At 46.1% G+C, this 115,343-nt stretch carries 72 protein-coding genes, 3 tRNA genes, 1 pseudogene and 2 riboswitches (2 of these 78 running past the window's edge); of the genes and pseudogenes, 64 read left to right on the top strand and 12 right to left on the bottom strand.

Annotated features, from left to right (window positions below):
- Positions 1-2,343, bottom strand: partial view of a glutamate synthase large subunit gene (gene gltB / locus K0504_RS04325; RefSeq protein WP_220102933.1) — the 5' portion only. Its footprint begins 2,256 nt before the window's first position; the window shows 2,343 of its 4,599 coding nt (coding positions 1-2,343); it begins with the start codon at positions 2,341-2,343; its stop codon lies off the left edge, out of view.
- A gap of 479 nt (positions 2,344-2,822) precedes the next feature.
- Positions 2,823-4,124 (bottom strand): adenosylmethionine--8-amino-7-oxononanoate transaminase, encoded by a 1,302-nt coding sequence (gene bioA / locus K0504_RS04330; protein ID WP_220102934.1) that lies wholly within the window; start codon positions 4,122-4,124, stop codon positions 2,823-2,825.
- A 108-nt stretch (positions 4,125-4,232) separates the two neighbouring features.
- Here bioA and bioB point away from each other — a divergent pair, with 108 nt between their 5' ends.
- The 5 genes from bioB (at position 4,233) to K0504_RS04355 (ending at position 8,517) form a co-directional block, all read left to right on the top strand.
- Positions 4,233-5,291, top strand: coding sequence for a biotin synthase BioB (bioB, locus tag K0504_RS04335; protein WP_220102935.1), 1,059 nt, complete (start codon positions 4,233-4,235; stop codon positions 5,289-5,291).
- Between the two features lie 93 nt (positions 5,292-5,384).
- Positions 5,385-6,551, top strand: coding sequence for an aminotransferase class I/II-fold pyridoxal phosphate-dependent enzyme (locus K0504_RS04340; RefSeq protein WP_220102936.1), 1,167 nt, complete (start codon positions 5,385-5,387; stop codon positions 6,549-6,551).
- Positions 6,548-7,318, top strand: coding sequence for a malonyl-ACP O-methyltransferase BioC (gene bioC / locus K0504_RS04345; protein ID WP_220102937.1), 771 nt, complete (start codon positions 6,548-6,550; stop codon positions 7,316-7,318). The genes K0504_RS04340 and bioC overlap by 4 nt, the downstream gene beginning before the upstream one ends.
- The gene (gene bioD, locus K0504_RS04350) at positions 7,315-8,013 is read left to right on the top strand and encodes a dethiobiotin synthase (protein ID WP_220102938.1); all 699 of its coding nucleotides are present in this window, start codon (positions 7,315-7,317) and stop codon (positions 8,011-8,013) included. Before bioC ends, bioD begins: the two co-directional genes overlap by 4 nt.
- A 261-nt stretch (positions 8,014-8,274) precedes the next feature.
- Positions 8,275-8,517, top strand: a complete 243-nt coding sequence (locus tag K0504_RS04355) for a hypothetical protein (RefSeq protein ID WP_220102939.1) — start codon at positions 8,275-8,277, stop codon at positions 8,515-8,517.
- A gap of 60 nt (positions 8,518-8,577) precedes the next feature.
- Here the strand turns inward: K0504_RS04355 and pepE are convergent, their stop codons facing one another.
- Positions 8,578-9,297, bottom strand: a complete 720-nt coding sequence (gene pepE / locus K0504_RS04360; RefSeq protein WP_220102940.1) for a dipeptidase PepE — start codon at positions 9,295-9,297, stop codon at positions 8,578-8,580.
- 151 nt (positions 9,298-9,448) lie between these two features.
- Here pepE and htpX point away from each other — a divergent pair, with 151 nt between their 5' ends.
- The 5 genes from htpX (at position 9,449) to K0504_RS04385 (ending at position 14,832) form a co-directional block, all read left to right on the top strand.
- Positions 9,449-10,327: a protease HtpX gene (htpX, locus tag K0504_RS04365; protein ID WP_220102941.1), complete on the top strand. Its 879-nt coding sequence runs from the start codon at positions 9,449-9,451 to the stop codon at positions 10,325-10,327.
- A 73-nt stretch (positions 10,328-10,400) separates the two neighbouring features.
- On the top strand, positions 10,401-10,895 hold the full coding sequence (locus tag K0504_RS04370; RefSeq protein ID WP_220102942.1) for a low molecular weight protein-tyrosine-phosphatase: 495 nt from the start codon (positions 10,401-10,403) through the stop codon (positions 10,893-10,895).
- Between the two features lie 20 nt (positions 10,896-10,915).
- Positions 10,916-11,094: riboswitch (cobalamin riboswitch) on the top strand.
- Positions 11,095-11,226: 132 nt separating this feature from the next.
- Positions 11,227-12,141, top strand: a complete 915-nt coding sequence (locus K0504_RS04375; RefSeq protein ID WP_220102943.1) for a cobalamin-binding protein — start codon at positions 11,227-11,229, stop codon at positions 12,139-12,141.
- 14 nt (positions 12,142-12,155) lie between these two features.
- Positions 12,156-12,329: riboswitch (cobalamin riboswitch) on the top strand.
- Positions 12,330-12,360: 31 nt separating this feature from the next.
- Positions 12,361-14,205, top strand: a complete 1,845-nt coding sequence (locus K0504_RS04380; protein WP_220102944.1) for a TonB-dependent receptor domain-containing protein — start codon at positions 12,361-12,363, stop codon at positions 14,203-14,205.
- Between the two features lie 210 nt (positions 14,206-14,415).
- A complete protein-coding gene (locus K0504_RS04385) occupies positions 14,416-14,832 on the top strand; it encodes a hypothetical protein (RefSeq protein ID WP_220102945.1) in 417 nt (138 codons plus the stop codon).
- A gap of 610 nt (positions 14,833-15,442) precedes the next feature.
- Here K0504_RS04385 and rne read toward each other — a convergent pair.
- On the bottom strand, positions 15,443-18,523 hold the full coding sequence (gene rne / locus K0504_RS04390) for a ribonuclease E (protein WP_220102946.1): 3,081 nt from the start codon (positions 18,521-18,523) through the stop codon (positions 15,443-15,445).
- 469 nt (positions 18,524-18,992) lie between these two features.
- Between rne and rluC the strand changes: the two genes are divergently transcribed.
- The 13 genes from rluC (at position 18,993) to K0504_RS04455 (ending at position 40,233) form a co-directional block, all read left to right on the top strand.
- Entirely contained in the window at positions 18,993-19,940 is a 948-nt protein-coding gene (gene rluC, locus K0504_RS04395) for a 23S rRNA pseudouridine(955/2504/2580) synthase RluC (RefSeq protein ID WP_220102947.1), read from the top strand.
- Positions 19,941-20,055: 115 nt separating this feature from the next.
- A complete protein-coding gene (locus K0504_RS04400) occupies positions 20,056-20,541 on the top strand; it encodes a GAF domain-containing protein (RefSeq protein WP_220102948.1) in 486 nt (161 codons plus the stop codon).
- A gap of 18 nt (positions 20,542-20,559) precedes the next feature.
- Complete coding sequence (proQ, locus tag K0504_RS04405; RefSeq protein ID WP_220102949.1) at positions 20,560-21,213, top strand: RNA chaperone ProQ; 654 nt, start codon at positions 20,560-20,562, stop codon at positions 21,211-21,213.
- A gap of 66 nt (positions 21,214-21,279) precedes the next feature.
- Positions 21,280-23,337 (top strand): carboxy terminal-processing peptidase, encoded by a 2,058-nt coding sequence (prc, locus tag K0504_RS04410; RefSeq protein ID WP_220102950.1) that lies wholly within the window; start codon positions 21,280-21,282, stop codon positions 23,335-23,337.
- Positions 23,338-23,416: 79 nt separating this feature from the next.
- Positions 23,417-26,023, top strand: coding sequence for an aminopeptidase N (pepN, locus tag K0504_RS04415; RefSeq protein WP_220102951.1), 2,607 nt, complete (start codon positions 23,417-23,419; stop codon positions 26,021-26,023).
- Positions 26,013-26,240, top strand: coding sequence for a DUF2835 domain-containing protein (locus K0504_RS18620; protein ID WP_220102952.1), 228 nt, complete (start codon positions 26,013-26,015; stop codon positions 26,238-26,240). Before pepN ends, K0504_RS18620 begins: the two co-directional genes overlap by 11 nt.
- A 322-nt stretch (positions 26,241-26,562) precedes the next feature.
- A complete protein-coding gene (locus K0504_RS04425; protein WP_220102953.1) occupies positions 26,563-28,662 on the top strand; it encodes a DUF1302 domain-containing protein in 2,100 nt (699 codons plus the stop codon).
- Positions 28,663-28,679: 17 nt separating this feature from the next.
- On the top strand, positions 28,680-30,044 hold the full coding sequence (locus K0504_RS04430) for a DUF1329 domain-containing protein (protein WP_220102954.1): 1,365 nt from the start codon (positions 28,680-28,682) through the stop codon (positions 30,042-30,044).
- A gap of 61 nt (positions 30,045-30,105) precedes the next feature.
- The gene (locus K0504_RS04435; RefSeq protein ID WP_220102955.1) at positions 30,106-31,107 is read left to right on the top strand and encodes a WD40/YVTN/BNR-like repeat-containing protein; all 1,002 of its coding nucleotides are present in this window, start codon (positions 30,106-30,108) and stop codon (positions 31,105-31,107) included.
- A 15-nt stretch (positions 31,108-31,122) separates the two neighbouring features.
- Entirely contained in the window at positions 31,123-33,459 is a 2,337-nt protein-coding gene (locus tag K0504_RS04440) for an efflux RND transporter permease subunit (RefSeq protein ID WP_220103052.1), read from the top strand.
- Between the two features lie 198 nt (positions 33,460-33,657).
- Positions 33,658-38,526 (top strand): NAD-glutamate dehydrogenase, encoded by a 4,869-nt coding sequence (locus K0504_RS04445; protein ID WP_225917958.1) that lies wholly within the window; start codon positions 33,658-33,660, stop codon positions 38,524-38,526.
- Between the two features lie 65 nt (positions 38,527-38,591).
- Positions 38,592-39,608: a quinone-dependent dihydroorotate dehydrogenase gene (gene pyrD, locus K0504_RS04450; protein ID WP_220102956.1), complete on the top strand. Its 1,017-nt coding sequence runs from the start codon at positions 38,592-38,594 to the stop codon at positions 39,606-39,608.
- A 76-nt stretch (positions 39,609-39,684) separates the two neighbouring features.
- On the top strand, positions 39,685-40,233 hold the full coding sequence (locus K0504_RS04455; RefSeq protein ID WP_220102957.1) for a cell division protein ZapC domain-containing protein: 549 nt from the start codon (positions 39,685-39,687) through the stop codon (positions 40,231-40,233).
- 217 nt (positions 40,234-40,450) lie between these two features.
- Here the strand turns inward: K0504_RS04455 and K0504_RS04460 are convergent.
- Positions 40,451-40,527 (bottom strand) — tRNA-Met (locus tag K0504_RS04460).
- A gap of 529 nt (positions 40,528-41,056) precedes the next feature.
- Between K0504_RS04460 and K0504_RS04465 the strand changes: the two genes are divergently transcribed.
- The 4 genes from K0504_RS04465 (at position 41,057) to K0504_RS04480 (ending at position 48,686) form a co-directional block, all read left to right on the top strand.
- Positions 41,057-46,345, top strand: a complete 5,289-nt coding sequence (locus K0504_RS04465) for a site-specific integrase (protein WP_220102958.1) — start codon at positions 41,057-41,059, stop codon at positions 46,343-46,345.
- Positions 46,346-46,698: 353 nt separating this feature from the next.
- Positions 46,699-47,442: a hypothetical protein gene (locus K0504_RS04470; protein WP_220102959.1), complete on the top strand. Its 744-nt coding sequence runs from the start codon at positions 46,699-46,701 to the stop codon at positions 47,440-47,442.
- Between the two features lie 138 nt (positions 47,443-47,580).
- Positions 47,581-47,958 carry an MbcA/ParS/Xre antitoxin family protein gene (locus K0504_RS04475; protein ID WP_225917959.1) on the top strand — a complete coding sequence of 126 codons (378 nt, stop codon included), beginning with the start codon at positions 47,581-47,583 and terminating at the stop codon, positions 47,956-47,958.
- Positions 47,955-48,686 (top strand): RES family NAD+ phosphorylase, encoded by a 732-nt coding sequence (locus K0504_RS04480; protein WP_220102960.1) that lies wholly within the window; start codon positions 47,955-47,957, stop codon positions 48,684-48,686. The genes K0504_RS04475 and K0504_RS04480 overlap by 4 nt, the downstream gene beginning before the upstream one ends.
- A 618-nt stretch (positions 48,687-49,304) precedes the next feature.
- Here K0504_RS04480 and K0504_RS18310 read toward each other — a convergent pair.
- The 3 genes from K0504_RS18310 to K0504_RS04495 are packed head-to-tail and all read right to left on the bottom strand — an operon-like array spanning position 49,305 to position 51,592.
- Positions 49,305-50,204 (bottom strand): HD domain-containing protein, encoded by a 900-nt coding sequence (locus K0504_RS18310; protein WP_225917960.1) that lies wholly within the window; start codon positions 50,202-50,204, stop codon positions 49,305-49,307.
- Positions 50,197-51,369 carry a site-specific integrase gene (locus tag K0504_RS04490; RefSeq protein ID WP_220102961.1) on the bottom strand — a complete coding sequence of 391 codons (1,173 nt, stop codon included), beginning with the start codon at positions 51,367-51,369 and terminating at the stop codon, positions 50,197-50,199. The genes K0504_RS18310 and K0504_RS04490 overlap by 8 nt, the downstream gene beginning before the upstream one ends.
- Positions 51,362-51,592, bottom strand: a complete 231-nt coding sequence (locus K0504_RS04495; RefSeq protein WP_220102962.1) for a hypothetical protein — start codon at positions 51,590-51,592, stop codon at positions 51,362-51,364. The genes K0504_RS04490 and K0504_RS04495 overlap by 8 nt, the downstream gene beginning before the upstream one ends.
- A gap of 121 nt (positions 51,593-51,713) precedes the next feature.
- Between K0504_RS04495 and K0504_RS04500 the strand changes: the two genes are divergently transcribed.
- From K0504_RS04500 to K0504_RS04655, 32 genes and pseudogenes are all read left to right on the top strand, one after another.
- A complete protein-coding gene (locus K0504_RS04500; protein WP_220102963.1) occupies positions 51,714-51,917 on the top strand; it encodes a helix-turn-helix domain-containing protein in 204 nt (67 codons plus the stop codon).
- Positions 51,918-52,362: 445 nt separating this feature from the next.
- Entirely contained in the window at positions 52,363-53,862 is a 1,500-nt protein-coding gene (locus K0504_RS04505; RefSeq protein WP_220102964.1) for a sigma-54 interaction domain-containing protein, read from the top strand.
- Positions 53,863-53,909: 47 nt separating this feature from the next.
- On the top strand, positions 53,910-57,314 hold the full coding sequence (locus K0504_RS04510; protein ID WP_220102965.1) for a DEAD/DEAH box helicase family protein: 3,405 nt from the start codon (positions 53,910-53,912) through the stop codon (positions 57,312-57,314).
- Between the two features lie 66 nt (positions 57,315-57,380).
- Positions 57,381-58,946, top strand: coding sequence for a class I SAM-dependent DNA methyltransferase (locus K0504_RS04515; protein WP_220102966.1), 1,566 nt, complete (start codon positions 57,381-57,383; stop codon positions 58,944-58,946).
- Positions 58,943-60,118: a restriction endonuclease subunit S gene (locus tag K0504_RS04520; RefSeq protein ID WP_220102967.1), complete on the top strand. Its 1,176-nt coding sequence runs from the start codon at positions 58,943-58,945 to the stop codon at positions 60,116-60,118. Before K0504_RS04515 ends, K0504_RS04520 begins: the two co-directional genes overlap by 4 nt.
- A 22-nt stretch (positions 60,119-60,140) precedes the next feature.
- A complete protein-coding gene (locus tag K0504_RS04525; protein WP_220102968.1) occupies positions 60,141-61,136 on the top strand; it encodes a 5'-nucleotidase in 996 nt (331 codons plus the stop codon).
- Positions 61,133-63,052, top strand: a complete 1,920-nt coding sequence (locus K0504_RS04530; RefSeq protein WP_220102969.1) for an AAA family ATPase — start codon at positions 61,133-61,135, stop codon at positions 63,050-63,052. Before K0504_RS04525 ends, K0504_RS04530 begins: the two co-directional genes overlap by 4 nt.
- Entirely contained in the window at positions 63,052-63,975 is a 924-nt protein-coding gene (locus K0504_RS04535; protein ID WP_220102970.1) for a hypothetical protein, read from the top strand. The genes K0504_RS04530 and K0504_RS04535 overlap by 1 nt, the downstream gene beginning before the upstream one ends.
- Positions 63,976-64,026: 51 nt before the next feature.
- Complete coding sequence (locus K0504_RS04540; protein ID WP_220102971.1) at positions 64,027-64,290, top strand: hypothetical protein; 264 nt, start codon at positions 64,027-64,029, stop codon at positions 64,288-64,290.
- Between the two features lie 157 nt (positions 64,291-64,447).
- On the top strand, positions 64,448-65,386 hold the full coding sequence (locus K0504_RS04545) for a hypothetical protein (protein WP_220102972.1): 939 nt from the start codon (positions 64,448-64,450) through the stop codon (positions 65,384-65,386).
- Between the two features lie 305 nt (positions 65,387-65,691).
- Positions 65,692-66,330 (top strand): hypothetical protein, encoded by a 639-nt coding sequence (locus tag K0504_RS04550; RefSeq protein WP_220102973.1) that lies wholly within the window; start codon positions 65,692-65,694, stop codon positions 66,328-66,330.
- A 284-nt stretch (positions 66,331-66,614) separates the two neighbouring features.
- Complete coding sequence (locus K0504_RS04555; protein ID WP_220102974.1) at positions 66,615-66,923, top strand: hypothetical protein; 309 nt, start codon at positions 66,615-66,617, stop codon at positions 66,921-66,923.
- A gap of 900 nt (positions 66,924-67,823) precedes the next feature.
- The gene (locus tag K0504_RS04560) at positions 67,824-69,473 is read left to right on the top strand and encodes a MotA/TolQ/ExbB proton channel family protein (protein ID WP_225917971.1); all 1,650 of its coding nucleotides are present in this window, start codon (positions 67,824-67,826) and stop codon (positions 69,471-69,473) included.
- 2 nt (positions 69,474-69,475) lie between these two features.
- Complete coding sequence (locus tag K0504_RS04565; protein WP_220102976.1) at positions 69,476-70,186, top strand: OmpA family protein; 711 nt, start codon at positions 69,476-69,478, stop codon at positions 70,184-70,186.
- On the top strand, positions 70,183-71,268 hold the full coding sequence (locus tag K0504_RS04570; RefSeq protein ID WP_220102977.1) for an HNH endonuclease: 1,086 nt from the start codon (positions 70,183-70,185) through the stop codon (positions 71,266-71,268). Before K0504_RS04565 ends, K0504_RS04570 begins: the two co-directional genes overlap by 4 nt.
- Positions 71,265-71,612 carry a hypothetical protein gene (locus K0504_RS04575; protein ID WP_220102978.1) on the top strand — a complete coding sequence of 116 codons (348 nt, stop codon included), beginning with the start codon at positions 71,265-71,267 and terminating at the stop codon, positions 71,610-71,612. The genes K0504_RS04570 and K0504_RS04575 overlap by 4 nt, the downstream gene beginning before the upstream one ends.
- Positions 71,609-73,846: a hypothetical protein gene (locus K0504_RS04580; RefSeq protein ID WP_220102979.1), complete on the top strand. Its 2,238-nt coding sequence runs from the start codon at positions 71,609-71,611 to the stop codon at positions 73,844-73,846. Before K0504_RS04575 ends, K0504_RS04580 begins: the two co-directional genes overlap by 4 nt.
- On the top strand, positions 73,846-74,505 hold the full coding sequence (locus K0504_RS04585; RefSeq protein WP_220102980.1) for an OmpA/MotB family protein: 660 nt from the start codon (positions 73,846-73,848) through the stop codon (positions 74,503-74,505). Before K0504_RS04580 ends, K0504_RS04585 begins: the two co-directional genes overlap by 1 nt.
- Entirely contained in the window at positions 74,495-76,717 is a 2,223-nt protein-coding gene (locus K0504_RS04590) for an EH signature domain-containing protein (RefSeq protein ID WP_220102981.1), read from the top strand. The genes K0504_RS04585 and K0504_RS04590 overlap by 11 nt, the downstream gene beginning before the upstream one ends.
- A 142-nt stretch (positions 76,718-76,859) precedes the next feature.
- Complete coding sequence (gene csm6 / locus K0504_RS04595) at positions 76,860-78,026, top strand: CRISPR-associated ring nuclease Csm6 (RefSeq protein WP_220102982.1); 1,167 nt, start codon at positions 76,860-76,862, stop codon at positions 78,024-78,026.
- A 383-nt stretch (positions 78,027-78,409) separates the two neighbouring features.
- A complete protein-coding gene (locus K0504_RS04600; protein ID WP_318837932.1) occupies positions 78,410-81,703 on the top strand; it encodes an STY4851/ECs_5259 family protein in 3,294 nt (1,097 codons plus the stop codon).
- A 14-nt stretch (positions 81,704-81,717) separates the two neighbouring features.
- Positions 81,718-87,990: a DEAD/DEAH box helicase gene (locus K0504_RS04605; RefSeq protein WP_220102984.1), complete on the top strand. Its 6,273-nt coding sequence runs from the start codon at positions 81,718-81,720 to the stop codon at positions 87,988-87,990.
- A 144-nt stretch (positions 87,991-88,134) separates the two neighbouring features.
- Entirely contained in the window at positions 88,135-89,271 is a 1,137-nt protein-coding gene (locus K0504_RS04610) for a hypothetical protein (RefSeq protein ID WP_220102985.1), read from the top strand.
- A 173-nt stretch (positions 89,272-89,444) separates the two neighbouring features.
- Positions 89,445-92,555: a helicase-related protein gene (locus K0504_RS18540; RefSeq protein WP_220102986.1), complete on the top strand. Its 3,111-nt coding sequence runs from the start codon at positions 89,445-89,447 to the stop codon at positions 92,553-92,555.
- Positions 92,552-94,492, top strand: coding sequence for a DUF1998 domain-containing protein (gene drmB, locus K0504_RS04620; protein WP_220102987.1), 1,941 nt, complete (start codon positions 92,552-92,554; stop codon positions 94,490-94,492). The genes K0504_RS18540 and drmB overlap by 4 nt, the downstream gene beginning before the upstream one ends.
- A complete protein-coding gene (locus tag K0504_RS04625) occupies positions 94,485-95,648 on the top strand; it encodes an AAA family ATPase (RefSeq protein ID WP_220102988.1) in 1,164 nt (387 codons plus the stop codon). The genes drmB and K0504_RS04625 overlap by 8 nt, the downstream gene beginning before the upstream one ends.
- The gene (locus K0504_RS04630; protein WP_220102989.1) at positions 95,648-97,168 is read left to right on the top strand and encodes a hypothetical protein; all 1,521 of its coding nucleotides are present in this window, start codon (positions 95,648-95,650) and stop codon (positions 97,166-97,168) included. The genes K0504_RS04625 and K0504_RS04630 overlap by 1 nt, the downstream gene beginning before the upstream one ends.
- A gap of 50 nt (positions 97,169-97,218) precedes the next feature.
- Complete coding sequence (locus K0504_RS04635) at positions 97,219-99,015, top strand: NERD domain-containing protein/DEAD/DEAH box helicase (protein ID WP_220102990.1); 1,797 nt, start codon at positions 97,219-97,221, stop codon at positions 99,013-99,015.
- Between the two features lie 400 nt (positions 99,016-99,415).
- Positions 99,416-99,832, top strand: a pseudogene (gene ssb, locus K0504_RS04640) (single-stranded DNA-binding protein); the annotation flags it as partial.
- Positions 99,833-100,114: 282 nt separating this feature from the next.
- Positions 100,115-101,407 (top strand): exonuclease subunit SbcD, encoded by a 1,293-nt coding sequence (gene sbcD, locus K0504_RS04645; protein WP_220102991.1) that lies wholly within the window; start codon positions 100,115-100,117, stop codon positions 101,405-101,407.
- 1 nt (position 101,408) lies between these two features.
- On the top strand, positions 101,409-105,083 hold the full coding sequence (locus K0504_RS04650; RefSeq protein WP_220102992.1) for an SbcC/MukB-like Walker B domain-containing protein: 3,675 nt from the start codon (positions 101,409-101,411) through the stop codon (positions 105,081-105,083).
- A gap of 422 nt (positions 105,084-105,505) precedes the next feature.
- Positions 105,506-106,687, top strand: coding sequence for a PcfJ domain-containing protein (locus K0504_RS04655; RefSeq protein ID WP_220102993.1), 1,182 nt, complete (start codon positions 105,506-105,508; stop codon positions 106,685-106,687).
- A gap of 409 nt (positions 106,688-107,096) precedes the next feature.
- Here K0504_RS04655 and K0504_RS04660 read toward each other — a convergent pair.
- Both K0504_RS04660 and K0504_RS04665 read right to left on the bottom strand, forming a co-directional pair.
- Positions 107,097-107,173: transfer RNA gene (locus tag K0504_RS04660), tRNA-Met, on the bottom strand.
- 75 nt (positions 107,174-107,248) lie between these two features.
- A tRNA-Met gene (locus K0504_RS04665) sits at positions 107,249-107,325 on the bottom strand.
- Between the two features lie 114 nt (positions 107,326-107,439).
- On the opposite strand from K0504_RS04665, the gene rlmKL reads away from it, so the two are divergent.
- From rlmKL to rmf, 5 genes are all read left to right on the top strand, one after another.
- A complete protein-coding gene (gene rlmKL, locus K0504_RS04670) occupies positions 107,440-109,557 on the top strand; it encodes a bifunctional 23S rRNA (guanine(2069)-N(7))-methyltransferase RlmK/23S rRNA (guanine(2445)-N(2))-methyltransferase RlmL (protein ID WP_220102994.1) in 2,118 nt (705 codons plus the stop codon).
- Complete coding sequence (locus tag K0504_RS04675) at positions 109,557-109,814, top strand: glutaredoxin family protein (RefSeq protein ID WP_220102995.1); 258 nt, start codon at positions 109,557-109,559, stop codon at positions 109,812-109,814. Before rlmKL ends, K0504_RS04675 begins: the two co-directional genes overlap by 1 nt.
- Positions 109,811-111,715, top strand: coding sequence for an ATP-binding cassette ATPase Uup (gene uup, locus K0504_RS04680; protein WP_220102996.1), 1,905 nt, complete (start codon positions 109,811-109,813; stop codon positions 111,713-111,715). Before K0504_RS04675 ends, uup begins: the two co-directional genes overlap by 4 nt.
- A gap of 1 nt (position 111,716) precedes the next feature.
- Positions 111,717-113,468, top strand: coding sequence for a DUF3466 family protein (locus tag K0504_RS04685; protein ID WP_220102997.1), 1,752 nt, complete (start codon positions 111,717-111,719; stop codon positions 113,466-113,468).
- A gap of 175 nt (positions 113,469-113,643) precedes the next feature.
- Positions 113,644-113,817, top strand: coding sequence for a ribosome modulation factor (gene rmf / locus K0504_RS04690; protein ID WP_220102998.1), 174 nt, complete (start codon positions 113,644-113,646; stop codon positions 113,815-113,817).
- A 96-nt stretch (positions 113,818-113,913) separates the two neighbouring features.
- On the opposite strand, the gene fabA is transcribed toward rmf, so the two are convergent.
- Positions 113,914-114,423, bottom strand: coding sequence for a bifunctional 3-hydroxydecanoyl-ACP dehydratase/trans-2-decenoyl-ACP isomerase (gene fabA, locus K0504_RS04695; protein WP_220102999.1), 510 nt, complete (start codon positions 114,421-114,423; stop codon positions 113,914-113,916).
- Positions 114,424-114,578: 155 nt separating this feature from the next.
- Positions 114,579-115,343 carry the 3' portion of a Lon-insertion domain-containing protein gene (locus tag K0504_RS04700; protein WP_220103000.1) on the bottom strand. The gene runs 927 nt beyond the window's last position, so only the last 765 of its 1,692 coding nucleotides appear in the window; its start codon lies beyond the right edge, outside the window; the stop codon is at positions 114,579-114,581.

A 115,343-nucleotide genomic window follows, 5' to 3' on the forward strand; every position in this document is an offset into this window, starting at 1 on the left:
AGCGGCGATTTCATCGAGTCCAACACCTTGAATACGGGTAACGGTACCTGTGAAGTATTGCTTAATCACTTGTGCGTTAACGCCCAGCGCTTCAAAGATTTGTGCGCCTTGGTATGACTGCAAGGTTGAAATACCCATCTTCGAGAAGATTTTCAACAAGCCAGAGCCAACAGCTTTGATGTACTTGCTCAGCACTTGCGAATCGCTTAACTCAGGGTCAATGACACCTTCGTTACGCATTTCATTAAGGGTTTCAATCGCCAAGTATGGGTTTACAGCAGAAGCGCCGTAACCAATCAAGGTGGCAAAGTGGTGAGTTTCACGAGCGTCTGCAGCTTCAACAATGATGTCAGCTTTAGCGCGCAGGCCGTTTTTAATCAGGTAGTGGTGAACCGCCGCAGTTGCCAACAATGAAGGAATGGCTGCGTGATCGGTATTGGCATTGCGATCGCTTAAGATCAAAATGCTGTAGCCATCATTCACTGCGTCTTTGGCGTAACGGCAAAGCTTGTCGATGGCTTTTTCCATTTCACCGGCATCGCCGCTGGCGTTAAACAGCGCATCGAGCGATTTGGCTTGCATGTGGTTGTGATCAACCAACTTCAGCTTCATCAACTGCTCGTTTGATAAAACAGGCTGTTTGATTTCAATCTTGTGGCAGTGCTCTGGTGTTTCTGACAACAGGTTTTTGTTGGCACCAACATAAGTGCGCAACGACATCACCATTTCTTCCCGAATCGGATCGATTGGTGGGTTGGTCACCTGTGCGAACAACTGCTTAAAGTAGTTAGATAAATGTTGTGGACGGTCAGATAACACGGCTAGTGGGTTATCTGCACCCATGGCGCCGAGTGGCTCTTTGGCCGTGCTCACCATTTGCGCGAGGATCACGTTGAGATCTTCGTGGGTGTAGCCCGCGGCTTTCTGACGCATACGCAACGGCAGCAATGCTGGTTGCTGCTCAACGGTGCTTGGTGTTGGCAGATCATCAAGCACGATCTTGTTTTGCTCTAGCCATTCGCCGTAAGGCTGGCGAGAGCAGATATCGGCTTTCACTTCATCGTCCGCAATGATGCGGCCTTGTTTCAAGTCAGCAATGAAGATTTTACCCGGCTGCAAACGACCTTTTTTAACGACCGACGCAGGATCAACACATAAGGTGCCGGTTTCAGAGCCCATGACCACCATGTCATCTTTGGTCACGAGGTAACGAGAAGGACGCAGACCGTTACGGTCAAGGGTGGCACCAATCACTTCACCATCAGTGAAAGAGACTGACGCTGGACCATCCCATGGCTCCATGATGCAGGCGTAATATTCATAGAACGCGCGTTTAACGGCATCCATGTTTTCTTGTGTTTGCCATGCTTCTGGCACCAGCATCATCATGACTTGCGCCAGTGGACGACCGCTCATAACCAGCAGCTCAACCGTCATATCAAGGTTGGCAGAGTCTGAGTTGTCGCGGTTACACACCGGATACAGCATGGCCAACTCTTCTTTTGAGAAGGCTACTGAGTCAAACAGTGCTTCGCGGGCAGCCATCCAGTTGACGTTACCTTTTACGGTATTGATCTCACCGTTGTGAGACATGAAACGGAATGGCTGGGCACGACGCCAAGCTGGGAAAGTATTTGTCGAGAAACGAGAGTGGAACATGGCCAGTGCCGATGTCACTTTGTCGTTTTGCAAATCTAAGTAGTATTCACGCACCTGCGCGGTGGTGAATTGCCCTTTGTAAACCACAGTCTTGTTGGACAAAGAAGCAATATAGAACTCGTCTTTTTCACGCGAAATGGTCGAGTTAATTAAATGCGCAGCATATTTACGCAAGACAAATAGCTTACGTTGAAATTCTTTTTGGTTGAGCGAGTAGGGCTTAACAATAAAAGCCTGCTCAATACGCGGCTCAGTTTTTTTAGAAGCCTGACCCAGACCTGAATTGTCGCCAGGTACATGACGGTAACCTACAACTTCTAAGCCTAGTTTTTTGGCGCTATCTTCAAAGACGTTACGGCACTGTGTTGCCGTTTTTTCGTCTTGTGGGAAGAACATCATACCCACGCCGTAATTACCAAAGGCCGGTAGTTTAATACCCAATGGCTTCACTTCTTCAACGAGGAAGTCATGAGGAATTTGAATTAAAATACCAGCACCATCGCCCGAGCGAACGTCATAACCGGTACCGCCTCGGTGCTCCATGCAAGTCAGCATGGTCAGGGCGTTTTCGATAATGTCGTGGGACTTTTGGCCTTTTAAGTTGGCAACAAAGCCGATGCCACAGGCATCGTGTTCAAAATCCGGGCGATAAAGGCCGTCAGTTGAAACGTTATGTTGGGTCATAGTGGTTCCCGTCTGTTAATTGCTCCAAGTACTTCGAGCGGAGCAAGTTGCTTTCCAAAATTCATCATGCAGTGGCGGGCTAACCCTATTAAGCAAGCGGCCTGCAGCACGAATGAAAATTTACTAATTCCAATTTTATCTCAGCGGATTGTTATGGTTGATTATGTTGCCGCTGACGATCACGCGCACATTATGCACATTTTTCGACTAAAAGCTCGGCTTTGACCGAATGCATTGTGAATATTTATGCGCTTTTAAGTGAATGGCGTACAAGACCAGATTTTCACTCGTATCACAAGTAAAAAAACAACTTATGTTGAGCTAGATCTATCAGCTTGAGTGCATCTAGAAGCCCGAAAGTCCATTAAAAGGCTTAGCCATCAAGCTTCGCGAAGGCATTCAATTGGTTAACTCGATGTAAAAATTGAAAACACACAAATGAATAAGATTGCAGTTTAGTGTGCATTTTTTATGCGGGTTTAGCTTTTAGCCAGGGCGTTATGGATAGCGCCAGTGAGCTGGCTTAACTGCTCTGATGAGATGACATACGGCGGCATCACATAAGCTAATTTACCAAATGGCCGAATCCAAGCTCCGTTTGCTATGACGTTGGCCTGTAACGCTGCCACGTCAATGGGCTGATGCATTTCGATGACGCCAATTGCACCCATCACGCGAACATCTGCCACGCCTTCAAGATCGGCACAAGGCGCTAGTTGTGTTCGTAATTGTGACTCTATGGCTGCAACGCGTTGCTGCCATGGCGAACGAAGCAGCAAATCGATACTGGCATTGGCAACCGCACAAGCTAACGGGTTGCCCATAAAGGTAGGGCCGTGCATGAATACGCCAGCCGCCGACTGGCAGACGGTTTGTGCCACATCATGGCTGCACAAGGTCGCCGCTAAAGACAAGGTACCGCCAGTTAGCGCTTTGCCAATACACATGATATCTGGGGTGATGTTGGCGTGTTCAACGGCAAATAGTTTGCCGGTGCGGCCGAAGCCGGTGGCAATTTCGTCAGTGATCAGCAATACCTGATGTTCATCGCACAAACGGCGAATGTGCTGCAAATATTGTGGGTTGTAAAAGCGCATGCCGCCGGCGCCTTGCACCACGGGCTCAATAATAAATGCTGCCACGCTGTCGCTATGGCTTATAAAGGCTTGCTCAAGCTCAACTAGCCAGTCATCACTCAGTGCCGCATCAATTCCTTGTGGTGGCGCCGGTAGAAATAAGGCTTGTGGTAGAACGTCACTAAACAAACTGTGCATACCATTAACCGGATCGCAGACCGACATGGCGCCAAAAGTGTCGCCGTGGTAGCCGTTGCGAACTGTTATGAAGCGAGATTTTTGAGGCTGCCGCGCACCGTGCCAATATTGGAGCGCCATTTTCATGGCCACTTCGACGCTGACCGAGCCCGAGTCGGACAGAAACACGCGCTGCATTGGCTCTGGCGATAGCGCTACGAGCTTTTTACACAGTTCGATAGCGGGTTGGTGTGTCAGCCCACCAAACATCACGTGACTCATCTGACTAATTTGGTGTTCAATGGCGTGATTTATTTCAGCCACGTTATAACCATGGATTGCGCTCCACCAACTGGCCATACCATCAATCAATTTGGTTCCGTCGGCTAATTCAATCTGACAGCCAGAAGCGCTGCGCACCGGGTAGTTTTCGACTTGCGGATCAGCGGCAGAATAAGGATGCCAGACGTGTTGGCGGTCAAACTGCATGTCAGTATCGGACGTTGGTTGCTGTTTTGGTTTGGTCATAAATTGAACGCTAGTTAACGTGAGGGGCTAAATTGCCGTTGACTGCGGAGGGCGTGTCGCTAGACTAGCGATCAGACCTAGCTATTGCAACTCTTTAAGGAAGCTTCCATGGCCGCTCAAGCCTCGTTTGGTACCATTCGTAATGATTGGACGTTGGAGCAAGTCAACGCCTTGTTTCAAATGCCATTTAATGATCTGTTGTTTCAAGCTCAGACGGTGCATCGCCAGCATTTTAACCCTAATGAAGTACAAGTCAGCACGCTATTGTCGATTAAGACAGGTGCTTGCCCTGAAGATTGCAGCTATTGCCCACAGAGTGCACGTCACAATACCGATCTTGAGACTGAAAAGTTGATGGAAGTACAAGAAGTTTTGAACAAAGCGAATGAAGCCAAACAGTCTGGTAGTTCTCGCTTCTGTATGGGCGCCGCATGGCGTAACCCGCGTGACCGTGACATGCCGTACATCATCAAGATGATTGAAGGTGTAAAGGAAATGGGCCTAGAAACTTGCATGACGCTGGGCATGCTAACCAAAGATCAAGCACAAACCTTGGCTGATGCCGGTCTTGATTACTACAACCATAACTTAGATACCTCGCCGGAGTTTTACGGTGAAATCATCACCACGCGAACCTACCAAGATCGTTTGAACACCCTAGATAATGTGCGCGATGCGGGCATGAACGTTTGTTCTGGCGGGATTGTAGGGATGGGCGAAACGGCCAATGATCGCTCCGGTTTGTTGATGGCTTTGGCCAACCTTGATCAACAACCTGACAGTGTGCCGATTAACATGTTAGTCAAAGTTGACGGTACGCCGTTGGCAGAAAATGAAGCGGCTGAAATTGATCATTTTGAGTTTATTCGTACCATTGCAGTGGCGCGCATCATGATGCCTAAATCGTTTGTTCGATTAAGTGCTGGCCGAGAAGAAATGAATGAGCAAATGCAAGCGATGTGCTTTTTTGCCGGCGCTAATAGCATCTTCTATGGCTGTAAGTTGTTGACTACCGATAATCCCGATGAAGATTTCGACAAAGCGTTATTTAAACGACTCGGCATCAACTCTGAGATGACCAAGGGGTATAGCGATGAAGTTGAGCAATATGTGATTGAACAAGCCGTCAAAGACAAACAAACGGCCGGCATGTTCTACGAAGCATAACGCGGTTAATTATCTGCTTTTGTTGGCCGCTCAAATGCGGCCATTAAATTGAAGCTAGCGCTTCGTTTATCATTAATAACGACCTATCTATCGATGAGCTTACTCAGTCGCATTGAGCAACAACTGGCAACCCAACGCGGTGCTGGCCGCTGGCGCAGCGTTACGCCGCGCCAGCAAGGGCAGGGGCGCTATCTTGTGGCAGGAAATCAGCGTTGGCTTAATTTTGCTTCGAACGATTACCTCGGTTTAGCCAATCACCCCAAGGTTCGCCAAGCCGTGGCCGATGCTGCGCAGCAGTATGGGGTAGGGAGCGGCGGTTCGGCTTTAATCACCGGTTATCACACACTCCACCAAGCATTGGTTGATCGTTTGATTGAATTGACGGGTAAGCCGCGGGTGCTGTTGTTTGGCTCGGGGTTTTCAGCCAATCAAGGCGTATTAACGAGCCTGTTGCAGCAAGGTGATTTGATTGTCCAAGACAAACTTAATCATGCCTCATTGATTGACGCGGGGCTTCACAGCGCTGCAACTAGTGCGCGTTTCCGTCATAACGATGTCAACAGCGCAAAGCGCCAACTATCGCGCCAAGCGAGCGGCAAATTGCTGGTAACAGAGTCGGTGTTCTCGATGGATGGCGATAAAGCGCCGCTCAACCAACTAGCCTTAGCGAGCCAGCAACATGATGCGTTATTCATGGTTGATGACGCCCACGGCATTGGCGTGATTGGTGAGGAAGGCTTGGGCGCGACCAGTGTTGAGCCTTCGATTGATATATACATGGCGACGTTTGGCAAGGCGTTGGGCGTGGGCGGCGCAATGATTGCCTGCGATCAACACATTGCTGATTATTTAACGCAATTTTGTCGCCATTACATTTACACTACGTCGCTGCCGCCAGCGCTGGCTGCCGGCGTTAGTGCCGCGATTGATTGTATGGCAGCCGAGCCTGAACATCGCGAGCGACTGCTTGCACGCATTGAGCAATTCCGTCAGTTAGCTAAAGCCGCGCAGTTACCACTATTGGCTTCTCAAACGGCCATTCAACCTGTGTTGGTGGCTGGAGCTGAACGGGTGACGTCCGTTGCCGCACAACTTCAGCAAGCCGGTATCGCTTGCGGTGCGATACGTGCTCCCACGGTTAAAGCGGGCGATGAAAGGCTGCGCATTACTATTAGTGCAAGTCATACAGAACAAGATATTGAAACATGCGTTGCCGCCGTTGCACGCGCGCTAGAGACAACGCAGGAGCAAAACCAATGACAGTAGTTGAGGTGCAACCCTCAGTCGCCAAACGCTTTTCCAAAGCGTCAAAACGTTATCATGAAGCGGCCACGGTGCAGCAACAGGTTGGGCGTAATTTATTGGCCTACAACCCAGTTCGAAATGCCAAGGTTGCCGTCGATTTAGGCTGTGGGCCGGGTAGCTTTGTACCTGCCTTAATGCCGTTGACCGAACATTTATTTGCCGTTGATTTAAGTCCGGCGATGTTACGCCAATGCCGCTTGGTTGATGATCAGGTTGTTGCTGTGCAAGGCGATGCGCAACAACTGCCGTTTGCCGACAACAGCGTTGATTTGATCTTTAGCTCGCTAGCACTGCAATGGGTAAGTGATTTAGACAGCATGTTTGAGGAAGCTCAGCGAGTTCTTAAGCCTGGCGGTAGTTTGGTCTTTAGCTGTGTTACTGAAGGTTCATTGTGGCAATTGAAAAAAGCCTGGTTAAAGGTCGATGATTATGATCACGTGAATCGCTTTGCCAGTGTGGCCAACATTGATAAAGCGGCAAATCATGCGCGCCTGCAAAAAGCCATTGGTGTGGTTCGCCCACATACCTTTTGGTACCCAGATATTCGAGCGCTATTTGGCTCTATTCGAGACGTTGGCGCTAACACGGTGATCGGCAGTAAACGTCAAGGGTTAATCGGTCGTCAGCTGTGGCAAAAATTTCAGCAGGCCTACGATCGTTTTCGGACTGAGGAAGGGCTACCGCTCACCTATCAAATCTATTACGGAGTCGTCACAAAATGACGGTTGTGTTTGTAACCGCCACCGATACCGATGCTGGCAAGACGGCCATATCGCAAGCATGGCTTTATGGTGCTCGCGCCATGGGTAAACAAGTGCTGGGCTACAAGCCTATTGCTGCAGGTGCTGATTGGCACAATGGCCAATTAATTAATGAAGATGCGCAACGTTTAGCGGAGCAAAGCAGCGCCGATTTAACGGCTGGCGACATTAACCCTGTTTGTTTTGAACCGCCCATTGCGCCACATATTGCTGCCGCAGCAGACAACAAAGAAATTGAATTAGCTAAAATTGACCAGCACTTCCAACAATTGCGTCAGATTCACCCCGCCGATTTTTGTTTGGTTGAAGGCGCCGGAGGTTGGCGGTTGCCGCTGAACTTACAGGGCGATACGTTGGCAAAATGGCCAGCCCACAACAAATGGCCCGTGGTTATGGTAGTCGGGCTTAAGCTGGGTTGCTTAAACCACGCGCTGTTAACGGCTGAAGCCATTTATGGTGATGGTTGTGAGCTAGCCGGTTGGATTGGCAACGGCGTGGATCCGACGATGGCGAATCAGCAGGCTAATATTGATTCGCTTAACGCATTACTGCATGCGCCATGTTTAGGCATTGTTCCGCATTTAAAAGACCCTAACCCTACCGCGATTTGGTCACACCTAAACAACGGGTTAACGGCTTTGAGTCAGCGCCTTTAACAACCCTAATTGATCAGTTAGGCGTTTAAGCTGTATTGATGATTCGCAAATGTTGACTCGCGAATTGAACGGTAATGCGCTTTAATTTTATTTATGTTCGCAAAACATAATGTCGGCACCAAAACCACGGTTACCCTTTTTTGCCTTGGCGGCTTGGCCGGTGGGTTGGTGTTTGTGAGCTATTTTTTGGCTGAGTTTCCGTCTTTAAGCTCAGTCATCTTTTTAGGGCAAACTGCTATCAGTACTGCCCTGGCTTGGTTTGTGTTTAAAAAAAGTTATCGCGCCTTGTGGATAGGCGCATTTTGGTGCTGTGCACAAATTATTGAAGTGAGTGGTGACGGCTGGCGATTTGCGTTTGGTGCGCCGGTTAAGTTCCTTTTAAGTTGGCACTGGGCCGGCGTTGATGTGGCGATTAATCTATTTGCCGTCATTACCTTGTTTTGCATTGGCTACGGGCTACGAACGCTTCACCGACTTGTGCCTGCGTCCAAAGCTAGCCACTGAAGTGTGAACACAGTGGCCGTGAGTGCTTTGTTTGCCGGCGTTCGCTGCCGTTACATCAATTTAGGCTGATGGAGCGAGTTTAAACGCTTGATTGCTGTTAATTTCGGTTTTGATGCCACCTACCGTGATCCAATAACTAGTTGGTTCGCCAAGGATTTGGGCGGTATCACCAGTAATCTTCAAAGCATTGCCTTCTGGCATGGCTAAGATGCGCTCGGTAGGACTTAACGCAAGGTATTCGGTTAATCGCTGCAGGCGCGTTTCGCCATTATGATCATCCGGCTTCCATTCGGTGTAATGGGGATTAAGTTGAAACGGCGTAAAGCCAAGGGACTTCAAGCTTGGTGGCTCGATGATGGGCATGTCATTGGTCGTGCAAATGGTTGGCCCCGCAATATTGGAGCCGGCACTCCAGCCAACGTAAGGCATGCCTTCATTAACGCGGATCTTTAGCGGCTCTATAAGCTGTAATGCATATAAACGCTCGAGTAAGCGAAAGGTGTTACCGCCGCCAACGAACACGGCATCGGCATCAAAAATGGCCTGATCCGGTTTGTCGTAATCGTCGATGTTGTGGATCTCGATGCCCAATGGTGCTAAGGCTTTTTGCACCATGTGACTGTAGTCCTTATGGGTAATAGTAACGCCAGCATAAGGAATAAACACAATGCGCTGGATGCTGCTGTCGAGCAGCGGCTCAATGAGCGGCAGGGCATGGCTAAGGTAAGGCGTGTTACTCGCGCGCGAAGCACTGAGCAGTAGCAGTTGCTTGTTGTTCATAATAAATTCAGAAAACTTTGGCAGAATGCCAAGCGTACCATAAGGAGCGCTGCCTGCTCGATTCAAAACACGTGAAATCGCTCTTGAAACTTGCTGCAAGCTCCCCAATTAATAACTCAGATAACAATAATTGTGACTGGATGAGGAAACCATGAAGCGTATTGCTTTATTTGTTCTAACTAACATCGCCGTAATGGTGGTGTTTAGCATCGTACTAAATGTGCTGTTTGCAGTGTTCGGCATTCAAGATACTCGTGGCATCGCCGGCTTGGCAATGATGGCCGGTGTGTTTGGTTTTGGTGGCGCTTTTGTAAGCTTGTACATGAGCAAATGGCTGGCAAAACGGTCGACCGGAGCGCATGTCATCGAGCAACCGCGTAATGATGCAGAGCGCTGGTTATTAGAAACGGTGACGCGTCAGGCGAAAACCGCGGGCATCGCAACGCCAGAAGTTGCTATTTATGATTCGCCAGACATGAATGCCTTTGCGACCGGGCGTAGTAAAAATAACTCATTGGTGGCGGTCTCAACGGGGTTGCTTACGTCAATGGATAAAGACGAAGTCGAAGCCGTGCTCGGCCACGAGGTTAGCCACGTTGCCAATGGTGACATGGTGACCATGACGCTCATTCAAGGCGTGGTGAATACTTTTGTTATCTTCCTCGCTCGTTTGATTGCGCAAGCGATTAGCTCTGCGGTAGCGCGTAATAATGACGACGGTCAAGGCCTAGGCTGGCTTGCCTACACGGGTGTTGTGATTGTTCTCGAAATCGTCTTTGGCTTGCTGGCTAGCATCATTGTGATGTGGTTCTCACGCCGTCGCGAATACATTGCCGATGCCGGGGGCGCTTACCTGACCAGCAATCAAACAATGATTAATGCACTAAGACGTTTGAGCAATAGTCATGAACCGCAAATGGAAGGTCAGTTAGCTGCGTTTTGTATCAATGGCAAATCAAGCATGGCCGAGCTGTTTATGAGTCACCCGCCGATTGAAAAGCGTATTGCTGCGTTGCAATCGGCTAAATAGCCGCCGTTAGGGTTTCATTTTGTATTGCTATAAACTCCCACTCAGTGGGAGTTTTTTGTAAGGACGTTAACCAATGGACAAAACGGACCAGATTAAATCAGTGCTGATGGTTTGCATGGGCAACATTTGTCGCTCACCAACAGCCGAAGCTGTATTTCGACAACATGCCAAGCAAAAAGGCTTACGGCTTCATATTGATAGTGCCGGGACGATTGGCTACCACGTGGGCAACAAACCAGATCCGCGCAGCATGAAAGCGGCAGAGGCGCGAGGGTACAACTTTGCTGATATTCGGTCACGCCGTGTGGTGATTGAAGATTTCCATCAATTTGATTTAATTTTACCAATGGATCAGGCCAACTATGATGACTTGATTGCTATGTGTCCATCGCCTGAATTGGCGCACAAAGTTATCTTGATGCTCGACTTTTCGCAGCAAGAAAAAATCCGCGAAGTGCCGGATCCTTATTACGGTGGCCAACGCGGTTTTGAATTGGTGCTCGATCTGATTGAAGATGCCAGCCAATGCTTGGTTGAGCATATTTACCAGCGCCAAACCAAAGGCTAGACAAAGGCGTGTGGGCGGGGTATAAATCTCGCCAATATGGTACTCGCAAGAGTTTAAAAGGGAATACGGTGCAAGGCCGTAGCTGTTCCCGCAACTGTGACATGGGCTGACAATCGATACCACTGGCAAACGATGCCGGGAAGGGGATTGTTGGGTTACCCCATTTAGCCAGGAGACCTGCCATGGACAATTCTATTCGGTTTCACCAAGCGGGTAACTTGGCGTTTTACGGCATCTTTCGGTGATATAAGCTGCGGCTTTTACATGCTCACCATCTTTGCGCGTCTTGCAGTGAACCAATAGTCTTCAAATACCACAAGGGACTTGTTCATTGTCATTAGTTTTCGATTGGTTTGCATTAAGGCGTATTAAATACACCTTGCTATTGGTTTGCGTGCTCGTTACCGCCAATACCCAAGCCACACCTACTATGGATGTTGCGCCTGCAGCCGTTGCCTCCGCTACGCCTCCTTCGCGTGTCATTGCCCTTGCGCCCAACTTGGTTGAAATGATTTATGCCCTTGGTGCTGACCATTTAATGGTGGGCGCCATTGAACACTCGAATTATCCAAGCGAAGCCAAGCAGTTGCCTGTGATCGGGAACTACGCCCAGCTGAATATTGAACGAATCGTTGCGTTGCAACCGGATCTATTGATTGCTTGGCGTGGTGGTAGCCCGCCGGCCGATGTAGAGCGTTTGCAACAGCTTGGGCTCCGTGTGGTTTGGATTAATATACAAACGTTCAACGACGTCGCTGATGCCTTAACCTTGTTGGGCGAAGTACTGGGCCATCAACGAGACGCTCAGCCATTGGTGAGCCGATACCTAGCCCAATTGGATTCCATTCGCCGCCAATATCAGCATGCAGCGCCCATTACCGTATTTTACGAACTCTGGCCACAACCACTGACGACCGTTGGGCTAGGCAGCTGGCCGCAGCAAGCGTTAGCGCTGTGTGGTGCTGACAACCCTTTTGCAAAAGCGATGGGTGACTATCCTCAGGTCAGCCTTGAACATGTGATAGCAACGCAACCACAAGTCATTATTCAACCGCTCGATTCCGCGCGGGGTATCGCGCTAACCGATTGGCAACGTTGGCCAACGGTGCCTGCGGTTAGCCACCAAGCGATTGTAACGCCCGATTCTGACAAGCTTCACCGAATGACGCCGCGAGCGCTCGATGAAGCTGCAAAACTTTGTCGTCAACTTGATGAATACCGAAAGGTTTATCGGACGACGGATTAACCATCGCTGTGAAGCGATATTGACTAGTTTTAGGTGCCTTTTAAGGTGAAACGGGAAATTGGTGTAAAACCAATGCTGCCCCCGCAACGGTAACTGTCAACGCGTTGATATAAGCCACTGGCGATTTGCTGGGAAGGCGCAACGTTGTCATCAGGAGCCCGGAGACCGGCCTGAAACATTAATCACAAGGTGAGGTACGGCGGGTGCCTCAGGATAATAATGAAAAACTTTGCGATAAAACCGTGCGCAGCTGCGATAGCTGCTGCCATGTTAACCACACCCTTTGCTGCTGTTGCTGATGATGCCGGTTTGCCAGAACACATGGTGGTGACTGGCAGCCGAATGCCAACAGACGTGAATCAATTAATTGCCCAAGTTGAGGTGATAGAGCGCGCTGACATCGTTGCGATGCAAGCGAAATCCATTGCTGATGTGCTAGCACCTATTGCCGGTGTTGAAATTGCTCAACTCGGTGGTGATGGTCAAGTTACTAGCATCTATACCCGCGGTACCAATACCAACCATACCTTGATCTTGGTGGATGGCATTCGCGTGGGTTCAGCAACGCTTGGTTATAAAGGACTGTCATCGATTCCAGTGAACCAAATTGAGCGTATTGAGTTACTCAAAGGGCCTCGTGCTGCGCTGTGGGGATCGGATGCGCTCGGTGGCGTGATTCATATCTTCACCAGGCAATTGGATGCAGGCGAATATGATGCCACGGTTGAGTTTGGCTCTGATAACTACCACGCTGCCACGGCAGCCGTTGGCGTTGGTTATCAAGGTGGCAGCTCCACTCTTGCGGTCAGCTACCAAGAAAGCGACGGCTTTGATGTGCGCGATGACGGCGAGACCGATGATGATGGTTATGACCGTTGGTCGATTGCTTTGCGTGGTGACTATCAATTGAATAATGCCGTTGCGTTAGATTGGACGGCACAATTAGACGACGGTAGTGCCGATAGCGATAGCTTCAGCGAAAACAATTATCAAGATTACCGTAACCACTTATTGCGACTGCGTACCAAATACACTGCGGGTAAATTTGACTCCGAGCTGACGATTTCTCAAAGCCGCGATTTTAGTGAAGACTTTTATACTTATTACGACTGGCTTACTTTTGAACCTATTAGTGACAGTGCGCGTTTTGAAACACGACGAACTCAACTTAGCGGGCTGAGCCAATATCAAGCGACCGATTCGTTGACATTAACCGTTGGTGCCGATGCCTATCGAGATGAAGTTGATAGCAGCAATACCTACACGGTCGATGAGCGTGATACATGGGCAACTTATGGTTACCTCGTGTTTGATCAAAACAACTGGTTGTTTGAAGGCGCGCTGCGTTATGACGATGTTGAAGATATCGATTCAGAGGTTACTTACAACGCCAGTGCCGGTTATCGCGTTACGCCTAATTTGATGCTTGGCGCCAGTGCCGGCCATGCCTTTAAAGCACCAACCATCAACGATCTGTATTATCCCGATACTTTTGGCTCTGCTGGTAACCCAGATTTGGTATCGGAAACAAGCGACAGTTATGAATTGCTGGCGCAAGGTGTTTGGCCGGATATTTCGGTAAACGCCAGTATCTACCGAACCGAAATTGACGATTTAATTGAGTGGCAGTGCACCGCGGATTATTCCAGCTGCAGCCCGCAAAATATTAATAGCGTCACGATCGAAGGTGGCGAATTGATTGTTGCTGGTCATTGGCTGGGGCTTCATCACCAGATCGATTTGACGTACATCGATGCTACTGATGATGCAACGGGTCGTCAGCTAGACCGTCGCGCTCATAAAACTGCTAATTATCAAGCGCAATATAGCTGGCGCGATGTCAGCTTGGTGCTTAATGTGATGCACGTTGGTGATCGTAGAGAGCAGGGCACCGAACTGCAAGCATACGAAACTATTGATTTAGCAATGAGTTATAACCTTGCTAAACGATGGACATTGGCAGCGAAAGCCGACAACTTGCTGGATGAAGATTATCAAAATGGCCTCGGTTATTTTACGCCGGGTGCGCAGTACTTCATATCACTCGAATATAAGAATAATTAAACCAACTTAACTACGTTGTTAACTAAAAGCCGCTTAAAACAGCGGCTTTTTTCATTTCTACCGAGATCTACTTCACATTCATGACGCGAGTATAACAACTGGTTCTGGAACCATGATCCGTATCGCTGAAACCAAGGCTTTCGCACTATACATTGCACACGTGTTTCGTTAACGGCAATTGTTTGAGCCGAGTTTCCCAAGGACATTCAAGTGAAAACATTACGTGTTTTAGTTCTGAGTTTATTCACTACATTGGTCGCTATACCTAGTGCTTATGCCGATCATATTGATCCTGCAAAGCTTGTTGGCGTTTGGGGTAACTCAAGTGACGGCGGAAAAACATTCTGGGGTTACGATCAGTATTTCTCTGACGGCAGCACGCGTTCTTGGGGCACCGTTCCAGACACCACTATCAACTACGAAGTTGAAGCTTTTTATCAAGTAAAACAGAAGTTTGACATTACCAACTGCCTGACCATTGTTGGTACTACCCACCCTGAAGTGATGCCGGTTGGCAGCTCTTGGTGTGATGAGATTTTAGAAGTTAACGATAGCTACCTGACGTATAAAAGCACCGATGGCAGTGTTGTCACCCTTTACCGTCAAACCGAACTAGCAGCTCGCTAAACGTAAACGCTTCAGTTTGTTGATGAACGAAAGCCACCTAAGGGTGGCTTTTTGCATTTCTGAACTTGGAAATTTGTTGTTGCTGCGGGTTGTAACTCACACGGAACATGAGTAAGCAAACCTGCAGGAGTGAGATTTCAAAACTTCGGTTAGCCCTCTATCGAGGTAGTACACATTCTTCTTACATCTGTTTAATGACCGCTGTTTCTCAAAGCCGCATACCCTTCAATACAGAGAGAACACGCAACCGGCGCATTGCTAGCGCTGCCATATTGAGTACGCCTGCCTACCTGGGCTAGTGGCAACTCACTGATGTTGAATAAGCGTGTTGAACAGCTAAAACTGCAGCCGCCAGAGATTGGGTTTGAGCGTTGCTGAATCTGACAGTGGGAGATAGAAGTTTGCTGGGGTAAGCCATTGCTGGCAGGTTCATATCGTACGTTAGCTTTACCAGTATCGAATTCTCAAGGCATTCAACCAAACACCAATCCGGCAAAGATGTGTCCAACAGGGCGTGAGAAAGCAAAACTGTAATCGGAGGTTAATAGCGTGGAGGCAGCAAATAAAAAGCCACCCGAAGGTGGCTTTTTAGGATTTGAGTAATTCAGAGTTACTCGGCAGGGCGACCCATTGGTGCCGATGCCTGGTTCGTAGCATTGTGACTACCACGATTAGCAAGCTCAGAGGCAACTGGCTGACCGTGACGTTTAGCCAACACTGACGTATCAACTGGCGTTGCATCAGCGAATGAAGGCTTGGTCATTGGTGCACTAGTGGCTCGCACAAAATAGTGAACAACCTGAGACGTTGCATCAGCAGCTGGCGTAGCAACGGGCTCTTTTACCGCTGGAGCAGCTTTGGCAACTGGCTCGGCTTGGGCAACCGGAGCAGGTTCAGCATCAGCAGCTGGCGCTACTGGTGCCGGCTCGGCTTGCGATGGTTCAGCCTCAACTACTTCGGCAACTACAGGTTGACTGTCAGCAACTTTCTCACTTACTTCCTCAGCGGCTTTTTCTACCGCTGGGGTTGGCGCAATATCAAGTTCTTGTTGCACAGGTGATTCAGCTTGAACATCTGAGGTGACAGCTTGTTCCGCTTGAGCTTCTTGTGTTGGTGCCGCTTGTTCTTCGGCTTCCGCAACAGCTTCTTGTGCTGGCGCAGTAGGCTGCGTTTCGACAACATATTCAGAAGTAACTTCGTCACTTTGCTGAGTGCTATCTTCTAGCTGCTTGGCCTGTAACGCAGCTTCAATCGCTTTGCGCGTTGCATCTTTAGCGTCTGCGTCTGCTGGTTCAGCTGCAATTTCTTGGCTGACAGGGCTTGCGGCCGCTTGGCCATTGTCGTCATCTGTCGGGTAACGTGCGTCGATTTCTGTTTCAGCTGCAGTTTGCTGTTGTGCATTCTGTGGCTTACGGCGACGTTGGCGACGCGGACGGCTTGGCTTAGCTGCTTGCTCAGTTATTTCAGACTGGCTGGCTTCAGGTGCAATTTCTGCAATTTCTGCTGTTTCTGCAGTGGCCTCGACTGCTTCAACGGTTGCTGCCTGTGATTCAGCTTGCTGCAAACGAACTTTTTTCTGCAAATCACGACGTTTACGGCGCGTTTTCACCTGCTTTTGTTTCGGTGTTTCTACCGTCTCGACGGTTTCAGCCGTATCAGTTTGTACGCTCTGCTCTTCGGTAGTCGACTGCTGCGGCTTTTGATTGCTACCGTCTTTACGGCGGTTGCGATTGCGGCTACGACTACGTTTGCCGTCAGGCTTTTGCGTTTGCTTCTGATCGTCTTGCTCGGCGGTTTCAACGGCGCTGTCATTTTTGTTGTCGCGGTTGTCCTGTTTGTTTTTCTGAGGACGGCGGCGATCACGACGACGATTATCGCGGTTGCGGTCATTGCGATTGCGATCGTTGCGGCTGCGGCTTTGATTATTGCGTTGGCCTTCTTTCTTCGGCGAGCTTGGCTGTTCGTTGGCGCCGAACAGGCTTGCGAAGAACGCTGCTATACGAGCAAATAAACCGGCTTGTGCTGCTTGCTGCTGTTTAGCTGGTGCAGGTTTGGCTGGTTTAGATTTAAGTGGTGATGGCGCCGCTTCAACCGGGGCAACCATGCCAGACAAAGCTGGTTGTTCGCGCTTTTCGACGGTCGACTCACCGCGAAGTTGGCTAGTGCTCTCATCAAGCTCAGGCGCTTTTGCCAAGTTATATGAAGCATCGGTAATTTCTTCATTTTGGCGCAGGCGTTGAACGTCGTAATGCGGCGTGTCCATGTGTGGGTTTGGAATGATGACCACAGAGACTTTATTGCGTTTTTCGATTTGACGAATCGCAGGGCGCTTTTCATTCAATAAGAATGTACCAACGCTAACTGGGACTTGAGCCTGAATTTGCGACGAGTTGTCTTTGAGTGCTTCTTCTTCAATCAGACGCAACACCGACAAGGCCAACGACTCATCGCCACGAATGTGGCCACTACCAGTACAACGCGGGCAAACGTGGTGAGTTTGCTCGCCTAACGATGCACGTAGGCGCTGGCGTGACATTTCCATCAAACCAAAACGGCTGATACGACCGATTTGCACACGTGCACGGTCAGCTCGAACCGCTTCACGCAAACGGTTTTCAACTTCACGTTGATGGCGTGCTGGCGTCATGTCGATAAAGTCGATGACGATCAAGCCACCCACATCACGTAAGCGAAGTTGGCGGGCAATTTCGTCGGCAGCTTCTAGGTTTGTCTGGAAAGCTGTCTCTTCAATGTCTGTGCCTTTAGTTGCGCGAGCAGAGTTAATATCAATAGACGTTAACGCTTCGGTTGGATCAATGACGATTGAACCACCAGAAGGCAGGCTTACTTCGCGACGGAAGGCCGACTCAATTTGACTTTCAATTTGATAGTGCGAAAACAGTGGTACTTCGCCTTGATATTTCTTCACGCGATTAGCGAAATCAGGACGAACGGTCTTAACGTGCTCTAACGCTTTCGAGAAAAGGGTGTCCTTATCAATCAGGATCTCACCAATGTCGCGGCGTAAGTAGTCACGAATAGCACGAACAATCACGTCACTTTCTTGGTGAATCAACAGCGGCGAAGGACGCTCGTCAGCAACTTGCTTGATCTGGCCCCAATGGGTGATCAATGTTTGCAAATCGTAAGCGAGTTCTTCTGCTGACTTGCCAACCCCAGCAGTACGGACAATTAAGCCCATGCCTTTTGGCAGTTCAAGTTGGCTTAGTGCTTCTTTAAGCTCAGTACGCTCATCACCTTCGATGCGACGTGAAATTCCGCCGGCACGTGGGTTATTTGGCATTAAGACTAAGTAGCTACCGGCCAAGCTAACAAAGGTTGTTAACGCGGCACCTTTATTGCCTCGCTCTTCTTTATCAACTTGAATGATGAGTTCCTGGCCTTCTTTAATAACATCTTTGATGTTAGGACGACCTTGGAAGGTGTAACCGGCGGGGAAGTATTCGCGGGCAATTTCTTTCATCGGTAAGAAGCCATGGCGCTCAGCACCATAATCAACAAAAGCGGCTTCTAAACTTGGTTCGATGCGGGTGATTTTACCCTTATAGATGTTGGCTTTCTTTTGGTCTTGGCCTGCACCCTCGATATCGAGGTCATACAAGCGTTGGCCGTCAACCAGTGCAACTCGGATTTCTTCCTGTTGAGTTGCATTAATTAGCATACGTTTCATAAATGACTAAATCTCTGTTTTAGCCACAGCAAAACGTGCACGTAAGAAACGTGTTCAGGGCCTAGCCCCGAGTCCAATCTCGACAACCTCACGGTTGGAACGATGCTTGGGGGCGTACGAGAGGCAACCAAATTTTAATGTATCGCGATGTAGCCTCAGCTACATTTCAATCCGGCCACAACGCAGCCGATAAAAAATTTCTCAGAACTCGTCTATTACGCCATGTTCTGGTGGCGTTTATTTTTAATAACTCGTTAAATTGTCGGATTTTGCGATGTCGTTGAGACGCGTTAATAGAGTCCAGTGTGGCTCGGTCTCGTGTGTATAAAGTGCATCGCGCACCGACCAACTGCACGCTAGCAAAGCTTTGCAAGGGCAGTTTCAGCGAGCCATTGTCGGTGATAAACCTGTGGATAGCAACCTAAAATCGATTCAGCAGATCACCATTCGGTGCTAAACTTGCGCGCCTATGACTGAAATGACTACGACAAAAGTTGCCTTTGTCACAATTTCTGCCGATGAGGCAGGGCAACGCATCGACAACTTTCTAATCACCCGACTCAAAGGTGCGCCGAAAAGCCTTGTCTACCGAATCGTCCGCAAAGGCGAGGTGCGCGTTAATAAAAAGCGCTGCAAGCCAGATTATAAACTGCAGCCCGATGACATCGTGCGGGTGCCGCCGGTTCGCTTATCTGATCGCCCTGACCCAATTCCTTCGGCCAAGTTAAATAAGGTTAAGGATTTAGAGTCACACATTCTGTATGAAGACGATCACTTAATAGTGCTAAATAAACCGTCAGGTTTGGCTGTGCACGGTGGTAGCGGGTTGTCGTTTGGCGCTATTGAAGCGTTACGATCGCTACGCCCAGATGCGCGCTTTCTGGAATTAGTACATCGCCTTGACCGAGACACCTCGGGCTGTTTGCTCGTTGCCAAAAAGCGAAGTGCACTGCGCGAACTTCACCGGATGCTACGCGACAAAGAAGTCGAAAAATATTATTGGTGTTTAGTAAAAGGGCACTGGCCAGAGCGGCGTAATAAGGTAAATGCGCCGTTGCTGAAAAATACCCTTAAATCTGGTGAGCGCGTAGTACGCGTTGATGACCAAGGCAAAGCTGCCTTGACGCGTTATAAGGTGGAGCAACGTTTTGCTAAAGCCACGTTAATGGAAGCCTTTCCTGTGACTGGGCGAACACATCAAATTCGTGTTCATTGCCAAGCTGCAGGGCATCCGATTGCAGCTGACAGTAAATACGGTGATGCCGATTTCACCAAACAAATGGCCGAGGTAGGGCTTCAGCGTTTATTTTTGCACGCGATTCGGCTCAAATTTAAGCATCCGAATACCGGCAAAATGATGGAATTTAAAGCGCCGCCAGAGGCTAAACTCAAAAGCGTACTTAATGCGCTGGATTGATTGAATTTTGTTCGAACAGGGCGGGAAGGCACTCAGAAGGGCAGTTTGGGGATGCCATCGCCAAAGCGCTAAGGTATGATGCCCGCCATTGATAACCGTTAAGTAACAGAATTTAATGCCTGATCGTCAATCTCAACTTGACTGGCAGCAATGCATTGCCCAAGCTCAATCACTTATTAGTGGCGAGCCCAATTTAATTGCTAATCTTGCCAACATTAGTGCCCTTATTAATGATGCGCTGGATGATTTGAACTGGTGTGGTTTTTATTTAGTCGAGGGTGAAGAACTCGTACTAGGGCCATTCCAAGGCAAAACAGCTTGCATTCGAATTGCCAAAGGGAAGGGTGTTTGCGGTACCGCAATGGCTGAAGGGAAAACCCAGCGAGTGGCCGATGTGCACGCGTTTAGCGGCCATATAGCTTGCGACGCCGCCAGCGAATCAGAAATTGTGGTGCCTATCGTGGTGGCTGGACAAGTGCTGGCCGTGTTCGATATCGATAGCCCTAAAAAGAATAGATTTAGTGAAGTGGAGCAAAATGGCCTAGAGCAACTCGTTGCCGAGGTTTTGGTACCACTGTTTGAACGCGCTGCAGCGCAATAGTTAAGGTTTTACAAATTAATGGAACAACAGCCCAAACTGACCGAAAATCGTGAAATTATCGCTTTTTTGGCAGAACAATATCCGCAATGTTTTGTCCTTGAAGGCGATGCTAAACCGTTAAAGATTGGTATTTTTCAAGATTTGGTTGAGCAATTAGCTAGCGATGATCGCATCAGTAACACCCGCTTACGTCAGGCGATTCGCCACTATACTTCGAGCATGCGTTATTTAATGTCGGTTAAAGCCGAAGTGTTACGCGTTAATTTAGATGGTACTACCGGCGATGCTGTCACCGCTGATCATGAAGGTTATGCTCAAGAGCGTTTGACCGAGATCCGTCAGCGTATTGCAGAACGTAAGAAGCAAGCATTAGAAGCGCGCAAAGCAAAAGAAAAAGAACAGGGTAAAAAAGCTCGCCCTGCCAAAGCTAAACGCGCAAGTAAGCCTGCTGGTCAAAAGCCTCGGCAAGATAAAAAGCCAGCGCCAAAACCAGTGGTTAACACTAAACCTTTAGATGCGAATGAACTTGAAGTGGGTAAACCAGTCCAAATCTTGGTAGGTAGTAACCCTGTTCAAGCAACTATTGCAGAAGTATTGAAAGAAAGTGTTCGTGTTACCTTAGCGTCAGGAATGGCGATTGAAGTAGCAAATGACCGAGTTGTTGGTGCTTAGTCGCACTAGTTAGCCATCGATGACATGGCTAATAATTCAACTCTGACTTTATAAAGAGGCGATTGAATGAATTTTTGGCAACATGCTTGTGCCGCACTGGTATTGGCTCCTAGTATAGTTTTTGCATCAACTCAGGTTGAACCATTAACCTATACTGCTGATGATTTACCGCAGTTGAAACAAGAAAAGCAGCACAAAAATGCCGCCATTCGGATCACCGATGTGTTCACGCAGTCGCATTATCACCCGATTGAACTCGATGATGCCTTTTCTGAAAAAATCTTTGAGCGCTTCTTCGATACCTTAGATTACAATCGACAAGTTTTTATCCAGTCTGATATTGAGAAATTCTCAGCGTACCGTACTCAGTTTGACGATTACCTAAAACGTGGCCGCCTTGATGTGCCCTATGAGATATATCAACTTAATCTGCAGCGCCGCTTTGAACGCCTTAATTATGCATTGAGCTTGCTTGATAAAGATTTTGATTTCACCAAAGACGAATCAATTCTTTATGACCGCCATGACTTACCTTGGTCAAACACAACCGCTGAGCTTGATGAAATCTGGCGTTTGCAAGTTAAAGGCGATGCCTTGAACTTAGTGTTGTCAGGTAAAACGCAGCAAGAAGCGCGTGATTTGCTGAAAAAACGATACGGTTATGGCATCAAGCGACTCACTCAAAGCAATAGCGAAGATGTTTTTCAAATATTGATGAACTCATTTGCTCGTTCGATTGAACCTCACACAAGCTATTTGTCGCCGCGTAATGCTGAACGATTCAAACAAGACATCAACCTGAGTTTGGAAGGCATTGGTGCGGTTCTGCAATCTGATTTTGATTACACCGTTATTCGTCGGTTAGTGGCCGGTGGCCCTGCAAAAACGTCAGGTCAGCTTAAGCCCGACGACAAAATTACCGGTGTTGGCCAAGAAGGCGATGATATCGTCAATATCGTTGGATGGCGTTTAGACGAAGTCGTTGAACTGATCAAAGGCCCTAAGGGAACCAAAGTTATTCTGGAAGTGGTTCCGGTTAAAGGTGGCGTTGATGGCGAAACGAAGTTAGTCACACTGACGCGCGACAAAATTAGACTTGAAGATCAAGCTGCTAAAACCGAAATCAAGCGACCAGAAGAAGGGCCTTATGCGGGTCGTGCTGTCGCAGTCATCGATATACCGAGCTTTTATAACGGTTTAAGTGACGATGTGCGTAAACAATTGCAAGAGATTGCGCTGGAAAAAATTGAAGCCGTGGTTGTCGATTTGCGAGGCAATGGTGGCGGCTCTTTGCCAGAAGCGATCGCACTAACGGGGCTGTTCATCGACCGTGGTCCAGTTGTTCAACGCCGCAATATGATTGGTGAAGTAAAAGTCGATTCTGACCGCGATCCTCGCACCCAATATGCTGGGCCTATGGTGGTCATGGTCGATCGTTACAGTGCATCAGCATCAGAAATTTTCGCTGCAGCGCTGCAAGATTACGGACGTGCTTTGATTGTTGGTGAACAAACCTTTGGTAAGGGAACGGTGCAAAACCACCGTAGCCTGAATCGTCGCTTTGATCTGTTTCAAAACCCATTGGGCGACATTCAATTTACCACTGCTAAATTTTATCGAATCAACGGTGGGAGCACGCAGAATAAAGGTGTCATTCCCGATATTAAGTTCCCGCAAGAAGTGGATGCGAGTGAATATGGTGAAAGCCAAGAAGACAACGCATTACCATGGGATCAAATTGGTACCGCCAAGTATGTCCGTATCGATGAAGTGAAAGCGTGGATCAATGGTGTTAATAGCCGCCACCAGCAGCGCATCGAAACAAACCCCGAGTTTGACTACATTTTTGATGATATTGAGCGTTACCAAAGCGAGAAAGAAGACAAAACAGTTTCATTGAATCAAGCGACTCGCTTAGCTGATCGTGAAGCCCGTAAGACACGTATGCTGACGCGTGAAAATGAACGTCGCCAGCGTGAAGGTAAAGAGCTCGTCGCCAACATCGACGCATTTGACGAATTGGAAGAAGATGATTTCGCAGGCCCAGAAGATGTGGTGCTTGACGAAGCCATTGCCATTACCTTCGATTTGGTTGATGCGCCGCGACTCGCAAAAAACAAATAAGATCTAAAACGGGCTGCTTCCCCAGCAGCCCGTTAATTTTTATAAGCTTCCGAGTCCTTCGGCAGCGTTGGAAACGACCATGACAGCCAAAGCCAAATTATTATCTGATTATCGCACCCCAGAATACACCATCGATCAAATCGCTCTCACCATCGAATTGAAGCCCAATGCAACGAAAGTAACGAGCCGCATGCGTGTAGCACGGCAGGGCGAACATCAAAACTCGTTAATCCTTGATGGCGAACAGCTTAAGTTAATCGCGGTATCAATTGATGGCTGCTTGTTAACCAGTGACCAATACAGTGTGACCGATACGCATCTCGAAATTTCAGCGGTACCGGCGAACTTCGAATTAGTGACCGAGGTTGAAATTGACCCAGCTGGTAACACCTCGCTCGAAGGTTTGTATTTGTCCGACGGCGCTTTTTGTACGCAATGTGAGGCTGAAGGTTTCCGCAAGATCACCTATTACCTCGATCGACCAGATGTGTTGGCTCGCTTCACCACCACGATTATCGCTGATGCCAATGAATACCCACACATGCTCAGCAATGGTAACGAAATCGCTCGTGAAACACTGGCGGATTCACGTACGGCAGTAACCTGGCAAGACCCGTTTCCCAAGCCTTGTTATCTATTCGCTTTGGTGGCCGGTAATTTCGATGTGCTGGAAGATACATTTACGACCATGAGCGGGCGCTCAGTTGCGCTGCAACTGTTTGTTGATAAAGGCAACCTAGACCGCGCTGATTACGCCATGGTGTCATTGAAAAACTCAATGGCGTGGGATGAAAAGGTGTATGGCCTGGAATACGATCTCGATATTTATATGATTGTGGCTGTCGACTTTTTCAACATGGGGGCCATGGAAAACAAGGGCCTGAACGTTTTTAACAGCAAATATGTTTTGGCCAACCAAACGTCAGCCACCGATCAAGATTTCAATGGTATTGAATCGGTTATTGGCCACGAATACTTTCACAATTGGACTGGCAACCGCGTGACCTGTCGCGATTGGTTTCAATTGTCGCTTAAAGAAGGCCTGACCGTATTTCGCGATCAATGTTTTAGCGAAGATATGACGGGTTCATCGGTCAATCGAATTGATGATGTTGCCATTATTCGTAGTCATCAATTTAGCGAAGATGCCGGTCCAATGGCGCACCCCATTCGGCCTAAATCTGTGATCGAAATGAATAACTTTTACACAGTAACGGTATACAACAAAGGTGCTGAAGTTATTCGTATGATGCATACCTTGCTGGGTGCTGCAGGTTTCCGAAAGGGCATGGATTTATACTTTGCTCGCCATGATGGTCAAGCCGTGACGTGCGACGATTTTGTTCAGGCCATGGAAGATGCGAACGACTACGATTTGGGTTGTTTTCGCGTTTGGTACCAACAGGCTGGTACACCAACAGTAACCGTCAACGATCACTTCGACCCAAATACTGGCGAGTATGTACTCGAGCTAAGCCAGCAAACACCCGCTACAGCGGATGAAGCGAGCAAACAAGCGACCCACATTCCACTTCGAATTGGGCTCTATTCCGAATCTGGAGAAGCCCTCTCATTGGACACAGACGCTGAGCTGACAGACGGTAACGTTTATAGCTTAGTGAATGATCAGGCTACGCTGATATTCCGTGGCTTGTCGACAAAACCAACGCCGGTATTACTCAAAGGTTACTCGGCGCCAATCAAATTAGAATTTGATTATTCAAATGCGCAACTTATTACGTTGATGCAGCATTGCGAAGACGGCTTTAGCCGCTGGGATGCAGCACAAACACTATTTGCGCGGTATATCTGGCGCCTTGCAGACGGTGAAACAGAGACTTTGCCTGATGAGTTGATCGCTGCAGTTATTGCTGTTTCCAAAGATAAAAGTATTGAACCGGCGTTAAAGGCGAGATTGTTGCAATTACCAGCAGTTAGCAGCTTATTAAATCAGCGCGATAAAATCGCCATCATGCCTTTACTCGATGCGATTGAAACTGCCCATTGTCAGTTAGCTGATAGCTTGGCGGGGATTTGTACCGACCTATATGAAAGCTTACGGCAGGCAGATTATCAACTGAATGCACAAGCGGCGGCGAAGCGCGCGTTGTCAGCAACTTGCTTAGATTGGATCGCTCAAAGCAAACCACCCGTGGCTAGTGAGCTGAGCTTACAGCTATACAACAGCAGCAATAATATGACCGAGCAGCTCAATGCATTGAAAGTTGCCAACCGTCATGACTTGCCGATTCGCCAACAATTAATGGACGCCTTTGAGTCACGTTGGTCACATGATGGTTTGGTCATGGATAAGTGGTTAACACTACAAGGCTGCTGGAATTCGTCAGTTTGTACCGACAATTTGGCTGTGGTTGAACAGAGCCAAGTGTTTAGTTTGGAAAACCCAAATCGGGCGCGTTCACTGATCAGTGGCTTTGCCGCAATGAACCATCGTTATTTTCATGCTGAAGATGGTCGTGGCTATCAATGGCTTGCAGATAAAATTAAAAAACTAAACAGCATCAACCCTCAAATTGCTGCGCGCTTGATTAATCCATTAACCCAATGGCGTCGATTTGAGGCGCCCCAAGGTGAGTTGATGAAGCAATGCTTACAGGGCATTTATCAATTAGACAACTTATCTAAAGATTTACAGGAAATCATTGGAAAGAGTCTTGATCATTAATTATCAAGTTCACGTTAATGTGTCTTACCATGAGCTGCAGGCCCTATATAAAGGGGCCGTGCAGCGAATTATTGTGCTTGATAGGAGCGGCAAGACGGTCTCGCTTCCGGCGAGTCACTTTATGCCGTTTATCACTCATCGAGGAATTTACGGCTGGTTTAATTTACAAACGAGTGAATCAGGAAAATTTATTTCGTTACAACCGTGTGAAGATTAGAGTAAATACTTAAAACGTTTAGTTTAAACTGACGATTTGAACAAGCCCTTGCTAATTCAAACTAAAGCAGATTGAAAACATACAGTTACCAATCAAACGTTAGCGTTTGATAAATTAGAGTTAAAACTTAAAGCTCGTTAATCCCCTTCAATACTGTGCGCTAAATCCCAAAAAAAATAATATAAAACAGCATGTTGCGAGATCTCGGTCACTTGCGGATTAGTGATATTGCTGTAATTATTTAGCTCATTCGCAGCACAACATTCGCGGAACAGATCCGCTATTCCAATAAATCGCTGCAAGTAACTGGGGAGAGATAATAATGATGACGAAAAGTCGTCGGTTCCGCTTACGCCCGTTGGCGCTAGCGGTCGCTTCTGCAAGCTTGGTTTCACTGGCCACTCCTGTTCAAGCTATTTCGTTTAACTGGGGCGAGATTGAAGGTACGTTCGACTCCACTTGGTCTTATGGTCAAAGCTGGCGTGTTGAAGACCGCAATATGAATATCATCGGCAAATCTAACCAACCAGCATTCGACTGGAGTGGTTACAATCCCGCCCTCAACACAAAGTATTCATCGCAAGATATTTTCGCTTATCCCAAGGGTGGATACTCCACCAACGGTGATAACGGCAATTTGTCATATGACTCCGGCGAGACCTTTTCAAAAGTATTCAAAGGCCTGCATGAATTAGAGTTGCGCTACGAGAATATGGGTATCTTCGTACGCGGCATGTATTTCTACGATTTTGCATTAAATGACGACGATTCAGCGTGGACGAATCCGACCAGCGGCAATTTGCATGATCCTTGTGAAGACAGCAAAGCATCTGATTATTCGTGTAAAGACGTTCGTCTACTCGATTATTTTTTCTATGCTGATTTTGACTTGGCTGATGGCGATATTCCGGTGTCGTTCAAAATTGGTGACCAAGTTATCTCTTGGGGTGAAAGTACCTTTATTCCCCACGGTATTGGTGTCGTTAACCCCGTTGACGTTGCACGCTTGCAAACCCCTGGTGCTGAATTGAAAGAAGTGTTCATTCCTCAGGGAATGGCGTGGGTATCGGTGGGGCTTACTGAAAACTTGGCGTTAGAAGCGTTTTATCAGTATGAGTGGGAATCGTTGCGCTTGCCGACTCCTGGTACCTATTTCTCAACTAATGATTTCACGGGTAAAGGCGGCTACCTCAGCACGGTCCAGCTTGGTTTTACCGCAAACCCAGATCAGGATTTAGCGTTTTTAACTGAGCGTTTAAACAACATCAGTAGCGAATATGAGCAAGTTGTCGGCGCTGATTTGCCAACGCTGTTGGCAACGCTTGATCAACTTGAGCCAGGCTCCGCAGCGTGGACAGAGCTCTATACAGCCTTAATGGGCATATATGTTGCCTCGCCGGGTACTCAAGCGTTAGTTATGCCAGAAAACGAGCCTGATGATGGTGGCCAATATGGCTTGAAAGTCAGCTACTATTCTCCAGCGCTTGGCGATACAGAATTTGGCTTGTACTACATGAATTACCACAGCCGCCGTCCGTTGATTAGTGCTTACGCTTCAGATTTCACACCATCAGGTGTGTTAAGCGATCTCAATATGATTGCTAACACTGAGATTGATAAAAATAACGTCAACGAATTACAAGCGTTCACCAAAGGTTTTCTTGATTACCCAGAAGATCTGAAATTAATTGGGTTGTCATTCAATACGCCGGTTGGTGATACCACCATTAGTGGTGAGATTGCGTATCGTCCCGATGAGCCATTGCAGATTGATGATGTAGAAATCTTGTTCGCAACCATGCCTGAACAATTGGCCTATGCTGGCATTCGTCCAGAGTTAGCCGATATTTCCCAAGTCGGCCCACTCGAGCCGGGTGAATTTCTGCAAGGATATATCGAGCGCGATACCACTCAGATGCAATTTACCGCGGTTCATTTATTCGGCCCGCAACTCGGCTCTGATAACTTAACCGTACTAGGTGAAGTTGGCGGTATTTGGATTGATGATATGCCCGGCTTCAACGAGCTTCGCCTAAATGGACCAGGCACGTCACGTAGTGGTGGTATTGAAGGAAAAGAAGGGCTTGAAATCGCATTGCACAATGGCCCTGAATCGAATCCATTTCCGGATGATTTTTCATGGGGCTACCGTATGTTAGCCAAGCTCGATTATAACAACGCGTTTTGGGGCATGAATGTGTCACCGCGCATCGTATTCGCCCATGATGTACAAGGCATTACGCCTGATCCTATTGCGGTATTTGTAGAAGATCGCAAATCGTTAGGCGTAGGCGTTAGTTTTGATTATCTGCAGCGTTGGTCAGCCGGCTTTAATTACAATGCATATTGGGGCGGGCAGGGCACCACGAATTTGCTTGATGATCGCGACTTCGTCAGTTTTAACATCAAATATTCTATTTAAGCTGGGGCACTCTTACCATGAACAAGAAACAACTACTTTCAACTGTGGCCTTGTCCCTAGCTTTAACGGGCGTTAGTTATGCTGCCGTTAATCAAGAGCAAGCCGCCGAATTGGGTCAAAGCTTAACGCCACTTGGTGCTGAAATGGGTGCCAATGCCGATGGCTCTATTCCAGCATGGACAGGCGGCATTACCACGCCTCCGGCGGGTTATACAGTGGGCGATCATCACCCAGATCCTTATGCTGCCGATAAGGTGCTCTATACCGTCACCGCAGCAAACGCTAAAGACTATGATGCGTTGTTAACTGATGGTCAAAAAGCGCTGTTTGCAGCGTATCCCGATACGTTCAAAATGCAGGTTTACCCAACTCAGCGCTCAGCATCTGTGCCTCAGTACATATACGACGGTACTAAGGCCAATGCCACGCGTGCGGAATTGATTGATGGTGGTAACGGGATTGTTGGCGCTGGCGCCGGTATTCCGTTTCCTATTCCAAGCAATGGCTTGGAAGCGATTTGGAACCATATATTTCGCTTCCGTGGTGTTGATGTAACTCGTTTTGCCGGTCAAGCCGCGCCGATGCCTTCGGGCAATTACACCTACATTCGTTTTCGTGAAGCTATTAAGTTCATTTCATCCGGCGAAGACATTACGCCTGAAAAGCTAAGCGAAACAAACATGGTGTTCATGTTTAAGCAGGCCGTTACTCAGCCAGCTAGTTTAGCGGGCACTGCTTTGTTGGTGCACGAAACCATGGATCAAGTAAAACAGCCCCGTAACGCCTGGACATTTAATGCCAGTACAAGGCGCCCCCGAAGAGCACCAACGGTTGCCTATGATCACCCAGGTACCGCAGCCGATGGTTTGCGTACCACTGACGATTACGACATGTATAACGGCTCACCTAACCGTTACAACTGGTCTCTTGTCGGTAAACAAGAGCTGTTGATCCCTTACAACACCTACAAGCTGCATAGCGATGAATTGACCAACGATGACATTTTGAAGCCGGGTCACATCAATCCGGACGTCGTACGTTACGAAAAGCATCGGGTTTGGGTTGTCGAAGCGAACTTAAAAGATGGCATTAGTCATATTTATAAAAAGCGTCGCTATTACATTGATGAAGATTCATGGCAGATTGCTGTTGCTGATTTATACGATAGCCGCGAGCAGCTGTATCGCGTAGCAATGTCTCATGCGATTAATTACTACGAGGTTCCAGCCTTGTGGTCTACGCTAGAAGTGTTCCATGATCTTCAAGCCCGCCGCTACATCGCTATTGGTCTTGATAATCAGGAAAAGATGTACGATTTCAGCAAGCCGCTTAGTGAAAAAGATTTCACCTCGCGAGCCCTAGTAAAAGAAGCAAAGCGCTAATCTTACTTAACCGCAGAACAAGCCTCCCATGTTGGGAGGCTTGATGATTTTAAGAGTCTTCATGAAGCAAATTGTTGGTAGTGCTGCCGCTCTGGCGGCTTTGTTTGTATCATTTGCCGGTCTTTCCGAAACGCTCGATGCGAACGCTGCTAAGTCAGCGTTAGTTCTTGATCTTACCCAAACTCCTTCAGGTCAATTAGTTGCAGTTGGTGAGCGCGGCCATATCTTGGTGCAGCAGAAAAATCAGTGGCAGCTAGAGGCAAGTCCGGTCGAAACCCTGTTGACGCGTGTCGTTTTTAACGCCGGCTCACTATGGGCGGTAGGTCACGATGGCGTGATCCTCAACCGACAAACCGACGGTTGGCAATTGGTTCGGCAAGACATTGAAAGCGAGCAACCTTTAATGGACTTGCTGTTTGTTGCTGACAACGAAGCGATTGCTATTGGTGCTTACGGCGCGTTTTTACGCTCAGTTGACGGTGGAAAAAGTTGGCAACAGGAAGTACACGAAGGCTTGCTTTATCCGGAAGATCAGGAATACCTAGCTGAATTGAAACTTGAGGCTAGTGCCGACGATTACGCATATGAATTATCAACCATGCTGCCGCACTTAAATCGAATCATTGCGCTATCAAACGACAAGTTATTGATGGTTGGAGAGTTGGGTTTAGTTGCCTTGAGTGACAACCGTGGACGCGATTGGCAACGATTAGAAGTTGGTTATGAAGGATCGTTCTTCGCCGCTATTGCTATCGAGCATGAGAATGTTGAACGCCTGGTGATTGGTGGCCTAAGGGGAAACTTGTTCTATTCCGATGATACAGGTAGCCAGTGGCAACGTGCCAAAAACCAACTTAAAACCACGATCAATGGCTTTGTAGATGGCCACGTAAAAGGGCTTTATGCATTGGCAACAAATGGCGCTTACTTGTTGAGTCATGATGGTGGCGAGAGCTTTTCTGCAAATCCATTAGAGCAAGGTGAAACTGCCGTTGCTGGTGTGGTTGCGGGCGACAATATATATATTGCAGGCGATCATGGTCTTCGCCAACTGGCACAGTAGGGAGGTTTCGCAATGATGATTACGCCTGCAATCGATGTCGTTGAACGCATTGTTTTTCGAAATCGCTTACTTGTTATTAGTCTATTTGTATTGGCTACACTGGCGCTGCTCTACAGTGCGACAAACTTACGAATGGCGGCGGCATTTACCAAGAACATTCCGCTTGCACATGACTACATGCAAACCTATGTGAAGCATCAAAAAGACTTCGCTGGTGCCAACTCTGTCATGGTCACCGTCACGGCTCGTGATGGTGATATGTTCAACGAAGAATTTTTTACGGTGCTTCGACAAGTCCACGATCAACTCTATTTTATTCCTGGCGTTAGTCGATCGTCGGTTCAATCGCTTTATAGCCCCGGCACACGTTTTACTGAAGTGGTTGAAGACGGATTCTCTGGTGGGCCTGTCGTGCCTGCAGATTTTCAGCCTAATGAAAATGGCTTGGCGCGGGTTAAGTCAAACATAGGTAAAGCAAATATTGTCGGGCGTTTGGTCGCCAATAATTACAATTCGGCCATGGTGAAAGCTAGCCTTCAGGAGTTCAATCCTGATACCGGCGAAAAGCTCGATACGTTAGCCTTAGCCGGCCAGCTCGAACAAGAAATTCGCCAACAATTTGAAACAGACAATATATCCATTGAGATTATCGGTTTTTCTAAAATGATCGGTGATGTCGCTGAAGGTGCGAAATCGGTGGTGCTGTTTTTTGCCATTGCCTTAGTTATTACCGCCATCATGGTGTATTTCTTCAGCCATTCGCTATTACTGACATTGTTGCCGCTTTGCTGCTCTATCATGGCGGTGATCTGGCAGTTGGGCACATTACCATTATTAGGTTTTGGTATTGATCCAATGTCGGTGCTTGTGCCCTTTTTAGTGTTTGCGATTGGGGTGTCTCATGGCGTTCAAATGATTAATGCCATGGGGGCTTCAGTTGCCCAAGGAATTTCTAGTAAAGAAGCTGCTCAACTTAGTTTTCGACGTCTTTTATTACCAGGCGGCATTGCGCTGCTTTCAGATACCATCGGTTTTCTAACGATTTTGAGCATCGATATCGGCATCATTCGAGAGTTGGCGATTACCGCTAGTGTGGGTGTAGCTGTCATCATTTTAACCAACCTGCTGCTATTACCGGTATTACTTAGTTATGTGAAATTTTCACCGAAGACCATCAAAAAGCTATCTACCCCTTCACCAATAGCCCTCAAACTTTGGGATAAAATTGCCGTTTGCAGCAATTTAAAAAGCGGCGTACCCGTTGTCATCATTGGTTTGTCTGTGGTGTTGTTCGCCATTGGCTACTGGCAAGCAGGGCAGATGCGCATTGGCTCCTTTAAGCCCGGTGCTCCAGCACTTCATGCGGATTCGCGCTACAACCTAGACACTGCATTTATCACTGCAAATTACGCTATTACCACTGATGTGATGACGATTATCGTTGAAACTGACGATCAAGCCTGTGCGAATTACCAAGTGATGTCAGCCATCGATAATTTTCAATGGCAAGTGCAGCAAGTCGAGGGCGTGCAGTCAGCGATTTCGTTAGCGTCAGTTGCCAAGCTCTATAACGCAGCATTTAATGAAGGCAACCCAAAATGGCGGTTGTTGCCACGTAACGAAGCCGGTCTGGTTCAAGCCATTTCACAAATTTCGACCAGCTCAGGGTTACTAAATGCAGGCTGTAGCGTCATGCCGGTGTATTTGTTTTTGAGCGATCATACGGCTGAAACCATCGAGCGTGTCGTGGCGTCAGTTAAAGAGGCACAACAGCAATACGGCGCCGATAACATTGCGTTCAAATTGGCATCTGGCCCAGTCGGAGTTATGGCTGCAACGAATGAAGCGGTTGCAAGTGCCCAGTTGCCGATGATGCTCTATGTCTACGGAGCCGTTATTATTCTATGTTTGCTGAGCTTCCGTTCGGTGAGAGCAACAGCTGCTGTTGTGGTACCGCTGTTTTTGGTATCAACACTCGCACAGGGACTAATGACTCAACTTGGTATTGGCTTAACGGTCTCAACGCTTCCCGTTATTGCGTTAGGGGTTGGTATCGGCGTTGATTATGGCATTTATATTTTGTCCACCATGAGTGAAAAAATACGTCAAGGTGTAGCGATTCAAACTGCCTATCGTCATGCACTTGCTGAGCGTGGTAGTGCGGTCTTGTTTACGGGTATTACGTTGGCCGTTGGTGTTTCTACCTGGTTTGTTTCGCCATTGAAGTATCAAGTGGACATGGGGATTTTGCTGACCTTTATGTTCCTTGTAAACATGCTGGCAGCGGTCGTTGTTTTGCCGGCCTTGGCCGCCATTTTTTGGCGCAATAATGAGCAAACGAACCGCTTATAGCCGCATTATTAAAATTATTTGCTGGCAGCGTCACATAAGCTGTCAGCAAAAGCTGACAAAACGTCATTTTCGGCACTGAATTCAATCTGTTATTTATTATTGTTGTGACTCGCTAATTCGCTTTGAGATGAATACACTCAAGGCTGTTAGTGACCCCAGATAAGAGCGAACGATAACGCTCAAAATACAGGTTATTGAATGATGTCCACATCAAGCCCTGATTCTTGTTCAGAATCGCCGACCGTGTTGCTGCAGCGCGTTCACCAATTGATCCAATCCAATGTCCCTGAACATGCCGATACTGTATCTGCGCTTGCGCGTGTGATGTACAGCCATATTGGATTTTCAGATTTAATGAATCGAAGTGATTCAGATTTATATGGCGCAATTCTTAGTCTTTGGCGTTTTGCTGGCGAATACCAGCGGCCCGAAGCAAAAATTCATATTTACAACCCTAAACTGGAATTACATGGCTGGCACTCCAATCACACGGTGATTGAAATTGTGGTGCGCGATATGCCGTTTCTTGTTGACTCAGTTCGCATGGCATTTAGCCGACTCGGCATTACCTCCCATTTAACCTTGCATTCACCCGTTGCCGTGGCACGCGATGACAGTGGTCAATTGATTGGGTTTACCGCAGATTCCAGCGATGCCAACAAGTCACAACTCGAAACCTTGTTCCATATTGAAGTTGATCGCCAAGGATCCGAGCAGGCTAGAACGTTATTAGAGACAGAGCTGCGCGAATCGCTTAAGGAGGTTGCAGCAGCTGTCGATGACTGGCAATTGATGAAAGACAAACTGGCCGATGCTATTGCTGAAGTAGAACGCAGTGAGCATGGTGCGCTAGCAATGCCCAAGGAAGATGTGGTCGATTACCTAAAATGGGTGCACGCTAATAATTTCACCATGCTTGGCTACCACCAAACGAGCATCACGGCAGTTACCGGCGATCATGAAGTAGCGCGCATTATCGGCTCCGAACTTGGTATTTTTAAACTACACGACTTACCCGAGCGCTTGCACTTAAGTGAAATGATCAGAAGTGGCCAAGATGCCGCGCTTTCCAATGAAATTTTGGTACTCACTAAAGGTAACCAAAAGAGTAAGGTTCATCGCCCAGCATTTGCCGATTACATTGGCATCAAACGCTTTGATGAGCAAGGCAAGGTTGTTGGCGAACATCGCTTCGTGGGGCTGTATTCATCTTCGTTGTACAACAATAGTGCCCAGCACGTACCGCTGCTAAATCGTAAGCTTGAGCGCATTATGGCCCAATCAGGCTTGCTCGATGGCTCCCATGCTTACAAAGCATTGCTAAATTTGATTGAAACGTATCCGCGCGATGAATTAATCCAAGCCAGCGAACATGATTTGCTGACAGCCGCGATGGGCGTCTTGCAAATGCAAGAGCGCGATATGACCCGCGTGTTTGTACGCCGCGAAGTGTTTGGCCGTTATTATTCGTGCATGGTGTATGTCACCAAAGAGCGTTACAACACGCAGCTTCGCAAACAAACTCAATCGATTCTCAAACGATATTTCAACAGTGCTGAGCCGGTTGAATTTACCACCTTCTTTTCCGAGTCAGAGTTGGCCCGAACTCACTACATCGTGCGTGTCGATGATCACCAACAGGAAGTCGATGTGAATCAAATAGAACAGAATTTAGTTGAAGCTGCGCGATCGTGGGACGATCGATTTGGCGATGCCCTGACCAAACGTTTTGGTGACAACCAAGGCAGCCAGCTTGCCGCTCAATACGATCAAGCGTTCGATCCGAGCTACAAAGAACAAACGTTACCAAACGCAGCCATTGTTGATATCGACAAGATTGAGCAACTGACCAGTGACGAAGAACTGGGCATGTTGTTTTATCAACCCCAGGAAATTAGTGACGCCAATGCAGTGTGTCTGAAACTGTTTCATCGCAATCAGCCCATCCCGCTATCTGACGTGTTGCCAGTACTGGAAAATCTTGGCCTCAAAGTCATTGGGGAACGGCCTTACGAGGTCAAAGATGCCTCTGGCGCTCGAAGCTGGATCCTCGAATTTTTCATGACCTACTTAGGTGATGCTGAATTAGATATTGTTGCGAGCCAACAACGTTTTCAACAGGCACTTGCCGGCATTTGGCAAGGAGACTATGAAAATGACGGATTTAATCGACTTGTACTCAGCGCTGACTTGTCAGCGCGACAAGTTTCGATGCTACGCGCATACAGCAAGTACATGCGCCAAATTGGCAGTACCTTTTCACAACAGTACATTGAAAATGCGCTGACCAAATATGCTGGCGTTGCCAAACAACTAGTGCGCTTGTTTGAGACGCGTTTTACGCCCGATACATCTCTCGATGCTGGCAAGGATCGCGAAGCCGACTGCCAAGCACAGGCCGAAGCCATTGAGGCGGCGTTGGAGCAGGTTGTTAATCTTGATGATGACCGCATCATTCGCCGCTATGTCACGCTAATTCAAGCAACCATTCGTACCAACTTTTATCAGCTGGATAACGGCGCTAATAAGCCTTATTGCTCGTTCAAAATGCTGCCCGACTTGATCCCGGAAATGCCAAAGCCATTACCTGCTTATGAAATTTTCGTGTACTCACCACGCGTCGAAGGTGTCCATTTGCGCGGCGGTAAAGTCGCCCGCGGCGGCTTGCGATGGTCAGATCGGCGCGAAGATTTTCGCACCGAAGTGCTGGGGTTAGTCAAAGCTCAACAAGTTAAAAATACGGTAATCGTACCGGTTGGCGCAAAAGGCGGATTCGTTTGTAAGCATCCGTTAGATGGCTTGAGTCGGGATGAATTTATAGCCGAAGGGCAAGCTTGCTATCGCTTGTTTATTCGGGGCTTACTGGATGTGACCGACAATGTTGTAAAAGGCGAATTGATCCCGCCTAAACAAGTGGTGCGCCATGATGGTGACGATTCCTACTTAGTGGTTGCTGCAGATAAAGGGACGGCAACATTCTCCGATATTGCGAACGGCATTGCAGAAGAGTATGGCTTTTGGCTTGGCGATGCCTTTGCATCGGGCGGCAGTCAGGGCTACGACCATAAAAAAATGGGGATCACCGCCAAAGGGGCGTGGGAATCTGTTAAGCGCCACTTTCGTGAACTCGGGGTTGACTGCCAGCATGAGGAATTCACGGCCATAGGCGTTGGCGATATGGCTGGCGATGTATTTGGCAATGGCATGTTGTTGTCACCGCATACGCGTTTGGTGGCGGCGTTTAACCACATGCATATTTTTATTGATCCCGAGCCGGATGCGGCTAGCAGTTACCAAGAGCGACAGCGACTCTTCGATTTACCGCGCTCTAGCTGGCAAGACTATCAAACCGATCTGTTATCGGAAGGCGGTGCCATTTATTCGCGCGCGGCCAAGTCCATTACCATTTCGGCACAAGCGCAAATAGCGCTCGATACGCGGCAGGCAACATTCACGCCGACAGAACTGATCCAAACCATCCTTAAAGCTCCAGTCGACTTGATGTGGAACGGCGGCATTGGTACCTATTTTAAAAGTGCTGCAGAAGCCCATGCCGATGTGGGCGATCGTGCTAACGACACGTTACGAATCAATGGTAGTCAGCTGCGCGCCAAAATATTGGGTGAAGGCGGAAATTTAGGGGCGACGCAGTTAGGCCGAATTGAATTTTGTCGTAACGGCGGACGAGCCAATACCGACTTTATTGATAATGTCGGCGGCGTCGACTGCTCCGATAACGAAGTCAATATCAAAGTGTTGCTCAATCACATCGAGCAACAAGGTGAACTTACGCGTAAGCAGCGAAATCAACTGCTCGTTGATATGACCGAAGAAGTCTCTGAGTTGGTACTTGACGATTGCTACCAGCAAACTCAGAGCATCAGCGTTACTCAGTTCCGTGGCGGCGAATTGCTGAAAGAGCAGGTCCGATTGATCCATGATATGGAACGAGAGGGAATTCTCGATCGCGCATTAGAGTTTTTACCGTCGGATGACGAAATTGGTAATCGCCAAGCCAATGGTGTTGGTTTAACGAGACCAGAGCTGTCGGTGCTAATTTCTTATGACAAGATGCGACTAAAAGAGCAGCTCAATAACGACGATATCACCCACGACAGCTTCCATAGTAAAGCCATGGTGTCATCGTTCCCGAAACGCCTGCAAGAAAGCTATAGCAAGCAAATGGCAGAGCACCCGCTGCGCTCAGAAATTATAGCCACACAGTTAGCCAATCAAATGGTTAACGACATGGGCATTAACTTTGTCAATCGCATGCGCGATGAGACTGGCGCAGAAGTGAATGACATTGCGTGCTGTTATACCATTGCTCGGGAAATTTTTGGCGCGACGGCGTTGCGCGAAGCGGTACAAGCGCTCGATAACACCGTCACGGCGGAAGTCCAGTTTGAATGCTTCGTCGAGCTACGACGGATTCTTCGTCACGCGTGCCGCTGGTTCTTGCGTCACCGTAATCGCGCGATGTCGATTAAAGACACCATTAAATTCTATCAGCCTGCGTTTGATGCCGTTCGCAGCCATATGTCATCAAGCCTGGTTGAAAGTGAATGGCAAGAGTTGGTTGATAAGCAGCAGGAGTACATGAATCATGGTTTATCTGATTCGCTGGCTGCTCAGTTTGCACAGCTCAGTACGCTTTATTCAACATTAGATATTGCGCAAATCGCCGAGCTGCAGAATCGCCCCATTGAATTAATTTCCGATATCTACTTTAAGCTCGGAGCGCGGTTAGAGTTGCATTGGTTCCTTAACCAGATCCACGAACAGCCCGTCGCAAACCACTGGCAGGCGTTAGCACGAGCATCGTTCCGCGAAGAGTTGGATTGGCAGCAACGTGCTTTGACGCTAGCGGTGAATCGTTATTGTCAGGATGGTTGTTACGCAGACGATATGGTTGAGCGTTGGTATCAACAGCATCAACAAACGGTAACTCGTTGGAGCCAGATGCTTACAGAGTTCAAAACGGCCAAAGGCCATGAGTACGCTAAGTTTTCTGTTGCGCTACGGGAGTTGATGCTGTTAAGTCACACCAGTGATCCGTTACAATAATCACCATTCCACGTTCCATGGCCAATCCGTCATTGCGGATTGGCCTTTTTTAGAGTGATCACGCTATGTATTACAATCTCGCTCGCCGCATTATTTTTACTCAAGATCCAGAACGAGCACACGATCTTACCATCGGCATGATGAAACGCATTGGCAAAACGCCGTTGCGTAACTTGTTATCCTGCTCGGCAATAGGCCATGGCAAACAAGTCATGGGGTTAAATTTTCCCAATCCGGTTGGCCTTGCCGCAGGTTTAGATAAAAACGGCGAATGCTTGGACGCATGGTTTGCAATGGGTTTTGGTTTTGTTGAAGTGGGGACGGTAACGCCCAGACCACAAGACGGTAACCCGCAGCCGCGGCTTTTCAGAATCCTTGAAGCGGAAGGAATTATTAACCGCATGGGGTTTAATAATAAAGGCGTGGACTACCTAGTAGAGCAAGTAAAGCAGGTTAAAAACCGCACAGGTCTAATAGGCATCAATATTGGTAAAAACAAAGATACGCCGGTAGAGCAGGGCAAAGATGATTATCTTATTTGTCTAGACAAGGTGTATCAGCATGCTGATTACGTTGCAGTTAATATTTCGTCGCCCAATACTCCAGGTTTACGCTCACTACAATACGGTGAAGCACTTGACGATTTATTAGCGAGCTTGAAAACGCGTCAAGCCGAGTTAGCCGAATTGCACGGAAAGTATGTTCCGATTGCCGTTAAAATTGCACCGGATATGAGCCATGACGAAATTGCCCAAACGGCAGATTCATTTGCTCGTCATAATATTGATGGCGTGATTGCGACGAATACCACACTCGAACGCGATCTTATCAAAGGTATGAAACATTGTGATGAAACTGGCGGCCTAAGTGGTAAACCACTTCAGACACAATCGACTGCTTTTATAGCGACCCTTGCAAGTGAACTAAAAGGCCGACTGCCGATCATTGGCGTTGGTGGTATTGACTCACTGGCCGCAGCACAAGATAAACGCAGTGCTGGCGCGGATCTTATCCAGATCTACTCTGGATTTATCTACAAAGGACCACCATTAGTTCACGAATTAGTTGAAAAATTACAATAATTTGACACCTGCCAACTTCACAACACTGATTAAAAATTGTAAATTAGCAATATCAGTTACATGAGGTTGGATTATCGTGAATATCGCCAAGCAGGACTGGCACTGGCAGTTTAACGATTCAGTGAATCGTTTAGAGGTGTGTTCATCAGAGAGCACCTGCTACCAGACGAATTTAAGGAAATCACAGCTCTCCGGGGACGCGCTGCGTAAGCAGTCCTTGGCGATCGATGATCTTGCATTTTTACATGCAACCTATGAATCCATGGTTGAGCAATGTGGTAAAAATGACGAAACCGCGCTGTTGTTAGCCATTAGCGCCGCCTCTGCTCGAAAATTCTTTAAGCCAGCATTGCCACAGAGCTGGTTTTTCTTACCGTCATCAGCGGTATTGACTATTTCAGAACAAATGCTGATTGAGCTGGACACGCCAATTGAATCTGGAATTTTCCTGACCATAGAAACCAATGAAACGACATCGTTATTAATGTCCATTAATGACGAACTTGCATTAACCGAGCATAAAACATTGGCCGCTGGACACATTATTCGTGTCATGAATGATCGGATTGCTCGTTATGCATCAAACTCAGCGATTGAAAGCTCTCGCAAATTGCTAACGGCATAAACAAGTAATAATGATCGTCGAGAAGCGTCAGCATTTGCTGGCGTTTTTTTTTGGCCTGCTTGAAATTCAGCGTTGTTATTATGACGCCACAGCCATTTTTTTATGCCATAAGAGTCGTTGGATAGGGAAGGCTGCTCGGTTGCTAACTTGCGGAGTCGCTAACATAGTGGCGTGCGCCAATAATGATTCGCTTGGAATATATTGAAACTTGGAGAATTGGTTGCGGGGGCCGGATTTGAACCGACGACCTTCGGGTTATGAGCCCGACGAGCTACCAGACTGCTCCACCCCGCGACATTGGGTGTGATGAAGAGGCCACAGGCCAATCTTCCTATCAGCTTGTGCTGATACTGGTTTTACTTTTGCTTGTAGAGTCGAAGTTGATGCTAAGACTATTTCAGCGGTGTTTGCAAAGAGGGTAGTGTTTGACCACTTGTCTTTGTTGGTAAATTTGCGTTAGCAAATTGGTTGCGGGGGCCGGATTTGAACCGACGACCTTCGGGTTATGAGCCTGAAATAAGCATCCAATCCGCACTAACTAATACTTACCTTATTTTACCTGATCAGACTAACTCATTGAATAGGTGTAATTAATTAGTTGTTCCGCGTGACGTTAGCATTTTCATCCAATACGAATCCACGTTATGAGTTGTCACACGTGACACTGAATGGCTATGCTGTTCTCAAGCAGGGCGCAGACTTTAACACAGCATTTTTGTAATGCAAGCCCTAACGCGCAACTAATCAAGAATTGTGTAAATGCTGTCCGCACGAGCCGGGCGGTTAATCATTATCGCTATTTTATGGATGAGGAACCGATCTGATGGTTTTCGTTGATCTTCAATTGAGACAACATCAAGCACTTGCTCGTGTTAGGAATGAGTTGGACGATGATGAGTTTGACAGATTGTTATCCATTATCATTTCCGTAGATCCGCCACCCAACCTCGTAAATGTTGCTCGCATAGCTTCAAACTTAGCGAAAGATTACAAGACAGCATTAGAGTGTGTTGAATGGCCAGGCGATGTAAGGCGTATCCTTGAATTTGAGCTTAATGTATTGACCCCTCTTGCGCATGAGGATAAATCGCATCTGACATCCAACCCTTTTCGACGCCATTTCGGTGATTTTGCTATCGCTTCGTTGTTTGCTGAGCGGTATGCGCAAAATCTAACGCCCAATAACAGGCAGCTACTCAGCCTCTTAAGATTTACGTTTCTTCTTGTTTCTCGGCGCAGTGTGAACGAAAACAAGTTCGAAACTGATGGGCCAATGCTTTGCTTTAATGCAACTGAGCTACGCAAAGCAATGGCAAAACAATCATTTCCAACAATACCACTCCCATTGGATGTTACGCAGCTATGTAAATTGATTTGCATGTGTCCGAAGAAGCTTGATATTCCATTCCAGGATCAATTCGTAGATGCATCGCTAGCTGTAATACAACGGACATCAGTTGCTGAGCCGCCGACATTGAGGATTCGTAAACCGGCAAAGAGTCGCAGCACCTTCGATAATCCAGATCAAATACTTGATAAAACAGCTGACCGGCACGCCCCCAATGTATGCATTTCTCTTAAATACATACCTTCCACACTCACGCGTGAAAGTGATGAGCATTTGGTCGAAGTCACTTCATTTAAAGAACAAAGCGATGAACTAGGCCCAGATAAACAAGGACTTCATTCTGCAATGTTGTACGGAAGTCGTTTAGCCCTTCGGCAAAAAATGCTGTTGCCTTGGCGGACTGATGTTTTATCAAGTGAAGAAGCCTCAATTATCATTCCTGAGCTCGTTCGGGTTATGAAAAATGGCGATGCCAAAGCGCAAATACCGGCGGTTGTAACGCTGTTTTCGTTAATTACATCGAAACCGATTTCTTATCTATACGATCTTACTGTATCGAAGAAAGCTTTTTCGGGGGAGGGGGTATCGCTCAAGTTAGGTGTTTGGTTTCGGATGGACATACAAATGCCACAATCATTTGTACCTTCAAGTTCACAGCAAAGGTGGCTTGATGCTCATGATCCGCTCGTGGCTCTCCCTCTTCCGACGGCTTTGCTTAGTTGTTTAGAACAGCTATTAATCGACTTACATAAAGATTCGATAAAATTAGCAGATTTATCTTCGGTACCGCTGGAGCGGCTTGTCGTGCAGTTCTTGCAAACGATCAGCAAACCTTTTGGCGTACTTCATAGGCGCATTACGCCAGCGGCTGTTCGATCTTTCGCTTATCAGCAAATCGCAATGAAATGCGACCCTGGTTTTGCAAATCTTCTGCTGGCAAATACCGAATACCAAAGTCCTACCCAACTGTATTACCTAGCTCTACCGCACGTTCAACTTGTTGATGCATACAAGCAATTTCTAGGTGACAAAGGATTGGTTCATACGCATTTAAGACCATCAACGGTTATGTCTGGAAGCAGGCTTTGTTTGCAGGTTCAACTACTAAGACGTTTGTTAGCTGAAAAAAGGCACGAATTAGAATTGCTACTCAACATGTCGAGTAGCTCACTTGATCAACTCATAGCAACGCACAATGCGCTAGCCGGTTATACCGTGTTATTGGCTTTAGTGTTTACTGGGCACCGAGACCGAAGTGAATATAGCTTTAATCAAACGACAATTGCGCAGGCGCAAAGGGGCACCATTCTCTGCGATAAGGTGAATTTCGCTGAGAGTGCATTGCGCTTAGTAGCTTTGCCGGATGTGTTTTTTGAACAATTAACAGTGTATCGAAAGCACTGTGGCCTGCTTGCGAAAAAGCTAAAGGACCGGGCTCCTCAATTAGCCACTCGTCTGACTCAAATAAGCCATAATCAATTACTCCTTGATTGCCCTTTGTTTGGTGAGATTGATGAGATATTAACGTGGAAAGGCATCGGCACGGTATTTATGAAAGGTTATTTAGGCTCACCGTGGAGCTTGCCGCTGAATGCATTCCGACATAGCTATTGCTCCATGTGGCGTCGCTACGGATATGGCCAGTTTGCCGGCGCAGCAATGGGCCATGTAGGGGCTGGTGAGCACGTATATGATCCGTTATCGCTAATGCTCACGGAGTATCTTGATTCAATGCGTAACGTCGTTGAGTTATATGCAGAAGAACTTCAATGCAAAGCCGCAGGCAGGGCAAAGGTGTTCGTTGGGCCGACTATGTTTAAAAAGCTCAATGAAAAGCCGTACTATCCAAAAAACTTAAACCGCACGTTAGTAACTAACAGCAAAGCGATAGCTCAAGCTCGTCAGCTAATTGAACCGTTTAGACGAGAGCTAAAGGGAATGGGCGGCAGTAATTCGGCCGTTACCCTAAGGCAACAAATCATCGAGCATGCGTTGACCAAACGTCATGAATTTAAGTCGGAACGAAACTTTACTAAGGTGTTGAGTTACCTCAACCGGTTCATTGAGAAATCAACTTACGGCAGGAAAGCCAATCAATATTGGCTACTTACACTCGATCAGACTATTGGTCTTGATTACGAGCAAAATTATTCATCGCAGCTTATGTACGAGTTAAAACGAAAATTAACTCCATGGCTGGCAGGGGAGGTGAACTGTCAGGAAAGTGAGTTGCTGCCTCGATTTCTGATCAGTGCGATTGTAAACGGACAAATTATTTCGACAGTGACTGCTCAGATGCTTAGGTGCTGGTTAAGAGAAGCCCGCTTCGTTGATGGTTTTTTATCTATTGCAGATAAAGAAAGCGGCTTACGGCAAGGGTATATTTTTGATTCGATTACCTCAGGGCTTTGGCTTAACTTAAGAAGGCAACCAGAAACGCTAATCGACTACAATATCATAGCCATTGATAAATGTTTCAGGCAGCAATTGCTGCGGGTTGGTTTTACATTTTCTAATAACGTGAAATCCACCATACGGGCATTACAAGGTCTTGTTAGTCGATCATTTGACGGTGGTTCTGTGTTGATGGGCGCTATAAGTCGTGGTGAACTGCCAAGCACGGGTCTCAATGTTGAACGCTTGGCAAGACTGTTAACATCAAAGATTGCTCCGAACGAACACGAGCGACACATAGAACCTAACATACGGTTAAAAACGTTTAACTATGGCTCTGAAGAGAGTGTGCAAGCCAACGATAAAGCAGTATTTAAGGAACTAAGAGCAACATTACTTTCAAACAAGGGCACCACTAATCGTAACCTTCAAAGCGTTGTTAAATCGGTTTGGGCCCAATGCATTCGAAGTCAAGCGCAGGCGTCAGTCGATGAGCTATGTATCGCCTCAACCAGCCTATCAAGTACTGCGATAGCAATACTTTATTGGCTATATAAAGTAGCAGGACGTCCCGGCAAGGGCAGAAAGTCCATTGCTGTTGGAACCTTGCGTACCTATTTATCAGCCATATGCAATCCTGCTCTTGAACATGCGGGAGAGCTTAATTTCTTTGACTTGAATGAAGATGAATACACGGAATTTTATAATCGTGTGTTGGATTGTCGAGATCTAGAAAATCGACCGCTTAGGGCAAGCATCCTTCGGGATTTTCATCACACATTGGAGCGTTTCTTTGAGCTGCCAGAGTTAGAGTGGCAGGACATTGAACCTAGGGTTAGCGCTAGGACAGCGTATGTTGATGCCAATCTTCTTGATTCTTCCTCCTATAACATGGCCGTTGAGCTATTGCTCAATGGTGAATTCGTCGATAACGCACAACGGTTGGCTCAAGCGAGTTTGCTCGTTGCTTGTTTTAAATTAGGCTTGCGCGCGGGTGAATTTCAGCGATTGCGAGTTGGAGATATCAACCTATCTGAGTGGGTTGTGCACGTTCGTAGTAATCGCTTTGGCAGGACAAAGAGCCCTAACAGCAATCGCAGAATAGCCTGCGGATTTTTGCTAACTGATCTCGAAAAATCAATTATTACTCAGCAATGTAAGCTAGCCCAAAGCGCGCACCCTAACGGCGATCCATTGCTGTTGTTTGACCCAAACCACATTGCTGTACCTCGCAGGTTTAGAGAAACTTTTGAACCGCTGGTGTATCTCCTTCGTCAGCTTACCGGTGAACCTAATCTTAAACTGCATCACTGTCGCCATGGGTTTGTCAGCTATCTAATGGTTATCTTTCATCCATTGTTCGATCAACCGGTTCTCAGTCAGTTAGGGCAGCAGTGGCTTGGGGTTGATGATTCTGAATACCGCCATCGCAGGAATCAGCTCGTCAAACAATGGGTTGGTGATTTAGCATCCCCCCACAAACACAGCCATGCGATTGCACTGGCAGTCGGGCATGCGGAGGCCCATACGACACTGCATCATTATTGCCATGTCGCTGAACTGCTGAGTTATGTTGAACGTGCCCAAATTAATTATCAGGATTTTGAAATTAAACAAGTCGCACAGCTAGTAAATCGAACCGCAGGATCTGCGCGTCAAATCGTGAAGCGTTATGGTCATGTTGACGGGCGTTTACGTGCACTGCTCCGGCGCGCAGAGTGGCCTGATGAGGTGATATTGAAGCTGGAGAAGAAACCACTTGTCGATGTAAATTCCCGAGTTAAGACGACGTATGAACAAAAATCTGAACTAATTGCGGATTTAGGTCGAATTAACCGTCAAATTCGTCTGTATATTGACCTTATTAACTTTTCTGACATAGCGATAATTACTGGTGATAGTACAAGAATTGTTGTTGAAACCGTTCTGTCTACTGAGACGGTGATCAGGAACGTAGGGTATCGCGCATTAGATCTGCCGTACATCGAACAACATGAACGAGCGATTGTAAATCGTCGGCTAGCGAAGAGTCTGAGCCGATTGACGCAAACACAACAGTTTCGAAGTTTGTTAACGCAATTGGTTGTTCAGAACTCAGTCGATGAGCTGTTTGAGCTGGTCAAGGACTGGGAAAAAAATCAGAGCTATTTACCGGTCATCAATGGCACTCATTACGAGCAGAAATTACGAAACGTGCTGACTTCCACCGGATTGACGATTAAGAAACAAACTGCCGTACCAGTCAGGGGTACTACTGAAATAGATTATGTGCGGTGGGCAGCATATAAAGAAGGGCATAGCCGCAGCGTTACAGTGTTAGTTAATCACATCTTGTTTTTGTTGTGTGTACGTAGTGATTTGAGGATCTAAACAGACAATTAGTGCGTGACACGTTGTGCAAGTAAAAATGCGCAACACACAATAAAATATTACCGAATTAAATTGGCCTCATTAATAGGATTAAACGATTAAACTTTGTGTGTTTGGGAAGTAAATGTGCTTTAACAGATTGCCTATTACTACTGACGCAACAAAATAAGCTTGGATCTTCAAGGACCAGTGGGGATTGATAATACGACAATTGGTTGTCGTTGATGTTAATCGCAAGCGCCTCGTAAATAACGCTATTTATTCCCCCCCTTTTTGTTGTCTGTCGCCAGTAGGGCTGCAACCTTCTCAAACGGTGCGGCACTGTCATATGAAAGCAATCTGAGGAAGTCGCTATGGGTATCAAGTTAAAAGCAAACGAGGTGACAACGCAAGGCCTGCAAGCCATTGTCATCACAGATATTGACCATTTTAAGTTATCGATAAGTAAGTTAGAAGAGCTTTTCAAGTTAACGTTGCCGGTCAAAGATCGTGCAGGGTTGCAACTTGTGTTGACCGCCGGAGAACTCAATTTTGAGCTCTCGAAAGATGTTGATTTATTGCAAGGTGACAACGACCAGCAGACGATTGCAATGTTCGATGAGATAGAAAACCTCGTTGGTGCTGCCTACACGTATCTTCGTTATCAGTCGATTGGCGACGACGATGCCGCTGTTCAAATCGACCATGAGTACAGCGGCCGCGTCTCAAAAGTGTTAGACATACTTAAAGTTCTCCCTGAGGACTTAGTACTTGAAATGGATGACTACCGGGCAATAGAGCTGATAAAACAGCAAGGCTTTATAAAATCTAACAAGCAAGCTGGGCGCGAGTTGTCTTGGAATGGCTGTCAAATAAACTTACCCGACCTATTGAAAGACCCCGCAGCCACGTTTATCTGCAGAATCAATGGAAAAACATTCGAAGCAAGGCTGAACATTAACGAAAGTGATTTTCAACTTGTAAAAGAACTCGCATTTAAATTGGTGCTATGCAACATAATATTTCTTGTATCAGGCACTAAAAGTAGCAAGTCATATGTAGGTAATTTATTGAGAGTTGTAGCTGCACCTGCTTCTCAAATAACGCTAGATTTGTAGGTTGCCGAAGACAAGGCAGGAGATTTCGTTACTGAACACTCGCGATCTCAACGCTTATAGTATCACCTTACTCACTGATATTTGTTTGGCTGTGCAAATGCACAATATTTACCTATAATAGTGCTTACGAACAAGTTGATGTCGGAGTTTATGATGACTCATGCGCATGCAGTAGCGAAACTCAGCCCAGCCGATGTACTTGGGAAAAGCACCCTTAATGCAGGCCGCCATCTCGGATTATCTGCGGACCAAGTCGGCGAAATTATCGGTCGTGGCCGAACAAGCATTACTCGCAATGGGATTGACCCAACATCAAAAGTAGGGGATTTGGCAATGCTGCTAGTGCGTCTATATCGCTCTGTACACACGCTAATGGGAGGAGACGCAGCCAATATCCGACACTTTATGACCTCCTATAATCGAGGCACGCAAGGTCGCCCGATCGACCAAGTTTTTCGGGTTGATGGTTTGGTGCGTGTGGTGTCTTATTTGGATGCGATGCGTGGGCGCGCATGATCTTTCCCGATATTGTTCACGAGCCGTTAAACGGGACACTATGGCGCATTGTTGAATCACAAGAGAGTGCGGCAACACTTAGCATTTCCGATAATCTGGCAGAGCAAGCGGTTTTAGAGGAGCTATTAGAACAGCACTCTAAACCACCATACCGAGATGATTTAAGCCGCTATTCTTATCTGCTCTCAACTCCGTTTCGCTATCCACCACTAGACCACGGCAGCCGATTTGGGGCTGCCACTGAGCCAAGTCTATTCTATGGCTCAGTCGAGCCAAATACTGCGCTGACAGAATGTGCTTACTACCGGTTTTCATTTTGGGACGACATGGTACTACCGCCGCCAAACCCAATGGTCACGCAGCACTCCTTGTTCAACGTTGGTTATGCAACGGAACATGGAGCCAACCTGATCTCTGCTACCGAAGAGCAACGGACGTTGCTCAGTCACCCTTCTGATTATTCGTACAGCCAGTCATTCGGTACTCATATGCGAGATGCAGGTATTAAACTATTTCAATTCTATTCTGCGCGCTGTTCGATGCAAGGGATGAATATCGCGCTGTTCGATCCATCACCATTCACGATCACATCGCCAACAAGCAAACAAGAGTGGCTCTGTGAGCTGACAGAAGGTACGGTGTTCTTTAAACGCGTGCAGCATTCTGCTTCACAAATGTTCCTGCGCCAACAATTCATCGTCGACGGAAAATTACCTCGACCGGCATAACAATCTGCTTGCCTTAAAAGGAGTGAGCTGTGCACTTGATGATCTTCTGTTGTTCGGCTAGAAAACGGCTAATGTATTACTATCGAACTGAACTTGCTTGCTCGTGAGCGCCAGCTTGTCTATTTAAGTAAATCGCCTTGCCGGTATCTGGGGGCAACCTTGTTTACTATAATACTAAGCGGGTCCATTGAGTAAAGTGATAGCACCAATGACGATTTATGCGTGGTTAATCTTTTGTATTTGCTTGTTCGTCGTTCTACTAATTGGCGGAAGCGTTTTGGCAATAAAGGCTTACGATGGACACAATTCAAAAAAACTAAACGCTAAGCCTTAGTCGTTCGGTCGTCAGTGCCAATGCAAAACTAAACTATTAACGCCAATTGAAAATTGATCCACTTTGTGACTGTTCGTGCTTTAACTGCACTAAAGGGAGCATATGTTAATCCAATAAATATTTGTTGATATCCATATCATTTTCCAGCATGCACAATACTTTTCGATAACTCCACTTTTGCGTAGCACAATACAAACGCAATTAGCAGCCAAACAACCATCATCGTATAAAGCTAATTCCATTTAATATTTAGCACAGCGGTGCTCTGTTGGCCTGCTAAGCTCTCAGAATGAACGCGGCTCTGCGCTTTCTCGGTCGGCGATTTGTAAAGCAAGGGCGAGCGCACTTTGGGGTTTGAATCCATAGCGACTATTAAGCGTGCTACAAGTTAAGCAGTGCCGAATTTCAATCGCTATTTGTGGTAAGTGTGCGTCAAGGTAACTCAAGCCAGCACTGCAAACTTCTAACGTTAATGCATCGTGTTGCACCCGTGTGCCGAGCGAGCCGTGTTGATGGTTTGGCTTGATGGTTTTTACTTTACCAATGTCGTGAATAAGCCCTAAAACAATGGCTAAATCTTTGGACTCCAAGCTTTGGTTGGGTACAAGTTGGGCCAGCTTTTCGGCCACTTCAACACTGTGCTCAAACAAGCCGCCGGGATAGGCATGATGATGTGACACGCTGGCGGGACAAATCATCAATCTAGGGCCAACATCTGATGCAAATAGACAAATATTTAAAAACGTCCGAAGGTGCAGATTACTTATTTGGTCATACAATGCCAGCGCACGTTTAAGTAAAGACGGTTGGTAGCTAGTAATATGAGGAAGCAGCAATGGGAGCGGGTTTAAACACGCCAGTTCCGGCACACGGCAGGCAAGCTCAATTTTATGAAGCAAGCGCCACCGACCTTGACTTGAGCTGAGCTTCAAGTAACAAACAGCACCTGTTGTGACGAACGATTCTAGTCGGTTACTTTGATTGAACCAGTAAACCCAATAAGAACCACTGAAATCGCTTAACAGAACTTTCCAATAGGTATTGCCGTGAAGATCAAATTGCTGCTCCCAATCCATCAAACGATAATAACCTTGCGCGATTTCCAATCGTTTTAGCTGCTCAATGCAAGGCTGAAATTGAGTTGGTAAGACTTGTGCCTTAGGCAAAGAAATCAAGTTAGGCATGATCAGCGCTCCCTTTGTTTTTCGCCAGCATGCGTTCAAATGCGCTGCCATCTTGGCGTGTCAGATTCGGCACAAACCGAGAGTAAACGCGAAACAACATTTGAGTGTTGGCATGGCCCATTTGTTTGGCAATCCACTCTGGAGACTCGCCAGCTGCGAGCCACAGTGTTGCTGCTGTATGACGAGTTTGATAAGGCCGGCGTTTGCGCATCCCAAGACGCTTGAGTAACGGGTACCAAACGCGCTTGGTGACGTTATTGTGGTCAATCGGCTGGCCGGTTTGATGACAAAATACAAAGTCTGATAACCCGCCTGTCGCTTGTTTGTGATGTTGCAACGCTTTGAGTACCGGAGCACTCATGTGAATGTCGCGTTGGGAGGCGTCCGTTTTGGTATAGGTTTCTTGACCTGCGACCTTGGCTTCGCGAACTCGGATCACCCGATTGTTAAAGTCAATGTAGCGCCACTTTAAGCCGTCAATTTCGCCGGTTCGCATGCCGGTAAAAAAACGAACTAAGAAGTACGTACGGTAGTCAGGCCGAACAGCTACAAGCAATCGGTTAACTTCATCTAGGCTAAAAGGTTCAACGTCTGTCTTTTCTATTTTTAGTGGTTTAATCCGCTCAAACGGGTAGGGGAATCCATAGCGGTCACTAGCCTCTTCAAAGATCCGACGTAGCGGATCCATGATTTTATTAATGCGATTGTTGCTCAGTGATTCTCGGCCATTGCGACCGGGCAGGGATGCCAATTTTGCGCGAAACTTCAGAATAGTTGGCCGATCAATACTATCAACAGCACAGCCAGCAAACGCAGGTAGATAGTGCTTGTTGATGATGCTTTCGATATTGACGCGATGTGAGTCACGCCAATTCACTTTATTTTCTTCGAGCCACTCAGCCACAAACACCTCAAATGGCGGCGTTGCCGATTGAACAGCTTCATCTTGTGCTCGCTTTAGGCGATTTCGGCTTGAAGGAAAATGCAGTGCATAGCGGAATGTCCCGGTGGCCAGCTCAAGCGTGATCCGATCAAGTTTAGGTTTTAGTTTACGTCGATTGGTACTGGTATCAATCAGCCCCGAGCTTTCACGGCAGCGTTTCCCTTGAAACACGAAATCAAAATAAAGCTTGTTGGTATCTTTACGCGTGGAGAGGTTAGCCATTGGTCACCTCGTTGTAGACCATTGCAGAAGCGTCAGCTGGCGCTAATGCCAACATGTCTTTTTCAATCTCTTCCCAAATGAAAAGCAATTTACGACGCCCGAATGGGCGAACGTAATGGCGTCCTTCAAAAAGGCATACGTTAACCAATTCATTGCGAATAGTGCGAGGGTTGTACTGAATACGTTGTGAAAGCTGCTCGGTTGTTAAGTAAGTTTGTGACATAATGAAGCCCTTATCGTTCTCTTAGTGGTAAAATAAAACCTACAGGAGACAAAATAGCATAAAGAACAACCGCTGCAAGTGATTATTTTCTTCTGTGGGTGTTTTTCGTACGGAGAAGGAAATGTTAAGGTGCCACCTTTCTCGGATCCTTGGTGAGAGAAAGCTAAAAATAACAGAACTATCGCGAGCAACAGGGATCAATCAAAATACGCTGTATCGCTTGTATAATGAAACAGCGACACGCGTTGATTTGGGTGTGATTTATACTTTGTGCCGCTACCTTGATGTTGAAGTCGGTGAGCTATTCAAGCTGCCAGATGAATGAGTAAGCGCCTTGAACTAAGATTAACTTGCCGCCGTTATTGTCAGTCTTTTGAGGCTGGTAATTTGGCTGGCAGCAGCCGTTACTTAAACTGCCTAAGTTTCTGCTGGAGGGTATGATGAAAGAAGTCCCAATGTTCTCAAAAAAAGAATGGGTCGGCTTGGCTATCTGATTTGTCTTTGTGTTTCTTGTCTCTAGTTACTCGTAGAGTTTTTATTAGCAAATTTGGACTTTGAGACTATTAGCTCTTCATAAATTGCCGCAATAGTTAAAACGAAACACTACATTTGGGCGCGAATCTGATTAGGTTTTGAGCTCCATATGTCATGTTGCATCCTCATGTGTTGATTTTTATCTGCTTGCGTCAAAAATTGAAAAAACTCAAGCGTAATAATTTCTATATTCTGTAGAATCTTTTACCAACGCCTCATGCGAGCTCCAATAATTGATGCCAACACTTCTATCCTGGTTGGGTAAAACCGATCTCGACAACATGTCGCAAGATTCCTCTGCAGCCATTGCTTCTATTGCTCTAAAGCATGAGCAGCCATTCGAACAGATCCTCATTCTGGCAAATGCATGGGATGAGAAATGGCATCAATACGAGGAATGGCTGAAACGGCGCCTAGCAACCTTGTCTAGGCCTACAGAAGTCAAGATTGTCCGAGCACACATCAATAGTCCTATTGATTACCCAAGTATCGGCCGAGAAGCAGACAAGTACATTGGCAAGCTAGCAAATGAGAGTGATCAGCTTTTCATAAACCTAACCTCTGGCACACCAGCAATGACTGCACTGTCGGTGGTGTTGGGTAAGGCCAAAGAAAACGTTCATTTCGTTCAAGCTACACCGGACAACAAACTCATCTACGCTGAAATTGATGTTGATTTCAGTCGAGTCTACAACAAGTCTGCTGCTCACCAAGCCGCAGACCGAGCGACTAAAGTGCCTAAGCCACAAGCTGGATTCGAGAAACTAATCTCAGAGTCAAGCAAAATGCAGCAAGTGGTGACCACAGCAAGCAACTACGCTAAAGCAGAAGTACCAGTACTTATCCTGGGCGAGACAGGTACCGGTAAAGAGGTCATGGCAAATGCCATTCACCAATCTAGTTTCAGAGCTAATCAACCTTTCAAAATCGTCAATTGTGGTGCGCTGCCAGAAAATTTGGTCGACTCTATTCTATTCGGCCATGTCAAAGGCGCATTCACAGGCGCTCAAAAAGATCACAAAGGTCTTTTTGAATCTGCAGATGGTGGCACCTTGTTCCTCGACGAAGTAGGGGAGCTTAAACCAGATACCCAGGTTAAATTGCTGCGGGCGTTGCAGCAGGGCGAGATAACGCGTGTTGGTGATAACCAAACGCGAACTGTTGATGTACGTATCATTGCAGCAACCCACCGCAACTTAATAAACATGGTTGATACTGGCGAATTCCGAGAAGATCTTTTTTACAGACTGGCCATTGGCGTTATCGAATTACCGCCATTGCGGGAGCGAAATGAAGATATTGCTGCACTAGCTCAACACTTGCTGGCCGAGATTAATGATAACTTTAAACAGCTCTCTGGCTTCAAAAGTAAAAAAATATCCGAAAACGGAATTAAATTTATCGAGTCGCAAGCATGGCCTGGCAATATTCGTGAATTGTGGAGCACATTACACCGAGCTGTACTGACGACTGAGTCAGCAGAAATTGGCGCAGACACACTGAAAAATAGCGTCATTAAACGTCAATCGATAGCTGAAACTGAATCGATTAGCTTGTCGTATGGTGATTCGGTTGATGTTAACTTTCTTATTGAAAAATATAAGAAAAAATATGTGCTGGCAGCACTTAAAGCATCGGGTTACAAACTAACAGAAGCAACAAAAATGCTAGGGCTCAATAATCATCAAACGCTTAAAAGTTGGATGGAAAAGCTAAATATTGAACTTCCAAAATAATACGTTGGCACAATCATTGAAATCTATGGGACAAGGAACGTAACGAGATGAAGCAATCAATGAACTTTGAATTTATCAGACCTCATATGCCGCAAGCTGCCGATTTGTGTTGGTGTGCTGAAAATGTGTTGCATATTGATCCTGGTAGTTCAGCAACACGTTTGCGCGCAGTATGTGAAGTCATTGTCAACGAAATATACGAGCAAGAAACACTCACCAAGTATGATCGCGATAACTTGAACGACTTGATGCGCAAGCCTTCGTTTCAAGACTGCATAGATAAAAGCCTTTATTACAAACTCGACCAATTACGCTTATCCGGCAACAAAACAGCGCACGGTGCAGAAGGGCAGCTGCGCGAAGCCGCCATGTGTCTGGGCATTACACACAATGTGCTGATCTACATGGCCGTGCATTATTTCAATGTATCAGCATCAAGCATTGCGTCATTCAAAGACGTGCCAAAGCCGGAATTACAAGCTAAACAGGAAGTTGAAGAGCTCAAGCAAAAGCTAAAAGCAGCAGAAGAAAAAGCGCTCAAAGAATCTAAGGAAAAAGAGCAAGAACGCAATAAGCGAATCAAAGCTGAAGTTGATGCTGCGCAGCGCGCAAAGGCCAAAGTCAAAAGCCAGCACACAGCGCAATCGCTAGAGTGGAATGAAACAAAAACTCGAGAGCTTTTGATTGACTCCATGCTCGCTGATGCGGGGTGGGATGTCACCAATGACCAACAAGTCGGGATTGAAGTGAAGTGTATTAGCCCCATAGATAACCGAAACCTGCGTGTCGATTACGTGCTTTGGGGAGACGATCATTTACCGCTGGCTATTGTTGAGGCCAAAAGAGCGTCTGACCAAGATTTAGCCGCAGGCCGTGAGCAAGCAAGAGAATATGCTGCTGCGTTGGAGGCTCAAACAGGGCAACGTCCAGTGATCTTCGTAACTAATGGTTATGAAACTGAAATTTGGAATGACGCAGAAGACAACAGTGCCCGCGACATTTACGGCTTCTATGACAAAGAAAGTCTCGAGTACCTTATTTTCCAACGCACTTATAAAACGAAAGAGCTGGAAAAGAACAACCCGAACCCAAACATCGCAGGGCGCGATTATCAGATTGAAGCGATTAAAGCTGTTGCTAACCGCTTTCAGCCGGATCACGCTGAGCATGGCAGAAAAGCATTAATTGTTCAGGCAACCGGTACCGGCAAAACCCGTGTCGCCATTGCCATCAGTGATCTATTAACCGAACAAAAATGGGCAAAGCGCATTTTGTTCTTGTGCGATCGCAAAGAACTGCGTCGGCAAGCTAATGAAGCCTTTAAGGAGCATTTGCCATCAGAAGCGCGTTGTGTGGTCGGTGAAACCAGTAAAATTGATGACACAGCGCGTATTTACATCGCCACTTACCCAGGCATGATGGGGCGCTACGCCAGTCTCAATGTGGGCTTTTTCGATCTGATCATTGCTGATGAATCCCATCGCAGTATCTACAATAAATACCGTGAATTGTTTGAGTATTTCGACGCTTATCAAATTGGCTTAACGGCTACACCGGTGAAGTTCGTTGAGCGCCACACCTTCTCGTTGTTTGGTTGTAACGAAACCGAGCCAACATTTAACTTTGGTTTTGCCGAAGCCGTGAAGCGGCAGTACTTAGTGCCATATCGTGTCAAAGACCACACTACCGAATTTTTGCGAGAGGGTATTTGCTACAGCGATTTGAGTGATGAGCAGAAAGCTCAGTTGGAAGAAGATCTTGGTGAAGAGGAAGCCAAGAACACTCGAATTGCAGGCAAAGACATTGGTCGCAAAATCCAAAGCGAAGACACTGAATGCCTCATCCTTGAGAACCTAATGGACAATGGCGTCAAAGATCCCCATGGCACCATTGGTAAAACCATCATTTTTGCGCAACGCCATGAGCATGCACAAAGCTTGGCGAAAACCTTTAAAAAGCTTTACCCCCAGCATGGCGACCGGGTTTGTAAAGTGATCCACAATAAGGTTCGTAATGCCGAAGCCCTCATCACCGAATTCAAAAAGCCCGATAACGACTTCCGCATCGCGATTTCAGTCGACATGCTCGATACAGGTATCGATGTGCCCGAAGTCGTCAACCTCGTATTTGCCAAGCCAGTTCGTTCATGGGTCAAGTTCCATCAGATGATTGGCCGTGGCACTCGATTGTGCCTGAATTTGTTTGGCCAAGGTGATGAAAGCGATCCTGCCGACCCAAACCACAAACAAGAGTTCTGGATCTTCGACCACTACGGCAACTTTGCTTACTTCGAAGAGGAGTATGTAGAGCTAGACCAAGGCACTTCAAAGTCCAGCCTACAGCAGCTATTTGAATCGCGAACAGTGCTGGCACGCCAAGCGCAGCTAAAAGGCCTTGAAGCCTCGACTACCTTTGACATGGCTATTGCGCTGCTCAAAGAAGACATTAATGATTTGCCGCAAAAAGCCGTTGCAGTGAAACGTGGATTGCGAAGTGTCCATCAGTTGCAACAAACCGATATGCTGGCAACGTTCAATAGCACTGCGCAAAAACTCCTAGAAACAACCATTGCGCCCCTCATGGGCCAGCGTGTGATGCATGATAAAGCTGCCATTAACTTTGACCGGCAAATGGTTGAGCTGCAACTGGCATGCTTGGCTAAGGCGCAAACCCTGCACGATCTTAAAAATGCGCTCATCAAAGAGCTCGATGACTTGGCGGTGAATATTACTCATGTTCGGAACAAAGAAGGCGTCATCAACCGAGTTAAATCGCAAGACTTCTGGCTGAATGTGACGGTGGCTGATCTAGAAGATGCCCGCCTGCAACTGCGCGATATCATGAAGTACAAAAAGAAAGGCGCAGGTGTTGGCTACGATATGCTCAAAACAGCCACCAAAGAAAACAAACATGAAGTGCGCGAGTTTGAGCGCAAGGTCACGATAACCGATGAAGCCCAGGCAATGCTGTATCGTGAGAAGACCGCGCGCATTTTAAAACAAATGCTCAACACCAACCCAATTCTAACCAATGTGTATGAAGGCAAGCAGGTAAAACCAGAAGAACTTGATAGCCTGGTCTCTACCATTCTTGTCCAACACCCTGGCGTTGATATTAAGGTACTGAACGAGTTTTATGGTCGTACCGCAGAAGAATTGCAGACAACCCTGCAAAACCTCATAGGCCTTGACCCAAGCTATGTGCGGTCGCACTTCGCGGGTTTTCTTCAGGCACACCCTGAGCTGACTCACAAGCAAGTTCAGTTTTTGAATATGCTGCAACACTTCATTGCCGAACATGGCAGCATTACCCAAGGTCAGCTTTTCCAAACACCGTTTAATAGCATTGACCCAAACGGCATTGCCGGGGTGTTTGAGCAAAATGACATACAAGATTTAGTTACGTTGCTATCGCCGTTTGTTAACGAGCCAGCAGCGTCAACCGTTAATTAATTCAGGCCACGTATTGCACCACTCGCAATAGGCCACCCTAATAGTTAGGGCACAACAGGAAAACCTATGTTAACCGGACAAATTCGTAACGACATCGACCAGCTTTGGGAAAAATTCTGGACCGGCGGTGTGACCAACCCGCTCACCGTGATTGAGCAAATCAGTTACTTGATGTTTGCGCGTATGCTCGATGAGCGAGAGACGCAAAAAGAGCATCAATTTAACACCATGAAAGCATCGGGCTTAAATCCGCCGCCCATGTCGCGTATGTATGCCGACACGCCAGAAGGCCAAGAGTTACGCTGGAAAAACTTTAAAAGCCTCAAGGGCGATGCGTTGGTCAAGCGCTTGCGCGACCAAGTCTACCCAGGCTTTGCTAGGCTAAAAGTGGCGGAAGATGGCATCAACCCAGACATGCTTGAATTTATGGTGGATGCCGACTTAGCGGTGCGCAATCCTGCGGTACTGCAAAGCGCCATTGAAATGATTGAAAAGCTGCCGCTGAACCAAAGTGATATCAAAGGCGATATCTACGAATACCTGCTCAGTAAACTCACCACCGCAGGCATTAACGGCCAGTTTCGCACGCCGCGCCACATCATCGACACCATGATTGAATTGGTAGCGCCAAAGCCTACCGAAACCGTGGCCGATCCGGCTTGTGGTACAGCAGGCTTTTTAGCCCGCACCATGGAATACCTAAACCGCAAGCACTCCAGTGAATATGGGGTGCTGACCGATGAAGAAGGCAACAAGCACTACACCGGCGATCAGCTCACGCCTTATCGCAGCCACATCGAGAGCAACATGTTCTGGGGCTTTGATTTTGATGACACCATGTTGCGCGTATCTGCCATGAACATGATGTTGCACGGCGTATCGGGAGCCAATATCCATTATCAGGATTCGCTCAACAAAAACATGCAGCAGCATTTTCCAAAGCAGGTGGACAACTACTTTGATGTGATCTTGGCCAACCCGCCATTTAAAGGCTCGCTCGACTCAGAGGGCGTCAACCCCAAGATCTTATCGCAAGTTAAAACCAAAAAGACCGAGTTGTTGTTTGTGGCCCATATTCTCAACATGCTCAGCCTTGGCGGCCGCAGCGCCACCATTGTACCTGACGGCGTGTTGTTCGGCTCTTCTAAAGCGCACCAGCAACTACGAAAGCACTTGGTGGACGACAACCAGCTAGAAGCGGTGATCTCGCTGCCAAGTGGCGTATTTAAACCCTATGCAGGGGTATCAACCGCTATTTTGATTTTCACCAAAGGCGGTAATACCAACAAGGTGTGGTTTTACGATGTGCAGCGCGATGGCTTCTCCCTTGATGACAAGCGCACCGCCATTAAAGACAACGATCTGCCAGATGTGATCAGCCAGTATCATGCCTACCAACAAGTGGTTGCTGAAAATGGCTCACTCGAGCTATGGCAAGACAAAACCAAACCGGCGTTTTTAGTGGATGCTGCCGACATTCAAAGCAACAAATACGACTTGTCGATCAATCGCTACAAAGAGGTTATTTACGAGGAAGAAACCTACGATCCACCCAAGGAAATTCTCGGAAAATTAAAAACGCTGGAGCAAGAGATCTTGGCCGATTTGAATGAGTTGGAGAAGATGCTGTGAGTTGGCCGCTGATCAAACTAAGCGATGTGGTGCAAGTGAACCCCCGATGTCCAAGAGATATCGATGAATTTCAAAACGTTTCATTTGTAGCAATGGCTTCGGCATCCGAAGAAGGTTTTTTACTCACTGAAGAAACTCGAGTTTTGGGAGAAACAAAAAAAGGTTTCACCTATTTTGAAAAAGAAGATGTATTGCTCGCCAAAATAACGCCTTGTTTTGAAAATGGAAAGAGCCTTCGCCCCAATCAAATCACTCATGCAGTTGGGTTTGGTTCGACGGAATTTCATGTGCTTAGGGCAGACCAGAGCAAAGTAGATTCGACGTATCTATTTTACATGATATCGGGTAAACCTTTTCGCTTCCTTGGCGAGCGGTCTATGGCTGGAGCCGCTGGGCAAAAGCGCGTTGGGGCGGATTTCATAAAGAACTTCGAAATCCCACTCCCCCCGCTAGACGAGCAAAAACGTATCGCGGCCATTTTGGATAAAGCCGATGCCATTCGCCGTAAACGCCAGCAAGCTATCCAACTCGCCGACGACTTCCTCCGCAGCGTCTTCCTCGACATGTTCGGCGACCCAGTTACCAACCCTAAGGGGTGGGAGATGATGCCAGTGAAAGATGTTGCTGAGGTAACAACAGGGAATACTCCTTCGAGAAAAGTTCCTGAATACTATGGTGGGAAAATGGAATGGATTAAGTCCGATAACATCAATACTCCTGAACATTTTTTGACTAAAGCGACAGAGTTTTTGTCTGATGATGGACTTAAGGTTGCGCGGACAGTACCGAAAGGGTCGACACTTATAACCTGTATTGCGGGGAGTTTTGACTGTATTGGCAATGCAGCTTTCGCTAACCGCGAAGTAGCTTTCAATCAACAAATTAACGCGTTGACGCCAAAAGAAGGCATGTTGAGCTGGTTCTTGTATGCATTGATTCTCTTTTCAAAAAAAGCGATCCAGAGTGCATCAACAAATTCAATGAAAGGTATGGTTAGCAAAGGAAAGTTAGAAGAAGTCAGACTGATAGTGCCGCCAATTGAGCAACAACAAAAATTTGAAGATATTTTTAATAATCAAATTGAGATGGTTGCAAAGCTCCGAACTAGTTCATCAGGCATTGATGATTGCTTCAACTCCCTAAGTCAATGCGCCTTCTCCGGCCAACTCTAATTCCACAAAACAAGGATGTTTTATGCCATTGGATTTAAGTAATACCCTCGTTATCGGCATTTCGGCCACGGCGCTATATGACATGGCTGAGTCGGACAAAATTTTCAGAGAAACCGCTGAAACTGATCCGGATACCGCCATCGAAAAATTCCGTGACTACATGCTCAAGCATGAAGATGAGCCATTGTCACCAGGAACTGGCTACCCGCTAGTGAAAGCGCTGCTGAACCTTAACCAATATCAGCATGCCGACGATAAATCTCCTCTGGTGGAAGTGGTGGTGATGTCACGCAATAGCCCAGACAGTGGCTTGCGCGTACTGAATACGATTCGCCACGACAAATTATCCATTACCCGTTCTGCCTTTACCGCCGGCGAGTCGGTCACCGACTACTTACATGCGTTTGATGTGGATTTGTTTCTAACCACCAATGTAGAAGACGCTCAAACCGTCATTGACTCCGGCCAGTGCGCAGCAGCCATTGTCAAAGAACCCCCAAAAAACGCAGCCCACATTCCAGAAGGGCAAGTTCGCATCGCCTTTGATGGTGATGCCGTATTGTTCTCCGATGAGAGTGAATTGGTCTATAAAACCAAAGGGCTAGGGGAGTTCATGGCACAAGAAGACGCCAAGCAAAACATCCCCATGCAAGAAGGGCCTTACGCTAGCTTGTTGAAAAAGCTATCAACGCTACAAGATAGGCTCCCCATGAAGGTCGAATACTCGCCGGTTCGTATTGCCATTGTTACTGCCCGCAATAGCCCATCTGAAATGCGAGTCATCAAAACTCTGCGCCACTGGGGCGTTTATGTTGATGAAGCCTTCTTCCTCGGCGGCGTTGGCAAAGACAAAGTACTCACAGCTTTCCGCCCGCATATTTTCTTTGATGACCAAGACGTCCACTTAGACGCCGCAGCCAACCTGGTCCCTTCCGGCAAAGTGCCATATCAGAGTTCTTCGGCACTAGTCGATATTGATGCGGCGAGCTCCCAACAAACAGAAAAAGAACAAGCATGAAAATTACCAAGCTATCGCTGACTAACTTCAAATCATTTAAACAGACCCAACACATCAATTTCGCGCCCGTTACTCTGCTGTTTGGGCCCAATTCGGTGGGTAAAAGCTCAGTATTAATGGCGCTGTTTTATCTCCAGCAAATTCTTGCTAAAGGGCAGTGCAATCCGCAACGGCTAGATGCATTGGGCGACAAGTTTGTTGGGGGGTTTAAGAACCTTATTCATGGTAAAGATTTAAACGAGTCCATTACTATCGGAGTGACATACGAGCGTCAATCAAAGCTTGGTTCGACCTACAACATGCTTAAAACAATGATTGATGAAAGCGAGGAGCTGCTTGCAAACAGCAATGTTCCCATCGCCGAGCCTGCGGCTGATTCAGATAAAATCACTGTCGAGTTTACGATTTCGTGGTCAAAGAGTGCGAGCTCCGCATATGTCAGCCGTTATAAGCTTTGGCTGGATGGTCTGTTTATGGCTGAGTGCTCGGCAGAGCCCAAAACCCAACAAGCGGTTGTCGAGTTATTCAACTACTTGCACCCTGCCGTTCTTGGTGAACGACATATAGATTGGCTCAAAGATGCGGAGTCATTTGGACATGTGCATTCGTTTTACCAAGAGCACAGGTATCAGTTTCACCAATTCGATAATGATGAGATGGAATTTCATGATGACGCGGCCTGCAGCCGACTGCATGAGTTACTCTCACTTGGTCATGCCGGTAACAATCTCCGAGATGATTACAAGGCTTATGATTTACCGCCGATGATGCATGTGCCGTTTGCCCTGAAATCTGCTGCGGGAGCGTTCCCAACGCTTGGACAGGTTGTTGAGTCTTCCATTGACGCAGATGATTACTTCACCACTACCGTAATCAACGAAATCATCAGTGAAGCGCTAGTGAGCCCTCTTGATGATTTACTAGCAATTCTTGATTCGAGCCGATGCATTGGCCCTTTGCGTCATATCCCTGATTCAACGTATCAACCGAACCCATACCCGAAGCAAGGCGATTGGTATGATGGAAGAGCTGCCTGGGATGAATTCAATAGTCTTGAGCTCGACAAAGTAGTTAATTTGAATGAGTGGTTAAGCGGTAGTGCGCGCCTGGATCTCGGCTACGAAATTGCTGCAAAGATTAAAGATGGCGCCAAACGGGTAGTTCGGTGCGATGTGTCAACGCTTGCCAATGAAGCTCCATTTAGTGCTGTTTTTTTAAGTAACTATTTTGCGCTAAATGATGCTTTTGAAGAAAAGCTGGTGATGAGTTTCAGTAAAGAAGACATTGCTAAAAATCCGAACGCTAGCCAAGCCATGCTTGAGGTTAAGGGGCTAGAAAGACCTATTCCATTTCTAGGCAAAGGAAGCAACGATATTGCCAAAATGTCTGTTTCCCAAAATGCAGAAGGGGTGAAATTCTGCCTAGGGTCCCAGTTGTATTTGGATGGAAGCACGTTCAAAGATACGGAATTAACTCTGTGGGATAACCTGCAAAGTATTGAAGTGACGCCTTCTGATATAGGCGTAGGCTTCTCTCAATTATACCCTCTGGTTAGTGCCTCACTTTTAGCATCAAAAGGTCTTATTGCTTGCGAACAACCAGAGTTGCACGTTCACCCGAGAGTGCAAGTTGCCATAGGTGATTTGCTGACCCAAGCCAATGACAATGTGAATTTCCTCATCGAAACTCACAGCGAACATTTGATCTTGAGGTTGCTTCGCAGGATCAGAGAAACAAGCGATGGCGAATTACCAGAAAACCTTAAGCCTGTAACGCCGAAGGATGTATCGATTGTTTATCTAGAGCCAACACAAGTCGGTGTTGTAGCCAAGCCGATTGATATTGATAAAGACGGTGAGTTCACAACCAATTGGCCTCGTGGTTTCTTCTCTGAACGAAGAGAGGAGCTTTACTAATGCTGATAGAACACTTGATTGAACCTGAGGCACTGGTTGAGCTGGCAAAGTCCCGCAGAAATTGCAAAGACTTTGAAAAGGAGTTCTCAAAGCCATCGCCTAGAGTTGTTTCTGATTTTCCTAAGTTCAAAAACTTAAGGCGGAGGACGTTTGGCGCTCAAGCATCTGATGTTTCAGAGCATGAACGTATGCGGCTTGAAGAACTTATTCGTTTTATTGGAGAGCACAGTCGCGTAAAGCGTGCGACCGAGTTCAATGGAAACTTAACGATACAGGAAAATTTCAAACTAGCTGAAGGCTGCGGGTTCGAGGGGTTTTGTTTGCTACAAAACAAAGTTGATGGTGATGAGCTGGAGTCAACCACAATTGATGTAGCGCAGTTTGAGGATGGTATTGAATCATTAGAACATCAAGCCACTATGGCAAAGGTAAAAGAGCAAATCGCAGAAACGCTCGGCTCATTACTGCGCCTTTCCGAGGACATCACAATCGTTGAACCTTACTTTGATTTGCGCCCCGGTATGTGGGATTCCTTTATTGAGCTTTTATGCTCCGGGGCTAGCTATTCAGCGACTGGGCCGAAGGCATTAAAACTATTGTATGACGCAGATAAAACCAGAGGGCGCAAGCCTCAAGATCTTGCGGATAAATTAGTTTCTGACAATCCCGAGTGCTTGGAAGCTTACCGCGAAATCAAATTCTGCCACTTCAAAGAAAAAGAAAAGCAAGCCGGAGCTATTCATAATCGCTTCATTATCACAGAGCTTGCTGCTGTATCTATCCCGCATGGCTTGGAAGCGACAAACGAGAGCGAAACGGATGACGTGACGTTGTTAACCACTTCGATCTATGACTCAAGGTATTCTCAATATTCTTTGTTAAACGGTTATGACTTAGTTGATGAAGCTGTGGTGGATAATTAATTCGTTTTTAGTGAACTCGTTTAATTGTATTGATTGCAAAAGGAAGGTTACATGGATAAGCCACTTTCGCTAGAGGAGCGTTTAGCAATATCTGAGGCTATAAAAAAGAACAGCAAACAACGTCATAAGAAAAAAATGCAAAACGATCCGGTATACCGAAAAAAACAACAAGCTAGAAAGCAAGCTAAGAAGGATGCGGCTGAGGCAAGAAAGGTACGAATTAAAAAAGCTGACGAAGAGCGAATTAAAGCCGGCAGGGCCTTACCCGACAAAAAAGTGAAGCTTATTTCTGGTGGAGGCATGAGCCCTAAATAAAGATTATTTGTAGTGAGTTAAATTGACTGTTGCCGCGAAGAAGGGCGATTTGTCAATACTGTATTTCACTCGAATAAGTAATATCTGGCGCTTCCTATGAATTTCTGTAGGCGCATTAGATTGGTGGGTAATCAATTCGATCAAAAGGAACCCGAACATGATATTCGTCAGGACAAAACGTTTTCTTGAGCTTGAAAAAAGAGTAAGCGACCTTGAAAAGCTAGTAAATGACTTAAAAAATGACTCTCGAAAAGAAAATGGCGAGTTTTCGGCGTCTCCTTCAGTGGTAGCGCTATCAGGTAGCCATCAAGAGAAATGTGCGCCAAAGTTTAATTTTTCGGAACATAATGAACTTGAAACTTTTGATCTTTTAGAGAAGACATTAAAGCGCGATATTCAGATTTGGGTAAATGAGTTATTTCAAAATCAGTCTATCGTGGACTCTTTGGCGCTTGAAGTGGCTAAAACAGTCGTATTTAGGAGTAAACCCAAAAGCAAAGCTGTATTGAAAAAGCTGAGTAATATAGGTGTTTACTCTTTAAAAGATAGTGGGAGTACCGACCAGCTTGTGTCAACTTTGCTTGAGCTTCTGAGTCAAGCTAATCACAGTTGCAACACCCAGTTAACAGTGGTTGCGCGCAGTGACCTCAAGTATCTCATAGGCTACATCATTGAACATGTTGAACCTTCAAAATCTATTGATGGAGCAGCTGACAGTGATTTGATCAATTGGCTCGAAATAGACGGGAATTCGGACTTTAGTTGCCTCCGCGGGTTTGACCCTCTAGTGGCTGCAGAGATATGGCTTACCATTTGCGACATAAAATCAGGATCGAAAAATATAGACAGTTGTTGGATTGACGCAGCTCATCATGTTTTAAAAGGAAAAATGCCTACAAACCCCAATAGCATTAAACTTATTAAAGCGAATGGCATGATGGCTTCATCCGACTTTAAGAACAGTATGCGTATAGGTGGGTTCGCTATGTCTCCTTTTTGTTTTGAAGGAGCTTTCCCCTATAGAAAAATTGTTTCATCAGATTGGCTCAATCTGATCGCATTGGTTGTGGGGGCTGAACCTGGGAAGAACCGATAACGCGACTGATTTGATCGTTGGTTTAGGCACAAATTTGTAACTCGCCTAGCAATTAGTGACTTATTGGTTTGTAAGAGAGTGCTTCGTTATGATCAATCTTCGCGCGTTAGTCGAATTGGCAATTTGACTTATTACTCGCTCAACGGAATGAGCAGAACTTGCATCATTTTAATCTGAGAAATGGACGATGCCGATTAGAATTTTGAGGCAAGCTCGAAATCGCTTTGTGATTATGTTCGAAGACCGACCCAGTAAATATATGTAACCTCTACAGTGACACTCGATCAATTAAGCTAAGGGAAAACATGGCAAAAGTTGATATGGCAATAGCAGAACAAGCATTTGTGGATGCTGGATTGAGCTTGTTTACTAGTGGTCGAGATCAAGTTCGAATCGCTAAAGAAGTTAAACCGGCAGGGTGCAGCATGGCCATTCAACATAAAGACGGCAGTTATGAGCTGTACGTTCGTGGAAAGGTGGCTATAGAGCAACTTGATTTAGTGAACGATAGTCTTTCACGGCCATTGATTAAACTGACAGGCAAACCTGTGCTTGCCTGCAGGCCCATTAGTGCCTATGAACTCGGTAGTGTCGTTGCTGAAGTTGTTGGTGCGCTAAAATCAATCGAGCAACCTAGTTCCGACTATTTAGAAGACTTTGGTCGATGGAAAGAGCTGGTTGAATATGCTAATCCCGCCGTTTATGGGGCTATAAATTTATGCCGAACTATGAATCTTAAGACCCCTGAGGTTAATTATTACATTGATGATGGCTTTGGCGGTATCGCCGCAAAAGTTGAGTTAGCCTGGCCACATGAAAAATTTGCAGTAGCTATTTCTATGGAGTCAGCCCTCGTAGCTCAAAAATCGGGATGGGAAGTCGTGACTGTTAGTGAGTTTGTTGATGGTTATGGACATGTAAAACAAAAGTTGTGTGATTTATAATAGATTTGGTCCGCTTGAATGGAGCTGGTCATCACAATTGTCCATGCTTGGAAATTGGCGATAGATAAAATTGAAGATGATTTCGTTGCGACTATATCTTTGAGAGATCTCAAGTTGTCATTATGGACTGAGTTACTCAGCGACTTTTCTGCATAGGCCGATTTTTCTATAGCAAGTGATAGCCTTTAGTGTTTTATGGCTAGCAGCTTTGCTGCATTGACGATATTGGATCTTACTTACCGCCCAATAATCAAACCAACTTTTAGCGCTAATGGAGCTCATTTATGATGCTGGTGACTTACTGCTGGTGGATAGTGGCAGTTATATTGTTGACTAATTCTACAATTGTTAATTCCGCAGAAAATCCTATTCGCGGGACGACGGAAAAAGTAAGGGTGGAGAAAGTTGTTGGCAATATTATATACACAACAGATGGGCGTAAATTTAAAACAGATCGAAGAACAGGTTATATTCCGAGACAATATTACCGTGAATATCAACTTAAAGGAAAAGAGTTAACTATCCGACATGATGGCAGCGATTTACTGAGAAAATATCAATATGTAGACATAGAAAGCGAGCTGCGTAAATGATTATTGGATTTATACTAGTAATTATCAGTAGAATCGGGCTAAAAAATCATCACTTGCTACAACAAACTCGCTAGAGCGTTTACCGTCCAATTCGGTTTTTAGTCACACCGATTAAATCTATCGAACAATTTCATTAATTCCCTATTGGATTTGATAGCCTGTTGTCCATTACGCTAATGAATAATCAACAACTTTTCAGGGGGGCTTGTTGTTTTTAAATGAGGGGTGGAGTGGTTGATGTTTTGATTTTTTTCAGTTGGGGTGAGTTAATGTTGATTTTTGCGCTGGTGATGATGGATTAAATCTAATGTTGAGGGTTTTTGTAACTTGGCAAGAAAAATAGTTTGGTGATAAGCATGTAAACTAACTATTTCAGCTGTCAGTGCAACCTATCAGCGTCAGTTAGGGTTTCCACTGCTCGACGGCGTACTTATCAATTTCTGTTTAACGTTAAACTAAGGGGGAGGACACGGTAGTTACGGAACATGAACGATAATTAACTAGTACCTACGTTATTATTAACTGAATAGTAACAATTTTTGGTTTTTTTTATGCTTGGAATCACATGACATTAAATTAACTTAATGTCATAATTAAACTTGGCAACAGGATGTTGCTTTCGTAAACGCTCAAGGAATGAGTAATGGACATAAAAACTGAAGTTCCCTCTCTTAAAGCTTCCTGCTTACCAATACGGATACTGCTAAGTAAGTATGTGTGTTGAGGTGTCGTGCCAACACTTAATTGGCCAAGTTTTTGATAAACCTTTGAATTAATCTGACTCTTGAGTAGTAATAAATGACCAGCCAGCTCTCCGCGTACATTGGCTCGCTTTCAGCCGAGGCCATATCTAACGCTTTTATTTATCTAATTGCATTGCTCTTTGTGTCTTCTGTGACCATGCGGTGCGTTGGGAAATATCCGCGATTCACTCAAGGGGTAGGTAATGTACTGACTTCTCTTGGGATATTGGGAACATTCGCTGGCATCGTTGTAGGTTTGATGGAATTCAATCCGTCAAACATCGATGGAAGTATCGAATCTCTTCTTGCAGGACTTAAGACTGCTTTTATCACGAGCCTCGTTGGAATGGCAGCGTCAATCGTCTACAAAGCTGCCATAGGAATCATTCCCAATAAAAGTGATCAAGCGTTTAAGAGCGTTGGTCCCGATGAAATTTACGAGGTTATGTCTTCGCAGCTGACATGTTCCAATGAGTTGCTCAATGCTATTAAAGGTGATGAAGATGCTTCTTTGACTTCTCAAATCAAAAACCTTCGACTTGATATTAACGATGCGACTAAGCAACACACTAACCAATACAAAGAGCAGCTCGAGCGAGCTGATAAATTTCAGCAAGGTCTTTGGCAAAAACTCGACGAATTTAGTCAAGCGTTGTCCAAGTCTGCTACTGAACAAGTAATTAATGCCTTGAAAGAGGTCATTGTCGAGTTTAATGACAAGCTAACGGAGCAATTTGGCGAGAACTTTAAACGCCTTGATGAATCGGTCAAAAAGCTGGTCGACTGGCAAGAAAATTATCGAGTACAACTTGAACAGATGGCAACCAAGTATCAGCTTGGAGTTGAAGCCATTTCTGCGACAGAGCAGTCAGTAGCAAGTATTAACGAGCGTGCTGAAGCTATTCCTGAAACGATGGAGAAACTTCATCAAGTGATGGAATTAGGGCACGGGCAAGTGACTGAGCTTGAACACCGGCTAGAAGGTTTTAAAGAGCTGCGTGACAAAGCTGTTGAGGCTATGCCAGAAATTAAAGAACAACTCGATAACACAATGGGAGCTATTTCAGAATCCGTTCAAGCAGCCTCTGAGCACTACAACTCGATGCTACAAGAAAGTAAGCAGGTCATTGATCACTTCTCTGAAACTGCCACAACCAGTGTTGATAGCATGAAGTCTAACCTTCTCGAAGGCGCTCAACAGTTGGCAGTAGACCTTGAAAAAGGTGCTCACGAAATTGGTGGCAAACTGGCAGAAGCGTCTATGGATATTCAAGGGAATGTGAGCACCGCTACAGGAGGTTTGCAAAACATGACTAACCATGTTTCTGAAACCACAGAGCAAATTAAAGAACACTTAGATAGTGCAATTAGCGAATTGAACTCCGAACTTCGAGTATTAGTAGCTGATATTAAAGATGATACCCGTCAGACTGGTGAAGTACTCAAGGGGGCTAATCAAGATCTCATCAATAGTACCCAACAAATACAGTCAGAAACGACTAGAGCAATGACGCATTTGCATGAGCGCTTGGAAACAACACTTCAAGAAGTGTTCCAAGTTCAGGCTCAAGCGGTTCGTCGTACATTCGATAGTTTGGAAGATCAAATTTCTAATGCGGTGGGGCAAACCGGTGGAGCTGTTGAGAAACAAGTTGAAGTGTTGGATTTCCAGCTTCAGCAAGAAATCAATAGAACTATGAACGAGATGGGCGAAGGGCTAGCGTCAATCACACAACAATTTACTCGCGACTACCAGCGATTAGTTAAAGAAATGGCTAGCGTCGTCAACACTCGGATGGCGAGCTGACCGTGAATAAGGTATTCGGCGAACGCCGCACGCATGGTGAAGGTGGTGAACACTGGATGTCTGTATCCGACTTAATGGCCGGACTGATGATGGTATTCCTGTTCATTTCCGTTGCCTTGATGCGTGATGCGATGAATGAGCGCGACAAAATTAAAGAAGTCGCAATTACCTATGAGCAAACCCAAGAAGCAATTTACCAAGCTTTGTTTATGGAATTTGAAACAGACTTGGTTAAATGGGGGGCAGAAATTGATAGGAATACACTTAGCTTAAACTTTACCGCTCCAGAAGTACTATTTGCCAACGGCAAATCAGCGTTGACGGAAAGATTCACCGTTATTCTGGAAGATTTCTTTCCTCGATATTTAAGCGTACTGGATCAATATAAAGACATTGTCCAAGAGATCAAAATTGAAGGGCACACCTCAAGTGGTTGGAACCATGATTCCAACGACTACGACGCGTACTTCAACAATATGTTGCTCTCTCAAGCTCGTACCAGAGCAGTGCTTGGCTATGTGATGACGTTAGATACAATCATTCTTAACTATTACGACTGGGTTAAAGCGAACGTAGCTGCAGTTGGTTACTCGTCGTCGAAGCTGATTGTTTCGCAAGATGGTATTGAGGACGAAGACAAATCTCGTCGAGTGTCGTTCCGAGTCATTACCAATGCTGAAGAGCAAATTAGAAAGATTTTGGTAACGGAATGAAGCTTACAGTTAACTTCAGCTCACTTAAGCGAGCTATTGACTTAATGGAGCCAGAGCATCAAGGCGACTTCATTCTTAAGTTGCAAGAAAGCTCCATTAGCAAACTTGACCTAGAGCTGAGCACAGGTAAAGACGTTGAGCTTAGCGATATCGATGTAGATTCCGGTCTGCTGAGCTACAAAGGCCGCAACGTTACGCTTTATATCAAAGCGAATGGTTCCAGCGCTAAATTTCACATTGCAGACTGCTCAACGTTGCAGTCCATGCGAGCAAGTGGTCGTTTTGAGCGTTATGTCGTCACCAATGATACATCTGGAGAGTTTTTGATCGGATATGGCGAATCTGAACGAAAAGCCAAACTGAAAGTATGTCAAAACTGTTTACGGAAGTTGAACTACAAAGGGTGTAATACAGGTCAGCCAATATGGCCAATCGTTCAGCAGTTCGATATGGCCGAATTCTTCGCTACTTACAGCTCCTTCTTTGCTCATATGCCATCACGGGATGCCAAAGATGCGGAAGTGGGATATACCGAGGATTGGGCAAAAATTTCTGCTCACCTTCGTGTCGAGAAAGACTTTACATGTGAACAGTGCAACGTGAATTTGAGAAGCGAACGCTTTCTTTGTCACGTGCACCATGTAAACGGAGTTAAGTCAGATAATCGCCATTCAAATTTGGAAGTATTGTGTGCAGATTGCCATAGCAAACAGCCGAGTCATGGCCATATGGCGTTAACCCACCAAGATCGCATTCTCATCAACGATTTAAGAAAGGCCCAGGGCATTTTAGAAGGACTAGGCCAATGGCAAAAACTCTTTGACTATGCCGATCCCGGTGTTCAAGGTGCTCTCCATGCGTGTCGAAAAATGAAGCTCAAAATGCCCGAGGTCGGCTATTACATCGATGATGGTTTCGGAGACATTGCTGCAAAAGTCGAGTTAGCCTGGCCAAATGAACGTGTTGCCGTTGCTGTTTCGCTTGAGTCGGCCCAAGGCGCTGAAAATGCAGGTTGGAAAGTAGTGGGGGTGGGGGAGTTCATCGATGGCCATCAAACTCGAACTCAAAGGTTAAAAGCATGACAACTGACTTTGTCCGATTGGTAACTCAAGTCATTACGATTAACCATGCGTGGAAACTATCCAAAGATGAATTTGGTGTCGATTTTGTCGCCACCAAATCGTTAAGAGACATCAAGTCTTCGTTGCAAGCAACCCTACTAAGGGATTTTCCACAACATGTCTATTTGGCAATAGCAAGTGACAATCACGAGCATCAAGAAGCTTTATTTAGCGTTCGATTAAGGGAGCCCTTAGTCGTGAATGGGGCGCTGCGGAATGACATTGAGCACCTCCCTGAGCGTATAGCTAATACCTTATTCACACAGCAAGAATTACAGCAACTTTTAGCGCGAGCATCAGCATGATCATTGATATTTGGACCAGTACCGACTCAGTCACGCAAATTATTATGGGGACGACAGTCGTGCTCTTGTTGTACTTTGCTTTCAAAGAGCTTAGAGAAGTGAACAACAGCAAAAACCTTTTAACAGAGCTGAGTACGTTAAAAGCAAAAAGCATCAATAACACAATTCACTTCGAGCAACTTAACGCCAAAGCTCGTGTTTGGGTTTCAGAGCACCTCATGTATCAGCCATCTGATTCTGGCCTTGTTATTGAAGCTCAAAATGACAAATGGTTAAGCAAGACTCCCATTTCCCAAATGCTGCCAGCAGCGAATGGTAATCGCAATAAACTGGTGCCAGCTCTGCTCACTAGTCTAGGTATTACAGGTACCTTCTTGGGAATCACCATGGGCCTAAGTGAATTCAACATGGCCGGTGATTCCAAAGCTCTAATCGCTTCTGCTGGAGAGTTACTTGAAGGGATGAAAACTGCGTTTTACACGTCACTTGTCGGCCTTAGCGCATCTGCGTTGTTTATGGTTCTGATGAAGATTTGTGCGAGCAGACTTGGTAAATATCAGGAGTCGTTTCTTAAAGGCATTGCCGACCATTATTTTGAAGCTAGCCCAATCCTTTACTTGAAAGAACTAGGTGGAGAGCAGCAGCAACGAGCGATTGAAGCTCAGATCCGTTCCTCTGAATCTATCGCATCAGTAGGCACGAAAATGCAGCAAGCCATTGAAGGGTTGCAAAGTTTCAGTGATTCATTCAACGGCGACGATATTGCTAGCAAAGTGTCCAGCGCAGTGGCTGACTCGATTGACACCTCATTGGCTCCTGTGATGAGCGAGGTCAAACAAGAGCTCTCAAAACTAAGTGAAATCAAAGAGCAGTCACAGCAGGAACTCGTTGAACTGATGATCAACAAAATGCGTGGCGAGTTGATTGAGCCTGTTACCGAAGAGCTAGCTAAAACCAGTGCTGCTGTGGTCAAAAGTAATGATGTTGGAGAGCAGCTCAATAGCAATGTTGAAAGGGTGATTACAGCGACTTCAGGTACCGTCGATACAATTAACCAATTCCAACAAGAAACAATGTTAAAACTCCAAGGCTTTGCTGAATCCTTAAAAGGCATTTTGGATAGTTTCCGCGATGATACTCAAGGATCAATGAGCCAAATTGCGAACGAAGTGAACTCAATGCTTAGTTCTGCACAAGCAGGACTTAACAGTCAGCGTTCGGCTTTTGAAGAGAGTGCCACACGTGCAACATCTGCATTCGAAGGAATGAAAGACTCCCTCGAAGGAGCTCTCGATCGTCGGCAAGTTGCTGAATCAGAGTTGTTTTCAAATGTCACAAGCCGTATCGACTCGCTATTAAATCAAGTCTCAACTGCATTTGAAGATCAAACTCAAGTCATTGTTCAAACGGGTGAGCAAGCCTCTCAATTATTGCAACAAACACAGCAAGACTTTACTAATGCTGTTCAGGAGCGTCGCAAAGAAGAATCAGGCCTATTCGAGCAAATGGAGCAGCGAATTAGTCAATTGGTCACTCAGTCACAAGACGTCTTTGGCGAACAAGCTAAAACTATTGAAGGTGTTGGCCGAGAAGCAAGCGCTTTGATGAGCAGTGCTAAAGCTGAGCTTGAACAAGGCCTTGGAGATATTGACAACAAAGTTCTCAATATGTCTAACACTGTGCAGCGCGAGCTTGAGGCGTTCCGTGAACAATATCAACAAAACCTAACTGCGTACTTTGAGCAGCAAAACAATTTGCTCGATGGTAGCCTCAACAAACAGCGTGAAGGTCTAAATGCTGTGGTGGAGAATTTCCGCCAAGTATTTAACGAAGAGTACCAAGCGCGGCACAACCTGCTACAAGAGCTAACTGCACAATATCAAAAACTTGAACAGTCAGCGCAAACCGTAGAGCGAGTTGCTAAAGCTATTGGCTTGAACGAAGCGGCTAAAATGGCAGAGCTACAAGATGCAGCTACATCGCTTGGCCGAGAGGTCGGCCAGCTCAAAAAGGAGTATGGAATTGCAGCGAAGGCATTTACCGACATTACGGCGAAAATGCCAGAAGCGATGCATGACTATTTCACCAGAGCAAACGAAAGCTTTGAAAGCTTCTTTACTAATTTCGATCGCGAAGCTAGCTCTATTCACAATAAGTTGTCGATGGCTGCTGGCTACCTAATTAATGCCGAATTTAATCGCCGTATGCTTGAGCAGGATGAGGCCGAAGCATAATGCGCAACATGATGAAACGTGGCTCTGATGCTGACGCTGAAGAAAGTGGTGTTTGGTTATCAGTCGGGGACTTGATGTCAGTCCTCTTGATGATTTTTGCTCTGTTGTTGATAACAGCCTTAGTTCAGATATCCGAGGTTTCAGAACAAAGCCAGAGCACACGAGTGATGATCATTAAAGGCATTAATGATGCGCTAATTGGGGCCGGTATTGAGGTGCAAGCTGATCCAGAAACGGGTGATATTTCAATTACGGACTCAATTTTGTTTGACAAGAATGACTATCAGTTAAATGACGGAGGGCGGGCGTTTCTTGAAACCTTCATCCCCATCTATGCCGACGTGATTTTCCAAAACAAAGCCACCGCAGAAGAAGTCAACCGCGTTGTTATTGAGGGGCATTCAAGCTCTGAGGGGAATTTTGATCGCAATATGCAACTTAGCGTACTCCGGGCTAACAGCGTGGCGGCTTTTATAAATTCGATGTCGTTCGGCAATAAGCAACAACTGTTCAACAAGGTCGTAATTTCTGGTCGGGGGCCGTTAGAAGCGGATCAGCAACAAGCATTAGCGTCAGACCGCAAGGTTAAGTTCCGCTTCCAGTTTAAAGCTGATGAGTTTCTTGGGAAGTTCAATGAGGTGCGTAAAATTGGAGATTAGCTTCTTCAGTCAGCCAAGGCTTCCTTTAGATAATGCCTTGGTTCCAGTCTCATTTGATGAATGGTTAGGGCTTAGCTTCGATGAAGCTAGCTTGCCGAGCTACCCTCAGAAAAACCTAAAGCAAATTTTGGATTTGGTCCGAGATGAGCGATCTAACCAGGTTCATATTTTTGAGTGGCTCTCGATCATCGAAGATCAGGCTCAGTGGGGCGCCTTGCCACAAGATGAACAGATTGCCTCGTGTCTAACGGTATGGAAGGCTATATTAACCAACAATCTTCTCGCGAAAATCACCTTGTTCAAAGTTGCCCAAGTCGCTGATGGACGAAGTGCTGAAATTGTCAGCCAAATTACTAACTCTCTTGAAATCGCCCACAAAGCAAAGTTTATCAATGACTCAGGCCTAATGGCCAAAGTTGGGTGGATAGTGGCGCTTCAGCAACAAAACTATGATGACTTAGCCTACGTATGTTACCAACACAAACAAACTGTCCCCTCAATATTAAAAGCGTTTCAGTTGCCTCGGAATAATAGTTATCAGGGGCATGTAATTGAGCACATATGTTCGATGGTTCACCAAGGAGATATTAATTTTGTTGATGATCGTTGGTTGGCTGACAATGCTAAAAGCTTAACTCTGACAGCACACAGCACAAGGTTCTGGGAGTGCTTTATTCAGCGTTTTAATACCGTTAGCTATGGCGAGTTCTGTGAAGATCAAGTTCGGCAACAATGTTTACCTGATCTAAAGAATTCTTTGTGGAGCCAATTGAGCGTGACTTGCCAAGATATTTTGGCATTGAAATTTAAATTGTCTCAGTACTTCGGACTAAAAGCGGTATCGCGAGCATTGTATTCAGACGAAGCTGCTGAAGTCTTAGAGTTTACAGAATCTGAGCAGCGTCAAATCCGAAGTCGCTCGATGTTTTGGGACAATTATAGTACCCACATCAAAAGAGCTCGAGCGCTTTTACCCAAACCGTCCTATGAATATGCCGTGGCTCATAATGGAACGGTTCCGCCATTTGTGAAAATGGCGCCTGCAAACATTACCAATGTTGAAGTTTATATCTTTGAAATTGGACAAATCATTGCCGTCGAGTTTCTTCGGGGAAGCTTAAGTGAACTACGTATTTTCAAAGCTAGCAATTGGAACCGTAAACTGTTGCTTGAGAGTGACTCAGCATCACATGAAGAAATACGAAAATTGCCACAAGCAGAAGTGCATGATCACATAATTGGCTGGCAATATTTTTGTGAAAAACTATTGCGAGAGCGCTTTAAGCTTGTTCCAAATGCCACAGTCGAGCAATTTAAAGGATTACCTCCCGAAGTAAGTTCGTACAGTTTTATTTCGGGCTTACCAAAGCCTGCGGAAGAAATATTACTTGAGCGCGAGCCTAAATTAAGCCGTTGGTTAGAAGAATTCTGGAGCAACGAACTGCAAAGCGGCAAATTAGCAGAAAGCCTCAAAGGTGATCAGCCGGGTAACAAAGAAATCATTGAAGCAATGATTGCCAAGCAGCGGGGAAAAACACGCCTAGTGCAGCAAAAGCTATCTCGAGCTGCAGAAAAATCCAATCCCGAAGCCATGTGGCAGCTTGGCAAATCGTTGTTGCTGGGAAGGAACAATTCTCCAGATTTAAGAAAACAAGGGGAGACCTGGGTTGCAAAAGCTGCGGGATTGGGGCATGTCGAAGCAAAAGAAACTACTGATAAGTTTGGGATTCAGCCAATCTCAAATGATTTGGATAGGTGTTTAAGTTTACTTAGCCGCGTTAGTGAACCGGATATTTTGAAAGGTGTTAAATTGGCAAGTTGTATCTTAAAAAATACCGAGCGCCTAGACCAGGATAAACCGAAATTAATAACTCGTTTATTTAAAATAATGGAGTCCTCAAATCAATCAGAAGTACGTGTACAGATCTCTAATGCTTTAGAAAACGTTGCGGGTAATAACTTAAAGTGGCGACTTATAACTGCTCTCCGAGCCAAAGGTCGCAAAGAGCGCATCAAAGCAATACAACTTATGGACGAGCTTTACTGGCAAGGTGAACGAGAGGGAATCCCTGGTCAGGTTGAAAAGATTGTCAAAGAAGCTCGGAGAATTAATCATGACGATGTGGTTTTAGCTGGCTTATCTGCTTTAGCAAAATTTGGTAATACCGTTGCTCAAAGAGAATTGAATGCGTTGCCTCTTAAAAAAAGGTGATTCATTTTCATTCAAAAAGCGGATGAGCTAGCGATTCAGTAGCGATGTCGCGTAAACCGTGTTGAAGCTGAACACGTTGACCATATTATTATCTAGGTTGGATTGTCACCATGCCTAATGCATTGAAAACATTGTGATACCGATGAAACAAATTCTTCTTTCCACGATTGGTGCAAGCCCGCAGGTATTGACCGAAACGCTATATGCAATAGCTCATAGTGGGCGGCCATTTCCGCATGAAATTTTTGTCATCAGCACGCTAAGCTGCAGGGATGCGCTGTTAAATGGCCTTGTTCGAGATGGCCACTTAGCAGCTCTCATTGAAGAGTATCAGCTTCCGAATATTGAATTTGATGAAAGCAATATTTGGTTAATCGAAGACGCGCAAGGAAGGCCGTTAGAAGATGCTAAGTCGGTTGAAGACCAATCTCACATGGCTGACTTTATTACCCAAAAAGTCTATGAACTAACACGAGACAACAATTGCGCTATTCATGCCTCACTGGCTGGTGGGCGTAAAACCATGGCGTTTTACTTCGGCTATGCCATGTCAATGTTTGGCCGAGCCCAAGACACTCTCAGCCACGTGTTTGTGAATGACGATTACGAATTTGTGCGGGATTTTTGGTATCCCACAAAGCAGCCCAAATGGGTCACTGGAAAACATGGCCACGGTGAACTCGATGTTAGCCGAGCAACAATCACCCTTGCTGAAATTCCTTTTGTGAGAATGAGTAGCGCTATTGATGAAACCCTAGCTGATTCCATGGCAAACCAATCCTTTAGTCAAACCGTAGGTATGTTGAACGCATCAACGCAAAACTCATTTACCGTGTCGATTGATGCTTGCGCTAGATTAATTTCTACGTTGGGCGTCGACATTAAACTCACAGCTAAGGAAATAGCCTTTTATTTATGGTTATTAGAAAAGGGCGAAAAAGGGTTATTAGTTGATCGCTACTTTAGTGACGATCCGCAATTTAGCCTTGAGTTTCTCGGTTGGTACGCTCACTTTGCTTCTGATCCTCGGGTATTTGGGTCACTTGGCATCACTCCTGAAGATTATCGAGCCAATGAGCTCGCATCGCTGACAGGTATGGACAAGGAATTTCTTCAACCCATCTGCTCAACCGTTAATCGGAAGCTCAGGAAGTCCTTGCCAGGACAAGTCGCTGTTAAGCTCGAAATTACCTCTGTCACCGAAGATTTTGCGCAGCGCTACCGAATCCAACAGAAAGACCTACGAGTTGAAGTCTTAAACTGCACTAGCAACCGAGGAGCAAAGGTACTAGATAATGGCAGCATCTAACTTCGAGTTTTTAAAGGGCGTAAACGACTTTCTGTATACCATCGGATAAGCTCATTTGGGCAGCTGGCTTGTTGCCACTTTGCATGAAAGGGCACAGGAATTTACCCCGTCATGATCGGTTTCAAACGGCCATTTCAATGCCATTCAAGTTTGATAAGCCGCTTCGATTGTGGGTATTACCTTTTACAATTAAGACCGACGGCAGCAGCCAGCTGTTGATTGATTTAGGCCATGATCTTAACAAGCTTATGAACCCCTGTTATCTAAACGAGTGATTTAAGCTAACCAGCATGAATGCCGAGCCCCGCGTTGACGTTTATTCGCGGTTTACAAACGAAACAGAGTGATTATTTAACGTGACATCAAACTCTACTTCTTTACCTGTGCAATCACCTTCTGCGTGGCTTAAAGAGTTTTGCCTAACGCGGCAAGACAAAATTCATTCAAATGCACGGTTATACCAGTTACACATGACGCAGACAGAATATCGTGACTTACAGTTGTCGTTGAGTCGTAGTCGCAATTTCAATAATGCCTTGCCTATGACCAAGGAGTGGTGTGGCGCTTTCACTCTATATTGCGCAGAGTGGTTTCGTCGAGAATATACCCAAAATTGGAGCTGGGAGCCGATTTACGAGCGACTGAACTTTAGCCTTTCGGCCAGCGAAGTCAGAGAAGTTGTGCCATCTGGGTTGTGCGGTTATTGGGGTAAAACACTGTCTCGTTATCAACAATCGAACCGAAACGATTACTTAGGCTCTTTGTTTAAAGAAGGAGGTCTACCTTCAAATTTACTATCCAAAAATGACAACCACTATCAAAAGGCGTTTAATTCGGTATTCGATAGGTTCCATCTTGTTAGAGAATTTGGCGACGATGCCGTTAATCAATATATCCATCACAAATTGAGCTCATTACCTGAGTCGCTTCAGGGGAATGAATCCATTGCGCTGGTGCGAGGAATGGTTGAAAAGTTAGATAGTTTCGTCCACACCTACAATCTCGAATCTCAGCCTGAACCGGTGGGGTACCTCGAACAAAACTACCCACAATGGCGCGAAGTATTCCCCTTACCACTTGATAGTGAAACCGGGACTCAGTTCCTAAGTCAGTTGTTGTCTCGTGCCACAGAGGAAGTACGTAAAGTTTCGAAAAAACGCCGAGATTTAAAGTGCAAGCACTACATCGACTTTACTAATCAATGCGTGATGAGTGATGTGTTGCTACCGCTCAATTGCGCGTTTGATATTGATGCATTGCACCTCAGCAGTAGCCGAATTGAATTAGCCATATTTGAAGGCGAGCGTCATTTAGCATCACTGGGGACTTGTTTTGCGAGATTTGAAAATGAGCAAACCGTGGTGCGTATTCGGCAAAAAGTTGCTTCAGTGGTGCGTTCATCAACGGATAGTGAGCTCTATCTCGTTGCATTGCAATCAGGTAGGCAACTGGCTCAGGTTCGGCTCACCGCGAGTACCGTTGACTGTGACGATTCGCCGCTAACATTGGTTGAGTCCGATGATCGTTGGCTGGTGGTGGGGCAGGCTACAGCTCGAACTAAGGCCAAACGAGCGTTGGTTCTATTACCTTTTTCAAGCTCGCATGACGTATTGCTTGGGCACTTTGAAGCTGATGAGTCGAAGCGCTTGAGGGAGCTTAATGCCTTTTCGTTGGAGGGAAAGGTTTCAGTTACCCTAGGTAACGGAGATGCATTTGTGATCACTACTGGGGCCGAGAGTTATGCGGATGATGTATTGACGCTAAAAGGGGACTTGCTCCCATGGACGAGTATTCCTGCTTTGACGTTCAAAGGTGTTCCTTCTGTTGCTAGCCAGTATATTGGAGATGTGGGCTTTGGATTGAGCACATATCTAAATGGGGAGCTAGCACACCAACTTGCGCCGTCAGAGGTGAATGGTCGTCAGTTACTATCGGTTAAAAACCAAGGCAATCAGGTACTACTTAGAAAGCGCATCGGTGTATTACCTGCTGACTTCGATGTGCAGTTAATTCCGGGCACTACGCCATTGCAGGGCTATGCCAGAATTTCAACCCAATCACCTTTTGTGGCAACCGTGCCAAATAGTGCTATTTCGTCAAATGTGACGAAGCCTACGCCAGGTGTTACCGAACTAGCTATTAGTTGTTCCAGCAATCCGCCTGCAAGTTTCCAACTAAAAATTCAAGCATCATTGCTCTCTGAGCCCATTATTTTAAATTTACCGTTTCCGTCGAGCGGCATGACTGCATTTGATGCAGACGGTAAGCCTTTGAGTCGCCGATTGGCAATCGATGAGTTGCTTGGTGGGCGCATTAATTTGTTCACTCAGCAGGGCAGGCCAACTCGCTATCAAGTCACATTGTTGGATGTGTCGAGGGGCAATGCTCCACGCAATGCGGCGAGCTTCAAATGGGATTACATGGTTGTTGATAAACCCGTAGAGGTTAGCTTATACGGCTTGCATGACTATGTATTGGACTTGCTGTCTCTGAGTGAAAATATCGATAGTAAGGTCGAGCTCTCAATTACCGGAAATGGTCGCACAGAGCGGTTTACCATCAGTCACTACTCAACGACGATGGATTATGACTACCAACGCAGAGTACTGACCCTAAATAGTCGCACGTTACGAGATGCTTCTGGCGTAAAACCGATGTTACTCGACATTTCAAACCCCGAACAAACGCCCGTTACACTGAATAGTCGTGTGAGTGAAGGCGTTGCGACAGGGGAATACGAGTTACCCCATTACATCGAAGAAGGGGGGCCTTGGTTGGTGGTACCTGCGGAGTCGTCAAAAGTGTCGTTTCGAGCTCGATTTATTCTCGGCGCTAAACATTCTGGCAGCCCTCAAGAGATAAATACACTGCAAAAAGCTGCGAGAGCGTTCAACCCTCGAGATGAAGTATCGAGCATTGCGCTGGTTTTGAAACAAATGGCTGATGACTGGGACCACAGCGGGTGGGCATATCTACAGCAAACTTGGAAGCGCTATCAATATTTACCTATGTCGACCTTTGAGGTTTGGCGTCACTTAGCACGAGATCCGAAGGCTTTGGCAGTGGCGCTATTCAAGTTCGACATTGAGGCCAACTTTGTTGCCAAGCTTGTGGGGCAGCTTCCGGTGATTTGGGAGTTCATTCCCCTCTCTTACTGGCTACACGCAAAACATCTTTTTGGTCGAGCATTAGCCCAGCTAGGGATTGCTGATGACATGAAGCAGTCGTTGCAAAATGGCCTCATCGCTAAGCTGACGAAGGAAATTTCTTCATTGTCGACTAGCGTTGCCGATTATTTAAAACAAGAGCAGTTTACTCCCCCAATTCCTTCTCAAGTTATGCAGCCAATGATCCAAGGTGCGTGGTATCAAGATTTGCTGCGGCTTCATAGTGACAATGAGAATTGGCCTTCGGCTTCAGGTTCGGATTTGTGCCAGCTATGCCACACGTTTGAGCTACTGCCATTTGAACTAAAAGTAAATTCAAAGTTTCAAGAAGGGGTTGTTTATGCCCCGGTATTTGCCGCAGCAGTTGCATGTGGTCGCATTCCGCCAGCCATTCTAGCGAGATTTGAGCACAAAACTCTGTTTGATTTTCGTCAGCTAAAAGATTTCGACCATCAGTGGTTTGAACCCATGTATAGCTATGTCATCAGCCACTTAATGGCCCAGAAGTAATTAGGAGCGTTTGTATGAGCCAATATTTTTCTTCTCTTGTTGAGCAATCAATCGCTCGCTCCCAGGAGGCAACCCTAAGTGTACTTGGGATAACTAATCCAAATTTACGCGAACATTTAACTCAGGTGATGTCGCAACAAAGTGGTGAGCAGGAATCTTTCATGGCTCCGCCATTGTTTGAGCACACCTTTGGTTGGGAATTTGCTAAGCCCAAAATGGAGCGGTTGAAGGGCAACCTTCTGAGTGCTGAAGTGGTCGATGCTTTGGATAACAACGAAAATGGCCGCTACCGATTTGGCGCTGATTTTCGGCCGTTTGAGCACCAGTTGACGGCATGGCAAACGCTTCTCGACGACAACCCTAAGTCAGTGGTGGTTACGTCGGGCACTGGCTCAGGGAAAACCGAGTGTTTTATGGTGCCTGTCATCAACGACTTATTCCGAGAGATTGAGCGAACTAAAAAGCCTTTGGTTGGCGTTCGAGCTTTGTTTTTGTATCCGCTCAACGCGTTGATCAATTCTCAACAGGAACGATTAGACGCCTGGACACGACATTTTGGCGGTGATATGCGCTATTGCTTGTACAACGGCAATACCGAAAATAGCGAGAACAAAATGCGGTCTGCGCAGAAAAAGCGCCCCAATGAAGTTCTCTCTCGGGAGTTGCTCCGCAAAGAGCCCGCCCCAATTTTGGTGACCAACGGAACCATGCTTGAGTATATGCTGGTTAGGCAAGCGGATGCTCCGATTATCCAACAGTCGCGTCAGCAAAAATCATTGCGCTGGATTGTTTTGGATGAGGCCCACACTTATGTGGGCTCGCAAGCTGCAGAGCTGTCATTGCAGTTACGTCGAGTCATTCAAGCATTTGGAGTGAGGGCAAAAGACGTTCGTTTTGTGGCAACGTCTGCAACGATCGCAGGAGACGATGCCGCTGCTCAACTGCAAACCTATTTGGCCAATTTGGCCGGCGTTGAGCCTGAACAAGTAAAAGTTATTGGCGGACGACGAATCATTCCGACCCTCGACTTTGTTGAAGACGATGAGAAGTCGCTTGAGCAACTCGAACAAATTGAGCCTCAAGGCACTGAAACAAAGAAGGGCGAATTTGACCCTGAAATCGCTCCTAAGCGCTTTGAAGCATTATCCGCAACGCCATTGGCCAAATATATTCGCAATGCCATTGTTGATAGTGATAAACCGCAAACGCTCAACGAAATTGCATTTCAAGTAAGTGAAGCGTCAGGAAAGCAAGTATTGAGTCAGCAGCAATTGTTACGCTGGATTGACTTGCTGACGGGCACTAAGGGCTCAGCTTCTAGCGAAGCTTTTTTAAAGGTTCGGGCACATTTCTTTCAACGCATGACCAATGGTTTATTTGCTTGTATTGATTCCAATTGCCGTTGCAAGGACAGCACCCCACTCAGCAAAGGCTGGCCATTTGGTATGGTTTACGCCACTCAGCGTCAAACGTGTGACTGTGGTGCGCCAGTACTGGAATTGAGTTTTTGTATTGAATGCAATGAGCCACACCTTCTTGCTCGAGATAAAAACGGCAAGCTAACTCAGTGGAACAATAGCGCCGGCGATGAGTTCTCTTTACAGCACGAAGAGGGGCAAGATGAAGATACGCCCGACGTTCAAGATGTTTCTGAAGCTAGCCACTCACCTGAAGTATTTGGCAGTCGGCTAGATGATGATGGCTATTGTTCGATAACTATCAGTCCGGAGGGAAATATTGGTTCTCTCAACGGCCAGGGCTATACGCTAACTCACGAGGAATCGGGTAATGCACATTGCTGTGGCTGTGGTTTTGGCGGTCACAGTGGCAGTATGCCGTTTAGGCGAGCGATGCTCGGAGCTCCTTTCTATATCGCTAATGTGGTCCCGACCTTATTGGAGTATTGCCCGGATTTTGATGGCAGCAAAAATATAGGCCCTCAATCTTTGCCTGCCCGGGGGCGACGTTTGATTACCTTTACCGATAGTCGCCAAGGCACTGCTCGGCTCTCTGTTCGCATGCAACAGGAAGCCGAACGATCGAAATTGCGCGGGGCTGTTGTTGAAATATTAAAAAGCAAACAACTGGATAGCATGGCAAGTGAGGGCCAAGTTAGCGATGGGGTAACTGCATCGGAGCTAAGGGAACAGGCAGCAAAGCTCCGTGCTTTGGGTATGTCAACGGTTCTGGAAGCCGCAGAGCAGCTCGAGCGTCAAGCGGATGCCTTAGAGTCGGGGGTTACAGCGTTTAAAGCAGTGTCAGTCTCTTGGGTTGACATGGTACAAGAGCTCGCCAGAAAAGGTGACTTCAAAGGCTCAATGAAGCTCTACAACCAGTATTTGTCGCCCGAGATATTTAAAGAGCATGATGGCAGTATCAAGCTCGCAGATATGTTGTTGTTCAGGGAATATTCTCGCCGCCCTAAACGCCAAAATAGTAGTGAGACACAAGGCTTGGTGAAGGTGAGTTATCAAGGGGTGGATCAGATTTCCAACTGCCCAGAACATTGGGAAAGTCATGGCCTTACCCCTAATGACTGGAAAGATTTTCTCAAAGTAGCCTTGGACTTTTATGTGCGAGAAAACAATTTTTTGCGTATGGAAGATGAAGGTTGGATAAAGTGGGTTGGCGGCCACTTTTCAGCAAAATCACTTCGTAGTCCCGAATCCGATGAAAAAGACGAATGGCGTATCAAGCGGTGGCCACAAATCAAGAGCTCACAGCTGCAGCGCTTAGTGAAATTGTTGAGTTTGGGTTCTGGCTTGGATGCATCATCGACTTATGGAGAAGACCTAATCAATGGTTGGTTGAGAGATGCATGGAAAGTACTGACCGAAGGTGCTCGCATACTCAACAACGATGGCAACCAATTTGCGCTTGACCGACACAAAATGACATTTGCTTTGCTTGATAAGGCGTATGTTTGCCCTGTTACCAACAAGCTGATTGACACTACGTTTAAGGGGTATACGCCATACTTACCGCGTAAAATCGAAAAAGCAGAGCAATTCCAGTGTATTGAAGTGCCATACCCACATCTGTGGGAGTACGACAACAGCCAGTTGGATTACGACACTGGACTAGCATCAGTTCGGCAGCAAACCGCCGAGGACGACAAGATACAGCTGCTGCGCAGTACTAATTTATGGACAGATGTAAACGACCGAGCTTTGGAAGGTGGCTTTTATTATCGAACGGCAGAGCATTCAGCTCAGCAAAGTGCAGATCGGCTCGATGAATATGAGAGCATGTTCAAGCAGGGAAAGATCAACGTTCTGAATTGCTCAACCACAATGGAAATGGGAGTAGATATTGGTGGTATCTCTGCCGTAGTCATGAACAATGTTCCTCCGCACCCTGCAAACTATTTGCAGCGAGCAGGGCGAGCGGGGCGTAGTAAAGAGTCGAGAGCCATTTCATACACGCTTTGTAAGGGGAACCCCCATGATCAGCGCGTTTTCGATAATCCCAAGTGGCCGTTCGTTACTCAGATCCCTGCGCCTTATGTGGCTTTTAATTCAGAGCGCCTGGTTCAGAGGCATGTTAACTCACTTCTGTTCTCACTGTTCTTGAATCGGAAAGTGGGCACAACTGACACTGAAAAAACCAAACTTAATTTAGAGTGGTTTTATCTGCCTGCCGAAGACTCGGTTTGTGGGCGCTTGTTGGACTGGTTGGAAAGCGATGCTCACCAGTTTGATGATGAGCTGTCGAGCTTAGTCAAGGGCACAGTATTGCAGCACCACAGTCACGAGTCACTGTGCGCAAACGCAGCACGAGTTATCCGAGAACTACAGCAGCGCTGGATGCAAGAATATGATTATTTGCAGCGCCAACTGCAAACTGCGTTGAAAGATTCCCCTTACGAATACCGCATCAACAAAGAGCTGTATCGCTTAGTCAGTGAGTTTGTTCTTCGGGAGTTAGCATCAAAATCGTTTTTGCCAGGATACGGTTTCCCAACTGATGTCGTGAACTTTGATAACAACAATATTCAAGATTTCATTCGTGACAAAAACCAGAAGAAAGTTCAAAAGTCAGATCGGGTCGATAATGTGTCGCGCAGCCGTGGCTTGCCCAGTCGTAATTTGGCAGTTGCTATTCGAGAGTACGCTCCAGGATCAGAAATCGTGCTTGATGGGCGAGTGTTTACCTCCGGCGGTATTTCACTGCATTGGCAAAACGTTCATGCCAACCTGAATGAAGCGCAGAAGTTTGATGTTGGTTGGCGTTGTGACTCTTGTGGCCACACAGGATATGAAACACAGGCTTCGGCTATCGCCGAGCTCACTTGTAGCAATCCTGATTGTGCAAAGCCGATCAGATCCAAGCATATGCGCCGTGTTCTTCAACCTGCCGGCTTTGTGACTGACTTCTACGCCGAGCCAACGAATAACATTGCCATGCAAAAGTTTATTCCCGTTGAACCTGCCTGGGTCAGTGGCGGAAGTGCTGCGAAGGTGAGCTTACCCAATCCTCAAATGGGGCACATGCTTTCGAGTGCTGAAGGTTCAGTTTTCCATCATACGTCAGGAGAGCACGGCACTGGCTATGCGTTGTGTATGACATGTGGTCGAGCTGAGTCAATGGACAAGCACGGTCATTTTCCAAAGTCTCTCGACCCGAGCAAGCCTCATCGACCGCTAAAAGCTCTGGCAAAAGACAAGAATGGAGACGCTCCGGTGGAATGCGATGGTTCGCCCACGCTGATGGAATCAGTTCATTTGGGAGCGCATACGAAAACAGATGTATTCGAATTAACCTTGAAGCACCCAGTTCGTAACGAATACATACCAGAGAATACCCAAGGCTATGTCATTGCGACTACTTTGGCTGTCGCTCTGCGGGCTGCGTTGGCGGAGCAGCTAGGGATTTCTACATCTGAGTTGGGTTACGCAGTGAGGCCGGCGATTGTATCTGAAGGCTCCTCAGCATTGGTTATCCAACTATTTGACTCTATCTCTGGAGGCGCCGGTTTTGCAAGCTCTGCACACTTACATGTCGATCAAATTCTGAGACACATGCTTGCTAACCTAGACTGCAGCAGTTGCGAAACGGCTTGCGGGGACTGCTTGCTTGAATCGGATACACGTCGAGATTCAGACAGCCTCGATAGGCTGGCCGCTAAGCAGTGGCTAGGAGCAGATTTTGAGCCATTCATTGCTGTGCCTGAAGAGCTACAGTTAATGCTAGGGGGAAAATATCAACCCAATTCAATTGCTCAAACGATCAGGCGCTGGATCAACAAAGGTGCTAGTTCCGTGACATTCGTTCTGAGTGAGGACATCAACGATTGGGATTTGTTGAGCCCTCTTTTTAGAACTGATTTGGTGACTTATATCGCTAAAGACCAGGTGTCACTAACTTTGGGCATTCCCAATGTAGATTTAGACCAGGAAACGCAATTTGAACTGACTCGATTGCAAGCTTTAGGCGCCAATATCGCCACGCTTGCAGGACATGACCAATCTTTCAGCGGCATCTGTGCTCAGGTTGTAACGAGTGATGAGGTGATTTCCCTTGCTACCGCACAAGTAGAAAATATCACTCCCGGTAAGCAGTGGTTGAGATCGGGAGGACTGGTGTTAGAGAGCAATGAAATCAATCAGTTGCCGCTAACCATCAAAAACCTGATTGCCCCTATGGCACCAGGTGGCGCTATACATGGGTCGTGGGAAGTTACAGACCAGTTCAACGGTAAATTATCGAAATTTGGTGAGAGTTTTTGGCTGCACTTGTTTGGTGATAAAGCGTTCGTAAAACTCCTAGCTGACGATCCGGTCCAGGATCTGACCTATAGCGATAGATATCAGCAAAGCCCGGCGAGCCTACTCTTAATCGCACAAGTCATTGGGGCGTATGCCAAAGTGTTGCCAACTAAACCATCGATTAGAGTTAACACGTTGTTTAACCAGAAGGACAGAGCGGGACACTTACTGCATCAAGATTGGCAGCATGAAGATGATCACTTTGATGTATTCTGCAAATGGGTTGAGCACAAATCCAATGTAAAACCAGAGCTGGTTGTATGTGACAACCGGGCTGACATCGCTCATCGCCGATTACTACTCTTGACGCTGGCGTCGGGCAAGCAAATTAAACTAAAGCTCGATCAGGGGATGGGGTACTGGCGTTTGTCTGATCCAAGTTCTCATTATCCAACAGTCAAATTCAGCTTCCACGAGTATGTGGCTGTGCAACTTGCTCAATTGGAGAAACTCGAACGCGCGTTGGTGGTTTGCAATAGTGAGGAATGGAGCACGGATATCTCATATACGGTTCTATAGTGGATTAGTGAATCTTCCAGCCTTCTCTAGACACTCAATTGCACATCGGAACAACAGATTAATCAAATTGCCAACTTTAATTACAACTTGGTTGGCTCTGAATTTATTGGCACCGACTTCATTGTCGGATAATCGCAAGGGTAAATGATGTATTACGCGAGCAATCACAGCTCATTGCAAACACTCAAAAATGACTTTGATTCGGCTGAATTGTTTGAACAACACTCCTGCTATATTGATAGGACTTATCGAACATTATTCGGCTTTCGGGTGGTTGAAACGTTTTTGTCCACTGGAAAATTAGTAAAGTTCTTGTGGAAGGATAAGAACCTGCGCGCTGATTTAACTGAAATACTAAAGCAGTTAATTCGTAGCGTTAAAGATCTGGTGAAACATTACCACCCCCGTCGTATAGCAAGGAATTTACGCAACGTTCGCTCATTACCACGCTACTTCAGAATTCATGGAAAACCAGCGTCGGTTCTTGGCGTTACAACTCGGGTGCCAATAGGCTTGTTAAAGGTTTGCCTTCGTTTTCTCTTGTGCCTAGCTTATGCCGCAGTCCCCATCATGATTGTGTTGTTACCTCTATTGCTGGCCACTGGAGTGCTGTTGGGTATGGTAAAGGTTGTGATTACACGCTTTATTAAATTGCGTAAGACGCTTGGTCAGTTTTCTAGTCAAAAAACGAGTCGCGACTGCACTATTTTTTTTGATTTTAAAGCCGGTGTGAGGAAAGCCAACTACCAAGCAACCATATCCCACGAGCACATGCACATTGTCCAAAACGACCATGTGACACAACATGAAGGAGCAAGTGGTTTACATGACTACCCAACGCCCTGTTTGTTCGGAGTTTTTACTGGCGATAACATCGATGCTTTCATGAACTATCTAATGGACCGATTTGAACTCGAGGTTCGATTACACGAAATGGTGTGCGCTTTTTATCAGCGCAGAGGGTTTTTGCCTGAAAACAATGAGCAGTTTTGGGACTTGGTTAGGTGCCATGTGCTGATAAATAGCAATGAAATCCTTGGTCCTAAACAAGACTCGTCACAGTTATTCATTATTAAAAACTACAAATCAAACTATGAACTTTTATACATTTTTAAATCGATCGATAAGTCGCTCCATGCGCGCTTTGTCCATGAAGTTCTATACCGCATGTACTGTAACTTGTTGAATTACTACAAGATGGATGTGCTATATCAAAAAGCGGCCAAGCAGGTGGCTTATCCTAGTTTGTACGATCGGGTTTACCACATAACAGCCGCATAGCCCTGTTCTGAATAAATCGTGTTGACAAAATGTATAGCGCATGTGCAACGTGCATCTCTGTGAGAATCAATTATGTTAGCAAAACAATTTTCACCAGGTATGCGAATCGCCATTCGCATTGAGATCGATTATACGATGCCGGGCTGTCCAGTTTTACCGGAGCAGGTCATTCTGTGAACTACCAGAAAGAAAGAGATGGGTTTATCGATTTTGTTCATGCCAACCTAGTTAATACGTATGAGCAAGGTTTAAGCAGTAATCCGCTAAAGGCTTTTCATATCGGGTTACTGGGACCTTTAGAAGGTGAGTCAAAGAGCTCTACGCATAAAACTAGAAATAGTGTTGCTTCCATCACTGCACCCTCGTCGGCGGGTTTTTCGTTTTTCGTTACAGGAGATGACATACAGTTGTCTGTTGTATATGGAGCGAGTTATTTCACTAAGGACTCCAGTGGAAAGCCACTTGAAGGTAGCTTTGAATGGCAAAAGCAAACCTTAAGCTCGGATGACTATTACTTGGATATATCTCCTCCAAGCAAGGAAGAGCTAACACAAGTCGTCACAGAGGTGTTTCCCAACAATAGAGCGAAGCTCTACCAAACTTGGCGGCCATATAAAGAAGGTTTCTTAGTCACATTAACACTGGCTAACCAGCAATCTGTGGGGTGGGCAGAAAAGGACAATGAAAAGCGAGCCGAGGCCACTCTTTTTGACGTCGAACTTAATTGTACAGTCCTAAGCGGACGCTTAGAGAGCTACCCACAAAAAGATTTTGCATTGCTCTCGGGAGAAGAAAGGGAACTTGAGCTTCGCTATAAAGATGTCAAAACATATGCGGTTGGCCATGCTGTCGCTGTAGATTGGTCAAATGAAGATGGTCATTTCGTTTTAAAAGTTAACTTCATGCCTCGAGTAGAGGTACCAAGCGTTACTGCTAATACAGCGGGTGAAGAGACAAAACATCTAAACTTCAATTTTTTATCAACCTGCCATAAAAACAATGATGTAATTTCACTCCTATTTTCCTTTGCGGAGGAGTATAAGGAGTGGATTATCAACCAAGCTCAGTTAAAGAGCACTATGAGTACTCAAGAGCAGGTCGTTGCAGAAAACATCATCGCTCGGGCCAAAGAGGCTCATACTCGTATTCAGGATGGCATAACTTTTCTATCTCAGAATAAGGCTTTGCGATTAGCTTTTGCAGTTATGAACAGTGCGATGTTGAAGCAAATGACGGCGACGGAACAGGATCCTGATTTGAGGGAATACAATTGGCGGCCATTCCAGCTTGCATTTGTCCTCATGACAATGAAGTCGGCTGTTGATGAAGGCGATCTCAATCGCGATCTAGTGGACTTAATTTGGTTTCCAACTGGAGGCGGCAAAACCGAGGCATATCTTGGTGTTATGGCGCTGGTCTTTGTATACAGACGCTTAGTGTACCCAGAGAGTCAAGACAGTACAGTCGCGATCATGCGTTACACTCTAACACTTTTAACTGGGCAGCAGTTTGCTCGGGCAGCAAAAGTAATATGTGCACTTGAGTTGATAAGAAGAAAGTCACACAGTTGGCTGGGTACCACTCCGTTTACTTTGGGGTTATGGGTTGGTGGCAGCACTACACCAAACTCATTTCATCAGGCCCAGCAAGAGCTGGCTAATCAAAATTATGAAAAGCTTGGTTTGGCCTCATGCCCTTGGTGCAATGCTAAATTTACTGAAAAGAACTACCTGGCTGACGAGAGGCACTTTGAATTTTGCTGTTCTAATGACTCTTGTGAGTTTGGAGGTAGTGACAACCCAACTCTTCCTTGTCTAACAGTCGATGAGTCACTTTATCAAAGGCCTCCAACTCTACTGCTCGCTACCGTAGACAAATTTGCAATGCTTGCTTGGGAGAGTCGAGCCGAAGTGTTCTTTGGTGCTAATGGTAAAAGACCTCCTGAGCTTATTATTCAGGATGAATTACATCTGATTTCAGGTGCTCTGGGCTCAATGGTTGGTTTATACGAGGTTGGTATTGAAGCCGCTTTGATAAAAAGAGGTATATATCCAAAGTATATTGCATCGACGGCAACCATTCGAAACGCCCAGGAACAGGTAAAGCAGCTATACGGAAAAGACTCAGCGGTATTCCCTCCATCAGGCTTAAAGCATGATGACTCATTTTTTGCTCGAACTGTTCCCACAACTGAAAAGCCTGGTCGAATTTACGTTGGATATATGGCATACGGCAAGTCAAAACGAGATGCCCTTGAGCCTCTTTCAAGCCTTTTAGCTGTAGCTCCTGAAATTCATTTTGCAGATAAACCTGAGTTTAAAGATGCTTGGTGGACGCAACTAGTCTACCACGGTAGTTTGAAGGGGGTTTCTGCGAGTGACGCTTCATTCAAAGGGCCTATTAATCGCTCTATTCAACAGAAGCTATTTGAGTTTTCACAGACACTCCCTTCTTTAGAAAGCTCCAAAGCAGAACTAAATCGTTATTTGAATGTTAAATCTTTAACATCAGTTCAGGGGGCAGAAAGAAATAACCAAACATTCGCTCAATTAGACCTGAGTTGCGATGAGGCCGACTCAGTAGATATTGCGTTAGCAACAAATATGGTCTCAGTTGGTTTGGATGTAGAGCGTTTAGCTGTCATGATCATTAATGGGCAACCGCTTACCACATCAGAATATATTCAGGCCAGCAGCCGGGTTGGGCGAGGAGATATTCCTGGCGTTGTATTTGTTAATTATTACAAATCTCAAACCAGTAGCTTATCTCATTATGAAAATTTTCGGCCATATCATGAGTCGTTTTACCGCTATGTAGAGCCTACAAGCTTAACCCCTTTTACGTATCAATCTCTCAAAAAAGCACTGCACGCGGCAGTGATCATAGCTATTCGAATGTCAGGCATAGGCTTCTCGTCAAATGCAAGTGCCGATAGCTTCAATTCCTCAAGTCCATCCATTATGGCAGTGATACAGATTATGAAGCGAAGGATAAGGAGTGCCATCACTGGCCCATTCGATTCAGAGCATCAGCATCAAGAGCAAGAATCAAAGCTGAACACTACCTTGGATATGCTTGATAGCCTAATTGATGAGTGGGACTTATATGTAAAAAATGCTAAGGAAAGCCGCCGCCAACTGCAGTTCCATAGTCGTGATAGAGCGGCAGAATCTTTGATTAAAACACATGATGTTAAGAGAACTGCATTATGGGATACACAGACATCCATGCGTAATGTAGAAGATAGCTGCTTGGTGAAAGCTGTAAGGGGGCTAAAACAATGAATAAATCATTGACCCCTGTTCGCTTGTCTCATATTGGAGCACAACAAGGTGTTGGCAGCATTGCTCGATTAAAAAATGACTACACGGGCGTGATTGTAGATACCCGATTTTGGTTTCAGGGCGGAAAGCCAGAACCTCAATATGAACTGAGAAATGTTAGCCGTATTCAACGCTGTTTAGAGATTCCACAAAAGCTCTATTTACCGCCAACGGGAAATGAGAAGAATGAAAGTGGCATAGCCAAATCAATCCCTGCTGTTCTTTTTCCTGGTTATTTACAGTGCGTTCAATGTGACCGGTTAGATCTAAACCCTTGGGAAGAAAATCCTCACCATTCGGCCCAAAAGCCAAGGTGTGGGTGCGGCGGAGTGATGAACCAGGGAACTTACTGTGTGGTTGATAACTACGGCAACTTAGACAATGTTGATTGGAATTACCTCTGCCATCATCAAATAGAAAAAATGCAAGATGAAAATGGTAAGAGCATAACTCGTGTTAAGCAGCCTCAAGGTCGGCAAGCAGAATGTTACCTTAGTCACCAAAAAAAGAACTTGAAGCTTACCTTTAAAGAAGGGGCGCAAAAGATTGTATGCGGTAACTGCGGGGCTGAGGTGAACTTCGAGCCAAATCAATTAGGCATAAAACCTCGTAAGCCACAGCCATGGATCTTCGAGAGAATTCCAAAAGAGCCCGACGGATTTAAACGAAAAGGCGAAGTCGTCGAAATTAACCACCCGAGTGTATATACACCTGTAATCCAAGATGGCTTGGTTATCCCGCCTGAGTCCAATAACGAACAAGACTTAATTGACACTAGCTATATTCTGAAGCACACCGATGAGCTTGAAGATATCATCAGCGCGCCCAGTGATTTCGTACGTGAAGGACGCATGATACAAGTTGTACGTAAACTTGGCGCGTCACTTGACGAGGTTAAAAAAGCTGTACAGCTCTTTGAGTTTGGTAATGTCGATGAAGAAGAACCTGAGCTGGTGGGTACACCAGGACAGATGAAAGAAGAAGAGTTTGAAGCGCTCATTACAGAGCAATCATTCTCCCCATCTGCTGACTTTAAAACCAAACACCTTGACGATTTCCTTCAAGAGTGCCGCGAGTCGTTACCAGAGGAATTGAGAGATCTCAGTAACATTGTCGGCAAGTTAATCAAAGTTGAGAGACTTAGAAAGGTTCAAGTATTTCAGGGCTTTTTACGCTCTCAACGAGATTTAAACCCAGATAGTAATACTTCCGGCAAGGAATTAACCCCAGAAGAGAAAGAGTCATTTCAGCCACAGCTGGTTTCCCCAGATATTTACGGGGGTTTAGACTGGTTGCCTGCCATCAACCTCTATGGTGAAGGAATATTTATTACCTTGCCGTCAAGCTGGTTGAGTAGATGGGAGTCACACACTCAAATAGCTTTACGTGTTAATGAACTCGAGCTTCACTACGAAGCATCTGAGAGTCAACTCACAGTGGATGAGCTATCTCCGCGGTTTATTTTGCTCCATACGTTAGCCCATTTGTTGATCCGAGAACTTGAAGATAAGTGTGGTTATCCTGCATCGTCGCTCTCAGAGCGAATTTATGCTTCAAGAGAAGCAGATATGAGTGGCCTCTTAATTTACACCACTGTTGCGGACAAAAGTGGTTCATTAGGAGGATTAATGGAATTAGCAGATCCTAAGGCTTTCTTAACGGTTTTGAGTGGAGCACTCAAGCGAGCTCAATGGTGCACATTGGATCCTGTCTGTTCAGAGCATAGTGGGCAAGGAAGAGATGGCTTGAACAGAGCTGCTTGTCACGGTTGTACTCTAGTGCCGGATACTAGTTGTGACTATGGGAATGTGTTTTTAGATAGAACCCTGATTAAGGGGGATAAAGCTGCGGGAATACCTTCATTATTGGAGTTTATAAAAGGGAACCATCATGAGTAAAAGGATTAATGAACTTCCACAGCTGCATAACCTAAATGAAACGCAGCAGCGAGTAATGAGATTACCACTTGAGGGATTGCACTTGGTTGTTGGGGCTCCAGGTACTGGCAAATCTATTGTTGCACTGCTTCGAATGGAAAAGTATCAAGGCAAGCAAAAGCAGCCAAAAGTCCTCACGTTTAATCATGTCCTAGCGGCATATATGGCACAGCTTTTATCCTGCGATCTCGATACGGCAATGAGCTGGATGTACCAGATTCAATATGGTTTAACAAGCGAATATATGCCTGAGAAGCAGCCTTCTTTTGGAAGTAAAGTTAAAGAAGTAAACCCTGATTATGATCAGCTGAAAAAGATATTTCGAGACCATTTTAAGCAAGTTGACATTCAGGATCTGATTATTGATGAGGGCCAAGATCTCCCTTCAGGCTACTATGAATCACTGATGGAGCTAGGGTTTGAAAACTTCTTCGTGGTGGGCGATCAAAATCAACAAATTACAGAAGACAATTCCAGCCGTCAGGACCTAGAGACAGTCTTAAGGCTGTCTCCAAGTGATGTCATCGAACTCGACGAGATTTTCAGAAGCACAGTGGAAATCGTCAAACTATGCCAACACTTCTATACAGACAGAGCGAGCCCTAAACCCAAATTACCAAAGAGACCACCATCACTGCTGAAACCTACACTTTTGAATTATTCGACAGTGAATGCATGTGTTGAAACTATTCTGAGAGCAGCTGACAGAGATTCCGGTAAATTGATAGGCGTAATTGTATCCTCAGAAACGAAGCGTGAGGATTATGTTAAGAAATTATCTCAAGTGGATGTTCCTAGAGATAATGAAAAGCCACTCATCTCAAGTTATTCCAGTCAACAAAAGCAAGGTAGTGTGAACATAGATTTCGGTAAAGGCGGCATCGTAGTCTTGTGCGATAAGTCCGTCAAAGGGATTGAGTTCGATACCGTTTATGTAATCCTTGATGGCCTACAGGTGATAAATGGAGATGAAGATTCAATGCGTAAGCGCCTATACGTAATGACATCAAGAGCAAAATATGAGCTTTTCTTGATGCAAAGTGCCTCATTCCCAAATAAGCCTGTTGAGGCTTTGCTTCCGGCAGATACCAATATTCTAGAACGAGATTCCATATAATGGCGAAGCAGCAATTTTACACCCCCATTTGCGTTGATAACTTAGCTCAATTCTTTGCATTAGGCTTTATAACGCCAGCAAGTACTTTTCCATTTGACAATTATTTGCCCGATGAATTTTGCCTGCACCCGGCTGGGGTTCCTTTGTATAAGAAGCCAAATGCCAAGAATAAAATACCCAGAAAAGGACTGAATGCTTCCGCCCAAGAAGACAGTAACTTGAAGAGCGCATTAGTTGTTGTGTCTCTTGATATGACTGGATTGAGCGGCAACGATGCTGGCTCAAGATTCGACTTGGATGGTGTTATACCTACTTACCTAATCAATGAAGTAGTCTTTGAGGATGAACAAGCTCGTGATCACTTTGATTATTTAACTAAGATTTCTGGTCGAGTCAGCATAGAGTTGCTTGAAGCAATTAAGTTCAAGGCTACTGGTTTTGACAAGTTATTTGAGGTTGAAAGTCGTGATCAAGGTATGGGTTTTGATTCACAACAACCCGCGTTGGATGCACATCATCACCTCTTCAGTTTTGACAAAACAACAATTCGAAAAGTGAGCGGTTATGGGGCCGCCTTAGCGCTTTGCTTTGTTGCTGCAAAAAATTCTAAGCGTGCAAGCGATGCATTCAAACAGTTATCTGCCTTATCAGCAGATTCTGATAGTCCATTTGCAGTCAAAGAGTTGCTCTCATACCTCCAAAGAGAACAGGGAGAAGAGCTGTTAAGCCAAAAGCTAAGAGGCGAGTTTTTTAATGTGCTGGTTGGCTATAAAGGTCAAGGCAAAATTCTTGATAACCTCATCTCTTTTTTTGACATGGATTTTGATGATGAAAAAGTTACGCATTATTTACAAAAGTTAAAAGAGAAATCACGAGACATTCAGAAAGGAAAGATTCAGGAAACAAAAGCTGAGCAATTGAAGTCGTTTGACAAAGTAGAAAGGCTTAGTGACTTTATCTCGCAAATTGTCACTATGTTCTCATTACTCAACGAAACAGAAAAACTATTTACGCAGCCGATCCCCACCGTGACCGATGAAGGTTATACCAATATTGCCATCGCTTATGGACTGCGTGATAAATTCTACGAAATCCCCAAGGTCGTCCGCCAAATCAAAGGGCTCGAAAAGTTCGTTGTTGAACGCATGTTTGTTTATTTTAATCAGATCATTGGGAATCCTTCACCTGAAAAGTCAAAAATCAATGATGTCCCTACTTTAATTGATATTTTGTCCGATGATAGTGCTCCTCAACTTAAAGATTCGTTGGCAAGCAAGTTTGATTTGGTTGAGCGATATGAGATACAGGAAGTTAACGTTAATGGTGTCAAATACATCCCAGAGAATACCGGAGAATTAGCAACTCTATTAGGGCCTGACTCAAAACAGTTTGCAGAAAAAATGATCATGCAAAAGGCTTTTGATGATGTTGACTTTAACGCCATCCTTGAGCTCTATGAATCGGAAAAATCTTTAACAAAAGCAATGAAAAAGCTGGCCCGAGACCTCAGTAAATTATGAGGTTAAACCCATCCAAACCATACAACAATGATAGCCATGCTGAGTTGTTGATGTATGACGCTCTTCGAAAGGTGGAGCTCCCAGGAGCAATTTGCTTTCATTCGCTACAGCTTATTTCTCACCGTACCAAAAAGGTGAGCGAGCTCGATTTTGTACTTGTGTGTACTCAAGGCATCTTTGTTTTTGAAGTAAAAGGGGGGCGCTTGCGCCAGCAGAATGGCCACTGGCTCTCTTTTGCCAAACAAAAGCAATACCCAATTCAGAATCCGTTTAATCAAGCAAAAATCGGAATGTTCTCGTTACTAGATTATTTGAGGTCAAAGAAGTTCGGTTGTCAGGAATTTACCACCGGGTACGGTGTATTAGCGCCTGATACTATCAGCTTGCCGGAATCGGTCGAATACTCTTCTGAGATTCATGCCACAAAGGGTTGTATGAGAAGCTTTATGGCTTGGCTTCAGCGCTTTATCGGCTACTGGAAAGAGAAAAGTAGTAATCCCAAGGCGCTCACACCTGATGAAATTTCCCAAATAGCTAACTATCTTAGACCCGGCTCAGTCAGGAGCAACTTCCACTCGACAGAAAGCTTTGGATACTTGAATGCCAATCAAAGATTTGCGCTGAATGCATTTAAAGAGGGTAAGAAAGTACTTGTCGATGGAGCAGTTGGTACAGGAAAAACGCTCTTACTCAAACAAATAGCTCAGTTGCTTGTTAAGCCAGATGAATCGTTACTTGTCGTGTGTCGATCAAAGTGGCTGAAGGGATATTTAAGAGCGAAGTTGGCAGCTAATAGTGTAGTGGTTGCAACGCTCGATTGTATCCAAACAGAAGCGCGTAGGGCTTTCATCGCCAAATTTGATATTGTAATTGTTGACGATGCACAAGACATTTACACCCCAGAAACTCTAGAAAAGTTAGGGCGATTTATGAGAGGAGGACTTGCGGCTGGTCGCTGGCTTTTCTTGCAGAATAAGGCCGATTTGCTCCCTGGCTTTAAGCCGCTAAACGAAAAGTTAGTACAAGAGGTTTCTGTGCGTTCTGATACGAAAATCTCACTGGATACGGCATATCGTTTATCAACGCTTGCAATTAATTACTCACCAGTGGCATTACAAGATGGGCTGAATCAGCTTCAACGAAGTCATGAGCCAACGGTTGTCGAGCTCAATGCTGAGAAAGGTTCCGATTGTCTCTTACTCATAGAAAAAGCAGTTAATGATGCTCTTGGCGAGGGGTATAGCCGCGGAGACATCACACTCTTATCTACTCAATGCTACGAAAAGAGTTGCGTCTCTAGATTACCGCCATCGATGCAGTCGAAACTAACTCAGTTGGATGGCTTCAATATTCAACATTTTCCCACAGCCCAAACCTGCTTTTCAGAGTTAATACACTTCAATGGCTTTGAAAATAAAGTAATCATTTTAACTGATGTCATGCAGGAGAGTATGAAAAATCATCCTGAGGCATCCCAAGCACTAACTCGAGCAACACAAAAGTTGGTGGTGATTTGGTCAACTGAAATTGATGCAATTTCAACTAGGCCAAATAGAGAATGGCAAGAGCAGCTAGAGTATACCGAAATTGCTGGCGAACCGACTTTGCTAGCGAGTTCGGGATTACCAGTGGGCTTGAATGGATTTGATATTAGAGATGGAAAATTTGAATCAGTTGCTGAGGCAGAATTCGCATGGCCAAAACACAAGATCGCTTTGCTAACGACTGATCAAGAAAAGTATAGAGGCGCATTGGAAGAGCTAGGTTGGAAGTGCTTTTGGGAACCAGTTAATCAGAAGTTAGTTGAAAACCTCATAGAAGCTTTAGGGACAAACCAACAGTGTTAATGGCATCTCCATAGCCGAAGTAAATCACTTGCGGAACATCGCAACTTAGACAGTAGTTGGCAACCCCGAACACTCTTTGTGGCGTTACAAAATAGAACAAATGAATACAGAGTTGTCAGAGCTGGCCTCTGTATGGACAAGAGAGACAGAATGAGCAATGAAAAACTAATATACGCACCAGGCATGCGTGTAGAGATCAGAAACGAAGAGTGGACAATTCGCCGTGTAGACCAATAGGCGCTTATGAACTAAAGCTGTAATGACTGCAAAACTAACAGCTAAAAAGCTCATTGCGTTATGTTGAATTTTGGGAATATCTAAGCTTGAAGCAAGTGAATATAGAAGTATTGAGTTGCTCAACGACACACATAAAAACATTTGGTCAATTAAGGATGAATACATGAGCAAAGGCATTAATAAGGTAATTCTAGTTGGAACGCTAGGAGCTGATCCTGATGTAAAAAACACAACCAAAGGCAATACGATTGCCAATATCAGTCTTGCCACTAATGAGAGTTGGAAAGATCGAAATACCGGCCAACTTAACGAAAAAACAGAATGGCACCGAGTGGTGATATTTGGGAAATTGGCCGAGATCGCCGGTCAATATTTGCGCAAAGGTTCACAAGTTTACTTTGAAGGAAAGCTTCAAACCCGAAAGTGGCAAGATCAAAACGGACAAGATCGCTATTCAACGGAAGTGGTTATTGATTTCAACGGCACAATGCAAATGCTAGGTGGCGGCGCAGCCTCTGTGACCCAACCAACTCCTGTTGCCCCGGTAAATACGCCCCCTGTGACAGCGCCACCTCAATCCAATCAAAATTTAAATGACGACTGGGATGATATTCCGTTCTGAGGGTGACCAATTTCGGCACGCACTTAGGCGAAGCAAAGCCTTAGTTTCTTGGTTTTAAGCCATCAATAAATCAACTGGCTGAGCAGCCCCCTAAGGTCGTCAAAAAGCGCTTTCAATGAACCTCGGTGCTAGGTTATGCAACTTAATGGCCTGGTTTAGAATCACCTACGGCGCATAAAGGCAATCCTTCACTGAGCAACGCTCATTGGGGCGAAGGACTCACAACATGGGTACTATTAATTGAAAATCCTTCACACCTCCGATTGGCATCTTGGCCAAAGTTTTATGGGGAAATCCCGGGAGCCAGAGCATCGAGCTTTTCTTGAATGGTTGTTGCAGCTGATTGAGTATGAATCCGTCAATGCGGTCATTGTTGCTGGCGATATATTTGATACCACAACACCGCCAAGTTATGCCCGCTCCTTGTATAACGAATTCATCGTTCAGATGCACCAGGCTGGCTGTCAGTTGGTAATTTTGGGCGGTAATCATGACTCGGTTTCGATGCTTCACGAGTCCGCTTCATTGGCACAATGTTTAGGCACGCACGTTGTCGGAGGGGTCTTACAGAGCCCGGCCGAGCAGGTGATCACCCTTAAAAATGCCAATACCCAGGTAGGCGCCATTGTTTGTGCGATTCCCTTTATTCGAGCTCGCGACGTGGTTGAATCACAGGCTGGTCAAACAGGGCAAGAAAAGCAGCAAGCGCTCATCAAGGCTATGGCTGACCATTTCGATGCGGTGTATCGGGAGGCGCTCGATACACGTACGCAACTGCAGCGCAATGTGCCCATTATTGCCACTGGCCATCTAACAACACTTGCAAGCAGTAAAAGTGAATCCGTGCGCGACATATATGTCGGCACGCTTGAATCGTTCCCTGCGGATCATTTACCCAAAGCTGATTACATTGCATTAGGGCATATTCATAAACCGATGTCGGTAGCAGGCCAAGCTCATGTTCGGTATAGCGGCTCGCCCATTCATTTGAGTTTTGATGAAGTAAACCATGATAAGCAGGTTCAGTTAGTCAGCTTTAACGGTGAACTTGAGTCGACTGTAGAAAGCGTGACTGTTCCTCGGTTTCGGCAAATGCGAACCGTGAACGGCTCATTAGCGGAAGTAACCCGCGAGCTTGAATCGTTGCCAGCTTCGATAAGCGAGACAGCTTTGGATATCTGGCTAGAAATATCGATTCATACGGATGACTACTTAAGTGGATTGCACCAGCAACTTGAAAATTTAATTGAAGGTAAACCGATGGAAATCTTGCGCTTACGACGTAAGCGGAGCGCGAAAGATGCGGTGTTAAACACCGAGCGTAAAAAATCGCTGAAAGAGTTTTTACCCAAAGATGTATTTTTACAGCGCCTGGCTGAAGAGCCATTAGAGCCAGAACAAAAAGCAAAGCTGCTCGAAACATTTACCAAATTGGTCACTGAAGTTGAAGCCAATGTGGCGCTTGATGATTCAGAGCTTCATCGTGCACGCGGTGCTGCCGCGCCTAAAATTAATTCACCAGAGGGCGCGTAGCATGAAAATCTTATCCGTCACGTTGCAGAACCTAAATTCACTCAAAGAAAAATGGACGATTGATTTTACCGCTGACAAATTTGCCAACAACGGTCTGTTTGCGATCACAGGCCCAACCGGAGCGGGTAAATCCACAATTTACGATGCCATTTGCTTAGCGCTCTATCACAAAACACCACGGCTCTCTGTATCGAAGGAAAGCAATGAACTGATGACGCGTGGCACAGCAGAATGCTTAGCTGAGGTTGAGTTTGAAGCCAAGGGCAAGCGTTATCGAGCGCATTGGTCACAGCGCAGAGCGCGGGGGCACGTTGATGGGAATTTGCAGAGTCCGTTGGCGGAACTTGCCGAAATCACAGCCAATGGCGCGAATATCATAGAAAACAAACTTTCAGCGGTGCGCAAAGCTGTTGAAGATATCACACGACTCGATTTTGGTCGCTTTACTCGTTCGATGATGCTTGCCCAAGGCGCATTTGATGCCTTTCTGACCGCCAAAGAAAATGATCGCGCGCAATTGCTTGAAGAAATGACCGGAACAGAAATCTATCAAAAGATTTCACAGCGCGCTTTTGAGCATGCGAGGGAAGCTAAGCGCCGCACAGAATCGATTGAAGATCAAATATCGGGCGTTGATTTGCTGGATGCGCAACAACTCGAATTGACCCAACAAGAACTGGTGCAGAATGAAACAATATTAAGTGCACATAAACAGCTGCACCAGCAACTTGAGCAGGAGCGCCAATGGCACCACAATGTTGCTCAAGCAAGCGCTGAGTTAGAACAATGTGAGCAAGAGCTGGCGGCGGCGAATCAAGCCGAAAGGCTGGCACAAAGCGAATTACAGAGCCTCACGTTAGCGGAGCCTGCAGCAAAGCTAAAACCTTACGATAAGGCCGAGCAAGCGGCATTTCAACACAAAACCGACATTGAACAAACGCTAGCGACAGCCACTCGTGAGCAAGCCAAGTTGAGTCAACAGCAGCAGCGAAACCAAGAGGACTTAGCGCTACATCAGCAAGCCCTTGAGACTGCTGTTGCTGAGCAAAAACACTTAGAGACGTTACTCGCTGAGCAAATCGAGCCGCTCGATAAGCAACTCATCGCCTTGCAAACTCAAGTAAAAACGGAGCAAGAGCAAAGTCGGCTTCAGGCAGAAAATATCGAAAAATCCGAGGCTACGTTAGCGTCTGAATTAAATGCTGAACAGCACGATCAGCAAACCTTAGAACAACTTAATCAGTCGTTGCAGAGCCGGGCTCATGATGCTCATTTAACCGAGCGCCTGCCGGTGATCCGCCACCAGATCGAGCAATGGCGCCGTGCAGAGCAAGCGCGAAGTGAAGTAGAAAAAAAAGTAGCGTCAAGCAAAGCGCAGCAACAGCAAGTGGCGGAAAGCCAAGCGGATACCGAACACAAACTTGAAGCGCTCCAAGCTGAAGCCACTGAGATTGACAAGCGCAAACAAGAGGGAGCAAACCACTTAGCGCAATTGTTAGGCGAGCATTCAGAAAGTCAGTTGCGAGCTAAGCAAGCCCAATTAGTTGAACAACGTACTTTGCGAGAGGCACTGCAGCGTGAACAGCAAAGCTACTTGAATAATTCTGCCCTCTATCAATCTAAATCGCTGCAACAGACCCAATTCACTCAGAAAATAGAAGCATTAACCACTCAAGTGGCGCAAGCAAATGAAGCGCTGGAGCATGAGCGAAGCATTTATCGTAAGTTGCAAGAGCAATTGCGGTTAGAGCAAAAAATTGCAGACTTAGAATCGCATCGTGCGCAATTACAACCCGATACACCGTGCCCGCTGTGTGGAGCGCTTGAACACCCACTTGCAGATCCTAATAATCTTCCTGCTGTTGCTGATACAGAATTGCAATTAAAGCAGCTGCAACTGCGAGGTGAGCAGTCGTCAGAGTCGCTCAAAGCGTTAGAAATTGAGCTCAGCACCGGACATCAACAACTTGCTGGTTGTCAGCGCGAATTGCAGCAACTTCAACGTAACCTAGATAGCAGCCTCGAGAATTGGCGAACGCTTATTGACCAAGCGAGCTTGTCGTTTCAGATTGCTGATCAAAATGAATTAACTCAATGGCTAACAGAACAAACAAACGCAGAAAAGTCGCTGGCCGAGCTAATCGAATCAATCGACAATGCCAATGCGAACATGTCTAAGGTTGAATCCAACCACCAACAATTATTAGTTGATCTAGCATCACAACGTGGCGCTCAGCAAACTCAGCAGGCTGAGCGAGCGGGCATTACCCTGCAGCTTAATGACTACCAATCCAATGAAGAAAATTTGGTTTCAACGGTGCAGCTTGCGCATACCGAGTTGTTAGGTTCGCTCGAATTGACGAATCGGCAGCCACCAGAGTTGGCCAAGGCGGACGATTGGCTAGATGAGTTAAAGCAAGCCGAAGCTAACTACAACGCCTTAGTTGTTGATGCCAAATTGCTGCAAGAACAAATAACGACACGCCAACATCATATCGTTCAACTGCAACAACAATTGGTGAGCGCAAAAAGCTACCTAGATGCTAAAAAAAGAGCTCTGGAGCCTTTGCTACGGCAATTAAACGAGCTCAATGATCAGCGTTTCTCACTACTAGCACATGATAAGCCAAGTCAACGACGTACTCAGGCAGAGCAGGTGGTTAGCGCCGCTCGACAACAATCGAATGAAGCCCAAAATCGCCATCAAGACGTTGCTCAGCAGCAAAAAGAAGTAGAAGGGCGCTTGCACCAACTTCGTGAAAGCCTATTGAAAGCGAATGACAATCATCAAGTTGCAGCAAATCAGTTTGAACAAACGTTGGCGGCAAGCCCCTTTGCTAACCGGCAAGACTTTTTGCAAGCGCAAGTAATGGATGATGAGCTGACGCGGTTACGCGACTTGAAGCAAAATCTAGACAAGTGCAAAGAATTGGCAGTAAGACGCCAACAAGAAGTGGCCAATAAGGTTCAATCACTAACGGAGCAACGAGTCTCAGAACAGTCCACAGAGCAAGTGACTGGACAAATAGTTGAGCTAAATCAGCGCATAGAAGCTAAGCAACAACAAATTGGCGCGATCCGTCAACGCCTCGATCGAAACAAAGAGCAACGAACCCGTCACCAAGGCTTACTCGACGAATTAGAATTGCACAACAAAGAGCTTGCACACTGGGAGCACCTGAATAGTCTCATCGGATCATCCCAGGGTGATAAATTTAGAAAATATGCGCAAGGGCTAACGCTAGGGCACTTGGTGTACTTGGCCAACCATCATTTACAAGCACTTGATAAGCGCTATCAGTTAACGCGGCGTAAAGACGAAAACTTGGCCCTTGCCATTATCGACACATGGCAAGCTGACAATGTTCGAGTGGTTGAAACTCTATCAGGTGGTGAGCGCTTTTTAGTGAGCTTGTCGTTGGCATTGGGCTTGTCAGACCTAGTGAGCGACCGTACTAGCATTGATTCCCTGTTTTTAGATGAAGGCTTTGGCACCCTTGATAGTGACACGCTTGATGTGGCGCTAAATGCACTAGATAACTTGCAATCCTCGGGCCGCATGGTGGGCATTATTTCCCACGTGCCGGCTCTAAAGGAACGCATCCCAACTCAAATCGTCGTGAGCAAAGGCGCAGGGGTGGGCTACAGCAAATTAGAGCGAATTTATGCAGCATAGGGAAAGTTAACCAATGGGAGATAATCTCGCTAATTTGTACTGCCACCCGGCTGATGCGAATATTCGTTATCGTGGGAGAACGTCAAGGTACTGTGACAAAGATGGCTGGTGTTATGTATTTACCAAGGACAATGACCACGTTCAGCGGCTGGCTTCTAACAGAACTGTTCAAACGCGCAACGAGTATGATGAGTGGCAGGCATTCAGAGGTGAGCAGCTTTCTGACTCTGACGATAATATTTGTGAAGTTGCGTTCTGAGGCTTACCTGAGATGCAGGGCTGGTCGACTCAAAAATGGTAATCCACTACCCCGTTCAACCATTAGTGTTACTCTTGTTATTTGAATTAGGGGTTAAAAATGTTGAGTTCCAAGCGTTGCAGTAAAACACAAAGGTGAACCTAAGAAGTTGGTAAAACTAGGAATGACAACAGTAGTACAGGAAAAGCAGATAAACACTTCGTCGCTACCATCGGTGATGATTAACACTGCCTTACTGGGCTATGACTATGACATCCAAATAATGTCATGGACCGAAGGTCTAACGGCATACCAGCGCAATCCAAGTGGCTCGCTTACACAAATTGACGGGGGCGTAGGAGTGGGGCTTACCTTTATTGATGAAGGGAATGATAAAACCCGTTGGATGTCTTCAATTCCTGATGGTCTCTTAGAGCAGACAGCTTTATTTCCTGAGCATCAACTCCAAATGCTTTGGCTTGCAGCAAACAGTAAGAACGCCGAAGACATCTTGTTAGTTCGTCCGTTTATGTTAGCCATGATTTGCGAGAGCTATAGAACCGATAACCAAAGCGCGTTGAGGCTTGCCAGGCTTGGTCAGCGCCAGCTCCTTGCAGAGCTGGGCCTTGCATCTACCAAAGCTGCTTTGAAGTTCATCGATAAATTGACGCTTACTTTTGAAGGAGCGAACGAAATTTATCATGTGATGAGAATGCTCAATGCAACAACATGCTTTTTCAAGCGTTTTAGCCATTACACTTCAGTCAATTTTGCCTGTTTATCTTTGGATAATACCCACCCTTTTTTGACCGGCACGCACTTAGGGCGTACTCTTGCCGAAACCAACAATGCAACTCGACTCAGATTAAAAGTCGTTCTGGTAGATACACTATTGCTTGGACAAGACATAGGTCTCGCGGATCCATTGTCGGTGATTGTAAACCTCACTACATATGACGCGCTGCAAAACTTGCACGATGAATGGGTGAGGCGGAGAAATCTGATACGAGCCGAACAAAGAAAGCCAATTGATGCTGATAAGCCATATCCTGTTTATTTTTGTTCCGCGCCTGATATAGAGCCGATTGTTGATTATTACGACTTATGCAAAGAGGGCGACGAAATGTGCCACTGTGTTGCGGTTTACCATAACCGCATTGCACAGGGCCGTTACATTGTTCTTCGCTTGAGTCAGCCAGAGCGGATGACTATTGGGATAAAAATCGACCCAAATAAACAGTTCCCGTATGAGATTGACCAGATCTCAGGACTCAAAAATAAAATCCCTTCCGAAGATACTCGTAAGAAGGTTTTCGATTGGTTATTGAACGAGCGAAAAAATTATAAGCTTTTTAAGAGAAACTAAGTACCAGTGACTATATATGTCACGTTTATAGGTTGGAGTAATTGCTGGTGGCGAAACAAAAAGAATTAACTAAGTGATGGCGAACCCATTCTTTACATCAATGAGTTAAAGTACATTAAAGTTGATTTTTAGCTATGTGTACTGTGACAGAAGTTCGGGACAGATCGTGACACAGTCACGATGGGTTAAGGTCAAAATCAGCCGTTTTTTGAATAAAAATTCATTTTGCAGAAAGCGGCATTTGGCACCATTTGTCACGTTGGCGTCACGGAAGTATTTTGCCGCATTTCAACGTAAACGCATTAGCAGTGCCCAAAGGTGCTGTGTAGGGACGAGCGCAAGCGACCTAAAAGATTTGTTATCAGTCAGATAGCAAAAAGCCAGCTCGAAAGCTGGCTTTTCAAAATTCTGGTTGCGGGGGCCGGATTTGAACCGACGACCTTCGGGTTATGAGCCCGACGAGCTACCAGACTGCTCCACCCCGCGACACGGGTGTGTTGAAGAGGCCGAGGGCCATTCTTCTCATCAACGTGCGTTGATGCTGGTACTACTGTCGTTGTTTGGTTGCGGGGGCCGGATTTGAACCGACGACCTTCGGGTTATGAGCCCGACGAGCTACCAGACTGCTCCACCCCGCGACAACGGCTGCGCATGTTATAGATAGGGGCCATGCTTGGCAAGCCTTTTTTCAATTATCTTACAGTCAGCAATTTCGCTATAATCCCGCCATCTTCATTGGCGGAACAAAACTTGTGCATCAACTATTTGCTACTTGCAGCCTTGGCTTGGAACATCCTCTTGAACTTGAACTAGCTGGTTTCGGCGCACAAAACATTGTGCCGCGCCAAGGTGGCGTATCTTTTAGTGGCGATCTTGAATGTATCTATCGCACTTTAATGGGTACGCGTACAGCGAGTCGCTTGTTCAAAACACTGGCAGAAGGTGTGATCAAGACTGGCGAAGACATTTCAATGCTCGCTTATCAGCAAGATTGGTCAATGCTACTGCCAACCAATAAGCCATTTACGATTGAGTTTGTGGGCAGCAACCGCGAGATCCGCAGCTCGAGTTATGGCGCCCAGTGCGTAAAAGACGGCATCTTCAAACAATTAAGTGATGAGGGATTTGCTCGACCGATCATCGATAACAAAAATCCTTACGCCGTTGTAAGAGCACGCCTGGGTGGCAATAAAGTTAACTTGTTGTTGGATTTAACCGGTGACAGCTTGCACCAGCGTGGCTATCGCACAGAAGCCGGTGAAGCGCCCCTTCGAGAAACCGTTGCCGCGGGCATGGTATTAAGAAGCGGTTGGTTGAAAAACACCGAACAAACACTATTCGATCCGATGTGCGGTGCCGGCACCATACTTATCGAAGCGGCGTGTATGGCGGCTGGCTCAGCGCCAAACGCAGATCGAGATGAATTTGCAATCCATAAATTACCGCTGCACAACAGCGCATTATGGCAAGAAATTCAAACAGAAGTAGCAGTACGTGGCCGCCGCGGTTTGAACAAAGCCGAATTTAAATTGGTCGGCAATGATTCCCATCCAGAAGCAATCAAGCGCGCCAAAGCAAATGCCGAGCGTGCCGGTGTTGCTCACCTTATTGAGTTCAAGCAACTCTCGCTGGCTGACAATCCGCTTTCGCAAGGTGAAGCTGCATTCCTACTGAGCAACCCGCCATATGGCGAACGCCTTGGCGATGAGGCTGAGATTATTGCGCTGTATTTCCAATTGGGTAGCCGTTTACGTTCGAGCTTTTCTGGCAAAGCGTTGTTGTTAACTTCGGCTGAAGATTATATTCCGGCGTTTAAATTACGTAGTGAACGCGCCTGGCAGGTGATGAACGGTAAGCTGGAATGCCAACTGTTGTCGTTTTCTGTCAAAGCTCAGGCAAGTAGTAGCGATGCGATTGGTATTACGCCATCGGCTAATGAGTTTTCCAACCGCCTTAGTAAAAACTTGGGGCGACTAGATAAATGGGCTGCTCGCGTACCAACTGATGCATATCGGGTTTACGATGCCGATTTGCCTGAATACAACGTGGCCATTGATCGCTACTTAGATTCTGTGGTGATCCAAGAGTATGCGCCGCCAAAAGATATCGATCCTGAAAAGGCGCGCCGACGCTTACTTGATGTGGTGTTGTTGACGCCTAATTTAATGAACGTATCACCCGGCAATGTGTTTTTAAAAACGCGCCGTAATCAATCGGGTAGCGAGCAGTACCAAAAAGTGTCAACACGTAAAGCGTGGCAGGTTGTGCATGAATATGACTGTGCCTTTAAGGTCAATTTATCGGATTACCTCGACACAGGGCTGTTTCTTGATCATCGCATTACCCGACATGAATTTGCCAAACTGGCCAACGCTAAACGCTTTTTAAACCTGTTCTGTTATACCGGATCGGCAACAGTTCATGCCGCGCGTGCCGGCGCCGCTTCAACAGTGAGCGTGGACATGTCGCGTACTTATTTGGATTGGGCGCGAGAAAACCTCGCGATCAACCACTTAATCGCGCCACAGCATAAGTTTGAGCAATCTGATTGCTTTAAATACTTACAACAAACGACTCAGCGGTTTGACGTTGTATTTTGCGATCCACCAACCTTTTCAAATTCAAAGCGGATGAAAAACACGTTGGATGTTCAACGCGATCATGTCGAATTGCTGCGCTTGATTGATAAGGTGCTGTTGCCAGAAGGCGTCATTATGTTTTCCAATAACTACCGCCGCTTTAAGTTAGACATCGAAGCGATTGAGTCCATGGGCTACAAGGTTGTTGATTGGAATCGTAAAACATTGCCGGAAGACTTTAAGCGAAACCCGCATATTCACCATTGCTGGTTGCTGGAAAAACAAGCCTAATGTTTCGTCTTTACGAAAGTGATGGGTGTCACCTGTGCGAGAATGCCAAGCAACTTTTGGGGGCAACGGCAGTTGTTCTCGAGGGCTGTGAACTGATCGATATCGCTCACGATCCTATGTTGATTGAGCGGTTTGGTCATCACATTCCGGTATTAGAGCACTCGGCCACGCAACAATTGTTGTATTGGCCTTTTGATGAAGTATCACTAGCAACTTGGTTATCAGGGCTAGCGAATCAAACCAATCAGGCATTATGACGTTAATTAATATTCAACAAGCGCAATTGGCTTTTGGCCATATTCCGTTGCTTGACCAAGCGGATCTGCAAATCGCAGCCAAAGAGCGACTTTGTATCGTTGGCCGTAATGGCACCGGTAAGAGTACGTTACTAAAAGTAATTAATGGCGATCTGCAACTTGATGATGGCCAGCTTCAATTTATTGGAAGCCCAACGGTTGCTTATTTGCCGCAAGATCCACCGAGTCATCGCCAGACCCAAGTGATCGATTACGTGCTTGAAGGCAACCCCGCATGGCGAGAGCAATTGCATCAGCATCAGCAATTAACCGATCGCTTAACTGCTGGTGAAGATGTGATGAACCAGCTCGATCGATTGCAGATCGAGATGGAGTCGAGTGGTGCATGGCAAGCCGAAACAAATGCACGCCAGGTCATACAGCGTTTAGAGCTCACACCAAACACCCGCTTAGATGAATTATCGGGGGGTTGGTTACGCCGAGCAGCATTAGCTCAAGCATTGGTATCAAAGCCAAGTATCTTGTTGCTGGATGAACCGACCAACCACCTTGATGTGGACACCATCGCCTGGCTCGAGCAATTTCTAAAAAATCTTAATATAACCTTGGTTTTCATTAGTCACGATCGGGCGTTTATCCGCAATATGGCAACGCGCATCATCGATTTAGATCGCGGTATCTTGACCAGCCACCCAGGTAATTACGATCAGTACGTAACCAACAAAGCGAAATTACTCGAAGAAGAGCAGCGCCATAATGCTGCCTTTGACAAAAAGTTAGCTGAAGAAGAAACCTGGATTCGCCAAGGGATTAAGGCGCGCCGTACGCGCAATGAAGGGCGGGTGAGGGCACTTAAAGACCTTCGCCAACAGCGACAGCAACGTATTGGCCAACAAGGTCGTGCACGTGGCTCTATTGCCCAATCTGATGCCAGCAGCAAGGTTGTGTTCGAGTTAACCGATATTACTGTTGCGCAAGAGTCCCAGCAATTGGTGCGTTCGTTTAGCTCAATTGTACAAAAAGGTGATCGAATTGCCTTGGTCGGGCCAAATGGCTGTGGTAAATCGACACTCATCCGCACGTTACTTGGCACGCATGAAAATTATCAAGGCACCATTAAACGCGCGCAAAATATTGCCGAAGCCTATTTTGATCAACATCGGGCTCAGCTACCGCCAGAAATGACCGTTTCCGACTTTGTTGGCGATGGTAAGCAAAACTTAGACATCAACGGTAAAAGCCGTCATGTTTTGGGTTATTTACAAGACTTCTTGTTTAGCCCAGCACGCGCTCGTTCGCCCATCTCGGCATTGTCTGGCGGCGAAAAAAACCGCTTGTTGTTAGCAAAATTATTCTTAAAACCGAGTAATTTGTTAATTTTGGATGAACCAACTAACGATTTAGACATCGAAACACTTGATTTGCTTGAAGAGCTGGTTGCCGATTACCCCGGCACCATTTTGTTGGTAAGCCACGATCGAGAATTTGTAAATCGTGTTGCGACCAGTTGCTGGTTATTTGAAAGTGACAGCCAGTTAACTGAAATTTACGGCGGATTCAAAGAGATCCAGCAGTACCTTGATAACAAGGTGGCAACACAACCGACAAATGTTGATAATACGAAACCGGCAAAAAACGCCAAACAGCCCGCGAAAAAGCAAAGTAATAAGCTTTCATACAAGTTAAAGCTTGAACTGGAAACATTGCCCGATAGAATCCTAGAGCTTGAAACAGAGGTTGAGCGATTACAGGGCATCGTGAATGATGCGGATTTCTTTACTCGATCTCATGAACAAACCGAACCAGTGCTCAACGAGCTCGCTGAAACGGAACAAGCGTTAAGTGAATCTTACGAGCGTTGGGAAGAGTTAGAAGCGCTAGAAAATAGTAGCAAGGAATAATATGAAGCAGTTGCGTCGTTGCGTTACACCCCTGTGTGCCGCCGTTTTATCAGCCATGACCCTCAATGCCAACGCGGCCCTATATCGAGTCATCGAACTGACCGTTAGTGAAGACGGCGAAAATAATACTTATGCCCTTGATGCAACCAGCCCCAATGCCGATGAAGGTGTGGTTGTTGGTGTTGGTACTGCGATTACCGAAACATCTGATGGTGACTTGGATGGCGGGGACGATGAAACCAATCTCGCCAGCGATAATTTAGGCGAGTACGACCTAAATGGTGATGGCGATGATGAAGATCTCGTTGACGATCTAGAAGATTGGATGCTGCGTTACATGAGTGACTATCAGCAAACCTATGTTGCTATGGTCAATGACTCACTCATGGAGTGGGAACGCGTTAACGTTTGGGACACCATCAACCCAGAAGATGGCGAATACCGCGGCACGACCAATGACTATTTCTTTGGCGTAAATGACAAGCGTGTTGCCGTTGGTTATGGCTCTGCGCCTTATTACATCTTTCGTTATGAAGATGAAGATACTCACGATGAGACCTACTCGATTATTCGAGATTTCGCCAGCCGCGGCTTTGTTTATGAAGTAGGTGACGACGTTGATGGTGAACGAATCGAGCTGACACCGGAAGAATACGAATATGGCGGATTAAGTGGCGCCTATGACATTAGTGATTCCGGTATTGCAGCGGGTTACTCCTCTGTGCGTTTTGTTGAAGGCGCTCACGACAACCACGACTCGTGTATTTATGATGAAAACCTTCCAGAAATTGTATGTGATTACCGCGTAGCCAATGGTTATTACGGTGACACTTATCATATTGAAGCGTATTTATGGCAGCTCGATAGCAACGCCAATGTGATTCAAACACGTGCGTTAGGCCACCCGATTGAACTAGATGATGATGTTGAGTTGCAGTTGGTGTCGCAGGCTTTTGCTGCCAATGACAACGGTTATGCTGTCGGTAGTTCTGATAACTACATTGATACGGAAAACCCAAGCCTTTACAACTTGCGTGAATATGCGGCCATTTATACCCAATACAGTAAAAATGATATTGGTATTTTGGATATCACCGACCGCAATATGTACCCGGCGAATACCGTCAGCGAGACAGTGTCTCGTGCAACGGATATCAACAACAATAACATCGTGATTGGTTATGCCATTCGCTACATCAACACCAGCTGGCGTACCAAAGCGTGGTATTACGACATCAGCTCAAATTCACCTGAAATGATTGAATTGCCTTCATTCTTTGAAAGCTCGTCAATGACCGCTAAGTCCATTAACGATTATGACATGGTCGTTGGTGAGTTCGAATGGGAGCCGCGCCCAGGTGGCGTAACTCGTCGTCGTCACGGTTACTTGTATGACATGCGTTCAGATAACTTTGTTGACCTGAACGACGCCATTGAATGTACCGATCAGTTCGATATTGTTGAAGCCAATGTCATTCGCAATGATGGCGTTATTTTAGCGACTGCGACGACGCAACAGAGCATTTTGGATGAGAATGGCGATCCAATTTTCGACAGCAATGGCGATGAGATAACCACCACGGTGGCGCGAGCCATTGCGCTTGAGCCAATTGATGGTGGCGATTACGACAGTTGTAGCGATGCTGATGAAGCATTCCCTGATAATGAGCGAGAAGGCGCCAGCTTTGGCCTGTGGAGCTTGTTGTTACCGGTGGCTTGGTTCGTTCGCCGCCGTTATACCCTTTCGCGATAAAAAATCAGTTTTTTAATCGTAAAAAATCTTTAATAAAAAATTCATCCAATCCAGCCTGTTAGCGAGAGTCAAGTACTAAGCTAACAGGCTTTCCTTTGACCTTTTCCTGAAACTCTATAACTCTTAGTCATGAAGCTACGGCTTCTACTTTGATTGGCAGAAAGAGGAAATAAGGATGAAGCGACAAAAGCGCGATCGTTTAAACCGGGCTCAGTCCCGCGGCTATCAAGCCGGCGTTTTAGGACGTTCTAAAGACAATTGTCCATATCAATCTCTCGATAACCGTTCAAGTTGGTTATTCGGCTGGCGAGAAGCCATGACTGAGCGAGCTGACGGACTTTTCCGCTAACGTGATGCGCTAGTGTCATTTTTTTAAAGCCATAAAAAACGCCCCTGCTTTTGGGGCGTTTCTCTTTTCTAAGGCCGCAATATTAATTGCAGTCGCTTAGAAGCCTGATGTGTCAGTGAACAAGCCCACTTTCAAATCAGTTGCAGTGTAAATAACTTTGCCATCTACATCGACTTTACCGTCGGCCAAGCCCATCACTAATCTACGGTTAATGGTACGCTTGAGATCGATGGTGTAGGTCACCTTTTTAGCCGTTGGCAAAATCTGACCGGTGAATTTAACTTCTCCAACCCCAAGTGCACGGCCTTTGCCTTTCCCGCCGGTCCAACCGAGGAAAAAGCCAACCAACTGCCACATGGCATCTAAGCCTAAGCAACCTGGCATCACAGGATCGCCAGGGAAGTGGCAATCAAAGAACCAAAGGTCGGGGGTGATATCTAACTCAGCGATGATTTGGCCTTTGCCGTATTCACCACCTTCGTCGGTAATAGTTACGATGCGATCAAGCATAAGCATGTTGGGCGCAGGAAGTTGCGCATTGCCTGGACCAAACATTTTGCCATGGGCGCAATCGAGCAGATCTTGCTTTTCGAAAGAAGCTTGCATGATGTTCCTGTTGTTACAGCGTCATTAAAGTCGGCAAAGATTAGCGAACAGTTGTACGCTAAACAAGTCCGATCACGGGTAACTAATGACTTAAGCCAATTAATGCTGCCAAACTGTACCAATATCCGGCAATTAGGCAGCGCCGATCAGAATATTTAAAGCTCGCCGCGCCACCATTGGCGCAATACCTGAAGTAGGTTTAGGTTAGCTGATTCATCTGGGTCTGCCAGATCGAGCAAGCGCCGTTGCACCTTACGGAACACTGTATCTTCAGGAAAACGTTGGCGCTCATCTTCTTGTCCAACCCCAGATGGCACGCCAGTCAATATTTCAACGGCATCAGCAACGTGAGAAACGCCCTTAATCAGTAGCTTTTTACTCGCGATTGCTTCAGCAACGTTTTGGGTTGGGTTGAATTGCAACAAATTCGATTTGGGCATGACAATGACAAATTGTTGCTCTGGCGCTAAACGGCTGGCAACGGACCAAAAGCCATCCACTTTTTCGTTGATGCCACCAATGGATTGGACATTGCCAAACTGATCGATGGCGCCTGTTACCGCCATATTTTGATGGACAGGGATCCGACTTAATGCGCTCAGCAATGCAATCAGTTCAGCCAAAGAAGCGGAATCGCCATCGACTTCGTAGTAAGACTGCTCAAAGACAATATTGGCAGACAAATGAAGTGGGGCGTCTTTGGCAAAAATTTGGGTGACGTAAGCCGCTAAAATCATCGTGCCTTTGGCGTGAATATTACCGGCGAGTTCTGCTTTGCGTTCAATATCCACAACGTCGCCGTCACCATAATGAACACTTGCGGTTATCCGTGCTGGCTCGCCATAACAGACGTCGCCTACATCAACCACCGTCAGTCCGTTTACTTGGCCAACCTTTGCGCCAGTGACATCCAGCAACAT

Origin of the sequence: Neiella holothuriorum (assembly GCF_019457915.1) — a bacterium.
GTDB lineage: Bacteria > Pseudomonadota > Gammaproteobacteria > Enterobacterales > Neiellaceae > Neiella > Neiella holothuriorum.

What these genes read in the sequence shown, in the direction of transcription:
- K0504_RS04610 (WP_220102985.1), top strand. Translation starts at nt 88,135, where the DNA reads ATGATGTATTACGCGAGCAATCACAGCTCATTGCAAACACTCAAAAAT.
- K0504_RS04480 (WP_220102960.1), top strand. Translation starts at nt 47,955, where the DNA reads ATGATCTTTCCCGATATTGTTCACGAGCCGTTAAACGGGACACTATGG.
- K0504_RS04630 (WP_220102989.1), top strand. Translation starts at nt 95,648, where the DNA reads ATGGCGAAGCAGCAATTTTACACCCCCATTTGCGTTGATAACTTAGCT.
- bioA (WP_220102934.1), bottom strand. Translation starts at nt 4,124, where the DNA reads ATGACCAAACCAAAACAGCAACCAACGTCCGATACTGACATGCAGTTT.
- K0504_RS04525 (WP_220102968.1), top strand. Translation starts at nt 60,141, where the DNA reads ATGCCATTGGATTTAAGTAATACCCTCGTTATCGGCATTTCGGCCACG.
- K0504_RS04605 (WP_220102984.1), top strand. Translation starts at nt 81,718, where the DNA reads ATGAGCCAATATTTTTCTTCTCTTGTTGAGCAATCAATCGCTCGCTCC.
- K0504_RS04475 (WP_225917959.1), top strand. Translation starts at nt 47,581, where the DNA reads ATGTCGGAGTTTATGATGACTCATGCGCATGCAGTAGCGAAACTCAGC.
- K0504_RS04340 (WP_220102936.1), top strand. Translation starts at nt 5,385, where the DNA reads ATGAGCTTACTCAGTCGCATTGAGCAACAACTGGCAACCCAACGCGGT.
- K0504_RS04655 (WP_220102993.1), top strand. Translation starts at nt 105,506, where the DNA reads ATGACAACAGTAGTACAGGAAAAGCAGATAAACACTTCGTCGCTACCA.
- rluC (WP_220102947.1), top strand. Translation starts at nt 18,993, where the DNA reads ATGACTGAAATGACTACGACAAAAGTTGCCTTTGTCACAATTTCTGCC.
- K0504_RS04440 (WP_220103052.1), top strand. Translation starts at nt 31,123, where the DNA reads ATGATTACGCCTGCAATCGATGTCGTTGAACGCATTGTTTTTCGAAAT.
- bioD (WP_220102938.1), top strand. Translation starts at nt 7,315, where the DNA reads ATGACGGTTGTGTTTGTAACCGCCACCGATACCGATGCTGGCAAGACG.
- K0504_RS04495 (WP_220102962.1), bottom strand. Translation starts at nt 51,592, where the DNA reads ATGTCACAAACTTACTTAACAACCGAGCAGCTTTCACAACGTATTCAG.
- pepE (WP_220102940.1), bottom strand. Translation starts at nt 9,297, where the DNA reads ATGAACAACAAGCAACTGCTACTGCTCAGTGCTTCGCGCGCGAGTAAC.
- rmf (WP_220102998.1), top strand. Translation starts at nt 113,644, where the DNA reads ATGAAGCGACAAAAGCGCGATCGTTTAAACCGGGCTCAGTCCCGCGGC.
- fabA (WP_220102999.1), bottom strand. Translation starts at nt 114,423, where the DNA reads ATGCAAGCTTCTTTCGAAAAGCAAGATCTGCTCGATTGCGCCCATGGC.
- K0504_RS04635 (WP_220102990.1), top strand. Translation starts at nt 97,219, where the DNA reads ATGTATGACGCTCTTCGAAAGGTGGAGCTCCCAGGAGCAATTTGCTTT.
- pyrD (WP_220102956.1), top strand. Translation starts at nt 38,592, where the DNA reads ATGTATTACAATCTCGCTCGCCGCATTATTTTTACTCAAGATCCAGAA.
- K0504_RS04650 (WP_220102992.1), top strand. Translation starts at nt 101,409, where the DNA reads ATGAAAATCTTATCCGTCACGTTGCAGAACCTAAATTCACTCAAAGAA.
- proQ (WP_220102949.1), top strand. Translation starts at nt 20,560, where the DNA reads ATGGAACAACAGCCCAAACTGACCGAAAATCGTGAAATTATCGCTTTT.
- bioB (WP_220102935.1), top strand. Translation starts at nt 4,233, where the DNA reads ATGGCCGCTCAAGCCTCGTTTGGTACCATTCGTAATGATTGGACGTTG.
- K0504_RS04530 (WP_220102969.1), top strand. Translation starts at nt 61,133, where the DNA reads ATGAAAATTACCAAGCTATCGCTGACTAACTTCAAATCATTTAAACAG.
- K0504_RS04580 (WP_220102979.1), top strand. Translation starts at nt 71,609, where the DNA reads ATGATCATTGATATTTGGACCAGTACCGACTCAGTCACGCAAATTATT.
- K0504_RS04400 (WP_220102948.1), top strand. Translation starts at nt 20,056, where the DNA reads ATGCCTGATCGTCAATCTCAACTTGACTGGCAGCAATGCATTGCCCAA.
- K0504_RS04430 (WP_220102954.1), top strand. Translation starts at nt 28,680, where the DNA reads ATGAACAAGAAACAACTACTTTCAACTGTGGCCTTGTCCCTAGCTTTA.
- K0504_RS04535 (WP_220102970.1), top strand. Translation starts at nt 63,052, where the DNA reads ATGCTGATAGAACACTTGATTGAACCTGAGGCACTGGTTGAGCTGGCA.
- prc (WP_220102950.1), top strand. Translation starts at nt 21,280, where the DNA reads ATGAATTTTTGGCAACATGCTTGTGCCGCACTGGTATTGGCTCCTAGT.
- uup (WP_220102996.1), top strand. Translation starts at nt 109,811, where the DNA reads ATGACGTTAATTAATATTCAACAAGCGCAATTGGCTTTTGGCCATATT.
- K0504_RS04515 (WP_220102966.1), top strand. Translation starts at nt 57,381, where the DNA reads ATGTTAACCGGACAAATTCGTAACGACATCGACCAGCTTTGGGAAAAA.
- rne (WP_220102946.1), bottom strand. Translation starts at nt 18,523, where the DNA reads ATGAAACGTATGCTAATTAATGCAACTCAACAGGAAGAAATCCGAGTT.
- bioC (WP_220102937.1), top strand. Translation starts at nt 6,548, where the DNA reads ATGACAGTAGTTGAGGTGCAACCCTCAGTCGCCAAACGCTTTTCCAAA.
- pepN (WP_220102951.1), top strand. Translation starts at nt 23,417, where the DNA reads ATGACAGCCAAAGCCAAATTATTATCTGATTATCGCACCCCAGAATAC.
- K0504_RS18310 (WP_225917960.1), bottom strand. Translation starts at nt 50,204, where the DNA reads ATGCCTAACTTGATTTCTTTGCCTAAGGCACAAGTCTTACCAACTCAA.
- K0504_RS04545 (WP_220102972.1), top strand. Translation starts at nt 64,448, where the DNA reads ATGATATTCGTCAGGACAAAACGTTTTCTTGAGCTTGAAAAAAGAGTA.
- K0504_RS04425 (WP_220102953.1), top strand. Translation starts at nt 26,563, where the DNA reads ATGATGACGAAAAGTCGTCGGTTCCGCTTACGCCCGTTGGCGCTAGCG.
- K0504_RS04470 (WP_220102959.1), top strand. Translation starts at nt 46,699, where the DNA reads ATGGGTATCAAGTTAAAAGCAAACGAGGTGACAACGCAAGGCCTGCAA.
- csm6 (WP_220102982.1), top strand. Translation starts at nt 76,860, where the DNA reads ATGAAACAAATTCTTCTTTCCACGATTGGTGCAAGCCCGCAGGTATTG.
- htpX (WP_220102941.1), top strand. Translation starts at nt 9,449, where the DNA reads ATGAAGCGTATTGCTTTATTTGTTCTAACTAACATCGCCGTAATGGTG.
- K0504_RS04435 (WP_220102955.1), top strand. Translation starts at nt 30,106, where the DNA reads ATGAAGCAAATTGTTGGTAGTGCTGCCGCTCTGGCGGCTTTGTTTGTA.
- K0504_RS04505 (WP_220102964.1), top strand. Translation starts at nt 52,363, where the DNA reads ATGCCAACACTTCTATCCTGGTTGGGTAAAACCGATCTCGACAACATG.
- K0504_RS04445 (WP_225917958.1), top strand. Translation starts at nt 33,658, where the DNA reads ATGATGTCCACATCAAGCCCTGATTCTTGTTCAGAATCGCCGACCGTG.
- K0504_RS04510 (WP_220102965.1), top strand. Translation starts at nt 53,910, where the DNA reads ATGAAGCAATCAATGAACTTTGAATTTATCAGACCTCATATGCCGCAA.
- drmB (WP_220102987.1), top strand. Translation starts at nt 92,552, where the DNA reads ATGAATAAATCATTGACCCCTGTTCGCTTGTCTCATATTGGAGCACAA.
- K0504_RS04585 (WP_220102980.1), top strand. Translation starts at nt 73,846, where the DNA reads ATGCGCAACATGATGAAACGTGGCTCTGATGCTGACGCTGAAGAAAGT.
- K0504_RS04380 (WP_220102944.1), top strand. Translation starts at nt 12,361, where the DNA reads ATGAAAAACTTTGCGATAAAACCGTGCGCAGCTGCGATAGCTGCTGCC.
- K0504_RS04575 (WP_220102978.1), top strand. Translation starts at nt 71,265, where the DNA reads ATGACAACTGACTTTGTCCGATTGGTAACTCAAGTCATTACGATTAAC.
- K0504_RS04490 (WP_220102961.1), bottom strand. Translation starts at nt 51,369, where the DNA reads ATGGCTAACCTCTCCACGCGTAAAGATACCAACAAGCTTTATTTTGAT.
- K0504_RS04685 (WP_220102997.1), top strand. Translation starts at nt 111,717, where the DNA reads ATGAAGCAGTTGCGTCGTTGCGTTACACCCCTGTGTGCCGCCGTTTTA.
- K0504_RS04370 (WP_220102942.1), top strand. Translation starts at nt 10,401, where the DNA reads ATGGACAAAACGGACCAGATTAAATCAGTGCTGATGGTTTGCATGGGC.
- K0504_RS04540 (WP_220102971.1), top strand. Translation starts at nt 64,027, where the DNA reads ATGGATAAGCCACTTTCGCTAGAGGAGCGTTTAGCAATATCTGAGGCT.
- K0504_RS04500 (WP_220102963.1), top strand. Translation starts at nt 51,714, where the DNA reads ATGTTAAGGTGCCACCTTTCTCGGATCCTTGGTGAGAGAAAGCTAAAA.
- K0504_RS04560 (WP_225917971.1), top strand. Translation starts at nt 67,824, where the DNA reads ATGCGGTGCGTTGGGAAATATCCGCGATTCACTCAAGGGGTAGGTAAT.
- K0504_RS04555 (WP_220102974.1), top strand. Translation starts at nt 66,615, where the DNA reads ATGATGCTGGTGACTTACTGCTGGTGGATAGTGGCAGTTATATTGTTG.
- K0504_RS04625 (WP_220102988.1), top strand. Translation starts at nt 94,485, where the DNA reads ATGAGTAAAAGGATTAATGAACTTCCACAGCTGCATAACCTAAATGAA.
- K0504_RS04570 (WP_220102977.1), top strand. Translation starts at nt 70,183, where the DNA reads ATGAAGCTTACAGTTAACTTCAGCTCACTTAAGCGAGCTATTGACTTA.
- K0504_RS04675 (WP_220102995.1), top strand. Translation starts at nt 109,557, where the DNA reads ATGTTTCGTCTTTACGAAAGTGATGGGTGTCACCTGTGCGAGAATGCC.
- K0504_RS04550 (WP_220102973.1), top strand. Translation starts at nt 65,692, where the DNA reads ATGGCAAAAGTTGATATGGCAATAGCAGAACAAGCATTTGTGGATGCT.
- K0504_RS04465 (WP_220102958.1), top strand. Translation starts at nt 41,057, where the DNA reads ATGGTTTTCGTTGATCTTCAATTGAGACAACATCAAGCACTTGCTCGT.